The sequence below is a fragment of the Pseudomonas sp. 210_17 TE3656 genome, assembly GCF_054821965.1.
In genome coordinates, this window is record NZ_JBTRBC010000001.1 from 1,631,819 (window position 1) to 1,744,744 (window position 112,926).

Genomic DNA, 112,926 nt, shown 5'->3' on the forward strand with positions numbered 1-112,926 from the left:
GACATCGGCGTAGCTGACGCTGAACCGCCGTTCAGGCCCTTGCAGGGTCATGCCGAACTGGCTGTTGCGGGTTTCTTCGGCTGTCTTGCCGAAGGGTGCAGGCAGGTTGATGGCCAGACCTTTGAGACTGGAGTCGACCTTGAGCTGATTGTCTCGGCTACCCAGATTGAGCTGCAGCTGATACGGCAGCTCGCCGGATAACGGCAAGGCCTGCTTGACCTGCAACCATTGGGTCAGGGCACCGAGCGCCACCTGACCCTTGGCCTGGACCCGCGTTTGCAGCTCGCCGGGTTTGCCCTCGGCAAAGATCTGCGCGGTGATCGGCTTGTCGAATACCCGTGCGCTGATGTTCTGGCCGCTGAGGCCCTTGCCGTAGTCGAAGCGGAACGCGCCCTTGAGCTGGTTCAGCTCGATCACCGGGGCGGCAATTTTCAGACGCGCATCGCTGGTGTCGAAATCCACCACCACCTGCGGTTGCTGGCCCTTGGCCAAGGGGATATCCAGCTTGAGCTTGCCCTTGAGGCTACCCTCACCTTCCCAGCCCGCGAACATCGCCGCCGTACCAATCGGCGCTTCCTGGAGGATTTTCAGGCCATCGCCCAAGCCGCCATCGAATGCCCCATCCAGGTACATATGCGTGTGCTCACCACTGGCAACGTGGGGAATGTTGACCTGCACATCGCTGACCTTGGTATCGAGCAACTGTCCATGCCTGGCGTTGACGCGCACACCATCATCGTCGATGTACACATCACCATCGACCTGCTGCACCTGCGGCCAGCCAGGCTGGAAGTCCAGCGCGGCATCATGGACCTTGAAAAACAGGCTGATGCTGCGCGCCTGTTCGGATGCACCGTGATTGAGCGAGCCCTGGTACTGGAAATAGCCTTCGTCGACCGCGCCCTTGAGAATGGCGGTGCGCAGCCATTCGTCCAGCGCCGGGCTGAGGACTTCAGGCAGGTACTTGGCGGTGTAGCGGCCATCGCCATCGACCAGGCCGACACGCAAGTCCATGTAGTCTTCACGTGTTTCATCGAACAGCAGACGGATGAGGAAGTCACCGGCAATCTTGCCCTCTTCGCCCAACACCTTCAGGTACGGGGCGATGAGGGTGAAACCTTCCTGGTCGAGGCGCCAGGTCAGGCGCGCATTGGCCTTCTGGTAATTCCAGGGTTTGGCGAAGATCGGGTAGAGATGGAGCATGAAAGCGTCTGTGTCCAGGCGCAATTCGCCATGGCCGAGGTCACCGCTGATGCTACCGCTGACGTTCCCCGCCGCCGGAGCACCGTGATAGGCGCTGAAGCCCACCCGCTCCAGATTGGCAGCAAAGCTCAGACGCTGGTCTCCGGTTGCTTTCGGGCGGATATCCAACAGGACATTGCGCAGACTGCCCTTGACCTTCAGCCCCTCGACCACCGCCATGGCTTTGTCCGGCAACGGTGCCAGCGACTGGATCAGCGGCGTGAGCGGGGTCAGGTCGAGGCGATCGGCCTGGATTTTCCAGGTTTCTTCACCCTTCTCACTGGCAGCGTTCTGATTCAGTTGCAGGTGCGATTCCCAACGGGTCTTGCCCAGGCTCATGGCCAGCGAATCGAGTTGCACATCAAAACCTTGATCGCGGCGCTGGAACCAGCCATTAAGCGCGAGGTTTTCTACCTTGGCCTCTTCACGGCCGGCATAGGCGCCACGTAACTGCGGTGCATTCAGGCGAACCACGCTGCTCTGCAGCTGGCCCTTGCTCCAGTTCAGCCAGAACTCGCCCCCGGCTTTAAGCTCCTTGGCCTGCCATTGCCCCAGCAACCGCGGCGGCAACCAGCGCGCCCAGTCACTCTGAGGCAAGCTGAGGTAGGCATCGAGCTGGCCATCACGCCAGTGCGCCGGACGCACGCGGCTGCGCACGCTCATGGCCACGGGCTGACCGTCAGGCAAGGTCAGGCGTGCATCCAGACGCTGGCGAACGCTGCCGGTTTGCAAGCCAATGTTGACGTAAGTGAGGGTCATCGGATCGCGCTGGAACGGCTCGAGGGTGACCTGACTGTCGAGCACAGTGATCTTCGCCACCGCCTGCATTTGCTCCAGCAACTGCTGCGGATCCAGCGGCTTGTCGTCGGTTTTCGGCAGACCGTCGAGGGTCCAGGCGCCCTGTTCATCTTCATGCAGGCTCAGGTGCAGGCCACCCACTTCCAGGTTGGCCAGGCGCAACTGACGCTCGCTGAGGCTGGCCCACAGATCCGGCACCACCTTGACCCCGTCCAGGCGTAACGCGGTGACACCCTCGCCCACCTGGATATCGTTGACCACCAGCACCGGTGCCAGGCCGCTCCAGTGCCCTTGCAGGCTGCCGATGTGCACAGGCATGCCCAAAGCCTGCTCGGCTTTGTCTTCGACTTCGGCGCGGTATTCGGCCACCAGCGGCACCAGTTGCCGGCCCAGGCTGACATACAGCGCGACCAGCACAGCCAGCAAGGCACAGATTCCCAGGCCCCAGCGGGTCATCGCGCCCAGAACGCGGATCAGACGCTCCATGGCAATGGCCCTCCAACTCGAGCCTTAACTATGGCCGCAACCGGGCACTTTGCCAGCCCTTGCAGCAGCCCGGTGCGTTCAGACCTCAGAGCAACACCACATCGTACTGTTCCTGGGAGTACATGGACTCGACCTGAAAACGAATGGTTCGGCCGATGAACGTCTCAAGCTCGGCGACGTTGCCCGACTCTTCATCCAGCAGCCTGTCGACCACTTTTTGATTGGCCAGCACTCTATAGCCTTCGGCCTGGTAGGCACGGGCTTCGCGCAGAATTTCGCGGAAAATCTCGTAACAAACTGTCTCCGGGGTTTTCAGCTTACCGCGCCCCTGGCAGCACAGGCAGGGCTCGCACAGCACCTGCTCAAGGCTTTCGCGGGTACGCTTGCGCGTCATCTGCACCAGACCGAGCTCGGTAATACCAATGATGTTGGTTTTGGCGTGGTCGCGTTCGAGCTGCTTTTCCAGGGTGCGCAACACCTGACGCTGGTGCTCCTCGTCTTCCATATCGATGAAGTCGATGATGATGATGCCACCGATATTGCGCAGACGCAGTTGCCGGGCAATGGCGGTGGCCGCCTCCAGGTTGGTCTTGAAGATCGTCTCTTCCAGGTTGCGGTGACCAACGAATGCGCCGGTGTTGACGTCGATGGTCGTCATCGCTTCGGCCGGGTCGACCACCAGATAGCCGCCGGATTTGAGCGGTACCTTGCGGTCCAGCGCCCGCTGGATCTCGTCTTCGACGCCATACAGATCGAAGATCGGCCGTTCGCCCGGGTAGTGTTCGAGGCGGTCGGCAATTTCCGGCATCAGTTCGCCGACGAACTGCGTGGTTTTCTGGAAGGTTTCCCGCGAGTCGATGCGGATCTTCTCGATTTTCGGGTTGACCAGATCGCGCAGGGTACGCAAGGCCAGGCCCAGATCCTCATAGATTTCCGTCGGCGCGCCGACCGTCTTGATCTGCGCACCGATCTGATCCCAAAGCCTGCGCAGGTAGCGGATGTCCATGAGGATCTCATCGGCCCCGGCACCTTCGGCGGCGGTACGCAGGATGAAGCCGCCGGCATCCTGGATGTTTTCCTGGGCAACACAGTCGGTCACCACCTGTTTCAGGCGCTCTCGTTCGGCTTCGTCTTCGATCTTCAGGGAAATGCCGACATGACTGGTGCGCGGCATATACACCAGGTAACGCGAAGGAATCGACAGCTGGGTCGTCAGCCGCGCGCCTTTGGAACCGATCGGGTCTTTGGTGACCTGCACCACCAGACTCTGCCCCTCATGTACCAGGGCGCTGATGCTTTCCACCGACGAGCCTTCGCGCAGGGAGATTTCCGAGGCGTGGATAAAGGCGGCGCGATCCAGGCCGATGTCGACGAAGGCTGCCTGCATCCCCGGCAACACGCGAACCACTTTACCCTTGTAGATGTTGCCGACGATGCCGCGCCGCTGGGTGCGTTCAACATGCACTTCCTGAAGAACACCGTTCTCCACCACCGCCACGCGTGATTCCATCGGTGTGATATTGATCAGAATCTCTTCACTCATGGCAGGCTCTCGTCAAAGGACTTCAGTAATGATGGATCGCTCGTGGGCGACTGGCTAGCAGCAGTCTTGTCCTGTCCTCGCTCAACGGGCCGACAACGGTTGCCAACAGGGAATGGCGAATTGTCCGAGCAGCTCGGCGGTCTCGCTCAGCGGCAAGCCCACCACTGCCGAATAGCTGCCTTCGATGCGTTGCACGAACACCGCGCCCAGGCCCTGGATGGCATAGGCGCCGGCTTTGTCCAGCGGCTCGCCGCTGGCCCAGTAAGCTTGAGCTTCTTCGCTAGAAATCGGGCGAAAACGGACCTGACTGGCGACACAGACACTCAGGCAACGCTGCTGATCGGCGACCGCAACGGCCGTCAGCACCTGGTGCTCGCGGCCCGACAGCGCCGCAAGCATGGCCAGGGCATCTTCGCGATCGACCGGTTTGCCCAGAATCTGCCCATCGAGTACCACCGCGGTGTCGGCGCCAAGCACCGCCAGGGCCGCATTCGCCTCACGCGGCAGCAGCGCAGCCAGTCCGGCGCTGGCCTTGGCCCGCGCCAGGCGCTCGACGTAAGCTGGCGCGGCCTCGTTCGGCAGCGGGCTTTCGTCGACCGAAGCACTGAGCGTGGTGAAGGGAATGCCGATCTGGGTCAGCAATTCCCGGCGGCGGGGTGAACCAGAGGCCAGGTACAGCGGGGTCATCGTGACTTCTCCCTGTCAACGTCGGGAAGCGGGCTCAGTTGATGCTCAGACGCAAGCGCAGCCCACGCAGGGCGAAGCTGATCCACGGCCAGAGCAAGGCGCTGATGACCGCCGACCAGATCAGCGCCAGGGTCGGCAGGCGGTTGCCGGTCAGTGCACTCAGCCATAGCTGCACCAGTTGGGCCAGACCAAAGACCACTAGAATCACCAGGCTTTGCTGCCACATCGGGAACATCCGCAGGCGCTGTTGCAAGGTCAGCACCAGGAAGGTGATCAGGGTCAGCACCAGGGCGTTCTGCCCCAATAGCGTGCCGTATAACACGTCCTCGGCCAGGCCCAGGACAAACGCCGTGGTCATGCCGACCTTGTGCGGCAGGGCCAGGGTCCAGAAAGCCAGGAGCAAGGCCAGCCACATGGGCCGGAAGACTTCCATGAACTGCGGCAACGGTGAAACGCTGAGCAGTAGGCCAAGCGCGAACGTCAGCCAGACCACCCAGCCGTTTCGACTGCGAGTACTCACCATCAGTGTCTCTCCCGGGAAGGGGTCGTGGCAGCGCCGCTGGCAGCAGCCGGAGCTGGCGCCGGGGCTGCGGGTGCGGCCGCTGGCGACGCGACTGGAGCCGGGTTGGCAGGCGTCGCCGGAGCCGTTCCGGGCGCTGGAGCTGGCGTGACAGTCGTCGCGCCAGGCTGTGCGGCCTCAGCACTGCCAGGCAAGCCCTGACGATCAGCAGCCTCCTGGGCCATGGCGGCATCGGTGGCACGCTGTTCGGGGGTACGGCTGTCGGTAAACACCAGCAGCAGGTAGCGGCTGCGATTGAGGGCTGCAGTCGGAACCGCGCGAACAATGGCGAACGGCTGACCGGAGTCGTGAATCACTTCTTTTACCGTGGCCACCGGATAGCCGGCCGGGAAGCGCTGGCCCAGGCCCGAGCTGACCAACAGGTCGCCTTCCTTGATGTCCGCAGTATCGGCGACATGGCGCAGTTCCAGGCGCTCCGGGTTACCGGTACCACTGGCAATCGCCCGCAGGCCATTGCGGTTGACCTGTACCGGAATGCTGTGGGTAGTGTCGGTCAGCAACAGTACCCGCGCGGTATAAGGCATCAGCTCGACCACCTGGCCCATCAGGCCGCGGGCATCGAGCACCGGCTGGCCAAGCACCACGCCATCGCGCTCGCCCTTGTTGATCAGGATGCGGTGGGTGAACGGGTTGGGATCGACACCGATCAGCTCGGCGACCTCGACCTTCTCATTGACCAATGCCGACGAATTGAGCAACTCGCGCAGGCGCACGTTCTGCTCGGTCAGGGCCGCCAGTTTCTGTACGCGCCCCTGCATCAGCAAGGCTTCGGTCTTGAGTTTTTCGTTCTCGGCGATCAGTTCGGTACGACTGCCGAACTGGCTGGCGACACCCTGCCACAGGCTCTGCGGCAAGTCGGTGATGTGATAGGACTCCATCAGCACCAGCCCCATCTGGCTGCGTACCGGTTTGAGCAGGGTAAAGCGCGCATCGACCACCATCAGGGTGATCGACAGCACAACCAGCACGAGCAGGCGCACGCCCAACGAAGGGCCCTTGGCGAAAAGCGGTTTAATAAGCCGCTCCTCGTGGACGACGATTCAAGAGGTCATTCATACGGCAACGCACCGGCCTGCTTGTGGATTGACGGAAAATGACGCCCACACGGACGTCAGCCCAGCGCATACAGGTAGCACTGTGAGCACTACCTGTAAACCGGGCGGCATGTTTGCTGCAACCAGCTTACTCGCTGGAGAGCAGGTCCATGGTGTGTTTGTCCATCATTTCCAGGGCGCGGCCACCGCCACGGGCAACACAGGTCAGCGGGTCTTCGGCAACGATCACCGGCAGGCCGGTTTCCTGGGCCAGCAGCTTGTCGAGATCGCGCAGCAGGGCGCCACCACCGGTCAGCACCAGGCCACGCTCGGCGATGTCCGAAGCCAGCTCGGGAGGCGATTGCTCCAGGGCGCTCTTGACCGCCTGAACGATGGTCGCCAGGGATTCCTGCAGGGCTTCGAGCACTTCGTTGGAATTGAGGGTGAAGGCACGTGGAACGCCCTCGGCCAGGTTACGGCCGCGAACATCGACTTCACGCACTTCGCCACCTGGGTAGGCGGTACCGATTTCCTGCTTGATGCGCTCGGCGGTGGATTCGCCGATCAGGCTGCCGTAGTTGCGGCGCACGTAGGTCACGATCGCTTCGTCGAAGCGGTCACCACCGACACGCACGGATTCGGCATAGACCACACCATTGAGGGAGATCAGTGCAATTTCAGTGGTACCGCCGCCGATATCGACGACCATCGAACCACGGGCTTCCTCGACCGGCAGGCCGGCACCGATAGCGGCAGCCATTGGCTCTTCGATCAGGAACACTTCGCGGGCACCGGCGCCCAGCGCCGATTCACGGATGGCGCGACGCTCGACCTGGGTCGATTTGCACGGCACACAGATCAGCACGCGCGGGCTTGGCTGCAGGAAGCTGTTCTCGTGAACCTTGTTGATGAAGTACTGCAGCATTTTTTCGCAAACGCTGAAGTCGGCGATCACGCCGTCCTTCATCGGACGAATGGCAGCAATGTTGCCGGGCGTACGGCCCAGCATGCGCTTGGCTTCGGTACCTACCGCGACGACACTTTTCTGGTTGCCGTGAGTACGAATGGCCACAACAGAGGGCTCATTCAGGACGATACCGCGCTCACGCACGTAAATAAGGGTGTTGGCAGTGCCCAGGTCGATGGAAAGATCGCTGGAAAACATGCCACGCAGTTTCTTGAACATGGGAAAGTGACCCTAGGCAACGCGTGGGTAAAAAAGTGCGGCAAACTCTAACAACGGCGGGGATTTTGGGCAAGGCGCCAATATGTTAAATTGGCAGTTTTTCCGAGCAAGCCAGCACACAATCGCGGCCTTATGACCGTAAATCTGCCAGCATGTTCCTCATCGCGGACCAAATCCGTTTTTTGTTTCCCCAGGAGATCCCCATGGCGCTTGAACGCTGCGACGTGGAAAAGATCGCCCATCTGGCCCGACTGGGCCTGAATGAAGCCGATCTGCCACGCACTACCGATGCCCTGAACAGTATTCTGGGACTGGTCGACCAGATGCAAGCCGTCGACACCACTGGCATCGAGCCACTGGCGCACCCGCTGGAAGCCAATCAGCGCCTGCGCGCCGACGTGGTAACAGAAAGTAACCATCGAGACAGCTACCAGGCCATCGCCCCGGCGACGGAGAACGGCCTGTACCTGGTTCCGAAAGTCATCGAGTAAGGGAATAGAGCCTGCCATGCATCAACTGACCCTGGCCGAGATCGCCCGCGGACTCGCCGACAAAAAGTTTTCTTCCGAAGAGCTGACCCGCACCCTGCTGGCGCGGATCAACCAGCTCGACCCGCAACTCAACAGTTTCATCAGCGTCACCGAAGAGCTGGCCATCAGCCAGGCCCGCGCCGCCGACGCCCGTCGCGCCGCTGGTGAGAACGGTCCCCTGCTCGGTGCGCCAATCGCCCACAAGGACCTGTTCTGCACCCAGGGCATCCGCACCAGCTGCGGCTCGAAGATGCTCGACAACTTCAAGGCTCCTTACGATGCGACCGTGGTCAGCAAGCTGGCCGAAGCCGGCACGGTGACTCTGGGCAAGACCAACATGGACGAATTCGCCATGGGTTCGGCCAACGAATCCAGCCACTACGGCCCGGTGAAGAACCCGTGGAACCTTGAGCACGTACCGGGCGGTTCGTCCGGTGGTTCGGCGGCGGCCGTGGCGGCGCGCCTGCTGCCAGCGAGCACCGGTACCGACACCGGTGGCTCGATCCGACAGCCGGCTGCGCTGACCAACCTCACCGGCCTGAAACCGACGTACGGTCGGGTTTCGCGCTGGGGCATGATTGCCTACGCATCGAGTCTGGACCAGGGTGGCCCACTGGCACGTACCGCCGAAGACTGCGCGCTGCTGCTGCAAGGCATGGCCGGCTTCGACGCCAAGGACTCCACTTGCATCGATGAGCCCGTACCGGACTACAGCGCCGGCCTGAACGGCTCGCTCGAAGGCCTGCGCATCGGTCTGCCGAAGGAATACTTCGGCGCCGGTCTCGACCCGCGCATCGCCGACCTGATCCAGGCCAGCGTCAAGGAACTGGAAAAGCTCGGCGCTGTGGTCAAGGAAATCAGCCTGCCGAACATGCAGCACGGTATTCCGGCGTACTACGTGATCGCCCCGGCGGAAGCCTCGTCGAACCTGTCGCGTTTCGACGGTGTGCGTTTCGGCTACCGCTGCGAGAACCCGGTTGACCTCACCGACCTGTACAAGCGCTCCCGTGGCGAAGGTTTCGGTGCCGAAGTACAGCGCCGGATCATGGTCGGTGCCTACGCCCTCTCGGCAGGTTACTACGACGCCTACTACCTGCAGGCGCAGAAGATCCGCCGCCTGATCAAGAACGACTTCATGGCCGCCTTCAACGACGTCGACGTGATTCTCGGCCCGACCACGCCAAACCTGGCCTGGAAGATCGGCGCCAAGAACAACGACCCGGTCGCTGCGTACCTGGAAGACGTGTACACCATTACCGCCAACCTAGCGGGCCTGCCAGGCCTGTCGATGCCGGCCGGTTTTGTCGATGGTCTGCCGGTTGGCGTGCAATTGCTCGCCCCGTATTTCCAGGAAGGCCGCCTGCTCAACGTCGCGCATCGCTATCAGCAAGTGACTGATTGGCACACCCGCGCACCTACCGGCTTCTGAGGGATCACCACATGCAATGGGAAGTTGTCATCGGGCTGGAGATTCACACCCAGCTCGCCACCCAGTCGAAGATTTTCTCCGGCAGCGCCACCACGTTCGGTTCCGAGCCGAACACCCAGGCCAGCCTGATCGATCTGGGTATGCCCGGCGTGCTGCCGGTGCTCAACCAGGAAGCGGTACGCATGGCCTGCATGTTCGGTCTGGCGATTGACGCCGAGATCGGCCAGCACAACGTGTTCGCGCGCAAGAACTACTTCTACCCCGACCTGCCCAAGGGTTACCAGATCAGCCAGATGGAACTGCCGATCGTCGGCAAGGGCCACCTGGACATCGCCCTCGAGGACGGCACGGTCAAACGCGTCGGCATCACCCGTGCACACCTGGAAGAAGACGCCGGCAAGAGCCTGCACGAAGACTTCAGCGGCTCCACCGGTATCGACCTGAACCGTGCCGGCACGCCGCTGCTGGAAATCGTTTCCGAGCCGGACATGCGTAACGCCAAGGAAGCCGTGGCCTACGTCAAGGCGATCCACGCCCTGGTGCGCTACCTGGGCATCTGCGACGGCAACATGGCCGAAGGCTCGCTGCGTTGCGACTGCAACGTCTCGGTGCGGCCGAAAGGCCAGGTCGAGTTCGGTACCCGCTGCGAGATCAAGAACGTCAACTCGTTCCGCTTCATCGAGCGCGCGATCAACACTGAAATCCAGCGTCAGATCGAGCTGATCGAAGATGGCGGCAAGGTCGTCCAGGAAACCCGCCTGTACGACCCGAACAAGGACGAGACGCGCTCGATGCGCAGCAAAGAGGAAGCCAACGACTACCGTTACTTCCCCGATCCGGACCTGCTGCCAGTGGTGATCGAAGGCGCTTACCTCGACACCATCCGCACCACCCTGCCGGAGCTGCCACCGCAGAAGCGCGAGCGCTTCCAGAGCCAGTTCGGTCTGTCGGCCTATGACGCCAACGTGCTGGCTTCGAGCCGTGAACAAGCCGACTACTTCGAACAAGTGGTTGCGGTGTGTGGCGATGCCAAACTGGCCGCCAACTGGGTCATGGTCGAGCTGGGCAGCCTGCTCAACAAGCTGGGCCTGGAAATCGATCAGGCACCGGTGACCGCCGCACAACTGGGCGGCATGCTGCAGCGCATCCTCGACAACACCATCAGCGGCAAGATCGCCAAGGTGGTGTTCGAGAAGATGGCAGCCGGTGAAGGCGATGCCGACCAGATCATCGAGGCCGAAGGCCTGAAACAGGTGACTGACACCGGTGCGATCGAGAAGGTGCTGGATGAGATGCTCGCGGCCAACGCCGAGCAGGTCGAGCAGTACCGCGCCGCCGATGAAGCCAAGCGCGGCAAGATGTTCGGCTTCTTTGTCGGCCAGGCCATGAAAGCCTCCAAGGGCAAGGCCAACCCGCAGCAAGTGAACCAATTGCTCAAGAGCAAGCTCGAAGGGTAATTCGCGTCACCTGCTTATCGCGGGGCAAGTCCGCTCCCACAGTGATTGTCTGTGGGAGCGGGCTTGCCCCGCGATAGCCACCCCACGGAGCATCTACCCCCATGTGGCGTCCCCTCAGCGCACTCGCGCTCTTTACCCTGCTGGCCGGCTGCGCCAGTCACGATATCGATCCTCGCGGTTACGACAAATCCGGCACCGCCTCCTATTACGGCTCCCGTCACCACGGCAAACGCACCGCCAGTGGCGAGCCCTTCAATCAAAATGCCATGACCGCTGCCCACCGCAGCCTGCCCTTCGGCACCCGGGTCAAAGTCACCAACCTGAACAATGACCGTAGCGTGGTGGTGCGCATCATCGACCGTGGTCCGCACACCCGCGGCCGGTTGATTGACCTGTCCCGCGCCGCCGCAGAAAAACTCGGCATGATCCGTAGCGGAACGGCGCGCGTACGGGTACAAAGTCTCAGCGACTGACCCTGCAACGGAGCACGACCATTTTCGACCTGGCCGCCTTACCCACCTTCAGCCTGCTGCAACTGGCTTTTGGCTTGCTGCTGCTCGTCAGCGGCGCCGAGCTGTTGGTGCGCTCCGCCCTGCGCGTGGCGTCCAGCCTGCAGGTCCGTCCGCTGATCATCGGCTTGAGCCTGGTGGCCTTCGGCAGCAGTGCGCCGCAGCTGACCGTCAGCCTGCAAGCGGCCTACACCGGCGCCCCGGATGTGGCAGTCGGCAGCGTGATAGGCAGCAACATTTTCAACATCCTGGTCACTTTGGGCCTCGCTGCACTGATCATTCCTTTGCGCGTTTCACGCCAGCTGGTACGCCTGGACATCCCGGTAATGATCGGCGCCAGCCTGCTGGTCTACCTGCTGGCATTCAATGAGCTACTCGGGCGCCTTGAAGGCGCGCTGCTGATGCTTGGATTGCTCGCCTACCTGGCAATCCTCTGGCACCAGTCACGGCACTATGCCCGGACCTTCCCGGCCCCCGGCCCACGACCGCAACAAGGCAGCGGATTCTGGATCACCAGCCTGCTGCTGATGCTGTCCGGATTGGGCTTGTTGAGCCTGGCAGGACACCTGTTACTTGAGGCCGCAGTCGAGGTGGCGGTTGACCTGGGCCTGTCTGAACGGGTCATCGGCCTGACCGTGGTCGCGGTCTGTACCTCGCTGCCGGAACTGGCCACCTCGCTGATTGCCGCCCTGCGCGGCGAACGTGAGATCGCCGTGGGCAACGTCATCGGCAGCAATCTGTTCAACCTGCTGGCCGTGCTCGGCCTGACTGCGCTGGTGGCGCCAGAGCCGCTGTCGATCTCGCCCAACGCCCTGGATTTTGACCTGCCGGTAATGCTCGGTGTCGCCGCCTTGAGCCTGCCGGTGTTCTACTCCGGCTACCGGATAACCCGCGCCGAAGGTCTGGTGTTTCTTGGCTTGTACCTGGCTTATGGTCTGCATGTGGTGGCCTTCACCACCGGCATGCCGCTGGCCACCCGCCTGGAAAAACTGATGCTGTTCTATGCACTGCCAGTGCTCGGGGCGTTGCTGCTGTATACGACCCTGCGCGCCTGGCGCCGCCAACACTAAGGAAAACAATATGGGCGACACCACCAAAACCGGCGAACAGGTCCGCCGCCAGGTCATGGGCGATGCATTTGTCGATCGCGCACTGGGCAATGCCACCGAGTTCACTCAGCCACTGCAGGACTTCGTCAATGAACATGCCTGGGGCAGTGTCTGGAGCCGTGAAGGCTTGCCGCTGAAAACCCGCAGCCTGATCACCCTGGCCGCACTGACCGCGCTCAAGTGCCCACAGGAGCTCAAGGGCCACGTCCGTGGCGCCTTGAACAATGGCTGTACGGTTGAAGAGATTCGCGAAGCGCTATTGCATTGCGCGGTGTACGCCGGCGTCCCGGCGGCCATTGACGCGTTTCGCGCGGCCCAGGAAGTGATCGACAGCTACCAGCAGAGCTGATCGATCACTTGTGCACGGGCCGTCAGTCGGCAGCGACGGCGGCCTTGTGGCCCTTTTTCTTCAGCCAGTAGGCCACGCCCAGCACGGCCAGCCACACGGGAATCAACAGCACTGAAATGCGGATGCCCGGCGTCAGGTACATGATGACCAGAATCAGCGCGAGGAAGGCCAGGCAGACATAGTTGGTCAGCGGATAGCCCCAGCTTTTGTAGAACGTCGTCTCGCCAGCCGCTTGCTTGGCACGGCGGAACTTCAGGTGGGTAATGCTGATGATGCCCCAGTTGATCACCAGCGACGACACCACCAGCGCCATCAACAGGCCGAAAGCTTCGGCCGGCATCAGGTAGTTGATCAGCACGCACAATCCGGTCGCCAGCGCCGAGATTCCCAGAGCCGCCAGCGGTACACCGCGGTCGTTGACCTTGAGCAGACGCTTGGGCGCATCGCCCTGTACGGCCAGGCCGAAGAGCATGCGGCTGTTGCAGTACACGCAGCTGTTGTAAACCGACAATGCCGCCGTCAGCACCACCAGGTTGAGGATGGTGGCCACCAGGTTGCTGTCCAGGGCATGGAAGATCATCACGAACGGGCTACCGCCCTGCACCACTTTCTGCCACGGATACAGCGACAACAGCACTGCCAGGGCGCCGATGTAGAAAATCAGGATGCGGTAGATCACCTGATTGGTGGCGCGCGGAATGCTGTACTTGGGGTTGTCGGCTTCGGCGGCGGTGATCCCCACCAGTTCCAGGCCGCCAAAGGAAAACATGATCACCGCCAGCGCCATCATCAGGCCGCTGATGCCATTGGGAAAGAAGCCGCCGTATTGCCACAGGTTGGCGACGCTGGCATCCGGCCCACCGTTACCGCTGATCAGCAGGTAGCCACCAAAGGCGATCATGCTGACGATGGCCACCACCTTGATCAGGGCAAACCAGAACTCCATCTCGCCGTAGACTTTCACCTGACTGAGGTTGATCAGGTTGATCACCACGAAGAATATCGCCGCCGTCGCCCAGGTCGGGAAGTCTGGCCACCAATACTTGATGTAGATGCCCACCGCCGTCAGCTCAGCCATGCCGACCAGCACATAAAGCACCCAGTAGTTCCAGCCGGACATGAACCCGGCGAACTCGCTCCAATAGCTGTGGGCAAAGTGACTGAAGGTACCGGACACCGGCTCTTCAACCACCATTTCACCCAACTGGCGCATGATGAAAAAGGCAATCAGGCCGGCAATGGCGTAACCCAGCAGCACGGACGGGCCGGCCAGCTGGATGGTCTGGGCAATACCGAGGAACAGACCGGTGCCAATCGCGCCACCCAGCGCAATCAACTGGATATGGCGATTTTTCAGCCCGCGGTGTAACCGCTCTGGGGTGATCTCGTCTTGCATGAAGTGTCCTCGAAGGTAAGAGGCAGTGTTGGAATTATTTTCTTACAGAATCTAGATCCAGCCGCCCCACTGCAAGAAAAAGATGCCGATATTGGTGGTAATGGCGGCCATCAGGGTGGTTATGACGATGATTGCCGCCGCCAACTCGTGGTTGCCATTGCTGGACCTCGCCATGACATAGCTGGCCGCCGCCGTCGGGCTGCCGAAGTAAAGAAACAAGATACCCAGCTCGGCCCCCCGAAAACCACAGACAAAGGCGCCAAGGGTAGCGAACAACGGCAGCCAGACCATTTTCAGCAGGCTGACACTGACCGCCAGGCCGCCACTCTGGCGCAACGAGGCGAGCGACAGGGTGCCGCCAATACAGATCAGCGCCAGCGGCAGCGTCATCTGCGCCAGATAGTCGCCGGAAGTCAGCAGCCAGTTCGGCAAGGCCACCTGCCCATAGGCCAGCGCCGCCGCCAGCAGCACGCTGATGATCAGCGGGTTGCGCAGAATGCTCTTGCAGATACTCCAGGGGTCGGACTTGGCGCTGGGGCTGTACACCGCCAGCACCACAACCGACAGCGAGTTGTAGAGCAGGATCACCAGGCCGGCGAGGATCGCCCCCAGCGAAATGCCGTAGTCGCCATACATGCTGGCGGCCAGCGCCAGTCCAATCACCCCGTTGTTGCCACGAAACGCGCCCTGGGTATAGATCCCGCGGTCTTGCCGTGGACAGCGCCAGATCGCCAGGCCCCAGGCCAGGCCAAAGCCGATCAGGGTGGCAACGGCGAAGTAGAGCAACAGCCCCGGTTGCACGGCAGACGTCAGATCGGCGTGATAGATCCCCAGGAACAGCAACGCCGGCATGCAGACGTTGAACACCAGCGCCGAAGCGGTATGGATGAAGCCGTCGTTGATCGCGTTGATGCGTTTGAGCAGCACGCCCATGAACAACATGGCAAAGACCGGTGCCGTGATGTTCAGCGTCTGAAGAAAAAGGGCGAGCATGCAGGGCGGTCCCGTTGGCTGTCGTTAGGGGGCTAATGATACGCCGACAACGACAATCATGGGTCTATCCCGCTGCTTGTAATTGTCATCCCCGGTGGGAGCGGGCTTGCCCCGCGATGCGATGTGACTGAAAAACCGCAATCGCGGGTCAAGCCCGCTCCCACCGAGTCCCTCAGCGGCGAACCGGGCGCTTCTGCAATTTGCGCTGCAAAGTCCGCCGGTGCATGCCCAGCGCACGGGCTGTAGCGGAGATGTTGCCTTCGTGCTCGGTCAGCACCCGCTGGATGTGCTCCCACTGCAGGCGGTCGACCGACATCGGGTTTTCCGGTACCAGGCTGTCGAGGTCAGCATGTTCGGACAGCAACGCGGCCAGTACGTCATCGGCATCGGCCGGTTTGCACAGGTAGTTGCAGGCACCGCGCTTGATGGCTTCTACGGCGGTGGCGATGCTTGAGTAACCGGTGAGGATCACTACACGCATTTCCGGGTCGAGCTCGAGCAGCTTGGGCAACAACACCAGGCCCGAGTCACCATCCATCTTCAGGTCGAGGGTGGCGTAGTCCGGCACATCCTGCTGAGCCAGCAATAACCCCTCTTCAGCGGACCCCGCCGTGCTCACGCGAAAACCACGGCGGCTCATGGCCCGGGCCATGACGCGGGTAAAGGTGGCGTCATCATCTACCAGCAACAGGTGCGGGAGCTCTTCGCCTTCAACCTGGATTTCATCACTCATCACACATCTCCTCGCGCGTCACGCGGCAGGCGCAGCTCGGTGAGCGTACCGCCTTCCTCATGACTATAGAGTTTTACCGAGCCGCCAGCACGGGTCACGCTGGCCTTGCTCAAGAACAGGCCCAGGCCGAAGCCTTTGCCCTTGGTGGTAAAGAAGGGTTTGCCGATCGACTCGGCAATGGCCACCGGCACGCCCGGACCATGGTCACGGATGCTGATCACCATATCCTGCGCATCCCAGTCCAGACGTACTTCAAGCTCGTCCGGACAGGCATCGGCTGCATTGTTCAACAAGTTCAGTAAGGCCTGGGTCAGATCAGGCGGTGGAGCCAGACGCGGCACACTGCCCTGCCCCAGGCGCTGGAAACGGTAGCTGGCTTCAGGACGCATCAGGTGCCAGCGGTTCAGGGCTTCATCCAGCCAGGCCGTGACCTCCTGATCTTCCACTGCCATGCGCCGGTTGGCTTCGGCGGCACGCACCAGGTTCTGCAGGGTCTCTTTACACAATTTGACCTGATCCTGCAGCACTGCCAGGTCTTCCTGCAGCAGCGGATCGTGGTGGTCCTGGCGCATTTCCTTGATCAGCACGCTCATGGTCGCCAACGGCGTACCCAGTTCATGGGCAGCACCAGCGGCCTGGGTCGCGACCGCCAGTAACTGCTCATCGCGCAGCCCCTCTTCGCGCCGTTCGGCACGCAGCTGCTCCTGACGGCGCAGTTCTTCGGCCATTTTCGCTGCAAAGAAGGTGATCACCGCCGCTGCCAGGGCAATGCTCAACCACATGCCGTAGACCTGCATCTTCTCCCGCGCCATGGGGAAGGTCTCCAGCGGGTAGAACTGCACCAGCAGCAAACTGTAAGCCGCCAGGGCGATGCCCGAGAGGACCAGTGAATAGACCCAGGGCAAGGTCACCGCGGCAATCGCCAGCGGCACCAGGTAATAGGAAACGAAGGGGTTGGTCGAGCCCCCGGAGTAATACAGCAAGGCACTGTGGATCAGCAGGTCACAGGCCAGCTGGAACGCATACTCCAGCTCAGTGACCGGCAATGACAGGCGCAGGCGCAAGGCGGTGAACGCACACAGCAGGCTCGACAGCCCCAGGGTGATCACCAGTGACAGCCACGGCAGCGGCAGTAGCTCGGTCCAGTAGGCAACGCCCACCGAGCCGGCCTGGGCGGCCAATACCAGAATGCGGATGAAGGTCAGGCGCCAGAGGTTCTGACGGGTTGCGGACAGCAGTTGTACGGGGGCGAGCATGAGCTCTCCTGATGAGTGCTCCAGGGCGAATCGTGGCGAGTATACCGAAGCTGTGCTGTGCTCTGCAGGCATGCGGCAAAGCGCCACACTTTTTTACATAACAATGATGGCCTTTTTGAACCTCACTACACTCCAGCGAGTCTCATGGGCCTGCGTGGAATGGATTTCACAGCGTCCACGCCTCATTTTCAAGGAGTCATACATGCTTAACACCCGCCGCAGCGCCGCCCTCGTCATGGCCACCAGCCTGCTCGCCAGCCTGCCCGCGCTGGCAGAAGAACCACGCTACAACCAGATCTCGCTGCGTGCCGAAGTCAGCAAGGAAGTGGCCCGCGACCTGATGATCGTGACCCTCTACAGCGAAGCGCAGAACACCGATCCGGGCAAGCTGGCCAAAGAAATCACCGAGACCATGAACAAGGCGGTGCAACAGGCCCGCGAGGTCAAGGAAGTGAAAATCAGCCAGGGCAGCCGCAACAGCTACCCGATCTATGACAACAAGGGTCAGAAGATCACCGGGTGGCGCGAGCGCGCCGAACTGCGCCTGGAAAGTGCCGACTTCCCGGCCTTGTCGAAACTCACCGGGAGCTTGCTGCAGGACCTGAAAATGGGCGGCATGGACTTCTCCATTGCCCCGGCCACACGCAAAACCAGCGAGGACGAACTGCTCAAGGACGCCGTCAATGCCTTCAAGACCCGCGCCCAGCTGGCCACTGAAGCCCTGGGTGGCAAAAGCTACAAAGTGGTCAACCTCAATCTCAACAGCAGCGGCTACCCACACCCTTACGCGCGAAGCGCACCTATGATGATGAAAGCCGGCATGGCCGAAGACGCTGCCCCTGCGCCGGATATCGAAGCCGGCACCAGTCAGGTCAGCCTCAGCGCCGACGGTACCATCGAAGTACAGATGTAACGTTACTGTTGTGCAGATTCGTGGCAGCTGCGGCTGCCACGACGCCTGTTACGCGTAGCAACTCGCCGCACCATTTTGGTGCCAGGCGTGACCAGATTGAAGCGCAACGTCCCCGAAACATACTGAAATACCCCCTCGCAAACGATCAACTCCGTAAAAAATTATACGAATGCGACATTCCTGTACGTTCGTCCCACTGTTTGCCGCCACACATCCCTTTGAGTGTTGCATTGGGTATGGGCCCTGCATAAGTATCCGCAGGACGGCTCACAAGGCCCCCTCAAATCAAAAATGACAACAATGAGGCCACCATGCTCAAACACGCGGTCATTCCGTTTCTAGTCGGCGCAGGCTTGCTTGCCGGCGCACCTTCTGCCCTCGCGGCGACTAACCTGGTGTTCTGCTCCGAAGGCAGCCCCGCTGGCTTCGACCCGGGCCAGTACACCACCGGAACCGACTTCGATGCCTCAGCCGAGACTGTCTTCAACCGTCTGAGCCAGTTCGAGCGCGGCGGTACTGCTGTGATCCCGGGCCTGGCCACCAGCTGGGACATTTCCGATGACGGCCTGACCTACACCTTCCACCTGCGTGAAGGGGTCAAGTTCCACACCACCGACTTCTTCAAGCCGACCCGCGAATTCAACGCCGACGACGTCCTGTTCACCTTCAATCGCATGCTCGACAAGGACATGCCGTTCCGTAAGGCCTACCCGACCGAATTCCCGTACTTCACCGACATGGGCATGGACAAGAACATCGCCAAGGTGGAGAAGCTCGACGACCACACGGTCAAGTTCACCCTCAATGGCGTCGATGCCGCGTTCATCCAGAACCTGGCCATGAGCTTCGCCTCGATCCAGTCGGCCGAATACGCCGACCAGCTGCTCAAGCAAGGCAAGCCTGCCGACATCAACCAGAAGCCGATCGGCACCGGGCCGTTCGTGTTCAGCAAATACCAGAAAGACGCGCAGATCCGCTTCAAGGGCAACAAGGAATACTGGCAGCCCGATGATGTGAAGATCGACAACCTGATCTTCGCCATCACCACCGACGCCTCGGTGCGCATGCAGAAGCTGAAGAAAAACGAGTGCCAGGTCACTCTCTTCCCGCGTCCGGCCGACATCGAGCCGCTCAAGGCTGACCCGAACCTGAAGATGCCCGACCAGGCTGGCTTCAACCTCGGTTACATCGCCTACAACGTGATGGACAAGATCAAGGGCAGCAACGAAGCCAACCCGATGGCCCAGCTCAAGGTCCGCCAGGCCCTGGACATGGCGGTGAACAAGCCTGAAATCATCAAGTCGGTGTACCAGGGCGCGGGTCAGCTGGCGGTCAACGCCATGCCGCCGACCCAATGGTCCTACGACACCACTATCAAGGACGCACCGTTCGACCCGGAAAAGGCCAAGCAACTGCTCAAGGAAGCCGGGGTCAAGGAAGGTACCGAGATCACCCTGTGGGCCATGCCGGTGCAACGCCCGTATAACCCCAACGCCAAGCTGATGGCCGAGATGCTCCAGTCCGACTGGAAGAAGATCGGCATCAACGCCAAGATTGTCAGCTACGAGTGGGGTGAGTACATCAAGCGCTCCAAAGGTGGCGAGAACGGCGCCATGCTGATTGGCTGGAGCGGTGACAACGGTGACCCGGACAACTGGCTCGGCACCCTGTTCGGTTGCGACGCCGTCGCCGGCAACAACTTCTCCAAATGGTGCGACAAGCCCTACGACGACCTGATCAAGCAGGCCAAGGCCACCTCCGACCAGGCCAAGCGTACCGAGCTGTACAAGCAGGCCCAGCACCGCCTCAAAGAGCAGGTGCCGATGACACCGATTGCCCACTCGACGGTGTATCAACCCATGCGCAGCACCGTACAGGATTTCAAAATCAGTCCGTTCGGCTTGAACTCCTTCTATGGGGTAAGCGTGACCAAATAGCAGCCGCCAGCGCTGGTCCCGGACACCACATGGCGTCCGGGACCTTAACCTGATGGCCTGGCAGGTCAGCCGCTAGCGCATCGACATGGAAACGTCGCACGCCCTTTCGGACACCTCCTACACATCGTTGCGTAATCGCACCTATCGACAACGCCGTGACGGCTCTACCGTCAAGGCAGTGTCGTAGTCGGCGCGATGCGTACCGCTGTGCGCCATGGACCGCTCAAAACAACAAGAAATCAAGGATCGTCATGCGCCATACGCCAATTTTTGCAACATTGCTGGGCCTCGGCCTGCTCGCCCAGGCCCCCGTCAGCCTGGCCAAGAACCTGGTGTTCTGCTCCGAAGGCAGCCCCGGTGGTTTCGACACCGCCCAGTACACCAGCGCCACCGACAACGACGCCGCCGAGCCGATCTACAACCGTCTGGTCGAGTTCGAACGCGGAGCCACTGCGGTCAAACCGGCCCTGGCCAAAAGCTGGGAAGTGTCCACTGACGGCCTGACCTATACCTTCCATCTGCGTGAAGGGGTCAAGTTTCACAGCAACAAGGACTTTACCCCCAGCCGGGAGATGAACGCCGACGACGTACTGTTCACCTTCAATCGAATGCTCGACAGGGAGCACCCGTTTCGCAAGGCCTACCCCACTGAGTTCCCCTACTTCGTCGGCATGAGCCTGGACAAGAACATTGCCCGGGTCGAGAAGACCGCGCCGATGACCGTGGTGTTCACCCTCAACAGCGTTGACGCCGCATTCGTGCAGAACCTGGCGATGAGTTTCGCCGCCATCCTTTCAGCCGAATACGCCCACCAGTTGATGACCTCCGGACGCCCCAGCGACATCAACCAGAAACCGATCGGTACCGGCCCGTTCGTGTTCCAGCGTTACCAGAAGGACTCGCAGATCCGCTATCGCGGCAACAAGGACTACTGGGACCCGGCTCAGGTCAAGCTCGACCAGCTGATCTTTTCGATCAACATCGACCCTTCGGTGCGTATCCAGAAGCTGCGCAAGAACGAGTGCCAGATCACCCTGCATCCACGCCCGGCCGACCTCGATGCGCTGAAGAGCGACCCGCAGCTGCAGGTTATCGAAAAGCCCGGTTTCAACCTTGGCTACATCGCTTACAACGTCCGGCACAAACCCTTCGACCAGCTCGAAGTACGCCAGGCGATGGACATGGCGGTGAACAAACCGGCCATCGTCAAGGCGGTGTACCAACAGGCCGGACAACTGGCAGTGGGCAGTATGCCGCCGACCCAGTGGTCCTATGACGAAAGCATCAAGGACGCCGGCTACAACCCGGACAAGGCCCGCGAGTTGCTCAAGGCTGCCGGGGTCAAGGAAGGCACTGAAATCACCCTCTGGGCCATGCCCGTGCAACGCCCCTACAACCCCAACGCCAAGCTGATGGCCGAGATGCTTCAGGCCGACTGGGGCAAGGTCGGATTGAAGGTGAAGATCGTCAGCTACGAATGGGGCGAATACCTCAAGCGCACCAAGGATGGCGAACACGATATCTCGCTGATCGGCTGGACCGGCGACAACGGCGACCCGGACAACTGGCTGGGCACGCTGTACAGCTGCGACGCCATCGGCAGCAACAACTACTCCATGTGGTGCGACCCGCAATACGACGCGCTGGTCAAGAAAGCCAAGACCATCACCGACCGTGAGCAGCGCACCGTGCTTTATCAACAGGCCCAGCAGCGCCTCAAGCAGCAGGTGCCGATTACCCCGATCGCCCACTCGACGGTCAACCAGCCGCTCAGTGCCAAGGTCGAGGACTTCAAGGTAAGCCCCTTCGGGCGCAACGTCTTTTCTGGCGTAAGCCTCGATTAACCCCTGCAACGCCCAAGGGAGTGCAACCCACTCCCGCGGGCGCTTGCAGCCAGAATATGCCCGATTGTCGCCGTGCAAACGTTTGCAACCCTTGTTCCACCCAGAAAGACGCCCAGCTCACAAGGCCGGGCGGCAACTAAAAAAAGAAAAGAAAGGGAGCTTTACCTTGAGACCAACCAAAACCGCAGTACTGGCATTGTCCTTGAGTGGCCTGTCAGCCATGGCCCAGGCCGAACCCGTGAGCCAGGACTTTGTTCCGGTCAGCGTCAAATCCGCCAGTGCCCAGAGTGAAGCCAAAGGCTTTATCGAAGGCCAGAGCCTGTCCGGCTCGACCCGCAACTGGTATGCCCGCGAACGCGCCACCCGTGCACCGCTATGGAAGTACTACAAAAGCGACGGCACCCGCCACGACACGCACAGCCGTGACAACTGGGTGCAAGGCACCATCCTCAACTACAGCTCGGGCTTCACCGAGGGCGCCATCGGTTTCGCCACCGAAGTCGCCGCCTACAACGCCATCGCCCTCGAGCAGGGCCGCGCCGCGGTGGCCGGGCCGAACAACCGTACCCTGACCCACAGTGACGGTGACGTCATCGGCCAATGGAGCAAAATGGGCCTGGCCAACGTCAAGGCCCGCGTCTCCAACACCACCTTGACCGCCGGTCGCCAGTCCATCGACACCCCGGTCATCGCCTACATCGGCAACCGAGCCTTGCCGTCGAGCTTCGAGGGCGTGACCATCCGCAGCGAAGAATTCGACAACCTGGCCTTCGATATCGGCACCTTCGACCGGCTTTCACAGCGGACCGAACAAGGCACCAGCAAATTTGTCGCCGAGTACGGTGATCGCGCCTTTGAGGCCGATCACGTCAATATCGCCGGTGTGAACTACCAGCCCCTGAAGAGTCTGAATACCAGCTTCTACGTGTCCAACGTCGAAGACTTGTGGAACCAGTACTATTTCGGTGCCAACCACGTGTTGGGCGATAGTTCGGTATTGAGCCTGACCACCGGCTTGAACTACTACAAGACCAAAGATGAAGGCAAAAGCCAGCTCGGTGAGATCGACAACGACACCTACAGTCTGTCGTTCGGCCTGACGCACCAGGCGCACAACCTGAGCTTCTCCTACCAGCAGGTCAACGGTAACGAATACTTCGACTACCTGCACGACACCAACGCGATCTACCTGGCCAACTCCCTGCTTTCGGACTTCAACGGCCCGAACGAAAAATCGATGCAGATCGCCTATGTACTGAACATGGCCCAGTACGGCGTACCCGGCCTCAAATTCAACCTGTACAACGCCCGTGGCTGGGGTATCGACGGCACCCACTACACCGGCACCGGCTATGACGTGAAGAAGCTGGACGACGAGAACCACTATGAGTGGGGTATCGGTACCACTTACGCGGTACAAAGCGGCTCACTCAAGGACACCACCATCCGCGCCACCTACACCGCGCACCGCGCCAGCAAGAACCAGGGTGACGGCAGCCTGGACGAGCTGCGTATCGTGACCACCATTCCATTCAACATTCTCTAAGCGTCAGTTGTCGCGGCCGGTTCACCGAACCGGTCGTGGCGACTACGCTGGCTTAATTGATAGCAGGGAGGTTTCATGAAATTGCTACCGCTTCAGGCTGCCCTGGCAGCCATCCTGTTGAGCACCGCGGCGGGCCTAGCGGCCAAGCCGCTGGTAGTGTGTACCGAGGCCAGCCCGGAAGGCTTCGATATCGTCCAGTACACCACCGCGGTAACCGCCGACGCATCGGCCGAAACCGTGTTCAACCGCCTGGTCGACTTCAAGCCCGGCACCACTACCATCCAGCCGGCCCTGGCCGAACGCTGGGAGATCAGCGACGACGGCCTGACCTACACCTTCCATCTGCGCAAAGGGGTGAAGTTCCACAGCACCGACTACTTCACGCCGACCCGCGAGATGAACGCCGACGACGTGCTGTGGAGTTTCCGACGCCAGCTGGACCCGAACCACCCGTGGCACAACAAGACCAGCATCGGCTTCCCGTATTTCGAGAGCATGGGTTTCAAGGACCTGCTCAAGAGCGTCGAGAAAACCGACGATCACACCGTGGTCTTCACTCTCACCCGCCCGGAAGCACCGTTCCTGCCTGACCTGGCCATGGCCTTCACCTCGATCTATTCCGCCGAGTATGGCGACCAGTTGCTCAAGGCCAACAAGACCGCCGAGCTCAACAGCAAACCCATCGGCACCGGCCCATTCATCTTCCAGCGCTACGTCAAGGACGCCCAGGTCCGCTACAAGCCCAACCCCGACTACTTCCGTGGCAAGCCACCGGCCGATGCGCTGATCTTCGCCATCGCCAGCGACAACAATGTGCGCCTGCAAAAGCTCAAGGCCAACGAATGCCAGGTGGCGCTGTATCCCAAGCCCGACGACATTCCCAGCATCAAGAACGACCCCAAGCTGAAAGTCGCCGAGATGGAAGCCCTGACCACCGGTTACATCTCGCTCAACACCGAGCACAAATACCTGAGCGACGTGCGTGTGCGCAAAGCCATCAACATGGCCTTCGACCGCCAGACCCACGTCGACCAGCTGTTCGGCAAAGGCAATGCGCTGGTCGGCGTCAACCCATATCCGCCAACGCTGATGGGCTACAACACTGCCAACCAGAACCCGCCCCGCGACCTCGACAAAGCCCGAGCCCTGCTCAAGGAAGCCGGGGTACCGGAGGGTGCGGTGCTGACCCTGTTCACCCGCAACGGCGGCGGCCCGACCAACCCCAACCCGCAGTTGAGCGCCCAGATGCTCCAGGCCGACCTGGCCAAGATCGGCCTGAAAGTCGATATCCGGGTGATGGAATGGGCCGAAATGCTGCGCCGGGCCAAAAAAGGTGAACCCGACATGGTTTCGACCGGCTGGGCAGGCGACAACGGCGACCCGGACAACTTCCTCACCCCGCTGCTCAGCTGCGATGCGGTGAAAAGCGGCGAAAACTATGCTCGCTGGTGCAACCAGAAATTCCAGACGTTGATCGACGACGCCCGTAAAGTCACCGATACGAATGCGCGCGCAGCGCTCTATGTAAAGGCGCTGGCGGTGTACGATGAAGACCAACCGTGGATCAGCATGGCGCATCCGAAGATGTTCACCGCCATGCGCAACAACGTTGAGGGGTACCACATCAACCCCCTCACCAATAACAACTTCGCCACTACCCAGGTGAAGTAGAACAAGAACGGCCGCCGGCGCCCTACCCGGGTGCTGGCGGACATGCCTGACCGGCTGATGAGGTACACCAGAAGATGTTTAGTTTTATTGCCCGGCGCCTGGGATTACTGATCCCGACCTTTTTCGGCATCACCTTGCTGACGTTCGCACTCATACGGCTGATACCCGGTGACCCGGTGGAAGTCATGATGGGTGAACGCCGGGTGGATCCCGAGATGCACGCCCAGGCCATGGAGCGCCTCGGCTTGAACAAGCCGCTGCCAGCGCAATACCTGGACTATATCGGCAAGCTCGCCCAGGGTGACCTTGGCGAATCGCTGCGCACCCGCGAAAGCGTCTGGACCGAGTTCCTCGCGCTGTTCCCGGCGACCCTGGAACTGGCCATCGCGGCGTTGTTTTTCGCCGGGGTGATCGGCCTGCTGGCCGGGGTGATTGCCGCTCTCAAGCGAGGGTCATTGTTCGATCACGGGGTGATGGGCATTTCATTGGCAGGCTACTCGATGCCAATCTTCTGGTGGGGCCTGATCCTGATCATGTTCTTCTCCGTAAGCCTGGGCTGGACCCCGGTTTCCGGGCGCATCGACCTGCTGTACGACATCGAGCCGAAAACCGGCTTCATGCTCATCGACACCCTGCTCAGCGATGAAGAAGGCGCCTTCAAGGACGCCCTGATGCACCTGATTCTGCCGGCCATCGTCCTCGGTACCATTCCATTGGCGGTGATCGCCCGGATGACCCGCTCGTCAATGCTCGAAGTGCTGCGCGAAGACTATATCCGCACCGCCCGGGCCAAAGGCCTGTCGCCTGCGCGAGTGGTGTTCGTGCATGGCCTGCGCAATGCCCTGATTCCAGTCCTCACCGTATTCGGTCTGCAGGTCGGCACCTTGCTGGCCGGCGCGGTTCTGACCGAAACCATCTTTTCCTGGCCGGGCATCGGCAAATGGCTGATCGAAGCCATCGGCGCCCGTGACTACCCCGTGGTACAGAACGGCATCCTGTTGATTGCCTGCCTGGTGATTCTGGTCAACTTCGTCGTGGATATCCTCTACGGCCTGGCCAACCCACGCATCCGTCATCAGCGCTGAGGGCCAAGTCATGAATACCCCACTTGCAAAATCTGTCACCACCCCGGCCACCGCTGTCGACCAGAGCCTGCTCTACCCCTCGCCCTACAAGGAGTTCTGGCAGGCGTTTTCGCGCAACAAAGGCGCGGTCGCCGGGCTGATGTTCATGAGCCTGATCGTGTTCTGCGCGCTGTTCGCGCCCTGGGTGGCGCCACACAACCCCAGCGAGCAATACCGTGACTTCCTGCTCACCCCACCGGTGTGGCTCGAAGGCGGTAACTGGCAGTTCATTCTCGGCACCGACGAACTGGGCCGCGACCTGCTCTCGCGCCTGATCCAGGGCTCGCGCCTGTCGCTGCTGATCGGCCTGTCGTCGGTGGTGATCTCGCTGATTCCGGGGATCTTCCTCGGCCTGTTGGCCGGATTCTTCCCGCGTATCCTCGGCCCGTCGATCATGCGCCTGATGGACGTGATGCTGGCGCTGCCATCGCTGCTGCTGGCGGTAGCCATCGTCGCCATCCTCGGCCCAGGCCTGATCAACACGGTGATCGCCATTGCCATCGTGTCGCTGCCGTCCTATGTGCGTCTGACCCGCGCTGCGGTGATGGGTGAACTGAACCGTGACTACGTCACTGCCGCGCGCCTGGCCGGTGCCAGCCTGCCGCGCCTGATGTTCGTCACCGTGCTGCCCAACTGCATGGCGCCCCTGATCGTCCAGGCGACCTTGAGTTTCTCTTCGGCGATTCTCGATGCCGCGGCCCTGGGCTTCCTTGGCCTGGGTGTGCAGCCGCCGACCCCGGAGTGGGGCACCATGCTGGCCTCGGCCCGCGACTACATCGAACGCGCCTGGTGGGTAGTAAGCCTGCCGGGTCTGACCATTTTGCTCAGCGTGCTGGCAATCAACCTGATGGGTGACGGACTGCGCGATGCGCTGGACCCGAAACTCAAGAATGCCGCCTGAGGAGATCGCCATGTCACTTCTAGAAATCAAGAATCTGAATGTGCGCTTCGGCGATGCCAGCGCGGTACCGGTGGTCGACGGTCTCGACCTGACGGTGAACGAAGGTGAAGTCCTGGCCATTGTCGGCGAGTCCGGTTCAGGCAAGTCGGTGACCATGATGGCGCTGATGGGCCTGATCGACGCTCCCGGGCGGATCACTGCCGACGCCCTCACCTTCGACGGCACCAACATGCTCAAGCTCAGCGGCCGGCAACGGCGCAAGGTGGTCGGCAAGGATATGGCGATGGTCTTCCAGGACCCGATGACCGCCCTTAATCCGAGCTACACCGTGGGCTTCCAGATCGAGGAAGTCCTGCGCCAACACCTCGGCCTGCGTGGCAAGGCAGCCCGCCAACGTGCCCTGGAGTTGCTCAAGAAAGTCGAGATTCCAGCAGCCGAAAGCCGCCTGGACGCTTACCCGCATCAACTCTCGGGCGGCATGAGCCAGCGCGTGGCCATCGCCATGGCCATCGCCGGCGAACCCAAACTGCTGATCGCCGATGAACCGACCACCGCCCTGGACGTGACCATTCAGGCGCAGATCATGGAGCTGCTGCTCAATCTGCAGAAAGAGCAGAACATGGCGCTGATCCTGATTACCCACGACCTGGCCGTGGTCGCCGAGACCGCCAAGCGGGTCTGTGTGATGTATGCCGGGCAAGCCGTGGAAGTCGGTCAGGTGCCGGAGCTGTTCGATGTACCGGCGCACCCGTATAGCGAAGCACTGCTGGCGGCGATTCCCGAACACAGCGAAGGCGCCGAGCGCCTGGCGACCCTGCCCGGTATCGTTCCCGGCCGCTACGACCGTCCTGAAGGCTGCCTGCTGTCGCCGCGTTGCCCGTATGTTCAGGAAAACTGCCGCCGCCAGCGTCCAACCCTCGATCCCCAGGCCCACAGCCAGGTCCGTTGTTTCTATCCGTTGAACCAGGAGGTGGCGTAATGACCGTCGTCCTTACCGCCCGTGAACTGACCCGTCACTACGAAGTTTCCCGTGGCCTGTTCAAGGGCCATGCCCTGGTCCGTGCACTCAACGGCGTGTCCTTTGAACTTGAGGCAGGTAAAACCCTGGCCGTGGTCGGCGAATCGGGTTGTGGCAAATCGACCCTGGCGCGAGCCCTGACCCTGATCGAAGAGCCCTCTTCCGGCTCGCTGAAAATCGCCGGTCAGGAAGTCGCCGGGGCCAACAAAGCCGAGCGCAAGCAACTGCGCAAAGACGTGCAGATGGTGTTCCAGAGCCCCTACGCCTCGCTCAACCCACGGCAGAAGATCGGTGACCAGCTGGCCGAACCGCTGCTGATCAACACCAACCTGTCGAAGAGCGAACGGCGGGAAAAGGTTCAGGCCATGATGCAACAGGTCGGCCTGCGTCCGGAGCATTACCAGCGTTATCCACACATGTTTTCCGGTGGTCAGCGCCAGCGTATCGCCCTGGCCCGGGCGATGATGCTGCAACCGAAAGTGCTGGTAGCCGATGAACCGACCTCGGCCCTCGACGTGTCGATCCAGGCCCAGGTGCTGAACCTGTTCATGGACCTGCAAAAAGAGTTCAACACCGCCTACGTGTTCATCTCGCACAACCTGGCAGTGGTGCGTCATGTCGCCGATCAGGTGCTGGTGATGTACCTGGGTCGCCCGGCGGAAATGGGGCCCAAGGAAGACATCTACAACAAGCCGCTGCACCCCTATACCCAGGCGCTGCTGTCGGCCACCCCGACCATTCACCCGGACCCGCTCAAGCCGAAGATCAAGATCGCCGGTGAGCTGCCCAACCCGTTGAACCCTCCACCGGGCTGCGCGTTCCACAAGCGCTGCCCGTATGCCACCGAGCGCTGCGCTTCGGAGGAGCCGGCGTTCCGGCAGGTGGGGACGCGGCAGGTGGCGTGTCATTACGCGGAGCAGTTCCTCTAAGTCCATCGCGGGTCAAGCCCGCTCCCACAGTCCCCCTCTGTGGGAGCGGGCTTGACCCGCGATTAGCCCCTCCATCACTATCCTGCTATGACCTCAAACCCTATCCCCGACGGCCCGGAACAAACCCCGGAAACCGCCGCCACCGTCCTGCGCTACCACCTGTGCTGGAAGCATCGCGACCTGGACGGGGTGATGGCCTTGTACCATCCGGATATCCAATACAACGACTTTTTCCTGAACCGCGTGATGCACTTCGCCGAGCTGCGCGAATACGTGCGCGTGAGCATGCCTCGCGAGGCCGATGAAGACATCGTCCACAGCGACCGTATCCGCGTCGACGGCTGCACCGCCTTCATCCAGTACCAGGTCACCCTGCGCGGTGGCGAAGGGTTGGTGGCGTTCCAGTCCAGCGAAGCAATCACCGTGCGCGACGGGCTGATCTGGCGGGTCAATGAATATGCCTCGCTGGTTCGCGAAGCCAAGCCGCAATCCGGCCAGGGTGATGTGCGCCCGACCATGAGCCGCCTGGGCCTGTCACCGCGGCAGTTGAGCTCCATGGCTCAGGATCTGGAACAGTACTTCCAGCGCCAGCACCCCTACCTCGACCCGGAACTGGATCTGCAACGCGTGGCGCGCGAGAGCGGCTACAGCCGTAACCAGATCTCCTACCTGCTCAACCAGGTACTCGGCCAGAGCTTCTACCGCTACGTCAACCAGGCGCGTCTGCAGCACCTGCTCAATGGCCTGGAACACGCGCCGGGCAACGCCAAGATCGACGACCTGGCGTTCGCCGCCGGTTTCAATTCGCTGTCGGCTTTCTACAAGTGTTTCCGCCAGCACACCGGGCTCTCGCCCAAGGCCTGGGTCAAGCAGAATTCTCTGCGTGCACGCAGCTAAGACAACGCCCCCCGCCAGCTTCTAGGATCGCCCACAGACCGTAACGGATGTGGAGCCGAAGACAATGCAGGCATGGCGCAAGATCAGCCTTTGGATGGACCAGCTGGATGAGACGCTGAGCGCGCGTGCGGCCCTGCAGCAGGACCTGGACGTGGACGTCTGCATCATCGGCGCCGGTTATACCGGGCTGTGGACCGCCTACTACCTGAAACTACACGCCCCGCAGCTGAACATCGCCATCATTGAGGCCAATATCGCCGGCTTCGGCGCCTCCGGTCGCAACGGTGGCTGGCTGATGGGCAATATGCTGGGCGAGGATCGTCTGCTCGCGGCCAGCTCGCCAGAGCAACGCCGTGCCTCCTACGACCTGCTGCATGGCATTCCCGATGAAGTGCAGCGCGTACTCGAGCGCGAAGACATCGACTGCGACTATCGCAAAGGCGGCGTGCTGTATTGCGCGGCACGTTATCCAGAACAGAAAGCGACCCTTCGCGCCTACCTGGACAAGCTGTACAAGCAAGGCCTGAACGAAGACGACTACCGCTGGCTGAGCCCTGAACAACTGGCCAGCCAGCTGCGCATCAGCAAAGCCTATGGGGCGATCTTCAACCCCAATGTGGCAACCATTCAACCGGCCAAACTGGTGCGCAGCCTGGCCCGTACAGTGGAGCGCATGGGCGTGCGCCTGTACGAGAACAGCCCGGTGCTCGACTGGCGTGCAGGCGAAGTGCGCACCGCCCAGGCACGGATCAAGTGTCAGTGGCTGGTGCCGGCCGTTGAAGGCTACTCGGTCAGCCTGCCGCCGCTGGGCCATTACCAGATGCCGGTACAGAGCCTGATTGTGGCCACCGAACCGCTGCCGGAGCAGGTCTGGGAGAAGATTGGCCTGAACCGCGGCCAGGCTTTCAGCGAAAACAGCCGCCAGGTCACCTATGGCCAGCGCAGCGCCGATAATCGCCTGGTGTTCGGCGCCCGTGGCGGCTACCGCTTTGCCGGGCGCCTGCGGGAGAACTTCGACCTCACCAGCAGCGAGATCGAGCTGCGCCGCTACCTGTTCGGCGAGCTGTTCCCGCAGCTCAAGGACGTCGCCATCACCCACGCCTGGGGCGGCAACCTGGGTATGGCCCGGCGTTTTCAGCCGCACATGCTCTGCGACCAAAAGCAAGGCATCGCCCTGGCCGGTGGCTACGGTGGTGAAGGGGTCGGTGCCAGCAACCTGGGCGGACGTACCCTGGCCGACCTGATCCTTGAACGGCGCAGCGAGCTGACCGAGCAACCCTGGGTTCACCCCGGCAGTACGCTGTCCAGCCTCAAAGGCTGGGAACCGGAGCCGTGCCGCTGGCTGGGCTACAACGCCATCATCAAGAGTTTCGTCCATGAAGACCAGACCCTCGCCGACCCGTCCAGCGCCCCTTGGCGCCGACGCCTGGCCAGTGGCGTAGCGGACTTCATGGAAGGTTTCATGCACTGATTTTTCGTTCCCCCTGAACAGGATTCACCGGTATGAGCATTACCCAGTTCAAGAACACCGACACTGTCGCGTTGCAAGAATCCAATCCGGTCGCCGTGCCTCTGGGCGAGCCGGTGGCGATTGCCTCGGTGACCGCTGTCGAGCGCAGCGACGGCGTCGAAACCGGCATCTGGGAGTGCACCCCGGGGCGCTGGCGGCGGCAGATCGTGCAGCAGGAGTTCTGCCATTTCATCAAGGGCCGCTGCACCTTCACTCCCGACGGCGGCGAGCCGCTGACCATCGAAGCTGGCGACGCCATCATGCTGCCCGCCAACAGCACCGGTATCTGGGATATCCAGGAAACCGTGCGCAAAACCTATGTACTGATTTTCTGATCGTTTGATCGCCTGCCTCCTTCGATAAAAACAGACAAAGCAAGGAATCCAGACATGCGCGCATTGCTCATCGCCCCCCTGTTGCTGGCTACCGCGGTGGCCCAGGCCGACTCGGTGAAAATCTACAACTGGTCCAGCTACATCGCTCCCGATACGCTGAAGAACTTCCAGCAAGCCAGCGGTATCGTGCCGACCTACGACGTGTTCGACAGCAACGAAACCCTCGACGGCAAGCTGATGACCGGTAACTCCGGCTATGACGTGGTATTCCCGTCCAACCACTTCATGGCCCGGCAGATCCAGGGCAAGGCGCTGAAAAAGCTCGACAAGAGCCAGCTGCCGAACTGGCAGAACCTCAATCCGGTGCTGCTCAAGGCGCTGGAGGTCAACGACCCGGGCAACCAGTACGGCTTCCCGTATCTGTGGGGCAGCACCGGGATCGGCTACAACATCGACAAGGTCAAAGCGGTGCTGGGCGACGATGCCCCGGTGGATTCCTGGGACCTGATCTTCAAGCCCGAGTACATCAGCAAGCTCAAGAGCTGCGGCGTGGCAGTGCTGGACAACGGCCCGGAACTGCTGCCGATCGCCCTCAACTACCTGGGCCTGCCGCACCACAGCCAGGATCCAAAGGACTATGAAAAGGCCAAGGAACTGCTGATGAAGGTCCGTCCGTACATCAGCTACTTCCACTCGTCGAAATACACCGGTGACCTGGCCAACGGCGATGTCTGCGTAGTGGTGGGGTTCTCGGGCGACGTACTGCAGGCCAAGAACCGTGCAGAAGAAGCGAACAACAACGTGAAGGTTGGCTATTCGATTCCTAAAGAAGGCGCGCCGATGTGGTTCGACATGGTTGCCATGCCGGCTGATGCACCGGACGAGAAAGCCGGTTATGCCTACATGAACTACCTGCTGCAACCAGACGTGATGGCCAACATCAGCGACCATGTGCAGTACGCCAACGGCAACCTCAAGGCTGACACCCTGGTGGACCCGGCGCTGAAGGCCAACACCATGATCTACCCGAGCGACGAGATGCTCGGCAAGCTGTATGCACTGGAGGCGATGCCAGCCAAGATCGACCGCATTCGTACGCGGATCTGGACCGGAATCAAGGCGGGGAACTAAAACCAGGCTGCTTTGCAGCCATCGCCGGCAAGGCCGGCTCCCACAAGGTCAGGAGTGGGAGCCGGCCTTGCCGGCGATGTTTTTAGTGGTGCTCGCGCGTTGCGCGGAACTTCACATCCGGCCAGCGCTCTTCCATCAGCGCCAGGTTGACCCGGGTCGGGGCCAGGTAGGTCAGGTGACCACCGCCGTCGATAGCCAGGTTTTCCACGGCCTTGTTCTTGAATTCCTCAAGCTTCTTCTTGTCGTCACAGCTGATCCAGCGCGCGGACCAGACAGTGATCGGCTCGTAGGCGCATTCGACCTTGTATTCTTCCTTCAGGCGGCTGGCGACCACATCGAACTGCAGCACACCGACGGCGCCGAGGATGATGTCGTTGCTGCGCTCGGGGAAGAACACCTGGGTCGCGCCCTCTTCGGCCAGCTGCTGCAAGCCCTGGCGCAATTGCTTGGACTTGAGCGGGTCTTTCAGGCGTACGCGGCGGAACAGTTCCGGAGCGAAGTGCGGAATACCGGTGAAGCCCAGCGCCTCGCCTTCGGTGAAGGTATCACCGATCTGGATGGTGCCATGGTTGTGCAGACCGATGATGTCACCGGCCCAGGCCTCTTCCAGTTGCTCACGCTCGGAGGAGAAGAAGGTCAGCGCGTCGCCGATCCGCAAGTCCTTGCCGGTACGCACGTGACGCATTTTCATGCCCTTCTCGTACTTGCCCGAGCAGATGCGCATGAAGGCGATACGGTCGCGGTGCTTGGGGTCCATGTTCGCCTGGATCTTGAACACGAAACCGCTGAACTTCTCTTCCACCGGCTCGACGCTGCGCTCGTTGGCGACGCGCGGCAACGGACGTGGCGCCCAGTCGACGACGGCATCGAGCACATGGTCAACCCCGAAGTTGCCCAGTGCGGTACCGAAGAACACCGGGGTCAGCTCGCCGCGCATGAACTCGTCCTGGTCGAATTCGTGGCAGGCGCCCTGCACCAGTTCCAGCTGCTCGAGGAAGCGCTCGTACTCGTCACCCAGGTGTGACCGGGCTTCGTCGGAGTCGAGTTTCTCGATGATCTTCACCTCGGTACGCTCATGGCCGTGGCCCGGGGTGTAAACGATGATGTAGTCGCCAGCCAGGTGGTACACACCTTTGAAGTCACGGTAGCAACCAATCGGCCAGGTGATCGGCGCAGCCTTGATCTTCAGTACCGCCTCGATTTCGTCGAGCAGCTCGATCGGGTCGCGGATATCGCGGTCGAGTTTGTTGATGAAGCTGACGATCGGCGTATCACGCAGACGGCAGACGTCCATCAGGGCGATGGTCCGTGGCTCGACGCCTTTACCGCCGTCGAGCACCATCAGCGCCGAGTCGACTGCGGTCAGGGTGCGGTAGGTATCTTCGGAGAAGTCTTCGTGACCCGGGGTGTCGAGCAGGTTGATCATGTGCTCGCGATACGGGAACTGCATCACCGAGGTAGTGATGGAGATACCACGCTGCTTCTCCATTTCCATCCAGTCGGAGGTGGCATGGCGGTCGGATTTACGCGACTTCACCGTACCGGCAACGGCGATCGCCTTGCCCATCAGCAAAAGCTTCTCGGTGATGGTGGTCTTACCGGCGTCGGGGTGGGAAATAATGGCGAAAGTGCGGCGCTTCGCGACTTCGGCGGCCTGGTTGGTCATGGGAAATCGCCTGACTGGGGGATTGAAAAAGGGGCGATATCATACCTGAAGTCAGGCAGGGACCAAAATCTGATCCCCCGCCGGTCGCGCGCAATGTCGAGCACGCTATTTATGTCCTCCCGAGCCGTCAGCGAAACCTTCAAGGGTGATAGGCCCGCGACCCGGCATATGTGCAACCAGTTCAAGTGTTCCGCCCATTGCTTCCACGTAGGTGCGCAGGGTCGAAATCAGCATGTCGCTGCGCCTCTCGACCTTGGAAATATTCGCCTGACGGATGTCCAGACGCTCGGCCATGCCTTCCTGGGTAAGCTCCAGCTGTTTGCGCAATGCCTGCAAGGTCATTTCTTCGCGAATCAGCTCACGCCCGCGTTGCTCGATGCGTGCCCGGCGTTCGGGCGAAAGACTGTTGATGACTTCATCAAGTGTTTTGGACATGTTCCTCACCTCCTGACAAATACCTTTCAAAACGCTCATCGGCATGCCGGATCAGATTCCGGTAAAACCGTTGCTGGCTCACTCCAGCCTTGTCGCCTGCCACGAGAATAATGGCGCATCGCTTGGGATCAAATGCAAAAGCCACTCGCCAGACACCATTTTGAGCGTCAAACCGCAGTTCCTTCATGTTGTGATATCGAGATCCTTTCAACGTATCCACGCGCGGCCGCCCAAGTGCTGGTCCGCGGCTCTCCAGTACCCTCAGCTGGCTGAGTAACTCATCCTGGATCTGTTCAGTCAAATCCTCGAAATCCGAAACAAATTCAGTACAAAACCTGATTGACCATGGCAATAAAATACCCTTAGAGGAATATTCCCTCAAGCGACTATCATGAAATTTTCCTCTGCAATGTTGAGCTTCATGACGGATGGCCTGATAGCAGGTAATTCAATGACTCTGGGGAGGAAATGCCCGGTTTATTCGCACGAATCTTCATACACCACAGGGATTAACGCTGGCCAAATGCTGCTTCAGATGGGAACCTTTACGGCTGTGGAGGCGTCCACTCCCCTGATATGCAATCGGTAATGACCGTTCGTCAGGGTTGGTTTCACCGGCACCACGAGCCTGACGAGGCTTCGCTTATGGCGTGTTTCGCTCCGTTCCGGACAACGCGCTGCTTATCGCGATCACACTGCCTGCCACCTGGAATGGTGGCCGCCACGGGAGTGTGTTCGCCGACAACAAAAGGAGTCCGCCTGTGGCTATACGCTATGGCAAGGGGCTGATGGGATGTGCCTTCGCGCTCGTCATCCTGGCCCTGCTGATCCACTGGATCGGCATCGATACGATCGCGCACTACCGCGCCGATCTGTGGTTCTACCTGCAAGCGCACCTGATGCTGGTGCTGCTGTCGATGGTGGCGGCGTTAGCCGTGGGCATACCCGCTGGGATTGCCTTGAGTCGACCACACCGGGTCGACCGCGCCGAACGTTTCATGCAACTTTTCAATATTGGCAACACCATCCCCCCCTTGGCCGTTCTGGCCATTGCCCTGAGTTTCCTCGGCATTGGCGCCGGTCCCGCGATCTTCGCCCTGTTCCTCGCCTCCCTCCTGCCCATCGTGCGCAACACCTACGAGGGCCTGAAAAACGTTCCCGCCTCGCTCAAGGAAGCCGCCACCGGTATCGGCATGACAGCCCGTCAACAGCTGTGGCAGGTCGAGCTACCCAATGCGGTGCCGATCATCGTCGGCGGTGTACGGGTGGCCCTGGCGATCAACGTCGGCACCGCACCGCTGTCGTTCCTGATCGGCGCCAACAGCCTGGGCAGCCTGATTTTTCCCGGCATCGCCCTGAACAATCAGCCGCAACTGCTGCTCGGCGCTGCCTGCACCGCTTTGCTCGCCCTCTTGCTCGACGCCCTGGTGGCGCAAGGCAGCCGGCGCTGGCTTGAACGCGGCCTGGCCCACTAAGCGAAGGAACTCCAATGAAAAGAATCGCCTTGTTACTGGGCGCGGCCCTGCTGTTCTCGGGATTTGCCCAGGCCGCGACAAAACCTGTGATCCGTCTCGGCGCACGGGTCTTCACCGAACAGACCGTGCTGGCGGAAATCACCGCCCGCTACCTCAACCAGAACGGCTTCGATGTGCGCATCACCGGTGGGCTGGGCAGCAATCTGGCCCGCAGCGCCCATGAAACCGGCCAGCTGGACATGGTCTGGGAATACACCGGGGTGTCGCTGGTGTCGTATAACCACATCGACGAGCGCATGCCCAGCGCCGCGGCGACTTATGCCAAGGTCAAGGAACTGGATGCCAGGAAAGGCCTGATCTGGCTGGCGCCGTCGAAATTCAGCAACACCTACGCCCTGGCCCTGCCGCGCAAGATTGCCGAGCAGTATCCACAGGTGAACACCATCAGCCAGCTGAACCAGGTATTGCGTGAGGAGAAACAACGCACTCATGTGATCGCCCTGGACACCGAGTTCGCCAACCGCCCCGATGGCCTGGTCGGCCTCACCGAAACCTACGACCTGCAACTGACCCGCCGTAACATCCGTCAGATGGACGCAGGCCTGGTCTACACCGCGCTGCGCAATGGCCAGGTATTCAGTGGCCTGGTCTATACCACCGACGGGCGCCTGAGCGCCTTTGACCTGAAACTGCTCGAAGACGACAAGCACTACTTCCCCGACTACACCGCCGCCCCGGTGGTGCGTAAGGAAATCCTCGACGCCCACCCGCAACTGGCCACCCTGCTCAAGCCGCTGGCCGAGCAACTGGATGACCAGACCCTGCGCGAACTCAACGCCAAAGTCGACGTCGAGCACCAGAGTCCGGGCAAGGTCGCCGCCGAGTACCTGCGCCAGCATCCACCTGCACAGGAGCAGCCATGACCATGCTCGATACCTTCGCTCACCTGGACTGGGCCCAGGTCCTGCACCTGACCTGGCAGCACATCACCCTGGTCGGCATCGCCGTCAGCCTGGCGATTCTGTTCGGCGTACCGCTGGGCATCCTCATGACCCGCTTCCCTGCCCTCGCCGGCCCCTTGCAGGCGTGCGCCACGGTGCTGCTGACCATCCCTTCGATCGCCCTGTTCGGCCTGCTGTTGCCGTTCTACTCCAAGTTCGGTCAGGGCCTGGGGCCATTGCCGGCGATCACTGCGGTGTTTCTTTATTCATTGCTGCCGATCCTGCGCAACACCTACCTGGCACTGACCAACGTCGAGCCAGGAATTCGTGAAGCCGCACGCGGTATCGGCATGACCTTCGGCCAGCGCCTGCGCATGGTCGAACTGCCCATCGCCGTACCGGTGATTCTCGCCGGCGTACGTACTGCGGTGGTGATGAACATTGGCGTCATGACCATCGCCGCGACCATCGGCGCCGGTGGCCTGGGCGTACTGATCCTGACCTCCATCAGCCGTAGCGACATGTCGATGCTGCTGGTCGGTGCAATGCTGGTGAGCCTGCTGGCCATCTTCGCTGACCTGCTGCTGCAAACCCTGCAACGTGCCCTGACTCCAGAAGGACTGCGCAAATGATCGAACTCCAGAACCTGAGCAAGACCTTTCACGCCAACGGTAAAGACGTCAAAGCCGTCGATGCTGTCAGCCTGACCGTCAATGAAGGCGAGATCTGCGTGTTCCTCGGCCCGTCCGGTTGCGGCAAAAGCACCACGCTGAAAATGATCAACCGCCTGATCGCGCCAACCTCCGGCAAGGTGCTGATCAATGGCGAAGACACCACGGGTCTGGACGAAGTCACCCTGCGTCGGCGCATCGGCTATGTGATCCAGCAAATCGGTCTGTTTCCCAACATGACCATCGAGGAAAACATCACCGTGGTCCCGCGCCTGCTCGGCTGGGACAAGCAAAAGTGCCATGAGCGTGCCCGCGAACTGATGAGCATGATCAAGCTCGAACCCAAGCAGTACCTGCAGCGCTACCCGCGCGAGCTGTCCGGTGGTCAGCAACAGCGCATCGGGGTGATCCGCGCCCTGGCCGCCGAGGCACCGCTGCTGTTGATGGACGAGCCGTTCGGCGCGGTCGACCCGATCAACCGCGAGATGATCCAGAACGAGTTTTTCGAGATGCAGCGGGCGCTTAACAAGACCGTGATCATGGTCAGCCACGACATCGACGAGGCGATCAAACTGGGTGACAAGATCGCCATTTTCCGTGCCGGCAAACTGATCCAGATCGACCATCCGGATACGCTGCTGGCGCACCCGGCTGACGACTTCGTGAGCAACTTCGTCGGTCAGGACAGCACGCTAAAACGCCTGCTGCTGGTACGCGCCGAAGATGCCGCCGACAACGCACCGTCAGTCAGCCCGCAAACGCCGGTCAACGATGCGCTGGAACTGATGGACGAGCATGACCGGCGCTACGTGGTGGTCACCGATGCGCAGAACAAGGCCATGGGCTATGTGCGTCGGCGCGACCTGCATCGCCAGCACGGTAGCTGCGCCGACTTCCTGCGCACTTTCAATGCCACCGCATCCCATGACGAGCACCTGCGCATCCTGTTGTCGCGGATGTACGAGTTCAATCGTTCGTGGTTGCCGGTGCTGGATGCCGAGCAGGTGTTTCTGGGGGAAGTGACTCAGGAGTCGATTGCCGCTTACCTGAGCTCGGGGCGTTCGCGCGGGGGCAAGACCAGTATCGTGTCGCCGGCTGAAGCGCTGGCCTGACCCTGAAAATAATCGCCGGCAAGGCCGGCTCCCACAAAGGTCAACTTAATACCTGTGGGAGCCGGCCTTGCCGGCGATGGGCTGCAACAGCAACCCCAGCAATTCAAAACCCTACACTGGCCTGAACATAGAAGGTACGCGGCTCACCCAGGTAGATCCCCGAGTTGTTGTCGCTGGAACGGGTGTAGTACTGCTTGTCGAAGATGTTCTTAACCCCTGCCGCCAACTTCAGGTTCGACAGCTCCTGGCCGAAGTCGTAGCCACCGCGCGCCGCCCAGGTGACGTAGCCCGGAATGTCGCCAAACTGACCGTCGGCACTCGGCTCGGTGATGTAGTCACCGTTGAAACTGCCATCTTTATTCATACCAGTGCCCGGTGCGCGTTGCTTCGATTGGGCAAAGGCATCCAGGTTCCAGGTCCAGCGATTGATCTGGTAACGCAGCCCGGCGTTAACCACTTGCCGCGAGTAGAACGGCAGGTCGCGGCCTTTGAAACCGGGAATTTCCCCTTCATAGGTGGCGCGGGTGTAGGTGAATGCGGCATTGGCGCTCAAGCCCTGTAGACGTGGATCGAGACCCGACAGGTCATAGTGCATCGAGGCCTCGATACCCTGGTGCTTGGTCGCACCAAGATTGGTCCAGCCAATATCGTTGCTGATGTATTGCAGTTCGTCATCGAAGTCGATGTAGAACGCAGTCAGCTCGCCGCCCCAGGTACCATTGTTGTATCGGGTACCCACTTCATAGGTCTTGGCTTTTTCCGGTTCCAGGCCATTGGCGGTCTGGTCACCGATGCCACCCTGCCCCAGCTGGAAGTACTGCAGGCTGCCGAACGAGGTTTCGTAGTTGGCGAACAGTTTCCATTCATCGGACAGGTGATACATCACGCTCAGCGCTGGCAACGGCTCGTTGCTGGTCACGCTGCGGTTTTTCTCCTGCACCGGCTTGCCGTTGGCACCAATCACCGGGCGTTCATGCCAATCGGTGTTGATGTGTTCGAAGCGAACGCCCGGAGTGATGGTCCAATTGCCGACATCGATCTTGTCATCGATGTAATAGGCACTGGCTTCGGTACCACCGGTACGGTCCTGGAACACATGACCGTCTGAGCCAGGCGCCGGGGTCGGGACGTTGTCGACCAAGGCCAAGCGGGTCGATTGTTCATGCATCGCTTCCTTGAGGTAGCGATAACCGACGCTGACTTCCTGGGTGGTCGGACCGGCGAAGAAGATCCGCGACACACGCGGTTCGATCGCAAAGGTGTGGTAGCTGCGCGGGTACGAAGACAGGGTCTCCTGGTCGCGGGCGGCGATGCTGCTGCCACGGAAGCTGTCGGTGTAGTAGGTCTGCACTTCGAACTGGGTAAGGTCGTCGATCTGGCGCAGGTACTTGAGCGAGACGTCTTTACGGCGGCCGCTGAAGTTGTCGTGGTCACGATCGGACTGGTACGGATCGTCGTCGAACTGCGCCTGGGTCAGACCGCCGGGCATATCGGCCTTGGCATCGTAATAGTGAAAGTTCAGCCACAACTCGTCGCTGTCAGTCACCGCCCAGTTGGTCTTCAACAGCACATCGTCGATGTCGTTGCCGTTGTTGCTGCTGCGATAGCCATTGCCGTTGACCCCGGAATACAGCAGCGCCGCGCCCAGGCCATTGTCAGCGGTACCGCCGAGGAACGCCGACTCGATATGTTTCCAGCCGCCATGGCGGGAGGTTTCCATGGTGGTGGACAACTCGCCGGTGGCCTTTTCAGGAATTGCCCGGGTCACGAAGTTGATGACCCCACCGACGTTCTGCGGACCATAACGTACCGAGCCGGCACCACGGACCACATCGATGCTGTCGAGGTTGCCAGAGGAGATCGGTGCCATCGACAGCTGCGGCTGACCATACGGGGCGAAGGCCGCTGGAATGCCATCGATCAGCACGGTGGAGCGCGGCGACAAGCGCGAGGTCAGACCGCGCACGCCAACGTTGAGGGCGATATCGCTGCCGCCGGTACCGTTTGAATCCTGCACCTGCACACCCGGAATGCCACGCAGCACATCGCGCACGTTCATCGCGCCCTGCTCGACCATCGCCTCGCGGCGCACCACAGTCCGGGCGCCAGGATGGTTCTGGACCACGGTTTCTTCGGCGTTGCCGAGCCAGTCACCGACGACCTTGACGTCGGTCGGTGCCAGTTCGAGGCTACCGGTGGTCAGGGTACCTGCACTCTGCGCAGGCTTGAGCACCACAGTGCCCTGGGAAATCTCGTAAGTCAGCCCGCTGCCTTGCAGCAGTGTCTGTAGAGCCTGCTCCGGCGCCAAGGTGCCGGACACGGCCGGAGCTTGCTTGCCGGCCACCAGCTCGGGGCTGAAGAACAATTGCAGCGAAGTCTGCTGCCCCAGTTGGCTCAAGGCCGAAGCCAGCGACTGGGCCGGGATCTGGATGCTGGTCGCCACCTGGTCGGCATAGCTGCTGGCGATACCGCCACTGACTGCCAGGGCCAGCGCCAGTGGCAGCAAACGGGTGCGCAGGCGTGGGGCAGAACGCGGGGAAAACTTGTTGTTGTTCACGTCTTCGAGAAATCCTGAGGGGCCGGATAAAATGCCATCTGCATGCAAATGGAAATGCTTGGCAGTTGCAGTTGGCCAGGAAGACGAACAACTGAAAAAAAACCTGAATTTATTTTGAAATTATTTCGCTGGAGCCATCGACATGGGTCTTGATGGTCACCGGCAGGATGCTCGGCAGAGCCCGCAACAAGGCGTCGGTGTCGTCGCTGCTGAAGGTGCTGCTCAGGCGCAATGCCGCCACCTCGCCCGCGGCCACGCGCAAGGGTTGGGCACGGTAGCGCGAGACTTCCTCGACCACTTCGCTCAACGGCGCGTCATTGAACACCAGCTTGCCCTTGCGCCAGGCGGTCAGCGCCGCAGCGTCCACCGTATAAGGTGTGGCGACCTGACCCTGGGCATCGATCTGCGAACCAAGACCGGCAGTGAGTAACGCCTGGCTGGCGCCACTGCCCTGGACCCTCACCGAGCCTTGCTCTACGGCCACCCGGGTGCGGGCTGGATCCAGGCGCACGTCGAAACGAGTGCCAGTGACCGTGACCGTGCCATTGGCGGTGCTCACGACAAAAGGCCGTGTCGTGTCATGGGCGACACTGAACATGGCTTCCCCGGCGCTCAATTCGATTCGCCGTTGCCCGGCGCTGAAATCGACTTTCAGTTGCGTACGGCCATTGAGCTCCAGCTGTGAGCCGTCCGGCAGCTCGAGGTGGCGGCGTTCGCCAAGGGCCGTCTGCAACTGATCCTGATAGTTGAGCTGATGCTGTTGCCAGCCGAACCAGCCAAGCCCCACGGCCGCAACTGCGACACCCGCGGCCAGCGCCTGCTGAATGAAGCGCCGACGCGGCAACCGGCACACCGGATCGGCCTGGCACAACGCCTCGAGACGCGCACGCGGCAAAACATCCGCGGCGCCCCAGAGCTGGCCGAGCAGATCGTACTCATGTTGATGCTGCGGGTGCTGCGCCAGCCAGGTGTCGAATTGCGCCTGTTGGTCAGCGCCCAACGCCCCGTCACAGGTACGGGCAAACCACTGGGCTGCCTGCTCGCGTACGACTTCGGTGCCACACAGGCACGCGTCCTGATTCATGAAAACATTCGCCTGACTCATCTCGTCGACACATCCAGGTGCTCACGCAGATGCCGGAGCGTGCGGATCATATACTTTTCGACCATGTTCTTGGTCAAGCCCATGCGTTCGGCGATTTCCGCCTGGGTCAGTCCCTCGAGCTTCTGCCAGATGAATACCCGGCGACAATTGAGCGGCAATTGCGCCAGGGCGCGCTCGACGCTGTCAGCCAGCTCGACGGCATGCATGTAGGCCTCCGGGTCGCCACTGGCATCGCTGGCGGGATCGAATATGTCTTGCTCGACGGCCTGGCGGCGATCTTCGCGGCGGTAACCATCCACCGCAATATTGCGCGCGGTCTGGTGCAGATAAGCACGTGGCTGCTCGACGCCCTCCTGGTCATTTTCCAGCACCCGGACAAACGCATCATGTGCCAGATCCTCGGCCTGCTGGCGATTGCGCAATTTGCGCGTCCAGGTGCCGATCAGCTCTTGGTAGTGGTCGAGAAAGCCTTTGTGTCGCGACACGATGCGGGGGTCTTCGCCAGGCGATGAGGAATGACGCGAATAGTAATGTTTCTTATTAAGCGCAGCAATCGGAGATGATGGCAGGCGACGAAGCGTGATCGGAGTAAAAAAATGTCCTGGTGGCGGTGCGCATCCTGGCCGCCGGGCACGAAAAAAAAATTGAACGCCAGCGCTGGCGTCCTCTTAAATGCCAGCGTCTTTCATTGGCGGACAACCGGGGATTTTTGGCCACTTTCGTCGCTAAATTCGCCGATCACACAGTGTGAAAGCAAGCTAGCCGAATAGCGGAAAGATCTGCGGGCTTTTCGGTATTTTTAACGCTTTTGTCATCAAATTGAACATCTACTGTTTACCTGGGTCGGTTAAAAAGTGGCTGTGCGGGATGGGGCGACAGACGTGTGCAAAATCGCGACATTTTTTGTTGATCTTGAGTCCCTCAGGTCCTAAAGTTCGCGCCGAACGTCCATGCTGGAAACGATCCATCCGGCTCAAGTACTGACGACGAGACAGCAAGGTCACCCGTAGCTCGCTTCATCACGCACGGTGACCTTTTTGCTTTCGGCGACATGCCTTGGGAAGTAGGCGAACCAAAGTGGGGATACGGAGGGCGTTCAGTTGCAGCCACTTTTTTATTCAGTTTGCCCATGGAGTCCCTAAGCATGTCGATTCAGGTCGAAGACTACTTCGCGCGCGATACCTTTCAGAAAATGAAGGCGTTCGCCGACAAGCAAGAAACCCCGTTCGTGCTCATCGACACCCAGATGATCAGCCAGGCCTACGACGACCTGCGCGCCGGTTTCGAATTCGCCAAGGTTTACTACGCGGTCAAGGCCAACCCGGCCGTGGAAATCATCGACCTGCTCAAGGAAAAAGGCTCGAGCTTCGACATCGCCTCGATCTATGAGCTGGACAAAGTGATGGGCCGTGGCGTCAGCGCCGATCGCATCAGCTATGGCAACACCATCAAAAAATCCAAGGACATCCGCTACTTCTACGAGAAGGGCGTGCGTCTGTATGCCACCGACTCCGAAGCTGACCTGCGCAACATCGCCAAGGCCGCACCGGGCTCGAAGGTTTACGTGCGTATCCTCACCGAAGGCTCGACCACTGCCGACTGGCCGCTGTCGCGCAAGTTCGGCTGCCAGACCGACATGGCCATGGACCTGCTGATCCTCGCCCGCGACCTGGGCCTGGTGCCTTACGGTGTGTCTTTCCACGTAGGTTCCCAGCAGCGTGACATCAGCGTCTGGGACGCGGCGATCGCCAAGGTCAAAGTGATCTTCGAACGCCTGAAGGAAGAAGACGGCATCGAGCTCAAGCTGATCAACATGGGTGGCGGCTTCCCGGCCAACTACATCACCCGCACCAACAGCCTGGAAACCTACGCTGAAGAAATCATCCGTTTCCTCAAGGAAGACTTCGGTGACGACCTGCCGGAAATCATCCTCGAGCCAGGCCGTTCGCTGATCGCCAACGCCGGCATCCTGGTCAGTGAAGTGGTGCTGGTGGCGCGCAAGTCGCGCACCGCAGTCGAGCGCTGGGTCTACACCGACGTCGGCAAGTTCTCCGGCCTGATCGAAACCATGGACGAGTCGATCAAGTTCCCGATCTGGACCGAGAAGAAAGGCGAGATGGAAGAAGTCGTGATCGCCGGCCCGACCTGCGACAGCGCCGACATCATGTACGAGCACTACAAGTACGGCCTGCCGCTGAACCTGGCCATCGGTGACCGCCTGTACTGGCTGTCGACCGGCGCCTACACCACCAGCTACAGCGCGGTGGAATTCAATGGCTTCCCGCCGTTGAAAGCCTACTACCTGTAACGAAGAACGGGGCCGCAAGGCCCCGTTTCTTTTGTCGCATCAAACATCAGCGCCGATACTCAAATAGCTTGCCGAAAGCGTCGAACAGCGGAACGTTCACATGATCCACGCCCAGGCTCATGACCAACTTGTTCGGACCACCTGCTTGCACGTAACGGTCTTCCCACGACTTCCTGTTACGCACGCCAATCGGGACGCTACCCACCGCGGCAATCGTCACCCCCTCTTGCGAGCCACGCACCGGCACGCCAAACTTAGAGCCATTGGCCCAGATTCGCCATAGCACCGGATTTTTGGGTTTCACGTAATAACCTACCCTGCCGTCAGAGCCCAGTTCCCACACCTCGTAGTGCGCATCTTCATCCGCGAAGGCTACCGCACGCACGCGATAGCCGGGGTTCTCGCCATCAAAGTATCCGAACCAGAAGCGCTGCTGAGACTCGACAGAGCTGACCCCAGATACCGTCAAGTAATCATTCTTGCGTTGGCTGGGGGCCCCTCCCTCCACCGAGTCGAGAATACCCTCGTAGCCGGGCGTGGCGGAGGTCAAAGTTGCAATAAATGAACGCTCTTGAATGTACCGCATGGTTGCCGTCCTCGTTGGCATGAAAGAAGGCCTAGCATCCACGCCCCGCATTGTCCTGTTAAGGCAGTACGGCTTCCTCGGTCAAGCGGCCCCGCAATTGAATTTCGCTTGCGTATCCAGCCGCTTGATCGGCCAGCAGCGGGCCCGCCGCAAGCAGTGTTTTCAGGCTACTGCGCAAGAATCTCAGGTTGCCTTGCTGTCTGGCCCGTTCCAACCACGGACTGGCTTCAAGCAACTGCCCGCGCTCGGCCAGCACCATCGCCAGACTGAACATTCCGCGAAAATCACCCGCCTCGGCTGAGCGCCGATACCACTCGCAAGCTGCCTGCAGGTCCACCGCCAATCCACCCAGGCCTTCTTCAAGGTAACGCCCGTAAAGGTTCATCGACTTGGCGTGGCCCATCAGCGCAGCCTGCCGATAGCACCTCAACGCCTGAGTGTGGTCCTGGGCAAGGCCACGCCCGGTTGCCAGCAGATTGGCCAGGTTGTACAAGCCCCAGTCCAGCCCGGCCTGCGCGGCGAAACGGTAATGACGGGCAGCGCCGGGCAGGTCCACCTCACCGCCCCAGCCATGCTCCAGGCACCGTCCGAGCATGTTGTGGGCCATAGCGCTGTCAGCGTTGCAGGCGATTGCAAACCAGGTACGCGCCAACGCCGGGTCCTGCTCGATACCACGCCCATCCAGCAGAATCTGCCCGAGCAACAGCTGTGCTTCGACAATCCCCTGCCCCGCTGCGGCAAGAATACCCTGGGCTGCCTTGCCCGGACTTTCTTCGAGCATCACGCGCAATTGATCGGCATCCAGAATCTGTTCACGACGCAGATTGAAACTCACCGTCAGACCTCGACCCAGCGGCGCAGCAGGTTGTGATAGGTGCCGGTCAGCTGGATCAGTGCCGGGTGATCGGGCATGTCTGCTGTCAGCTGCTGGATGGCGTTATCCATCTCGAACAGCAAAGCGCGCTGACTGTCTTCGCGAACGAGGCTCTGGGTCCAGAAGAACGCGGCATAGCGTGCGCCACGCGTGACCGGGTTGACCTTGTGCAGGCTGGTACCCGGATAGAGCACCAGGTCCCCTGCCGCCAGCTTCACTTGCTGCACACCGTAGGTGTCCTGGATCACCAGCTCGCCACCGTCGTAGTCCTCGGGGTTGCTCAGGAACAGGGTCGAGGACAGGTCGGTACGCACCCGCTCGTGGCTGCCGCGGGGCTGGCGCAGGGCGTTATCAATGTGAAAACCGAAATTGCCACCTTCGCGATAGCAGTTGATCAAGGGCGGGAAGACCTTGTGCGGCAGCGCCGCCGACATGAACTGTGGGTGCTGCCACAAACGCTCGATCAGCGCCGTGCCGATTTCCTTGGCCAGTGGATGGCCTTCTGGAAGCTGCAGGTTGTGCTTGGCCTTGGCCGACTGATAACCCGCGGTGATCTTGCCGTCGGCCCACTCGGTCCGCTCCAGCGCCTCACGGATACGCGTGACTTCCTCGGTGGAGAACAGTCCGGAAATGTGTAGCAGCATGGCGCAGGCACCTGGAAGCATAAAAAGATGTCAATGGTATTGATTCCCATTGGCTTACCACAAGCCCTTTCTGAGGGGTGCGACGTTTCAGCAATGGAAACCCGCAGTTACAAATTGTAAAGATTGTAAATTCCCCACAAATAGCAACCTTTCTCAATTGTTACTCATATTTGTTTACATTATATTTCGCGGCCTTGAAAACCTGGGGAAGGGGACCACCATGCCGCGTCACTATGTGCCAACCGCTGTCAGTTCACCACGCTTGCTCGCCTCTGCCATTGGTGTAGCGCTTACTGCTACCTCTGCCGGACACCTGGCTTATGCCGCAGAAGCCGAGCCGGCCAAGAACGACGCGATTGCCCTGGACGCGACCAGCGTTACCGGCCAGGCCGACGCGGCAAGCACTGATTACAAGGTGGAGAGTGCTTCTTCGCCAAAGTACACCGCACCGCTGGTAGATATTCCACGCAGCGTGACCGTGATCCCTCAGCAGGTCATCAAGGACACCAACGCCCTTAACCTGCAGGACGCCCTGCGTACTGTGCCTGGCATCACCATGGGCGCCGGCGAAGGCGGCAACCCGTCAGGCGACCGCCCCTTCATTCGTGGCTTCGACTCGCAAAGCTCGATGTACCTGGACGGTGTACGTGACACTGGCTCACAAACCCGCGAAATCTTCGCGATTGAATCGGTCGAAGTCGCCAAGGGCCCGAACTCGACTATCGGCGGTCGTGGTGCGGCGGGCGGTACCATCAACCTGGTGAGCAAACGCGCCCACATGGGCAACTCCACCGACGCTGGCTTCACCTGGGGCTCGGACCAGACCCAACGCTACACCTTCGATGGCAACTATCAGTTCCTCGACACCGCCGCGTTCCGCCTGAACCTGATGAGTCACGAAAGCAACGTTGCCGGCCGCGATGAGGTCAACTATGACCGTTGGGGCGTAGCACCGTCGCTGGTCTTCGGCCTGGGTACCGAAACCCGCCTGAGCCTGGATTACTACCACATGGAAAGCGATGACCTGCCAGATTCAGGCATCCCTTACAGCCTTAAATCCGGCAGCTCTGCCAATCGTACGTCGGCAAATCCCGACAAGCCGACGGATGGCGGCGACAGTGACAACTTCTACGGTCTGGTTGGCCGCGACTTCTTCAAGAGCCGCGCAGATATCGCCACCATTGCTCTGGAACATGACCTGAGCGATGCACTGACCATCAGGAACACCCTGCGCCACGGCAACACCCTGCAGGATTACATCTACAGTCAGCCTGACGACAGCAAGGGCAACATCCTCAAGGGTGAAGTCTGGCGTCGCCCGAACAACCGTGTCGCCAATACCCGCACCACCACCAACCAGACCGACCTGTTCGGCGAGGTGTACATCGGCGGGTTCAAGAACACCTTCTCTACCGGTATCGAGTTGAGCCGCGAAGCCTCGACCAAGGAAGGCTACGACGTTACCGGCTTCAGGTCGGGTGACTGCTCCAAGGGCGAAGGCCTTGTTCCTGGCGTGTGCACCTCGTTCCCCAACCCCGACCCGAATGAGGCATGGGGTGGTAGCGTCAGCCGCACCAACGCGGGTGCCGACACCACCAGCAACACCCGCGCCATTTACCTGACCGACACCCTGGAGCTGGATCCTGCCTGGTTGCTGACCATGGGCTTGCGCTACGACCATTTCGACACCAAGGCCAAGACCAAAGTCGCCAGTGGCGCCACCAGCTTCAAGACCGAAGACACCAGCGAGTTCATCACTGGCCAACTGGGCCTGACGTGGAAACCGACCGACAACGGCAGCGTCTACGTTTCCTATGCAACGTCGGCAACGCCGGCCGGCGCATCGCTGGGTGAAGGCAGCGACGGCAACCCCTTGCTGACCGCCACCACTACCAGCGAGCTGAAGCCCGAAGAAACCACCAACTATGAAATCGGTACCAAGTGGGATCTGTTGGAACAGCGCCTCAGCCTGACCGCAGCGATCTTTCGCACCGAGAAGGAAAATGCCCGGGTTCTGGTCGACGCCAACACCTACCAGAACGCTGGCAAAAGCCGCGTTGACGGCCTGGAGCTGACCGCTACCGGCAAGCTGACCAATGACTGGCAAGTGTTTGCGGGCTACACCTACATGGACGCCAAGCTGATCGACGGCGGCGCTCAGACAGTGAACAAGGTACTGATCGACGGCTATAACGACGGCAATCAGATGCCTAATACGCCGAACAACAGCCTGACCTTGTGGACCACTTACAATGTCACACCGAAACTCACCGTCGGTGGCGGCGCGTTCTATGTCGACGACGTGTTCGGCAACGTCACCAACAGCGTGATGGTCGATTCGTACTGGCGCTACGACGCCATGGCCAGCTACAAGCTGACCAAGAACGTCGACCTGCAGCTGAACGTGCAAAACCTCACCAACGAGGTCTACTACGACAAAGCCTACGCGGCTCACTACGCCAACCAGGCAGCCGGACGCACCGCCCTGATGACCACCAGCTTCCACTTCTGAGTGTGCTGACTGGCAAGCCCCGTTCATTTCGGTGAACGGGGCTTTTGTGTATCAAGGCATAATGCGCGACGCATTCGTATTTGCGGCAAGACAAGGTGATCAATGTGGTGAAGAAATCGTTGTTTCAACTGCACTGGTTCTTCGGAATCACCGCCGGCCTGGTGCTGGCGTTGATGGGCATCACCGGGGCAATCTGGTCGTTCCAGGATGAGCTGCTGCAGCTGTTCAACCCCGACGTGCTCAAGGTCGAGGTGCGTCAGGAGGGTGCGTTGCCGATGCCCGAGCTGGTCAGAAGGATCGAGGCCGAACAGGGCGACAAGGTTGCCATGCTCTCGGTCCAGCCTCGTAGCGACAAGGCGGCACGCGTCTTCTTCACCCCGCCTCCAGGTGAACGCCGGGGCTTGATGCGCTATGCCGACCCTTATACCGGCAAGCTGCAGGGCGAGGTTGCCGGGCAAGGCTTCTTCGACCTGATGCTGCAGCTGCACCGTTTTCTGGCCATGGGTGACACCGGGCGGCAGATCACCGGCGCCTGCACGCTCATGCTGATTTTCTTCTGTCTCTCCGGCCTGTACTTGCGCTGGCCGCGCAAGGCGTTGAACTGGCGGGTCTGGCTGACCCTGGACTGGGCCAAGAAGGGCCGGGCCTTCAACTGGGACCTGCATGCGGTATTCGGCACCTGGTGCCTGCTGTTCTATCTGCTGTTCGCCCTCACCGGCCTGTTCTGGTCGTATGAGTGGTACCGCGAAGGCCTGAACAAGCTGCTGGCCGATGGCCCCGCTGCTGGCGAGCAGCACAAGCGTGGCGAAGGCCGCGGTCGTCCAGGTGGCGCTCCTGGCAAAGACGCCAAACCGCTGGTGGTCGACTACGACGCCATCTGGAGCAACCTGCAAGCCGCCGCCGGCCCGACCATGGTCAGCTACAACCTGCGACTGCCCCCGGCTGGCGGGCAACCGGCAACCCTCTTCTACCTGCTTGAAGGCGCCGAGCACGAACGTGCGCTCAACACCCTGACCATCGACCCGGCCAACGGCCAGGTGAAAAAACACGATCGCTACACCGACAAGTCGTTCAAGGCGCAACTGCTGGCCAGCGTTTATGCGCTGCACGTAGGCAGCTACTTTGGCCTGACCGGGCGCATTCTGGTGACCATCGCCAGCCTGACCATGCCATTGTTCTTTGTCACCGGCTGGCTGCTCTACCTTGATCGTCGACGCAAGAAGCGCCAGGTGCGGGCCGCACGCAGCACCTTGGCGCCATCGAACGCCCAGGGCCACGGCTGGCTCATTGGCTTTGCCAGCCAGAGCGGTTTCGCCGAACAGCTGGCCTGGCAGAGTGCCGGACAACTACAGGCTGCCGGTTTGCCCGTACAGGTGCGGCCACTGGCCGAACTGAGCGAAAGCGATCTCAGCCAGACTGAGCGTGCGCTGTTCGTGGTCAGTACCTTCGGTGATGGCGAGGCACCAGACAGTGCCCGCGGCTTCGAACGCAAAGTGCTCGGCCAGCCTTGGGCCCTGGGCAACCTGAACTACGCCCTGCTCGCTCTCGGTGACCGGCAATATCCACATTTCTGTGGCTTTGCCCGACGCCTGCAGGCCTGGCTTGGCGAGCGTGGCGCGACCAGCGCATTCGCCCCTGTGGAAGTCGACAGTGCAGACCCTGTCGCCCTGCAGCACTGGCAGCAGCAACTGGCACAGTTGACCGGCAGCAAGCCACTGGCCGCCTGGAAGGCGCCTGAGTTCAGCAACTGGACCCTGGTTGAGCGCACCTTGATGAACCCTGGCAGCCAGGGCTCAGCGGTCTATCTGCTTGGCCTCAAGCCACAGCAACCGGCGCAATGGCAAGCCGGAGACTTGGTGGAAGTTCTGCCGCGCAACAGTCCGCAAATCCTTGAACAGTTCCTGCGCGGGCTGGGGCTTGATGGCGAATCTGCCGTCCAGGTCGACGGTCTGCAAGAAAGCCTGCTCCAGGCCTTGGCCAGTCGTCAGTTGCCCAAGAGCCGCGAGCATCTGGTCGGTTTGCACGCCCAGGCCCTGGTCGATGCGCTGATTCCGCTGGCTACGCGCGAATATTCGATCGCCTCGATCGCCAGCGATGGCGTGCTGGAACTGATCGTCCGCCAGGAGCGACACCCCGACGGCAGCCTCGGGCTGGGCTCCGGTTGGTTGACTGAGTACCTCGCTGTGGATAACAGCGTCAGCTTGTACCTGCGCAGCAACAGCGGCTTCCATTTGCCAGCTCCGGCGACACCGATGATCCTGATCGGCAACGGTACCGGGCTTGCCGGGCTACGCAGTCTGCTCAAGGCCCGGGTCACTGCAGACGAACAGCGCAACTGGTTGCTGTTCGGCGAACGCAACCAGGCCCATGACTTCCTCTGTGCGCAGGAGCTGAAAGATTGGCTGCACAATGGCGACCTGGCGCGCCTGGACCTGGCGTTCTCACGCGATCAGGCACACAAGGTCTATGTGCAGGATCGCTTGCGCGAACAGGCGGATGAGCTGCGTCGTTGGCTGGATCAGGGCGCCTCGATCTACATCTGTGGCAGCCTGCAGGGCATGGCCAGTGGGGTGGATGAGGTCTTGAACGAAGTGCTCGGGGCTGCCGAAGTCGAGCGTTTGATTGAGCTTGGGCGCTATCGGCGGGATGTGTACTGATTATCGCGGGGCAAGCCCGCTCCCACAGGAATAACTCCCGGTGGGAGCGGGCTTGTCCCGCGATTGCGGTCAATGCAACTCGAACGTGTCCGCGTCCAGATTGGCCGGAAAACGCGTGCGGTAGGCTGCCAGGTCAGCCGCGTTGAGAATCACAGTAAAGACTCCATCCGCCTCCCCCGCGCTGAGCAGGCTCTCGCCCTGGAAATCCAGCACCTGGCTGTCGCCAGAATAGGCAAAGCCCTTGCCGTCAGTACCGACCCGGTTCACCGCCGCCACGTAACACAGGTTTTCAATGCCCCGTGCCGGCAACAGGCGGTTCCAGTGCTGACGCCGCGCCGCCGGCCAGTTGGCCGTGTACAGCAGCAGGTCGGTATCTTGCGCATCACGGCTCCACACCGGGAAGCGCAGGTCGTAGCAGATCAGCGTACGCACCCGCCAGCCCTTGACCTCGAACTGCACCTGGCGCTCGCCCGGGGTGTAGTGCTTGTGCTCGCCGGCCATGCGGAACAGATGGCGCTTGTCGTAGAACAGGATCTCGCCATCCGGGCGCGCCCAGAGCAGGCGGTTGCGGTGGCTGCCATCGGCGGCCTGGATGATCACACTGCCGGTAACCACCGCATCGAGCTTTTTCGCCTGGCTCTTGAGCCACTTGTAGGTCGGGCCGTTTTCCGGCTCGGCCAGGCTCTCGGAGTCCATGGAGAAACCGGTGGTGAACATTTCCGGGAGGATGATCAGATCGGCGCCACGGGCCTGCTCCAGCAAGCCCTCGAAATGTTCGTAGTTGGCCAGGCGGTCGTGCCAGGCCAGGGTTGTCTGCACCAGGGCGACTTTCAGGTTAGGCAGAGCACTCAGATCGCGCATAACTTCTCCGCTGCCTGACGCAGCGTCTCCTCGCGTTTGGCAAAACACAGGCGCACCAGGCGCTGCTCGGGAATGGCTTGCTGGTAGAACACCGACACCGGAATGGTTGCCACCCCGTGTTCACGGGTGAGCCACAGCGACATCTCGACGTCGTTCAGGTCCGGGCGGATGGCTGAGTAGTCGACCAGCTGGAAGTAAGTGCCAGCGGTGCGGGTGAACTGAAAGCGTGACGTGGCCAGCAGATCGCAGAACAGGTCGCGCTTGGCCTGGTAGAAGGCCGGGAGTTCTTCGACGTGCTCCGGATGCTCGGCCATGAAATCGGCCAGCGCCCATTGCAGCGGGGTCACACCACAGAAGTTGACGTACTGATGGACCTTGCGCAGTTCAGCGCTCAGTGCCGGCGGAGCGACGACATAGCCGGTCTTCCAGCCAGTAACGTGATAGGTCTTGCCGAACGAGCTGACGACAAAGGCACGCTGGTACAGCGCTTCAACGGCCAGCACACTGGCGTGCTGTACGCCGTCGAACACCAGGTGTTCATAGACCTCGTCGCTGATCAGGTAGATATCGCGGTCGGCGATCAACAGTGCCAGCTTGTCCAGGTCATCGCGACTGATCAGCGTGCCGCTGGGGTTATGCGGCGAGTTGAGGATGATCATTCGTGTACGTGGGCTCAGGGCATCAGTGAGCTTCTGCCAGTCGATGGCAAATTGACCATCGGTGAGCTGTACATGCACGCAACGCCCGCCGGCCAGTTCGACCGAAGGCTCGTAGCTGTCATAGCACGGGTCGAAGACAATCACTTCATCACCGGCACGAATGACTGCATGGATGGCACAAAAGATCGCTTCGGTGGCACCCGGGGTAATGGTGACCTCCGTCTCGGCATCGACACTGACGCCATAACTGCGGGCGATCTTGGTCGCGACCTGCTGGCGCAACGCAGGCAAACCGGTCATCGGGCAATACTGATTATGACCGGCAGCGATATGCCGGCCGGCTGCATCGAGCAGGGCCTGGGGACCATTGAAATCGGGAAAACCCTGGGACAGGTTCAAGGCGCCGGTTTGCACGGCGAGCTGGGACATGGTGGTAAAGATGGTCGTGCCGACGTTCGGCAACTTGCTACTGATCATGAAGCCCTCTTTCCTGCTGAACAATCCGGCGGTCAGAGACCGAGCATAGCGGATTGAGTGGTCAGGAAAAAGGTTGAAACAGTCGCAGGTAATCGCGGGGCAAGCCCGCTCCCACAGGTTTTAATCAACCGGTGGGAGCGGGCTTGCCCCGCGATGCATTCAGCGTTTGTCTTTACGCTTCTTCTCGGCTTTCTTGTGGTGCGACATCAAGCGGCGCTTCTTGTTGACCTGGCGGTCGGTCAAGGCGTTCTTGTTGCCTTCGTACGGGTTCTCACCACCCTTGTACTCGATGCGGATCGGCGTACCGACCAGCTTGAGCACGCGGCGATAGGTGTTTTCCAGGTAGCGCGAGTAGGATTTGGGTACTTTCTCGACCTGGTTACCGTGGATCACGATGATCGGCGGGTTGGCGCCCCCCAGGTGGGCATAGCGCAGCTTGATCCGGCGACCGTTGACCATCGGCGGCTGGTGATCGCTGATCGCGTCTTCGAGGATCTGGGTCAGGCGGCTGGTCGGCCAGCGGGTGACCGCCGACTTGAAGGAGTTCTGCACCGACTGGTACAGGTTGCCCACACCAGTGCCGTGCAGCGCCGAAATGAAGTGGATGTCGGCGAAGTCGACGAAGAACAGCCGGCGTTCCAGCTCGGTCTTCACGTAGTCGCGTTCACCTGGCTGCATGCCATCCCACTTGTTCAGGGCGATAACGATGGCGCGGCCGGCTTCCAGGGCAAAGCCCAGCAGGTTCAGGTCATGGTCAACCACGCCTTCGCGGGCATCCATGACGAAGATGACCACGTTGGCATCCTTGATCGCCTGCAGGGTTTTGACCACGGAGAACTTTTCGACTTCTTCGTGGATCTTGCCGCGCTTGCGCACCCCGGCGGTGTCGATCAGGGTGTACTTCTCTTCATTACGCTCGAAGGGAATGTAGATACTGTCGCGGGTGGTGCCCGGCTGATCGTAAACGATTACCCGGTCTTCACCGAGCATGCGGTTGACCAGGGTCGATTTGCCGACGTTCGGACGACCGATGATGGCGATCTTGATGCCATCTTTCTCGCTCGGGCCAGGGATGCGTACCGCTTCTTCGCCTTCGGCGACGTCGGTATCGATCTCTTCTACATTGTCGCGCGGGAAGTCGCTGAGCACGGCTTCAAGCAGGTTGTTGACGCCACGGCCCTGAGCTCCGGCGACGCCGATGGCGTTGCCCATGCCCAACGGCGAGAACTCGGCGATGGCAATCTGCGGATCGATGTTGTCGATCTTGTTGGCGACCAGGAACGAGCGCTTGTTGCGCTTGCGCAGGTGCTCGGAAATCATCTGGTCGGCGGCGGTCAGACCGGCGCGGGCGTCAACCAGGAACAGCACCACATCGGCTTCTTCGATGGCCAGCAGCGACTGCTCGGCCATTTTCTCGTCCATGCCATGCTCGTCACCGGAAATACCACCGGTGTCGACCAGGATGTACGAGCGGCCTTGCCAGCTTGCTTCACCGTATTGGCGGTCACGGGTCAGCCCGGACAGGTCGCCGACGATAGCGTCACGGGTCCTGGTCAGGCGGTTGAACATGGTGGATTTACCGACGTTCGGTCGGCCCACCAGGGCGATTACGGGAACCATGCGGCTCTCCACTTCATAAATTCAGAAAATACAAAGGCCGCTGCACTGCAGCGGCCGGAGTTCGGGCGGCACCCGAAGTGCCGCAGCCCGAGGCCTGCACGGCCTCAAGCATAGCCTCAGCGGATGGTCAGCGCCTCGAGCTTGCCGCTGTTGCCGTACACATAGATGGTGTCACCCACCACCAGCGGACGGGCGCGCAGGCCATCGCTGTCGATACGCTCACGACCGACGAAGCGACCGTCGACCTGGCTGAGCAGGTGCAGGTAGCCTTCCAGGTCACCTACTGCTACATAGCTGGAGAACACTTCCGGCGCCGACAATTGACGACGTGCCAGCGAATCGTTGCTCCACAGGGCGCTCGAAGAACGCTCGTCGATGCCTTCCACGGTACCCGAAGCCAGGCTCACGTAGACGTTACCGAAGCCCTGGGCCACACCGGTGTAGCTGGAAGCATCACGCTGCCACAACACCCGGCCGCTTTCCAGATCCAGGCCGGCAACCCGCCCCTGGTAGCTGGTCACGTACAGGGTACCGCCAGACAGCAGCAGGCCGCCGTCGATATCGACAACCCGGTCAAGCTCCGAGCGACCCTGCGGGATGGCCACACGTTGCTCCCAGACCGGTACACCGTTACGGGTATCGAGGGCGACGACCTTACCGGTCGACAGACCAGCAACTGCCAGGTGGTTGGTCACGATCGGCGCACCGGTACCACGCAGTGTCAGTACCGCTGGAGTGCTTTCGTAGATCCAGCGGCGATCACCGGTGCTGGCATCCAGGCCGATCACACGGTCGTCCTGGGTTTGCACCACCACCACGTCACCGTTGGTGGCAGGCGGCGCCAGCACTTCACTGGTAACACGCGAACGCCAGCGTTGCTCACCGGTACTGGCATCCAGAGCGATCACTTCACCGCGCAGGGTACCGAGCATGACCATGCCGTAACCGACGCCAACGGCACCGGAGACAGGCAGTTCAAGATCCTTTTTCCAGGCCACGTCGCCGGTATTGCGATCCATGGCCATCACCACGCCGGTCACATCGGCGGCGTAGATACGATCGTTCTCGATCGCCGGGACCAGCATGTTGAAGGACTCGCCCTGACCGTCACCGATCGAACGACTCCATTGCTTCTTCAGGACCACCTCTTCGGTGAACTTGGTCAGCTCGGCCGGCGGCAATTCCTTTTTGCTGTTGCTGCTGCAACCCGCGGCCAGAATGGCCAGGGTCAGCACTGCTGCATGTTTCCAACCGATCACGTCACGCATCCCCTTTGGCCAGGTCGTCGAGCTTGAGTTGCAAACCACCGATCGCGGCGTCGTCAGACAGCGCGGCCTTGGCCTTTTCGTAAGCGGCATGGGCATCAGCAGCACGACCCAGCTGTACCAGCAGGTCGCCCTTGAGCTCTTCACGGCTGGCCAGGAACGCTTTGTCGGCGTCGCCGTCCAGCAGTTTCAGCGCTTCTTCAACCTTGTTCTGGGCAGCCAGGACGCGGGCCAGACGCTGACGGGCGATTTCGCCCAAGGTGTCATCAGCCGGCTTGTCGGCGATCGACTTGAGCTCGGCAGCAGCGTCATCGAGCTTGCCGGCCTCGACCGCGACCTTGGCCACGAACAGGCTGCCGTACTGGGCATAGGCGCTACCGCCAAACTCGTTCTTGAGCTTGCCGGAAAGTTCCGCGACCTTGGCCGCATCCGGCTCGCCGCTTGGCGTCAGGGTGGTTTCCAGCAGGGCCTGATAAAGGTTCGAGGCGCCTTGCGACTGGTTGCCCTGGTATTTCTGGAAGGCTTGCCAGCCGAACACTATTACCAGTGCCAGCAGGCCGCCGGTTACCAGTGGCTTGCCATTACGCTGCCACCAGTCCTTGAAGGCCGCCAGCTGTTCATCATCGGTACTCGACACCCCAATACTCCTTTTCACCAAATCGGCTGTTGACCCGCTTCACGCCTGCGCGAGGGAAGCTTCCAGGTGCTCTGCCAGAGCATCCCAGGCAATGTTTTGTTGTTCGCCCTGGCCACGCAGGGGTTTGAAACCTACCACTTGTTGCGCCAGTTCGTCGTCCCCCAGGATCAAGGCGAACAGCGCGTTGCTCTTGTCGGCCTTCTTGAACTGACTCTTGAAGCTGCCAGCACCGGCATTGACCTGCAGGCGCAGGTTCGGCAGGCGATCGCGCAGACGCTCGCTCAGGGCCAGGCCCGCCAGTTCTGCCTGCTCACCGAAGGCGCACAGGTAGACATCGACCTGACGGTTGATCGACTCGGGTACCTGCTCCAGGGTTTCCAGCAGCAGGATCAGGCGCTCGATACCCATGGCGAAACCAACGCCCGGGGTCGGCTTGCCGCCCATCTGCTCGACCAGGCCATCGTAGCGGCCACCGGCGCAGACAGTGCCCTGGGAGCCGAGCTTGTCGGTGACCCACTCGAACACGGTCTTGCTGTAGTAGTCCAGGCCGCGCACCAGCTTGGTGTTGATCACGAACGGGATACCGGCGGCGTCCAGACGTGCCTTGAGGCCATCGAAATGTACCCGCGACTCTTCGTCCAGGTAGTCTTCGAGCTTCGGCGCGCCAACCAGCACCGCCTGGGTGTTGGCGTCCTTGCTGTCGAGGATGCGCAGCGGGTTGGTCTTCAGGCGACGCTGACTGTCTTCGTCCAGCTGCTCCAGACGCGCCGAGAGGAACTCGACCAGCGCATCACGGTAGCGTGCACGGGCTTCGCTGGTGCCCAGGCTGTTGAGTTCGAGCTTGACCGCGTCACGGATCCCCAACAGGCCCCACAGGCGCCAGGTGAGGACGATCAACTCGGCGTCGATGTCCGGACCGTCGAGGTTGAAGACTTCGACGCCGATCTGGTTGAACTGGCGATAGCGACCCTTCTGTGGGCGCTCGTGGCGGAACATCTGGCCGATGTACCAGAGTTTCTGCACCTGGCCACCGCCGCTGATGCCGTGCTCGAGTACTGCACGCACGCAGGCCGCAGTGCCTTCCGGACGCAAGGTCAGGGAGTCACCGTTGCGGTCGGCGAAGGTGTACATCTCTTTTTCGACGATGTCGGTCACTTCACCGATCGAGCGCTTGAACAGCTCGGTGAACTCAACGATCGGCGTACGGATCTGACGATAGCCGTAGGTGTCCAGCAGGCCGGCGACGGTGCTCTCGAAATAGCGCCACAGCGGGGTCTGCTCGGGCAGGATGTCGTTCATGCCACGGATGGCTTGCAGCGATTTGCTCACGGAAAATCCTTACGAATCTGGGTATCAGCCACGGGCGATCAACGCCGCGTCGGCCTCGGCCTTTTCGGCCGCTTTCTGGCGGATGAGCCGTTCCAGCTCATCGACCAGGTTGTCATTGGTCAGCTTCTGCGCAGGTTTGCCATCGATGTAGATCAGGTTCGGCGTACCGCCGGTCAGCCCCACATGGGCTTCCTTGGCTTCGCCTGGACCATTGACCACACAGCCGATCACGGCCACGTCCATCGGTACCAGCAGGTCTTCCAGGCGCCCTTCCAGCTCGTTCATGGTCTTGACCACATCGAAATTCTGCCGCGAGCAGCTCGGGCAGGCGATGAAGTTGATACCACGCGAACGCAGGTGCAGGGACTTGAGGATGTCGTAACCGACTTTTACTTCCTCAACCGGGTCTGCCGCCAGGGAGATGCGAATAGTATCGCCAATCCCTTCGGCAAGCAGCATACCGAGGCCGACTGCGGATTTCACCGTGCCCGAACGCAGGCCACCGGCTTCAGTGATGCCCAGGTGCAGGGGCTGGATGATCTGCTTGGCCAACAGCCGATAGGCTTCGACCGCCATGAACACGTCGGAGGCCTTGACGCTGACCTTGAAGTCCTGGAAATCCAGGCGATCAAGGTGTTCGACGTGACGCATGGCCGACTCGACCAGCGCCGCCGGGGTTGGCTCGCCGTACTTTTTCTGCAGGTCCTTTTCCAGGGAACCGGCGTTGACGCCGATGCGGATCGGGATGCCGCGGTCACGGGCAGCGTCGACGACAGCACGCACGCGGTCTTCACGACCGATGTTGCCCGGGTTGATCCGCAGGCAGTCGACGCCCAGTTCGGCAACGCGCAAGGCAATACGGTAGTCGAAGTGGATATCGGCGACCAGCGGTACGCTGACCTGCTGTTTGATCCGGCCAAAAGCTTCGGCCGCGTCCATGTCCGGTACCGAGACACGAACGATGTCGACACCGGCATCAACCAGGCGGTTGATCTGTGCCACGGTGGCCGCGACATCGTTGGTGTCGGTGTTGGTCATGCTCTGCACGGCGATGGGGGCATCGCCGCCGACAGGAACATTACCTACCCAGATTTTTCGCGATTCGCGACGTTTGATCGGTGATTCGCCGTGCATGACTTATTGTCCCAACTTCAGGCGAGCAGTCTCGCCACTGGTGAACGGCGCAACGTCAACAGGCTGGCCGTTGTAGCTGACCTGCACGCCCCGGGCAAAGCCCAGGCGTACCGCAAACGGCGGCTTGCCGGTCAGGTCCAGGCTGTCGCCCTTGCGCTTGATGGCGCTGAACAGCACCTTGCCGTTGCCGTCAGTGACCGAAGTCCAGCAATCGGCGGTGAATTGCAGGTGCAGCTTGCCGCTGCCGGCAGGCGCCGGGGTCGGGGCCGCTGGTGCTGGCGTAGCGACCGGTGCGCTCGCCACCACCACAGGGGCGACGGGGGCGACCGGAGCAGGTGCCGGCGCTGCAGCTACCGGAGCGGCTGGTGCAGCAACGGGTGCAACAGGGGTAGTGACGGCCGGAGCTACCGGCACGAGCGGAGTGCTGCTTGGCGTTTGTGGCGCGGGCGCGGTTTCGGTCTGCTCAGTGGCCGCCGGGGCCTGCTCCAGGCTCAGCGGGGTGCTTTGCGGTTGCTGCGCGGCGCTGACAGCCTGGTCTTCAGGTTCGTCCAGCGGATGGATCTGGGTGGTGCCGTCGGCGCTTTCGACCTCGACATGTTCCAGGGCCATGTTGACCAGGTCTTTGCTGCTCTGGCTGCCCTGCTCCTGCCACCAGAAGAAGCCGCCACCAATCACCACAACCAACAGCAACAGGCTGACGACGCGCAGAATGTTGTGCGAGAGCCGCACCGGCTCTTCAATGCGACCCAACGCGTGCACGTCGCTGCCCTGGGCATCGGTACCGGTGCATTGGTCAAAAGCTTGCACCAGCGCCGCCTGATCCATGTCCAGCAACTTGGCATAGGCACGGATGTAGCCACGGGCAAAGGTGTGACCAGGCAGCTTGTCGAAGGCGCCGGCTTCAAGGTTGTTCAATGAGCTCACGGTCAGGTTCAGCTTGTGAGCCACTTCGGCTTGCGACCAGCCCCTGTTCTCACGGGCCTGACGCAGAGTCTCACCTGGATTCTCGCGAGTCGCTGCTGCTACTTCGGGATGCGCCGCTTTCATCATTGCTCCGACAGGTATTGCTGATATTCCGGCGTACCGGGATAAAGTCGTTGTAATTGCAGGCCCAGATCGGTGGCCTTGTTCCGTTCTTCGAAGACGCTGGCCAGGCGACTGCCCAGCAGCAAGCTGCGGGCACTGTGGTCGCTCAGCTGGCTGAAACGATCGTAGTAGTCACGGGCCGGCACATAATGCCTGTCTTCGTAAGACAACTCAGCCATTTCCAGCAACGCGCGTGGTTGCTGCTGGTTGAGCCGTAAAGCTTTTACCAGGTATTCCTGCGCCTGGTCGCGCTGGCCCAGCCGCAACGCGGTCAGGCCGAGACTCTCGAATACTCGTGAACGCTCAGGATACAGGGTATCGGCCGCAGCTTGGGCAAACATCTGCTGCGCCTGGACGTATTGCCCCTGAGCATAAAGGAAACTGCCGTAATTGTTACGGGTCCGCGTGTCGTCCGGGCGACTGGCCAGGGCCTTGCGGTAGTGCTTCTGCGCCAGTTCCGATTCGTCTTCGGCCTGATACACCAAAGCCAGGGCACCGTTTGCAGCGGCGTCCTGGCTATCGAGATCAAGCGCTTTTTTCAGCGGCCCTTTGGCCTGCTCGGTCAAACCTTGTTGCAAATAACCCAACCCCAACTGCACGTAGGCCTGCCCGGCCTGCGCGCGCCCTTCGCGCGTCGCCAGCGTGTCCGAACTCCCGCCGGACACGCAGCCTGCAAGCAGGGCGAGCGACAGAATCGACAGCGCGACGCGCAAGGTCATGGAGTTCCTCTCTTCAGTTGCGCACGGCGCTGTCTTGCATTTCGCCTTCAGCGTTCAACTGACGCACGGCGATATAGCGCTCGCTGCGGCGGGTCCGGTCCATCACCTGCCCTACCAGCTGACCACAGGCGGCGTCGATGTCTTCACCACGGGTGGTGCGCACCGTCACGTTGTAGCCGGCGTGGTGCAGGTGGTCCTGGAAACGGCGGATAGCGTTGTTGCTCGGCCGCTCGTAACCGGAATGCGGGAACGGATTGAACGGGATCAAGTTGATCTTGCACGGCACGTTCTTGAGCAGCTCGGCCATTTCCACGGCGTGTTCGAGCTTGTCGTTGACGTCCTTGAGCAGGGTGTACTCAATGGTCAACACACGCTTTTCACCGAGTTGTGACATGTAGTTCATGCACGACTCGAGCAGGACCTTGAGCGGGTATTTCTTGTTGATCGGCACCAGTTCGTTGCGCAGCGCATCGTTCGGCGCGTGCAGCGACAGGGCCAGGGAGACGTCGATGTGCTTGGCCAGCTCATCGATCATCGGTACCACGCCGGAGGTGGACAGGGTCACCCGGCGCTTGGAAATGCCGTAGCCGAGGTCGTCCATCATCAAATGCATGGCGGCGACCACGTTATCGAAGTTCAGCAGCGGCTCACCCATGCCCATCATCACCACGTTGGTGATGGCGCGGTCGATGGTGGCGGGAATGCTGCCGAACGATTTGTTGGCAATCCACACCTGGCCGATGACTTCGGCGGCGGTGAGGTTGCTGTTGAATCCTTGCTTGCCGGTGGAGCAGAAACTGCAGTCCAGGGCGCACCCGGCCTGAGACGAGACACACAAGGTGCCACGCTTGCCCTGGGGGATGTACACGGTCTCGACGCAGCTGCCGGACGCCACGCGCACCACCCATTTACGGGTGCCGTCGCTGGAGATGTCCTCGCTGACCACTTCCGGACCGCGAATCTCGGCAACAGCCTTGAGCTTTTCGCGCAAGGCCTTGCCGACATTCGTCATGGCGTCGAAATCATCGACGCCAAAGTGGTGAATCCATTTCATTACCTGACCGGCACGGAAACGCTTCTCCCCGATAGAGTCGAAGAATTTTTCCATTTCCGGCTGGGTCAGCCCCAACAGGTTAGTTTTGCCAGTCGATGTCGTCATGGATTCACCCTCACCCGTAAGCTTTCGCTTAGCGAGTGGTTACCTCGGTAGCTGCGAAGAAGTAAGCGATTTCGCGAGCAGCAGCGGCTTCGGAGTCCGAACCGTGAACGGCGTTGGCGTCGATGGATTCAGCGAAGTCGGCGCGGATGGTGCCTGGAGCAGCTTCTTTAGGGTTGGTAGCGCCCATCAGCTCACGGTTCAGAGCGATGGCGTTTTCGCCTTCCAGAACCTGAACAACAACTGGACCGGAGATCATGAAAGCAACCAGGTCACCGAAGAAACCGCGCTCTTTGTGCTCAGCGTAGAAGCCTTCGGCTTCGGCTTTGGACAGTTGCTTCAGTTTCGAAGCAACGATTTTCAGGCCAGCTTCTTCGAAGCGGGAAGTGATCTTGCCGATCACGTTCTTGGCAACGGCGTCAGGCTTGATGATCGAGAAAGTACGTTGAACAGCCATGGTGTAACTCCAGAAACGTTGAGTGAAGCGAAAAATTAAACCCGCGAATTATACGCGGGTTCCAGGGGATTGCCTAACCTGCCGAGCGCGCTCAGTCGGCTTCTTCGATCCAGGCCGCCTGGATGGCTTCGAGAACCTTCTCGCCGCCACGCTGCGGATCGTCACTGAACTCCGGCAAAGCCAGCACCCACTGGTGCAGATCGACGAAGTTCACATAACGAGGATCGACTTCCGGCTTGCTTTCGGCAAGCTGGATTGCAATTTCAAGTACATCAACCCATTTCAGGCTCATGTCAGCTCCAGATCAATGCGGCGCTTCGGCGGCGTGGTTGAGGGAGTACTTGGGAATCTCGACCGTCAGATCTTCGGTGCCGACCTTGGCCTGACAGGTCAGGCGCGACGTCGGTTCCAGGCCCCAGGCACGGTCAAGATAGTCCTCTTCCAGCTCATCAGCTTCATTGAGCGAGTTGAAGCCTTCGCGAATCACGCAGTGGCACGTGGTGCAAGCGCAGACGCCGCCGCAGGCGCTTTCGATTTCGATGTGGTTGTCATGCGCCACTTCGAGGATCGACTTACCTGTCTCGGCTTCTACAACCATGCCATCCGGGCAGAACTTCTCGTGGGGCAGAAAAATCACCTGCGGCATCTGTTACTCCTCGATCTCATTCAGGTTGCGCCCGGCCAACGCGGCTTTTACCGTCGAATCAAGGCGACGGGCGGCAAAGGCATCGGTCACCTGCGACAGACGTTTGGTCTGTTGCTCGATGGCAGCGCCATCGGTGCCGTTGATCAAATCACGCAAGTCTTGCATTTGTTGCTCGATAGCCAGGCGCTCTTCGGCGTCCAGCAGGCGTTCGCCATCGGCGTCCAGGGCACCCTGCACCGCCTCAAGCAGACGCTCGGCGTCAACCTGGTGCTCACGCAACTGGCGAGCGACCTTGTCAAAACCGGCATGTTCGAAGGAATCCTTGAGCATGCGAGCGATTTCGCCGTCGGTCAGACCGTAGGACGGCTTGACCTGGATGCTTGATTCGACGCCCGACCCCAGCTCGCGCGCCGAAACGCTGAGCAGGCCGTCGGCATCGACCTGGAAGGTCACGCGAATCTTCGCCGCACCGGCAACCATCGCCGGAATACCCCGCAGCTCGAAGCGCGCCAGCGAGCGGCAGTCGCTGATCAATTCACGTTCGCCTTGCAGCACGTGGATCATCATCGCCGATTGGCCATCTTTATAGGTGGTGAACTCCTGGGCACGGGCGACCGGGATGGTGGTGTTGCGCGGAATCACCTTCTCCATCAGCCCGCCCATGGTTTCAAGCCCCAGGGACAGCGGGATCACATCAAGCAGCAGCAGTTCGCCACCATCGCGGCGGTTGCCGGCCAGGGTATCGGCCTGGATCGCGGCACCGATGGCGACCACCTGATCCGGATCGATTTCGGTCAACGGGGTGCGGCCAAACAGGGCACCGACCGCCTCACGCACACGCGGAACGCGGGTCGAACCACCGACCATGACCACCGCGCCGACCTCTTCAAGCTCGACACCACTGTCACGCACGGCGCGACGGCAAGCCTTGAGGCTACGGGCGATCATCGGCTCGATCAACGCGTCGAAGGCGCTGCGGGTCAGCTCCGCCTGCCAGTTGCCATAGGCAACACTGACCGAGTCAGCATCGGTCAGGGCTTCCTTGGCCGCGCAAGCGGTTTGCAGCAGCTGGCGCTGGGCACCCGGATCAAGGTCCGAGGACAGGCCGGCCTGCTCGACGATCCAGCTGGCGACTGCGTGATCGAAGTCGTCGCCGCCCAGGGCGCTGTCGCCACCGGTGGCCAACACTTCAAAGACGCCGCCGGTCAGGCGCAGGATCGAGATATCGAAAGTCCCGCCACCCAGGTCATAGATAGCCACCAGGCCTTCGGCGTTCTGGTCCAGACCATAGGCCACGGCCGCTGCAGTCGGCTCATTGAGCAGACGCAAGACGTTCAGACCGGCCAGGCGCGCAGCGTCCTTGGTGGCTTGGCGCTGAGCATCGTCGAAATAGGCTGGAACAGTAATGACCGCACCGACCAACTCGCCACCCAAGGTCTCTTCAGCGCGCTGACGCAGAACCTTGAGGATATCGGCCGAGACTTCCACCGGGCTTTTCGGGCCCTGAATGGTGTCGATGAACGGCATGTGCGATTCACCGCCGACAAAGCGGTATGGCAGTTGCTCGCCCAGCTGCTTGACGTCCGCCAGGCCACGGCCCATCAGGCGCTTGACCGACAGCACGGTATTGAGCGGATCGCTGGAGGCGGCATCGCGCGCGACCTGACCGACATCGATGTGATCAGCGTGATAACGCACCGCCGAAGGCAGGATGACCCGGCCTTGAGCGTCAGGCAGGGGCTCGCTACGGCCGCTGCGCAGGGCGGCAACCAGGGAGTTGGTGGTACCAAGGTCAATACCCACCGCCAGGCGGCGCTGGTGCGGCTGAGGACTCTGACCGGGTTCGGCAATCTGCAGTAGGGCCATGCTTATCTGAATACCAGGGGCGCCGCCAGAGGCAGCGCCGGGTTAATCGTCGAGGCGCTCTTCCAGCTGGCGCACTTCATAGGCGAGCTTGTCGAGAAACTGCATGCGGCGCATCAGGCGCTCGGCCTGTTCGCGCTGCGCAGCATCATCCCAGCAGGCGGCGAAGTCCTCGTTGAGTGCTTCCTGGGCGGTTTTCAGGCGACGCTTGAAAACCGCCACGCCATCGAGGTCGGCACTGTCCTGCAGGTCTTCGAGTTCTTCGCGCAATTGCATCTGCTGCAGCAGGAACTCGGGATCATGGACGGTGACTTCCTGCGGCACTTCATGGCCGCCGATCGCCAACAGGTAGCGGGCACGCCGGGGCGCGCTCTTGAGAGTCTGGTAGGCCTCGTTCAGCGCAGCCGAACGCTCCAGCGCAATGCGCTGTTTACGTTCGGAGGCATCGGCGAAGCGATCCGGATGGACCTCGCGGGCCAGCTCGCGATAGCGAACGGCCAACTTGTCGAGATCCAGGCGGAAGCCAGGTTGCAGGTCAAACAGGGCGAAATGACAAGGAGTACCCACGCGCAGCCTCAGACGTTGAAGCTTTCGCCGCAGCCACACTCACCGCGTACGTTGGGGTTGTTGAACTTGAAGCCTTCGTTCAACCCTTCCTTGACGAAATCCAGCTCGGTGCCGTCGAGGTACGTCAGGCTTTTCGGATCGATGATCACTTTCTGGCCATGGCTTTCGAAGACCTGGTCTTCGTCGGCCAGCTCATCGACGAACTCCAGCACATAGGCCAGGCCCGAGCAGCCGGTGGTGCGCACGCCGAGGCGAATTCCAACGCCTTTGCCGCGCCCATCAATGGAGCGCCGCACATGGTTGGCGGCGGCTTCTGTCATGCTGATAGCCATCGAGACTCCTTACCTGCAACAGGCGAACTTAGAGCAAACCTTTCTTCTGCTTGTAATCGCGAACGGCCGCCTTGATGGCGTCCTCTGCGAGTACCGAGCAGTGGATTTTCACTGGCGGCAGCGCCAGTTCTTCGGCCAGCTGGGTGTTCTTGATGGTTTCGGCTTCGTCCAGCGTCTTGCCCTTCATCCACTCGGTGGCCAGGGAGCTGGAGGCGATGGCCGAACCACAGCCGTAGGTCTTGAACTTGGCATCTTCGATGACGCCCTGCTCGTTGACCTTGATCTGCAGACGCATTACGTCGCCGCACGCTGGAGCACCGACCATGCCGGTGCCGACATCCGGGTCTTCGGCATTCATCTTGCCGACGTTACGCGGGTTTTCGTAGTGGTCGATGACCTTTTCACTGTATGCCATGGTGCAATTCCTTCCTCATCAGAGAGCCGCTCTTGCCGGCGACTACTTAGTGCGCAGCCCACTCAATCTTGGAGATGTCGACGCCGTCTTTGTACATATCCCACAGCGGCGACAGTTCGCGCAGCTTGGTCACGGCCTCGCAAACCTTCTGCGCGGCGTAGTCGATTTCTTCTTCGGTGGTGAAACGACCGAAGGTGAAGCGGATCGAGCTGTGTGCCAGTTCGTCGTTGCGGCCCAGGGCGCGCAACACGTAGGACGGCTCAAGCGAAGCCGAAGTACAGGCCGAGCCGGACGAAACGGCCAGGTCCTTGAGCGCCATGATCAGCGACTCGCCTTCGACATAGTTGAAGCTCAGGTTCAGGTTGTGCGGGATGCGCGCGGTCATGCAGCCGTTGATGTACAGCTCTTCCAGACCTTCAACCTGCTTGTAGAAGCGGTCGCTCAGGGCCTTGATGCGCACGTTCTCGCTGGCCATCAGCTCCTTGGCGATGGCGAAGGCTTCACCCATGCCGACGATCTGGTGGGTCGCCAGGGTGCCCGAACGCATGCCGCGCTCGTGACCGCCACCGTGCATGGTGGCTTCCAGGCGCACACGAGGCTTGCGGCTGACGTACAGCGCGCCGATACCTTTAGGGCCGTAGGTTTTGTGAGCAGAGAACGACATCAGGTCGACTTTCAGCTTCTGCAGGTCGATTTCGACCTTGCCGGTCGACTGGGCCGCATCAACGTGGAACATGACGCCGCGAGCGCGGGTCAGTTCGCCGATGGCAGCGATATCGTTGATGGTGCCGATTTCGTTGTTCACATGCATGATCGACACCAGGATGGTGTCATCACGCAGGGCAGCTTCAACCATGGCCGGAGTGATCAGGCCATCGGCGCCTGGCTCGATGTAGGTGACTTCGAAGCCTTCGCGCTCCAGCTGACGAGTGCTGTCCAGAACAGCCTTGTGCTCGATCTTGGAGGTGATCAGGTGCTTGCCCTTGGTGCCGTAGAAGTGCGCGACGCCCTTGATTGCCAGGTTGTCGGACTCGGTGGCACCGCTGGTCCAGACAATTTCCCGCGGGTCGGCATTGACCAGGTCAGCGACCTGGCGGCGGGCGTTCTCGACCGCTTCTTCGGCTTTCCAGCCAAAGACGTGGGAGCGCGACGCCGGGTTACCGAAGTTTCCGTCGACCAGCAGGCAGTCGCTCATCTTCTGGGCAACGCGTGGGTCGACCGGTGTGGTCGCGGAGTAATCGAGGTAGATCGGCAACTTCATTGAATATCTCCTATCAGGCGGTCGCGCCGCGCGTCGAAACGGTCATTCGACGGCGGACGTCTCAATCTTGTCCAGCTGCGGTGCCCGGCCTGCAATACGACGCAGGTCCTGGCGCTGGGCGACTTCTTGTACCTCACGGCGAGTAACAAGGTCAGCCAGGCTGATGCCGCTGAGAAACTCGTGAATCTGCTGGCTCAGGTCACACCACAAGTGGTGAGTCAGGCAGGTGTCGCCGGCGTGGCAATCACCCAGGCCCTGGCAGCGTGTGGCGTCGACCGATTCATTGACCGCGTCGATAACCTGGGCGACCTGAATGCTCTCCATGCTTCGCGACAGCTGATAGCCGCCGCCAGGTCCGCGCACACTGGAAACCAGGCTGCTGCGGCGCAGCTTTGCAAACAGCTGCTCCAGATAAGAGAGGGAGATGCCTTGGCGTTCGGAAATGTCGGCCAGAGACACCGGCCCATGCTGCGCGTGCAACGCCAGGTCGAGCATGGCGGTCACGGCGTATCGGCCTTTTGTAGTCAGTCGCATGGCTAGTAGGTACCACGGGGTTACGGGATGGGAGCGAGTATGCTATTCCCGAGCATTTAAGTCAACTATAAGACCTAGTGCTTTAGTCGGGTTTACCGCAAGACGGCGGCCGAATAATAGCAAACTAAGGGGCGTCTGCGCACGCCCCTTCTGTCAATGCGTCGACGCGTCGCTACGCGCTTCGTCCTTGATCTCGGCGAAGTCTTCTTCGCGCAGCGCTGGCAATTCCTTGGCGCAGTAGTCACTGCCCAGGCTCTTCAGCGCACCGCACATATCCTCCAGGCGCCCATCGACTGCCTGCAGGTGATCGAGCAACTGACCAATGGCACGGGCCACCGGGTCCGGCATATCTTCACTGACGCCGTAGGCATCGAAGCCGATCTTCTCGGCCATGGCTTTGCGCTTGGCTTCAACTTCGGCGTCGGTCTTGACGATGATGCGCCCGGGGATACCTACGGCAGTAGCGCCCGCCGGCACTGCCTTGGTTACCACGGCATTAGAGCCGATCTTGGCCCCGGCACCGACGGTAAAAGGCCCCAGCACCTTGGCTCCGGCACCCACCACCACGCCATCTTCCAGGGTCGGATGGCGCTTGCCCTTGTTCCAGCTGGTGCCGCCCAGGGTTACCCCCTGGTACAGGGTGACATCGTCGCCGATCTCGGCCGTTTCACCGATCACGATACCCATGCCATGGTCGATGAAAAAGCGCCGACCGACCTTGGCCCCCGGATGAATCTCGATGCCAGTCATCCAGCGCCCGAAGTTCGATACCAGCCGGGCCAGCCATTTCAGTTCCCGCTTCCACAAGGCATGCGCCGCGCGATGCAGCCAGATTGCGTGCATGCCCGGATAGCAGGTCAGCACATCAAAGGCATTGCGCGCCGCCGGGTCACGATGGAAAACGCTCTGGATATCTTCACGCAGACGCTCGAACATCTATTGATCCTTCAATTTGTGCGGCTCGCCGCGAACCGCTTTCTGGGTTTCCGTGAGTATGCCGCGCAAAATACTCATCTCCGATCGATTGACCGAACTGCGCCCGTACAAGCGGCGCAAACGCGGCATCAGGTGCTTGGGCTTCTGCGGGTCGAGAAATCCGATCTCGACCAACGTCTTTTCCAGGTGTTCATAGAACAATTCCATTTCATCCATGGTCGCCAGCTCGCTACTGCGAACCGACGTCACCTCGAATTTTTCCACCTTCGACGGCTGGCCTTCGGCAGCCAGCCAGGCCATGCGCACTTCATAGGCCAATACCTGCACTGCCGCCGCCAGATTCAGGGAGCTGAAATCGGGATTGGAGGGGATATGCACATGAAAATGGCATCGCTGCAACTCTTCGTTGGTCAGTCCGGCGTATTCACGGCCAAACACCAGGGCAATCTCTTCGCCCTGAACGGCATGCTCAACAACCTTGCTGCCGCATTCGCGCGGATCGACCAGCGGCCAGGGAATACGACGCTCACGGGCACTGGTACCAAACACCAGATTGCAGCCGACCAGCGCCTCTTCGAGGGTGGCAACCACCTGGGCGCCGCCCAGTACATCATCGGCACCCGACGCACGGGCATCGGCCTCATGCGACGGAAAATCCTGCGGATCGACCAGCACCAGGCGCGACAAGCCCATGTTTTTCATGGCACGCGCAGCGCCGCCGATATTGCCGGGGTGGCTGGTATTGACCAGAACAACACGAATATTTTGCAGCAAGGCGAGCGCTCACAGACACGGGAAAGAGACAGCAAATCTTACAGAACACACCGACTTTACGCTACGAAAGCAAATGTCACCCTTCTTCGCGCAAAGTTTTCTGCTAGAATGTTCGGCTTTCTTTAACGACCCAGGTGAAACGTCCATGCAGCCCATGCTGAATATCGCGCTGCGCGCCGCCCGCAGCGCCAGTGAATTGATTTTCCGCTCCATCGAGCGCCTGGATACCATCAAGGTTGATGAAAAAGACGCCAAGGATTACGTCTCGGAAGTCGATCGCGCCGCAGAGCAGAAAATCATTGATGCCCTGCGCAAGGCCTACCCGAATCACTCCATCTACGGCGAAGAAACCGGCCTGCACGCCGGCACCGGCGAAGAAGGCAAGGACTACCTGTGGATCATCGACCCACTGGACGGCACCACCAACTTCCTGCGTGGCATTCCGCACTTTGCTGTCAGCATTGCCTGCAAATACCGTGGCCGCCTTGAGCACGCCGTGGTTCTGGACCCTGTCCGCCAGGAAGAATTCACCGCCAGCCGTGGCCGTGGCGCCCAACTGAACGGTCGTCGCCTGCGCGTCAGCGCCCGCACCAGCCTGGAAGGCGCTCTGCTGGGTACCGGCTTCCCGTTCCGCGATAACCAGATGGCTGACCTGGACAACTACCTGGGCATGTTCCGCGCCCTGGTTGGCCAGACTGCCGGCATCCGCCGCGCTGGCGCTGCCAGCCTGGACCTGGCCTACGTCGCCGCCGGCCGCTTCGATGCCTTCTGGGAATCGGGCCTGTCGGAATACGACATGGCTGCAGGCGCCCTGCTGATCCAGGAAGCTGGCGGCCTGGTGAGCGACTTCACCGGCGGCCACGACTTCCTTGAAAAGGGTCACATCGTCGCTGGCAACATCAAGTGCTTCAAGGCCGTGCTGACCGCTATCCAGCCGCACCTGCCAGCTTCGATCAAACGCTAAGCGTCGATCGAACATAAAAAAAGCACCCTTCGGGGTGCTTTTTTTATGGCTGCGGGAGCTTACTGGCCTGGCTGGGCCTCACTCAGGATCAGCTTGCCCTCTTTATCCAGCGGAATCTGCGCACCCGGATCACGATCCATACGCACCTGACCGACCTTTTCGCCAATCGAATACTTCACGTCATAGCCAACCACTTTCTCGCTCAGGTCATTGACCGTGTTGCAGCGAGTTTGCGTGGTCGTGTAGGTATCGCGCTCCTGCATACCTTCCTGCACTTTGTTACCGGCATAGCCGCCACCGACCGCACCGGCCACCGTGGCAATCTTTTTGCCGGTACCACCACCAATCTGGTTACCCAGCAGGCCACCCGCCAAAGCACCGACCACGGTACCGGCAATCTGGTGCTGGTCCTTGACTGGCGCCTGACGCGTAACAGTCACGTCCTTGCATACTTCTCGTGGCGTTTTCACGGTCTGTTTGACCGGCTGCACCGCCAGCACCTCAGCGTATTCCGGCCCACTCTTGACCAGGTTGTAGGTGGCTACAGCACCTCCGGCAGTCACACCGACCGCACCCAGAACCGCACCCACCAGCATTGACTTGTTCACGTGAACCTCCTGATCGTACCTGCGGGAACTTTGCCCGCCTTCTCCCTGCCTTGGAGCATAAAAAAAGGCGCGAGTTCAATACTCGCGCCTTCTTCTACGACGAACAGCGTGGGAAAAACCCTTATGGACGGTCGTCCACGCCTTCGGCCTTGGCCGGAGGAATCAGGTCTTCGCTGCTCAGGTTCAGCCAGATCAGTACCACGTTGGCGATGTAGATCGACGAGTAGGTACCGGCCATGACACCGATGAACAAGGCCAGCGAGAAGCCCCACAGGTTGTCACCGCCGAAGAACAGCAGTGCGGCGATGGCCAACAGGGTCGACACCGAGGTGGCCACGGTACGCAGCAGGGTCTGGGTGGTCGAGATGTTGATGTTCTCGATCAGCGAAGCCTTGCGCAGTACCCGGAAGTTCTCACGCACCCGGTCGAACACCACGATGGTGTCGTTGAGCGAGTAACCGATGATCGCCAGTACTGCCGCCAGCACCGTCAGGTCGAAGGTGATCTGGAAGAACGACAGGATACCCATGGTCACGACCACGTCATGCACCAGCGAAAGGATCGCACCCAGGGCGAACTTCCACTGAAAGCGGAACGCCAGGTAGATCATGATGCCGCCCAGAGCCAGCAACATGCCCAGACCACCCTGGTCGCGCAGTTCTTCACCGACCTGCGGGCCGACGAACTCGACGCGCTTGACCACAGCCGGGTTGTCGCTGCTGACTTTCTGCAGCGCCTCGGAAACGCGGTTACCCAGCATCGGGTCATCGCCCGGCATACGCACCAGCAAATCGGTGGTAGCGCCGAAGCTCTGTACAACTGCATCTTCGAAGCCGGCCTTGACCAGCTCCTCACGCACCTGGCCGAGGTTGGCCGGACGCTCGTAGGTCAGCTCGATGAGCGTACCGCCGGTGAAGTCCAGGCCGAAGTTGAGCCCTTTGTAGAACCAGCTGAACAGCGCCAGTACGGTAAGAAGCAGGGTGACGCCGAACGCAACGTTGCGCACACCCATGAAGTTAATGGTACGTAACATGGCAGCCCCTTAAACCCACAGCTTCTTGAGATCACGCCCACCGCAGGTCAGGTTGACCATTGCGCGGGTAACCATGACGGCCGTGAACATCGAGGTGAAAATCCCGAGGGACATGGTAACCGCGAAGCCCTTGACCGGGCCGGTACCCATGGCGAAGAGGATGCCGCCGACCAGCAAGGTGGTCAGGTTGGCGTCGACAATCGCGGTATAGGCACGGTTGAAGCCTTCGTGGATAGCACGCTGGATCGACATGCCATTGGCCAGCTCTTCGCGAATCCGCGAGAAGATCAGCACGTTGGCGTCAACCGCCATACCCATGGTCAGGACGATACCGGCAATACCCGGCAGGGTCAGGGTTGCCCCCAGCAGCGACATCAGCGCCAGCAGCATGACCATGTTACCGGCCAGGGCGATGGTAGCGATCAGGCCAAAGGCACGGTAGATAGCCATGATGAACAGCGAGACGAACAGCATGCCCCACAGCGACGCATCGATACCCTTGGTGATGTTGTCGGCACCCAGGCTCGGGCCGATGGTGCGCTCTTCAGCGAAGTACATCGGTGCGGCCAGGCCACCAGCACGCAGCAGCAGGGCCAGCTCGGACGACTCACCCTGACCGTTGAGGCCGGTGATGCGGAACTGACTACCCAGCGGCGACTGGATGGTCGCCAGGCTGATGATCTTCTTCTCTTCGGTGAAGGTCTGGACGGCGACGTCTTTTTCCACGCCATCAACCATCTGCTTCACGTAGCGCGTGGTTGGACGCTGCTCGATGAAGATCACCGCCATGCTGCGACCGACGTTGCTGCGGGTAGCGCGACTCATCAGCTCGCCACCGTGACCATCCAGACGGATGTTCACTTGCGGACGGCCTTGCTCGTCGAAGCTGGCCTGTGCGTCGGTTACCTGGTCACCGGTGATGATCAGGCCACGCTCGACCGCTGCCGAACGACCGCCTTCACGGAACTCGAAGGTTTCGGTGGTAGCTTTCGAAGCACCCGGCTCGGCACCCAGACGGAACTCCAGGTTGGCGGTCTTGCCAAGGATACGCTTGGCTTCGGCTGTGTCCTGCACACCCGGCAGCTCGACCACGATGCGGTTGGCGCCCTGGCGCTGTACCAGTGGCTCGGCCACGCCCAGCTCGTTGACCCGGTTACGCACCGTGGTCAGGTTCTGCTTGATCGAGTATTCACGGATTTCCGCGACCTTGGCCGGGGTAATCGCCAGACGCAGCACCGACAAGCCGTTACGCTCGGTGGTGGTCAACTCGAAATCATTGAAATTCTTGCGGATCAGGCTGCGTGCCTGTTCGCGGGATTCATCATCGGAGAAGCCCAGCTGAATGCCGCCATCTTGTTGCGGCAGGCTGCGATAGCGCACACGCTCTTTGCGCAGCAGGCTTTTGACTTCGCCTTCATAGACTTTCAGACGGGCCGCCATGGCCTTGTCCATGTCCACTTCAAGCAGGAAGTGCACACCACCGGAGAGGTCCAGACCCAGCTTCATCGGGCTTGCACCCAGATTGCGCAGCCATTGTGGAGTGGTCGGGGCCAGGTTCAGTGCGACCACGTAGTCATCGCCCAGTGCCTTGCGCACTACATCCTTGGCTGGAAGTTGATCTTCCTGCTTGGTCAGGCGCAGCAGTGCACCTTTGCCCTTATCGCCCAGGCTCGCGGCCTTGACCTGGATACCGGCGTCGACGAGTGCTTTGCTCGCGCGATCCAGATCCGCCTGAGTGACCTGCAGCGCCGTACTGGCACCACTGACCTGGACGGCCGGATCATCAGGGTAGAGGTTGGGAGCGGAATAAATAAAACCGATCGCCAGTACCACCAGGATCAGTGCGTATTTCCACAGAGGGTATTTGTTCAGCATCACGCCGCCCGTTCAAGACGCGGGGCGCCTTGCGCGCCCCGTCGATTGGTAAAAAACTGAAACTTAGATCGCTTTGAGCGTACCTTTTGGCAGGGTCGCGGCAACGGCGCCCTTCTGGAACTTCAGCTCAACGTTGTCGGACACTTCCAGTACTACGAAGTCGTCGGCAACTTTGACGATCTTGCCAGCGATACCGCCGTTGGTGACAACTTCATCACCTTTTTGCAGGTTGCTCAGCAGGTTCTTCTGCTCTTTGGCACGTTTGGCCTGTGGACGCCAGATCATCAGGTAGAAGATGACCAGGAAGCCGACCAGGAAAATCCACTCAAAACCGGTTCCGGCTGGGCCGGCGGCAGGGGCTGCGGCGTCCGCGTAAGCGGCGGGAATCAGAAAGCTCATTTAGCACTCCAGTTGCAATCAGTACTTGTTAGGGATCGACAGAACATCAGTCCAAGGGCGGCACAGGCAGCCCGCGCTTGGCGTAAAAGGCATCGACAAAGGCGGCCAATGTACCTTGTTGAATAGCCTCGCGTAAACCAGCCATCAAACGCTGGTAATGGCGCAAGTTATGGATCGTATTCAACATACTGCCCAACATTTCGCCGCACTTATCCAGGTGGTGCAGATAAGCACGGGAGAAGTTCTGGCAGGTGTAGCAGTCACAGGTCGGATCCAGAGGCGAATCATCATGGCGATGGAACGCGTTACGGATTTTCAGCACGCCGGTATCGATAAACAGGTGGCCGTTGCGCGCGTTGCGCGTGGGCATCACGCAATCGAACATGTCGACGCCGCGGCGCACACCCTCAACGAGATCCTCCGGCTTGCCTACCCCCATAAGGTAACGAGGTTTGTCAGCCGGCATCTGGCCTGGCAGGTAATCCAGCACCTTGATCATTTCGTGCTTGGGCTCGCCCACCGACAGGCCGCCAATGGCCAGGCCGTCGAAGCCGATCTTGTCCAGGCCTTCGAGCGAACGCATGCGCAGGTCTTGGTGCATACCACCCTGGACGATACCGAACAGTGCCGCGGTGTTGTCACCGTGGGCGTTCTTCGAACGCTGGGCCCAGCGCAGCGACAGCTCCATGGAGATACGCGCGACGTCTTCGTCGGCCGGGTACGGGGTGCATTCGTCGAAGATCATCACCACGTCGGAGCCCAGGTCACGCTGGACCTGCATCGACTCTTCCGGGCCCATGAACACCTTGGAGCCATCGACTGGCGAGGCGAAGGTCACGCCTTCTTCCTTGATCTTGCGCATGGCACCCAGGCTGAACACCTGGAAGCCGCCGGAGTCGGTGAGGATCGGGCCCTGCCACTTCATGAAGTCGTGCAGGTCGCCGTGGGCCTTGATCACCTCGGTACCCGGGCGCAGCCACAGGTGGAAGGTGTTACCGAGGATCATCTGCGCGCCGATGGCCTCGATGTCGCGCGGCAACATGCCCTTGACCGTGCCATAGGTACCCACCGGCATGAACGCCGGGGTTTCCACCACACCACGGGGGAACGTCAGGCGGCCGCGACGGGCTTTGCCGTCGGTGGCCAGCAGTTCGAAGGACATACGACAGGTGCGACTCATGCTTGATCCTCGGGGCCGCGCGGCGCCGGATTGCGGGTGATGAACATGGCATCACCGTAACTGAAGAAGCGGTACCCGTTTTCGACCGCCGCCGCATAGGCAGCCATGGTCTCGGGGTAACCGGCGAAGGCCGAAACCAGCATCAACAGCGTGGATTCAGGCAAATGGAAGTTGGTGACCAGGGCATCGACCACATGGAATGGCCGGCCCGGGTAGATAAAGATGTCGGTGTCGCCACTGAACGCCTTGAGCACGCCATCGCGGGCAGCGCTTTCCAGCGAACGCACGCTGGTGGTACCCACGGCAATCACCCGCCCGCCACGCGCACGGCAGGCAGCCACGGCGTCGACCACGTCCTGGCCGACCTCCAGCCACTCTTTATGCATGTGGTGGTCTTCGATGCGCTCGACCCGCACCGGCTGAAAGGTGCCAGCGCCGACGTGCAGGGTGACAAAGGCGGTTTCCACACCTTTGGCGGCGATCTTGGCCATCAACTCTTCATCGAAATGCAGCCCGGCTGTCGGTGCGGCTACAGCCCCGGCGCGCTCGGCATACACCGTCTGGTAGCGCTCGCGGTCGGCGCCTTCGTCCGGACGGTCAATATAAGGAGGCAACGGCATGTGCCCGACGCGGTCGAGCAGCGGCAGTACTTCTTCGGCAAAGCGCAGCTCGAACAGTGTGTCGTGACGGGCAACCATCTCGGCCTCGCCACCACCGTCGATGAGAATCTGCGTGCCCGGCTTGGGCGACTTGCTCGAACGCACATGCGCCAGTACCCGATGGCTGTCGAGCACGCGCTCAACGAGGATTTCCAGCTTGCCGCCGCTGGCTTTCTGGCCAAACAGACGCGCCGGAATCACCCGGGTATTGTTGAACACCATCAGATCGCCCGGACGCAGATGCTCGAGCAGATCGGTGAACTGGCGATGAGCCAGTGCCCCGCTCGGCCCGTCCAGGGTCAATAGCCGGCTGCTGTGGCGCTGCGCCAGCGGATGGCGAGCGATCAGGGAATCAGGGAGCTCAAAGGAAAAATCAGCGACGCGCATGATGGTGTTCGGTTTGACAGGGCCGCAAAGTTTAGCCGAAAAGACGAAAATTGACCATGAAACCTGATTGACCAACGGTAGGCACCTCTCTATACTTCGCCGCCACAAGCCCTGATGGCGGAATTGGTAGACGCGGCGGATTCAAAATCCGTTTTCGAAAGGAGTGGGAGTTCGAGTCTCCCTCGGGGCACCAAACGCATGAAAAAGCCGACTGAAAAGTCGGCTTTTTTGTGGGCGCTATTCCGGTGGGAGCGGGCTTGCCCCGCGATTGCTGTATGCCTGTCACATCGCATCGCGGGGCAAGCCCGTTCCCACCTGGAAAACAGAAAACAAAAACCCCCTGCTACATCCGTAACAGGGGGCTTTGGATTAAACCTTGAATGGATTAATCAGTGCAGCGCTAAAATTACTGCTGTTGTGGCAGCTTGTCGATTGGACCGCAACCGCCAATAATTTTAGAAACGGAAACCGAAGGGTGGAACAGGTAGTCGTACGAGCAGTTCTTTGGCTGGTTGTAGACTTGACCAGTGCAACCCGAGAGCAGTGCTACGCCCGAAACTACAGCTACAGCTACCGATGCTTTCAACAGCTTTTTCATACAAAGTCCTTTAAATTATGAAGCACCGCCTTAATGGCGGAAGCGCGATTATACGGAAAACAGGTAGAACTCTCCAGTCGGCTGCAGCGCTCGCTTGCAGGCCATCTTGAACGATAAAAAGTCTTCGCCCCGATGGCGCAATCGGACTCAATCACGGCGCAATCGACAAACACGCCGATCAATACTCCTGGGTAATGTGGCCTGGCCTTTTTTAGCCGTGCGTTCGTCGTGATGACTGATCGACTAGAACAACTTGTGCGTTTCAGCTATGCAACTTCAAAGGTGTTCGAAGGGGAAGGAGTGATGTTCACCTAACGGTCAGTCAGTACATCCCAAGATCAAACACAAAGAGAATAAGCATAATGATCAGCTTGGGCTCCGAAGATTCGAAAGGTCAGTTGGCGCAGGGGTTCAAGCCGCGCCATGTCACCATGCTTTCCATTGCCGGCATTATCGGTGCCGGGCTGTTCGTCGGCTCCGGGCACGCCATTGCCGCCGCCGGGCCCGCAGCGATACTGGCCTATTTCCTGTCCGGCATCCTGGTCATTCTGGTGATGCGTATGCTCGGCGAGATGGCCGTCGCCAACCCCGATACCGGCTCGTTCTCCACCTATGCCGACCAGGCCATCGGGCCTTGGGCGGGCTTTACCATCGGCTGGATGTACTGGTGGTTCTGGGTGCTGGTCATTCCCATCGAAGCACTGGCCGCCGGGCATGTATTGAACACCTGGTTCCCCCAGGTCGAATCCTGGCTGTTTGCCCTGCTGTCGATCATCGCCCTGGCGGCAACCAACCTGTTCAGCGTGGCCAAGTACGGCGAGTTCGAATTCTGGTTCGCGATGTTCAAAGTGCTGGCGATCATCGCCTTCATCAGCCTCGGCGCCGCGGTGCTGATGGGCTGGGTGCCGGATCGGGAAGTCAGCGGCTTTAGCCGTCTGCTGGATGAGCATGGCGGCTTCGCCCCCAATGGCATGTCTGCAGTGGTCGGCGCCTTCATCACCGTCATGTTCAGTTTTATCGGCATTGAAGCGGTGACCATTGCCGCCGCCGAATCGCAAAGCCCGGCGAAGAACATCGCCAAGGCGACCCGCTCGGTGATCTGGCGGATCGGCGTGTTCTACCTGCTGTCGATTTCGGTGATCATTTCCATCGTGCCCTGGAACGACCCGCAGCTGGCATCGGTAGGCTCCTACCAGCGCGCGCTGGAGCTGATGAACATTCCCCACGCCAAATTCATGATGGATGTGGTGGTGCTGGTGGCTGTGGCCAGTTGCATGAATTCATCAATCTACATTGCTTCGCGCATGCTCTATTCGCTGGGCAAGCGCGGCGAGGCGCCACGGCAGGTGAAGGTCACCTCGAAGGTCGGCGTACCGAGGACGGCGGTTATCGCCAGCACCGTACTGGGAGCGATCATCACCGTGGTCAGCTACTTCGCTCCGGCCGGGCTGTTCCAGTTCCTGCTGGCCAGTTCCGGCGCCATCGCCTTGCTGGTGTACCTGGTGATCGCCATCTCGCAGTTGCGCATGCGCCGGAGGCTGCAACAGCAAAAGACCCAGCTCAACTTCCATATGTGGCTGTTCCCGTGGCTGACCTACGCCGTCATCGCTTTTATCGTCGCAGCGCTCGGGGTCATGCTGATAACGCCGGAGCACCGCTCCGAGGTGACCTCGACCATCGGCCTGGCGCTGGTCATTTCCTTGCTTGGCATCGTGCTGACGCGCCAGCACGGGCAACCGGCGCGGTCAGCTCAACAGCTGGGTAAAACCTGAGTTCAGACCAGCGGCAGCTGGTGGGTCACGCAGTGGATACCACCCCCACCCGCAGCAATGGCATCGATATTGAGCTGTACCACCTCACGGTCCGGGTACAGCTCCGTCAGCAGGTCGAAGGCTTTGGTATCAGCGGCTTTGTCGCCAAACTGCGGAGCAATCACCGCGCCGTTGATGACGAAGTAGTTGATGTAGCCCGCGGCAAAGTCCGGGTTGTTCTTGCTGAACTTGCTGTTGCGCGGCTTCAGCGGTGGCGACACGATATGCACCTTGAGCTTACGGCCATCGGCGTCTGTCGCATTGCTGAGTATTTTCAGATGCGCCTTGGTGACCTCGTGATCGTAGGAATCGGGATCGGTATCGAGGTTGGCGATGATCACCCCAGGTTCAACAAAGCGCGCATAGAAATCGACATGCGCATCGGTGATGTCCTTGCCCTTGATACCCGGCAGCCAGATGATCTTGCGCAGTCCCAGGCGCGCCTTCAGCTCTTCTTCAACTTCAGCCTTGCTCCAGTCGGGATTGCGGTTGGCATTGATCCAGCAACTTTCGGTCATGATCGCGGTGCCGTGACCATCCACTTCAATGCCGCCGCCCTCGCCTACCAGTTCGCTGCGCAGGTAAGTCGCTTCAGCATCGTCAGCCAACAATCGCGCGACACGGGCATCATATTTATGCTGCTGCTTGTTGCCCCAGCCATTGAAGTTGAAATCGACCGCGCCCAAGTCGCCCTGCTCGGTAATCACGAAGTTGGCACCGATGTCGCGCATCCAGATGTCATCCAGTTCGGTGGTGACAAAAGTGGTGTTCTTGCTGCCGCACAGTTCTTCCGCCAGATCGCGCTCGCTGGCACGGCACAGCACAGTGACCGGCTGGTAGCGGGCGATGGTGCTGGCGATCAGGCCGATGGTTTCCTGCACGTCGGCGGTGAAGTCTTCCCAGATGGCCTCCTGCGCGCCAAAAGAGACGAAGGCGCACTGCTGCTTGTCGCCCTCGTCAGGCATGAACCATTGTTTGCCGCCGGCCGCCAGCGACCGCGGGACACTCAGACCAAAACCCATGGAGGCGACCAGCCCCAAGCCTGCGGTCGCTGAAACCTGTTTAATGAACTCACGACGCGTTGGCATCTGTTTGACTCTCTTTCAATTCGTTTACGTGCGCCGTGCAATCAACTGCCCGGGGCGGTCTTGAACTTGGTCCACACGCGCATCCGCGCACGCATGTCGGACTGCGGAATATCCTTGCCGGTAACCAGGCGCTCGAAGGTGGCTTCTGGCGGGTAGATATCCGGGTTGTTGCGCATCTGTGGATCGACATCCGGACGCGCCTTGGCATTCGAGGTCGGGTATCCGGTGAAATTGCTGATGGCCGCCATGTTCTCCGGGCGCATGACGAAGTTGATGAAGGTATAGGCGTACTCCGGGTGTTTGGCATCCACCGGAATGGCCATGTTGTCCATCCACACCGTGGTGCCCTCCTTGGGGATACGGTACTGGAAGCTGACTTTCTTGCTGGCTGAGTCCGCCGTGCGCTGGGCCTGGGTCATGTCGCCGCTGTAACCGAGCGACAGGCACAGGTTGCCGTTGACCAGATCAGTCACCGGTTGCGACTGGAACTTGCGGATGTACGGCCGAATCTTCAGCAACAGTTCGCTGGCGGCAGCCAGGTCTTCGCGCTTGGCGCTGCGCGGGTCGCGGCCCAGGTAGTTGAGGACCACGGCCAGCACTTCGTCCGGTGAATCGATCATCGAGATCCCGCAGTCGGCGAACCTGGCGGCGAGCTCTGGTTTGAACAGCAGGTCCAGGCTCTCCACCGGCGCATCCGCCATACGCTGGCGGATCTGTTCGTCGTTGTAGGTCAGGCCGATGGTGCCCCAGGTGTAGGGCACCGTGGCTTTGCTGGCGTGCGGGTAATGAGTGCGCAGCTTCTGCAAACCCGGCTCGACATCGGCCAGCGCCTCAAGCTTCGCAGGGTCCAGCGCCTGCAGACTGCCGGCACGTATCAGGCGTTCGGCTACCGTGTCGCCGGGGAAGATCAGGTCGTAGCCACTGCCGCCGGTCATCAGCTTGGCTTCCAGCACTTCACTGCCATCCATGACGTCGTAGATCACCTTGATCCCGGTTTCGGCAGTGAACCTCGACAGCGTGTCCTCGGCAAAGTAATCCGCCCAGTTGTACAGACGCAGGGTCTTGTCCTCGGCCTGCGCCGTGTTCAGGGTGGTCCCCAGCACCAGGCCGAGGGTGAGCAGCAAATGCTTGTGGCTGATGTTCATGTCACACCCCTTGAGTCTTCCAGCATGCATTGACTTGACGGCCATCGAGCCCGAGCAGCGCGGCGTACATTTCCGGACGACGGTCGCGGTAGATGCCCCAGGTCAGGCGCTCCTCGCGCATCGCAGCCAGGTCCAGCTGCTGGACCAGAACGCCAGGCGTGCTGCGGTCGGCCTCGACCAGCATTTTGCCTTTGTGGTTGCTGATGAAGGACGAGCCGTAGAAGGTCATCTGCAATTCGGGATCGGTAGTTGCTGCCTCAAGCCCCACGCGGTTGGCGGCCACGACGGGCAGGATGTTTGCCGCCGCGTGACCGCGCATCGCCATCTGCCAGTGGTCACGTGAATCCAGCTCGGCCGCACCCGGCTCGGAGCCGATAGCGGTCGGGAACAGCAGCACCTCGGCGCCCATCAGCGCCAGGCAGCGTGCGGTCTCGGGGAACCACTGGTCCCAGCAGATACCCACACCCAGGCGCCCGAAGGCCGTATCCCAAACGCGGAAGCCGGTATCGCCAGGGCTGAAGTACTCCTTCTCCTGATAGCCGATGGCGTTGGGGATGTGAGTCTTGCGATACACCCCCAACAGTCGGCCATCGGCATCGGCCACACTCAGCGAGTTGAAGTAGGCGTTGCCGGCCTTCTCGAACCAGCTCAACGGCAATACCACACCCAACTCCCGCGCCAGCGCGGCGAAGCGTTTGAGTACCTGGCTGTGTTGGTACTCCTCGGCCAGTGCCAAATGTTTGTGATGCTGCTCGATGCAAAAGTACGGTGTGGCAAACAGCTCCTGCAGCAGGATCACCTGGGCCCCTTGAGCGGCCGCTTCGCGTACCAGCTGCTCGGCCCGATCAAGGTTGTGCTGCAGGTTCCAGGTGCACGGCATCTGCGTGCTGGCGACGGTCAGTAGCGTCATGGCATCACCCCTTCACTGGCCAGGCGGGCTGCTGTTGGGTGATGCAATGCACACCGCCGCCGCCGTGGGCCAGGTTGTTGATCTGCACCGGCACCACTTCGCGGCCCGGGAACGCCTTGGCCAATACGTCTGCAGCTACCTGGTCGGCCTCAATGCCATAGGCCGGCATGATGATCGCGCCATTGGCGATGTAGAAGTTGGTGTAGGAGGCGCAGAACACCTCGGCATCGACATCCACCGCCTCGCTGGCTTCATACAGTTCAAGCATTTCGAAGCGTCGGCCTTGAGCATCGGTGGCCAGCTCCAGCGCCCGACGGTTCTCTCGCGCAACCTTGGCATACACCGAGTTCTGGTCATGGGTCGCATCGACCAGCAAGACGCCGGGGCGGGCAAAGGCGCAGACGCCATCGACGTGGCCATCGGTCATATCGCCGGTGACATAATCCGGATCACCTGGCAGCCAGATGGTTTTCTTCACGCCGAGAAAACGGGTGAAAATTTCCTCGATCTCGGCCTTGGTCATTCCCGGATTACGGTTGGGATTGAGCAACACCGACTCGGTGGTGATCAGGGTGCCCTCGCCGTCAACATGAATAGCCCCACCTTCGTTGCTCAAGGCAGTACCAAAGCAGTCCAGACCGAGCTGGTTGAGCACGCGCCGCGCCAGGCTTTCGTCCAGATCATGCGCCGACTTGCCGCCCCAGGCATTGAAGCGCCAGCTGACCCCGGCCAGCCCTTGTTGCGGGTGGCAGATAAAGCTCGGGCCGGAGTCGCGGCACCAGCTGTCGTTGACCGCCAGTTCGATCAGCTCGATGTTCGCTCCGCACAGATCGCTGGCACTGGCTCGGGCTGAAGGATCCACCACCATCTTGACCGGTTCGAAGCGGGCAATGGCATTGGCAACACGGGCAAAATCCACCTGAACCTGCTCCAGAGTCACGCCCCAGCCAGACTCCCACAACGCCTGGTTGTGCGGCCAGACCATCCAGGTCGCTGCATGGTTTACCCACTCTGCGGGCATGAACCAACCACTGCTCAGATCGCCATTGCGCTGCATGCTTCTCACCTTTCAGTTAAGGGATATTTATTACTGAAAACCGCTGCTGCGGTGATGAACACAATGCTATGGCTTCATAATTGCGCGAACAAACGATAGATTTAGCCGACAACTGATTAGTAGAGCTTATCAATGCTAAAGCACTGGCCTCCCTTGAATGCCCTGCGCGGCTTTGAAGCCGCCGCACGCCTGGGCAGCTTTCACAAAGCCGCCGAAGAGCTGCACCTGACCCAGTCTGCGATCAGCCAGCAGATCCGCAGCCTGGAGACTTTCCTCGAGCAGCCGCTGTTCTTTCGCAACGGCCGCAGCGTCAGCCTGACCGATGCCGGTTACGACCTGCAAAGCACCACCCAGGCGATGCTGCAGCAGTTGTCGGTTGGCATCCGGCGCCTGGAGCAGTACCGCAAACCCAATCAGCTGGTGGTCAACACCACCCCGGCGTTCGCCCGGCACTGGTTGTTGCCGCGCCTTGGGGATTTTCATCGTCAGCATCCGGAAGTGGATCTGTGGTTGTTCACCAGCTTCGATCCGCCGGACATGGCCACGCAAACAATCGACCTGAGCCTGCGCGACGACCTCAGCGCCCAGGCCGAGTGCAGTCACCAGACCCTGTTTCGCGACCGTCTGTATCCGGCCTGCCATCCTGATTTGCTCAAGTTGCCCGCAGCACAGCGCACCACCTTGCATGGCGAACGGGAAATGGACTGGAGTCATTGGGTGGTTGAGGGCGGTGAGGATGTAGGCCAGCGCAGCAACGGCTTGAACTTCTCCGACCCTGGGTTGCTGCTCGATGCGGCGTGTGCTGGTCATGGCATTGCACTGGTCAGTCAGTTGCTTGCCACGCAGGCGTGTACGCAGGGGCTGTTACAGCCGTTGTGTGCGCAAACGGTACGTGGGCCTGATTGGAGTTGCCTGATACATCGGGACAGTGAGAAGAGCCCGTTGACGCGGAGTTTCAGTACTTGGTTGCAGGCAAGTCTGGCGGTTGACTGACTTCGGGTGACAAAGACTTTTCTTACAATGTCACAGCAGAAAACATTGCTGGGCGCAGCCATTTCGCCATTTCGTGTAGTCCATTTCCCAAGCATAATCCCCGGGCACTTCAGCTGTTGCGCCTGCCTCGGTAGCTGCCTAGTCTTGGCCGGTCGTTGCTAATTCAACGACCGGTTTTGACAGACCGTCCTTACTTAGGCGCGACAACTGCCGTTATGGCAGCTGTACGTGGGGCACACTCGTGTGCGCCGGGTTCCTAAGTCCCTGGTCTGTCAACCCGCGTACAGCTGCCACCCATTCGTTTGACAGCGGTAGGTGGTAGCTCCATAGAGACTTAGGAGTTGACCATGCTGAAAATCGTCCCCGATCCCCCGCTTCTTCCCACCGAATCCCCTTATTGCCTTGAAGACGCCCTGGTCTATGCCTCCGAGCATCTGACCTGTGCCCTGGCGGTGAGCCAACAAGCAGTATTGCTGCACCCTGATCCGCACGGGCAAGCGCTGATGCGCGCTGCGGTGCACGAGATGGAGACGGCACGCAGCCGTGTTGAGCAGGCGCTGGCCTGCGTTCAGATGCATAACTGATTGCGAGCGCTTCGCGCTCGATCGCAGGCTTCGCCAGCTCCCACAGGGTCCGAGTGCACCCTGAACACTGTGGGAGCTGGCGAAGCCGGCGATGGGCGCGACCCTCAGTTCGAGGTTCACTCATGAACAATGCAACTACCGGCGCGGTAACCTTCGCCAATTACCAGCTGTTTCGCGTCAACCCGGGAATTTCCTCCGAGCACGCACTTAACCAGGCTTCCATGCTCATGGCCTGCGTAAACAAGTTGACCTTACTGGGGGAAACAGAGGAAGACGCGACCCTGGTGTGGGCCGCGCATTTTCTAGGCGAGATGGCCAAGGCGATTATCGATGATGTGAACCTGTAGCCATTATCAGCAACCACTCAAGGTAGCCGGGCGACGCTCACCCTCAAAGAAGAACGGACGAATGCGCACACCAATCACGTTGCCGGCATACGCCGCGATCAGCCAAAGCCAGCCATGCACACTGCCTGAGGCGATGCCGCTGAAGTACGCGCCAATATTGCAGCCATAAGCCAGGCGCGAACCGTAGCCCAGCAGCAGGCCGCCAATCACCGCCGCTACCAGCGAGCGCGTGGGGATGTTCAGGTTCGGTGCAAAACGACCAGCCAGACCGGCAGCCAGGAGCGCACCGAGAACGATGCCGATATCCATCACCGTGGTCACATCCTCCCACAGCGGCGAAGCCAGTGCCTTGGCATTGGCCGGCACCTGCCAGAACGCCCAGCTGCCGACATCCACTCCCAGGCCGCCAAGGGTTTTCGCGCCCCACAAGGCGAACGCCGAAGTAATCCCCCACGGACGCCCGGCCAGCGCCAGGGTCAGGTAGTTGAGCAGCGCCAAGGCCACCGCGCCCCACAGCAGCGGCCACGGCCCCCGCAGAAAACGGCGCAGCCCTTGGTGCTCACTGTGTGGCGCAGCTTCGAGCAGACCATGGCGGCGTCTTTCCAGCACTACCGTTACCCAGGCAATCAAGGCAAACACCACCAGGCTCACGAGCAAAGCGGGCATCAGTCCAAACGTCTGAACAATCGAAGTCGCCGGGAACGAAGGCAGCGAGAACCACCAATCAACGTGATGGGTGGCGGTTACCGAACCGATGATGAAAAACAGCAGGGTTACCAGCATCCGCGCATTGCCGCCGCCAACCGTGAACAACGTGCCGGAAGCGCAGCCACCGCCCATCTGCATGCCGATGCCGAAAATGAACGCACCGAACACCACCGAAACCCCGGCTGGCGCCACCAGCCCTTTGACCGGCTGGCCGAACAAGGTCCCGGCATCCAGCGCCGGGAAGAACAGCAGCACGGCGAGGGTCAGCATCACCATCTGCGCCCGTAGCCCCGCGCCGCGGCGTTCGTTGATGAACACGCGCCAGGCTGAAGTGAAACCAAAAGCGGCGTGGTACAGGGTCAGACCCAGGGCAGCACCGACGACCAACAGCAGCATTTGATTGCTGCCGACATTGGCATTGAGGAACACCGCGCCAATCAACAGCAGTGCCAGGGCGAACAACGGCGCACCGAGGCGGCGTTCAGGCACGGTGGGAACAGAAAGACTCATGACAGTATCCGCGTGGCGATTTTACAGGCTGCGATTGTACCTGCGCAGGCCGCCAGGCAGTGTAGGATTCCGTCACCCTCCTCCTTGAGCGAGCCACTTTTATGCAGCTGACCCATCGCCCCGTCCAGGCCACGGACATCGCCACTATCTGCTGTTTCCCCCAAGGCCCGGACGAGCTGTTCTACATGTTCCCCAAAGCCCAGTACCCGCTGACGCCAGCACAACTGAGCGATGCCATCGCGCAACGCGAGGGCTCGACGGTGGTCGAGGGCGACGGCACGCTGCTGGCCTTTGCCAACTTCTACAAGGCCGAGCACAGCGGTGTCTGCGCCCTCGGCAATGTGGTGGTAGCCCCGGCTGCACGCGGCCATGGTGTGGCGCGGTATCTGGTGCAGAGCATGATCGAGCTGGCCCGTCAGCAGTTCGATGCCCGTGAAGTCTGGGTGTCCTGCTTCAACAGCAATACCGCCGGGTTGTTGCTTTATCCACAGCTGGGTTTCGCCCCCTTCGCCATCGAGGAGCGCCAGGGGCCGGGCAATACGCGGGTAGCCTTGGTGCAGATGAAGCAAGTGCTGTAGCGGATCGATGACGCCCTCTGCATTCAACGATTGCATCCGCCCTCCAGCCTCCAGTAGCATTGAGAACAATTATCAATAACATACTGGCGCTTGCACGTTCATGGATACGCCCAAGTCTTTGCAACGGGATGTCGAACACCTCTATCTCGAATACAACGGCTGGTTGCGCAACTGGTTGCGCAAGCGTTTGAGCGAAAGCGCCGATGCCGACGACCTGGCCCAGGACACCTTTGTGCGGGTGATGCGCTCGCGCCAGCCACTCAACGAATTGCGTCAGCCCCTGGCGTATCTGGCGACCATTGCCAATGGCCTGCTGGTCAATCGCTGGCGGCGCCAGGCGGTGGAACGGGCGTATACCGAAGCATTGGCGGCGCAACCGGAAGCGGTGGCGCTGTCGGCCGAAGATCATTACCTGTTGATCGAAACCCTGGTGGAGATCGATGCCCTGCTGCATGGCCTGGCGCCCAGGGCGCGAGAGATTTTCCTGCTCTCGCAGCTCGATGGCCTGACCTACAAGCAGATCGCCGCGCACATGGGGCTGAGCATCGATCAGGTGCAAAAGTCCATGAGCAAGGCCTTCGCCTTGTGTTACGCCAGCCAGTACGAGTGAGCGCCATGTCCGCCCAGGCACCTCACGACCGCCCCATTGCCCCTGGCATCCGCGACCAGGCTATTGCCTGGTTCACCCTGGCGCAATCCGGCGACATCAGCCCTCAGGAGCATCAGCAACTGCAACAGTGGCGCCAGGCAGATCCGGAGCACGAGCGGGCCTGGCAGCGGCTGGCAGGCATTCCCCGGCAGTTGCAGCAACGCGCCGCGCAACTGAACAATCCGGTAGCCCGCAATGCCTTGCAGCACACCCGGACCCTCGATGCCAACCGCCGCCAGCTGCTCAAGGCCTTTGTCGGCATCGGTCTGTTCGGCGCCAGCGCCTGGCAGGCCCGCGACAGCCTGTGGCTGCAAGGGGCGTTGGCGGACTATCACACGGGGACCGGCGAGCGCCGTCACCACACCCTGGGCGATGGCACTCAGGTCTGGCTCAACACTCGCACCGCGCTGGATGTGCGCTACAGCGCCGGCGAACGCCTGCTGGTTCTGCATCAAGGCGAAATCGACATCCTCAGCGGCCAGGATGCCGCCGGCAGGCCGTTGTTGGTACACACCGCCGAGGCACTTCTACGTCCGCTGGGCACCCGCTTCAACGTGCGCAGCGAACCCAACGGCCACGGTACCCTGCTGTCGGTGAGCAGCGGTCAGGTAGCAGCCAAGCCGTTTACCGGGGGGATCGAGCAGGTTATCCCCAGCGGCCAGCAGACCCGTATCGATCAATACGGCATAGCGGCGCCGCAACCCATGGAGCAGAGCACTACCGCCTGGATCGACGGCTTCATCGTTGCCCAGCGCATGCGCCTGGGCAGCTTCATCGCCGAGCTGTCGCGCTATCACGTCGGGGTCTTGCGCTGCGACCCGGCCGTTGCCGATCTGTACCTGACCGGGTCCTTCCCGCTGAACAACATTGAACAAATCTTCGCGCTACTGGAAAAGAGTCTGCCGGTGCGTCTGCAACGGCGCACACAGTACTGGATCACGGTGATCGCTCGGGTGTGAAAAAGCCTGTGGAAAAAAAGTTCGCGTAAAGCGGCAGGTTTCTCATTCTCGTTTGGCTTTAGAGGAAATCCCGCCAATTGCCTGCGGGCCCACTCCTCCGATCACGGATATCCGTCATGCTTTTGCGTCCTCACCCGCTGGCCCGTGCCATCGCCACCACCCGTGCCTCCCGGCTTAGTCTGGCCCTGATCGGCGGGCTCAGCCTGAGTCATCTGCTCGTTCCCAGTGCCCAGGCCAGCGAGGTGCAACAGCGCACCACAGTAAACTTCAACATTGCCCCTGGCCCCCTTGACCAGGTGCTTGGCCAGTTCGGGCGCCAGGCCGGCATCGCCCTGTCCACCGATGCCCGGCTGACTGCCGGTAAATCCAGTGCCGGACTCAGCGGCCAGTACGAGGTGGCCGCTGGCCTGGCACACATCCTCGCCAACAGCGGCTACCGCGCCGAACAACAAGCTGACGGCAGCTACCTGCTGGTACCACACGCCAGCGCCAGTACTGGCACAGCACTGGAACTGAGTGCGACCACCATCCAAGGCCAGGGCATGGGTGAGGCCACCGAGAACTCCGGGTCGTACACCACCGGCTTGACCAGTGTCGGCTCCAAGACCCCGACCAGTATCAAAGACACTCCGCAATCGGTGTCGGTGATCAGCCAGCAGGCTATCGAAGACCTGCGCATGACCAACCTGTCCGACGCCATGAAGCGCACCCCCGGCATCACCGTAAAAAACGGTAACTTCCGCCTGCCCAAGTTCGCCTCTCGCGGGTTCGGTATCGACAACATCCAGATCGACGGCGCCGCGCCCATGGACATCGGCTCCGGTATCGGCACCTTCTATGGCGACAAGATCTACGACCTGGCCGAGTTCGACCACGTCGAAGTGCTGCGCGGCTCGTCCGGCCTGCTTGGCGGCACGGGTGATCCGGGAGGCATCATCAACCTGGTGCGCAAGCGCCCACTGGATCAATACCAGCTCAAGCTCAACACCTCCGCCGGCTCGTGGGATAACTACCGCAGCGAAGTGGATGTCACCGGCCCGCTCGCATTCGACGGTAAGTTACGTGGACGGATGGTCGCCGCCTACAGCGACCGTCAGTACTTCATGGATAACCGCAGCACCGAGAAGCCCCTGATCTACGGAATACTCGAAGCGGACCTGACCGAGGCCACCATGATCACTCTGGGTGGTAGTTACGAGAAAACCCACGAGAACGGTACTGGCGATGGTTTGCCGCGCTACAGCAGTGGTGGCGACGTCAAGCTACCGCGTCACAGCTGGTATACCACCAACCAGTCCTACATGGACGGCTACGCCAAAGAACTGTTCGCCAAGATCGATCACCGCTTCAACGACGACTGGAAACTCAACACTTCCTACACCTACTCCTACGACACCTCGGACACCGAAGGCATCATCCCTTATGGTTCGGTTGATGAAACCACCAACACCGGTCCCTACTGGTGGGGTAGCTATGTGTCGTCGTGGAGCAAGCAGTCGGTGTTCGACGTCAACCTCTCGGGCACCTTCGAAGCCATGGGGCGTCAGCATGAACTGCTGGTCGGCGCCGACTACCAGAAGGTCACCAGCCGCTGGCGCGCCGCCAGAGGCATGGTCGGTAAAGGCGGCCTGATCGATCTGTGGGACCCGCAATCGACGCCACTGAGCTCGAACGAGTCCGACCATGATTACTGGCGCGACTACAGCCCCAACACTCGCGAGCAATATGGCCTGTACTCGACGTTGCGCCTGCAGATCAGCGACCCGCTGAAACTGATCATCGGTGCCCGCGCCCAGCGCTACAAATACGAGCAGGCCTACCAGACCAAGACGGATGATGTGTGGAAATATGAATCGGAAATCAGCCATCGCGAACCGACCAAACTGGTGCCTTACGGTGGCCTGATCTACGCCTTGAATGATCAATGGTCGGCCTACGCCAGCTACGCCGAAGTGTTCAAACCCCAGGCGCAAAAACTCAAGGGCCCTGAGGGCAACAGCTCGGCGGTCGAAGCCATGACCGGCAAAACCTACGAAACCGGCCTCAAAGGCGAATTGTTCGGCGGCGCGCTGAACCTGACCACTGCGGTGTTCTACACCGAGCGCGAGAACGAAGCGGTCACCGATCCGTCTTACCCACAGGCACCTTTCAGCTACAGCGGCTCATGCTGCTTTATCGGCCAGGGCAAGGTCATCAGCAAAGGTATCGATATCGAAGCCACCGGCGAAGTGTTGCCGGGCCTTGAAGTGATCGCCGGCTACACCCTCAACCTGATGGACAATCAAAGCGAACAGAGCGACTACACCAGCATCACCCCCAAGCACCTGTTCAAGCTCTGGTCGGTGTACACCCTGCCCAACGACTGGTCGGCCTGGCGGGTCGGTGGCGGGGTGAACATCCAGAGCAGCAATTTCGTCAAAGGCACCGCCTACGATTTCGATAGCGGTGGCAACGTGACCAACGAGAAGCCCTTTGACTTCACCCAGGGTGGTTATGCCGTTTACGACGCCATGCTCGAGTACAAGGTCGACGAGCACTGGAGCCTCGCCCTCAATGGCAACAACCTGTTCGACCGCCGCTACTACGCCACAGTCGGCACCTCGGAGTACGGCAACTACTACGGTGAACCACGCAACTACATGCTGACCTTGCGCGGCGCGTTCTGATCAGGCTCTGACAAAGCGTTGCCTGAGCAGGTCGCTCAAGGCATCCACCAGCAGCACCAGCACCAGCATGGCGATAATCACCGTGCTGGCCTGGGCTTCCTGAAACAGGCTCAAGGTGGTGTAGAGCATCTGCCCCAGACCACCGGCGCCGACAAAGCCGAGTACGCTGGCCATGCGGATGTTGTTTTCCCAGCGGTACAGGCTGTAAGCCAGTAACTGCGGCCAGAGGTTGGGCAAGGTACCGAAACAGAACGCCGCCACCTGGCTGCCGCCCTGCAGGCGGATGGCCGCAGCCGGCTCTGGCGGGGTATTTTCCAGTGCTTCGGCAAACAGCCGGCCAAGCACGCCAGTTGTATGCAGCGCCAACGCCAGGGTGCCGGCATTCGGCCCCAGGCCCGCCGCCAGCACAGTCAGCGCCGCCCATACCAATTCCGGTATTGCCCGCAGGGCATTGAGCAACAAACGCGCAGCACCTTGCAGCGGCCAACCGAAACGCCCAGCCGCCGGCAAGGCAATCAACAGCCCGAGCATCACCGCGAGCAGCGTGCCCAGGCCAGACATGGCCAGGGTCTCCAGGGCGCCCTTGCCCACCGCACGCAAATGTTCAGGGCTCAGGTCAGGGCTGAGAAAACGCGCTGCATAGGCGCCCATCTGCCCTAGCCCACCGTTACCGAACAGCGCCTGCAAGTCGAGGCTCAGGTAGGCAAACGACCCTGCCACCGCCGCCAGCAAGGCGAGGATCAGCGCGGCATTGATCAGCCGTCTCATGCCAGCCTCCCGCGCAACAGCCGGCTCAGTTGATCGGCCAGCCACACCAGCAGCAGGAAGGCCAGCAACATGCTCGCCACCTCGGCACCGGCGAACATGCGCAGCGACAAATCGATCTGCTGCCCCAGCCCGCCGGCACCGACAAAACCCATCACCACCGATGCGCGGATCGCACATTCCCAGCGATAGACCGTATAGGACACCAGCTCCGCCGCCGCATCCGGCAGGATGCCGTAGAAGAAGGCGCTCAGACGACTGCTGCCGGCCTGCAACAGCGCGTGCGCGGGACGCTGGTTGATTGATTCGAAGATCTCGGCGTACACCTTGCCGAGCATGCCGCTGTAGGTGATGGCGATGGCCAGCACCCCGGCAGTCGGGCCCAGACCTACGGCACGAACGAACAGCAGCGCCCAGACGATTTCCGGCACGCTGCGCAAGAAGATCAGCAGCCCACGTACCGGCAGACGCAAGGTACGCGACCAGAACCCTAGGCGCCCCGCACGCGAGGCGGCGCCCAGCGACAGCGCCCGGCTGGCGAGCAGGCTGGCCGGTATCGCCAGCAACAGGGCCAGGGTCATGCCTGCGGTGGCCATCGCCAGGGTTTGTAAAATCGCTTCCCATAACAGGGCGAGAAACTCGGGATCATGCGCAGGCGGCCAGAAGCCGCTGACGAAATTGCCCATCTGGCGACGGTTTTCAGCCTCCAGCAGCACACCGGGATTGAGCTCGCTCACGTGGATGCCGGGCCACAGCAAGGCAATCGCCAGCAGGGTCAGCAGCAGCCTCGGCAGGGCTGCCGGGTCGCGTTTGTCAGCCGTCAGCATCGTGGAATCTGCAGGTTCAGCGTCGGCAGCGGCACCTGTGGCGAGCCCAGGTGCTCGTTGGCATACAGCGCATCGAGCATGTCGGCGGAAACCTCAGAGGCCGGACGATCGAATGCCACCTGCCCTTCGCGGATACCGATCACCCGCGGAAAATGCGCCAGCGCCAGGTCCACTGCATGCAGGCTGGCGACCAGGGTAATACCGCGTTCGCTGGCATGCTGGTTGAGGGTTTTCAGGCTGTGCTCGGCCAGCACCGGGTCCATGGCCGAGACCGGCTCGTCGGCGAGCAGGATTTCCGGCTGCTGGTACAAGGCCCGGGCGATGCCGACCCGCTGCAATTGCCCGCCAGACAGCTGCCCGCACTGGGCGAAGAGCTTGTCGGCCATGCCCAGCCTGGACAACACGGCGCGCACGCCGGGTACATCGGAGGGATGCAACAGATTGAGCAGACCGCGCAAGGTGCTCCACTGTCCCAGGCGCCCGGCCAGCACCGCAGTCACCACCCGCTGCCGGGGTGGCAGCGGCGGTGCCTGGTGGATCAGCCCGATTCGCGCGCGCAGACGCTGGCGCGCTCGCGCCGACAACCGCCACGGCGCCTCACCGAGCAGCTCGACGCTGCCGCTGGTAGGTGCCAGGGCGCTGGCGATCAGCTGCAGCAAGCTGGACTTGCCGGCGCCCGAAGGGCCGATGATCGCCACCCGTTCGCCAACCTCTACGCGCAGATCGATCGCCTGCAATGCCTGAACCTGACCATGACGCAGACTCGTAGCGTTAAGCTGGATCGTCACTTGAGCAACTCAGCAGCCCGGGCGGCCTCCTCGATGCCCTTGTAGTTGTCCGGGCTGGTTTCGATGAAGCGGCTGGCGGCTTGCAGATCAAGAATTGCTTTATCGGCCGGGTTGGCTGGATCAAGGCTCAGGAAAGCCTGCTTGATCTTCTCTTTCAGCGCAGGATCGAGGCTGCCACGCACGGTCCAGTTGTAGTCGTAGTAGCTCGGGGTGGTGGCGAACACCTTGACCTTGCTGGTGTCGACCTTGCCCGAAGCCACCAGTTTGTCCCAGACACTGGCGTTGAGCACACCGGCATCGACCTTGCCGGCCTGGACCCAGGCGGCGGTGGCGTCGTGGGCACCGGAATAGGCAACCCGGCTGAAGTAGCTCTCCGGCTTGATGTTGTCATCCTTGAGCATGAAGTAGCGCGGCATCAGGCTGCCGGAGGTGGAGGAAATCGAACCGAAGGCAAAGGTCTTGCCCTTGAGGTCAGCCAGGCTCTTGATCTCGGGGTTGGCGGTGATGAATTTGCTGGTGAATTTGGCATCCTGCTCACGCTGCACCAGTGGCGTTGCGGTCGGGCTCTTCAGGTGCACTTGAACAAAGGTGAAACCGCCCAGCCAGGCCATGTCCAGACGATCAGTGGCCAGCGCCTCGACCACTGCCGGGTAGTCGGCGACCGGCACGAACTCGACCTTCATGCCCAGCTTCTGCTCCAGGTATTCGCCCAGTGGCTTGAACTTGCGCAGCAGCTCGGTTGGCGCCTCGTCAGGGATGGCGCTGACCTTCAGGGTATCGGCCGCCTGGGCCAGGAGGGATGAGCAAGACAGCACGAGGCCGGCGAACAGCGCCAGGGGACGTTTGAGCATGAGGGATTCTCCGGTTCAATAGCGGGGAAAGAGCCAACATCAGGCTGGCTCCAGAATTATAAGAGGCATCGGCGCAAAGACCAGCTTTGCTACAATCGGGCCTCACGATTTTTCGAGGTGCGTATGAGCGAGCCGATTCGTCTGACCCAGTACAGCCACGGCGCCGGTTGTGGCTGCAAGATCTCTCCGAAGATGCTCGAGGTGATTCTCGCCGAGAGCGGCACCCAGGCCCTGGACCCGAAGCTCTGGGTCGGCAATGCCTCGCGCGATGACGCGGCAGTCTACGCCCTCGATGACGAGCGCGGTGTGGTCTCGACTACCGACTTCTTCATGCCGATTGTCGATGACCCGTACGACTTCGGCCGCATCGCCGCCACCAACGCCATCAGCGACATCTACGCCATGGGCGGTGACCCGCTGATGGCCATCGCCATTCTCGGCTGGCCGATCAACGTACTGGCTCCGGAAGTGGCCCGCGAAGTGATCCGCGGCGGTCGCGCGGTGTGCGCCGAGGCCGGTATTCCGCTGGCCGGTGGTCACTCCATCGATGCCCCCGAGCCGATCTTCGGCCTGGCGGTGACCGGCGTGGTGCAAAAGCGCCACATGAAGCGCAACGATACCGCTACCCAAGGCTGCCGCCTGTACCTGACCAAACCCCTGGGCATCGGCATCCTCACCACCGCCGAGAAAAAAGCCAAACTGCGCGACCAGGACAAGGGCCTGGCCCGCGACTGGATGTGCACCCTCAACACTCCCGGCAGCCGCTTCGGCAAGCTGGCGGGCGTCAAGGCGATGACCGACGTTACCGGTTTCGGCCTGCTCGGCCACTTGGTGGAGCTGGCTGACGGCAGCGGCTTGAGTGCGCGCCTGAACTACAGCGCGGTACCGCGCCTGCCAAGCGTCGAGCACTATCTGGCCGAAGGCTGTGTGCCGGGCGGCACCCTGCGCAACTTCGACAGCTACGGCGAGAAAATCGCCCCGCTGAGCGATGAACAGAAGCACCTGCTGTGCGACCCGCAAACCAGTGGTGGCCTGCTGGTCGCAGTGGCACCCGAAGGTGAAGCGGAGTTTCTCGCTGTCGCCGCCGAGCTGGGCCTGAGCCTGGCGCCGATCGGCGAGCTGGTTGAGCGACAGAGCCATGCGGTTGAGGTGCTGTAATGCGTGACAACAGCACCGACTACCGCCAGCTGTTCTTGAACGATGTACCGATGATGGACATGCGCGCCCCGATCGAGTTTGCCAAGGGCGCCTTTCCCAACGCGATCAACCTGCCCCTGATGAACGACCTCGAGCGGCAGAAGGTTGGCACCTGCTACAAGCAGCAGGGCCAGCAGGCCGCCATCGCCCTCGGCCATCAGTTGGTCAGCGGCCAGAGCAAGGATCAGCGTATTGCCGCCTGGGCCGCCTTCGCCCGGGCCAACCCAGAGGGTTATCTCTACTGCTTTCGCGGCGGCCTGCGCTCGCAGATCGTCCAGCAGTGGCTCAAGGATGAAGCCGGTATTCACTACCCCAAGGTAATCGGTGGCTACAAAGCCATGCGTAATTTCCTGCTTGAAACCACCCAGCAGGCGGTTGCCGAATGCGACTTCGTACTGATCGGCGGGCTTACCGGCACCGGTAAAACCGAAGTGCTGCAGGTGCTGGAAAACGCGGTCGATCTGGAAGGCCACGCCAACCATCGTGGCTCCAGTTTCGGCAAACGTGCCACCGGCCAGCCTGTGCAGATCGACTTCGAAAACCGCCTGGCCATCGACGTGCTGAAAAAGCGCGCTCGCGGTATCGAGCAGTTCGTTCTGGAAGACGAAGGCCGAATCGTCGGCAGTTGCTCACTGCCGCTGGAGCTGTACCAGGGCATGCAGCATTACCCGCTGGTGTGGCTGGAAGACAGTTTCGACAACCGTGTCGAACGCATCCTGGGCGACTACGTGACCAACCTGTGCGCCGAGTTCGTTGCCCTGCACGGTAGCGAACAAGGCTTCAAGCTGTTCGCAGAGCGCCTGCAGCAGAGCATGGGCAACATCCTCAAGCGCCTGGGCGGTGAGCGTTACCAGCGTCTTTCAGCGCTGCTGCAACAAGCCCTGGAAGAGCAGCAACGCGGTGGCGCAGTCGACCTGCACCGCGCCTGGATCAGTGGCCTGCTCAGCGAATACTACGACCCGATGTATGCCTTCCATCGTGACAGCAAGGCTGAGCGCATCGAGTTCTCCGGCAATCAGGTCGAAGTGCGTGAATACCTGCGGGCCCGCGCTGCCCGGCATCGATAACCCGGTTTATGCAGGCTCGATCAGTTTGAGCAATTCATCTGCACGAGCCTTGGTCATGTCCAGCACACAGCCCGCGCCATTGAGCTGATCGATGGTGCCGCCGGTGAGGCTGAAATACAGCTTGCAGTTGGCGTCGCGGTATTTGATCCATAGCCGCTGGGCGTCGCGCAACTGAGTTTGCTGAGCCGGTTCAAGGGCCGCCAGGGCCTTCTTGTACGCACTGTTCAGGCGGGCGTCCTGACGTTCGATCTCGGCGCCGTTGCAGTTGTTCATGTCCAGGGTGGTCTGGGCGGTTTGCATGCATTGGCTGTAGGCGGACGAATCGCTCTGGGCGACGGCGAAGGGGGCAATGGCGGTCATCAGAGCGATGGATAGCAGAGGATGCTTCATTCGGCGAACTCCTTGTAAGGGCCGCTCAGGATGCAGGGCACAGGCGCCTTCCACAATAGGACGCCATAGGCAGAACCTGTAGGAGCGGGCCTTGTCCCGCGATCTGCCGCAAAGCGGCAGCAAACCCTGCCGACGCGGTGTGACAGATAGACCGCAAGTACAGGTTTTACGGCTGCTTCGCACCCGATCGCGGGACAAGGCCCGCTCCTACAGTCTCGCTACACACCTGCGCAATACGCTCGCGCAACCAGCGATGGCCTGCTTCACCTTCCCGGCGCTGATGCCATGCCTGCTGAAAGCCGAATGCCTTGATCGCCAGCGGTGGCTCAAAACGACGCAAACGCGGATCCAGCTTGCCGTTGTCGAGGCTGCGCCGGGCAACGGTGAGGATCAGGTCGGTACCGGCAATCACCTCCTGTGCCGCGGCCCAGTGTGGCAATGCCAGGGCGACGCGGCGACGGGCGCCGATGGCGCTGAGGGCCAGGTCGATTTCGTTGTCGATGCCTGCTCGCACCGCCACCAGTACATGCGGGCGCACCAGCCAATCAGCCAGATCGAGCCCACCACGAGGCGGCAAGCCGCTGCGATCGGCAATACAGGTAAAACGCTCTTCAAACAGCGTTTCAACCCGCAATTCGGCGGCCAGCTCCGGAAACACCCCAAGCGCCAGATCGGCCTCGCCATCGAACAAATGACCCAGCATCGCCTCCCGGCTGCCCTGGATGACAACCAGGTCAATCTCCGGTGCTTCGTCACGCAGCACCCGCATCAGCCCCGGCAATACCACCCGCGCACCGTAATCCGACATGGCCAGGCGAAAACTGCGGCGCGCCTTGCGCGGATCGAAGCCGGGATGGGCAAGCAAGCCGTCGAGCTGCTCCAGGGCCTGCTGCAGCGGCTCGATCAGGGCTTGAGCGCGGGCCGTGGCCTGCAAGCGCCCACCCCGGCGTACCAGCAGCGGATCGGCAAACAGTTCACGCAGCTGCGCCAGGGCATGACTGACCGCCGGCTGGCTGCGGTGCAGGCGCATGGCGGCGCGTGATACATGCTGCTCGACCAGCAAGGCATGCAGGGTCAGCAACAGGTTCAGATCAATACGGCGCAGATCATCCATCAGGCGAATAACTCCTGTGCAGCATTCGAATTTCCATTAACACAATGCATAGCCAAGACTTTACCAAGCCATTTTCAAGGAGTCTTGCCATGAGTCTGTCTTTCGCCCCCGCCGCCCTGCTGCCGCTGATCATCGCCTTGCTGGCGGGTGCGGCGGTGCCGTTTCAGGCCGGCAGCAATGCCGCTTTGGGACGCTTGCTTGGCCATCCGTTGTGGGCAACGCTGGTGTCCCTGGGGGTGAGCGTACTGATGGTGATTCCGGCCCTGCTGGTGTTGCGCGCGCCGCTGCCGCAGCTCGGCGCCCTGGCCCAGGCGCCCTGGTGGGCCTGGCTCGGCGGCGTGGCCGGCGTCGCCTACATCACCGCGGCGCTGATGCTCACCCCGCGCCTGGGCGCCGCCGGCTTCATCGTCTGCGTGATCGCCGGTCAGGTGCTGTCATCCTTGCTGATTGATCAGTGGGGGCTGATGGGGCTGGCGCAGCGGCCGGTGAACGGGCTACGCCTGGCCGGGGTTGGCCTGATTGTGCTCGGCATGTTTGTGGTGCAATGGGGTACTTCGACGACGCGCTAGATGGTGTCCGGATCAATCGGCTGGATACTCGGCTGCGGCTCCAGGGCGCGATTCATTTCAAACCTGAGGCTGGGCGCTTCAAGGGCAAAATGGATCACCAAGCCCAGCACTACAATCAGTGCGCCGTCCAACCAGTGCCAGCCGGGTATCGGCACGCCCTGACGAGCCTGACGACACCACCAGGCTTGCCCCAGGCAAAAGCCGAAGATCGCCAGCAACCAGAGGTAAAACCCTGGCGCAAAGTGGGTAAGGTTGACGAAGTTGTAGCTGCGATTGTCGGGCATCCGGTCGATCCCGAAACTGCTCAATGCCAGACCCAGGGCGGCCAATCCCAGCACCAGCGATACCCAGCGCCAACGACGGTGCAACAGCATCGCCAATCCCAGCAAGGGATTGGCGAACCAGCCATACATACCGAACACCAGGCCCCAAGGGCCATACAACAACGCTTGCAGCGCGTGCAAGCGCCCGTCCCCGGTCATGTACATGGCGTTGAAACACAGGCTCGCCAGAAACAGCAGCAGGGTCAGCGAAACATAACGGTTGAGCATGATCACGCAGCACGCTCGAACAGCAGACCGTAGAGCCCCGAATCAGACAGTTCCCCGGCCACACACCAGCGCTCGCGCAGCACCCCTTCAAGGACAAACCCCAACCGCTCAAGGGTCCGTGCCGAAGCGCTGTTACGGGGATCGATCTCTGCCTCAAGGCGGCGCATGTTCAGGTCCCGGGACAGATACTTGACGAAGTGCTCCAGCGCCTCGCCCATGAATCCCTGCCCCTGGGCAGCCGTGGCCAGGCAGTAGCCGATTTCGCCCCGGCGCGAGTCGCTGTCGAAGTTGGAACACTGGCACATGCCGATCAGCTCACCGCTGTCGCGGCGATAGATGCCGAGCTTGAGCAACTGCCCCCGCGCGTAGGCCTGGCGATCAGCCGCAAGCGCTGCCTGCGCCTGGTCAATATCACTCCAGGGCGCGTGATTCCAGAAACGCATGACCTGTGGGTCGGCCATGATCGCCAGCCATGCAGCGGCATCCTCGGCGCTCATGGGCCGCAAATGCAAACGCGGGCTTTGCAGGCAAAGGTCTTGGGGGAATGTGTAGGGGTGCGGCACGGTAGAACTCCTGTCCTGTCCGAAGAGCCGCACAGTCTACCTCAAGGTTGCCAGGCGCTGGTCGTGGGTACAGGCGCCTGGCGTCACCGTCATCAGGCGACTGCAGCCCCCTCGTCGTCTGGCCAGATCGGCTCGTTGGCTTCCAGCGGTGGCAAGCCATAGGCCGCGCGGGCGGCATCGCAACTCGGGTTGGGCTGACCATCGACCCAGGCTGCTTCGAATTCGCGGCAAGGGGTGGAGCGCTGCTCATAAATGCCGCAGCTGACACCTTTGCCGATCTCACCCTCAAGGCTGATGCAACGGCAGGGTTTGCTGTCGGTGCCGATCATCGCCACCCGGGTGGGGTTGATCTGTACCACCAGGTCGTCGGGCACCAAGCCTCCCGCCGATGTGCACTCACCCCAGAAAAAAGACACACGGAAATACCCGCAGCAGGCGCCGCAGTTCAAACAAGGATTATGTTCGGACATGATGAGGAAACGGGGGGGCAAGTTTATCGTTATTGGGAGAAAACCCGTCGCCATTCTATGCTTCGCCAAGGCTTTGGGAAGGGGGGAGATGTAGAAATATATTGCGCCTGACGGGCGGTTGGATGCGCCCTGGTGGAAATGATCACGGGGCAAGCCTGCTCCCACAGAAATGGCACTGTGGGAGCGGGCTTGCCCCGCGATGGACTTGCTTACTTCTGAGCCTTGCCCACCCCATCAGCCCGGAACATCTGACGAATGCCCCGCACGGCCTGGCGAATCCGGTCCTGGTTCTCGATCAGGGCAAAGCGCACATGATCATCGCCATAGTCACCAAAGCCGATGCCCGGCGACACGCACACCTTGGCCTCGGCCAGCAGCTTCTTGGAGAACTCCAGCGACCCCAGGTGCGCATACTCCTCAGGGATCTTCGCCCAGACGTACATCGACGCCTTGGGGTTCTCGACCATCCAGCCCAGTTCGTGCAGGCCTTTGACCAGCACGTTGCGGCGCTGGCGATACTGCTCGGCAATGTCGCGTACACACTGCTGGTCACCTTCCAGGGCAGCAATCGCCGCCACCTGCAGCGGTGTGAAGGTACCGTAGTCGTGATAGCTCTTGATCCGCGCGAGGGCACTGACCAGCTCCGGGTTACCGACCATGAAGCCGATACGCCAGCCGGCCATGTTGTAGCTCTTGGACAGGGTGAAGAACTCCACCGCGATGTCCTTGGCACCTGGCACCTGCATGATCGACGGCGCCTTCCAGCCGTCATAGACGATGTCGGCGTAGGCCAGGTCGTGGATTACCAGCACATCATATTGCTTGGCCAGCGCCACCACCCGTTCAAAGAAGTCCAGCTCGACGCACTGCGCGGTCGGGTTGGAAGGAAAGCCGAGAATCATCATCTTCGGCTTGGGGATCGACTCGCGGATGGCCCGTTCCAGCTCGTTGAAGAAGTCCACCCCCGGCACCAACGGTACCGAACGCACCTGGGCACCGGCAATCACTGCGCCGTAGATATGGATCGGATAGCTGGGATTGGGCACCAGCACCGTGTCGCCATGATCCAGGGTGGCCAGCATCAGGTGGGCCAGGCCCTCCTTGGAGCCGATGGTGACGATGGCTTCGCTTTCCGGGTCGATTTCGACCTCGTAGCGATCCTTGTACCAGCGCGAGATGGCCCGGCGCAGGCGTGGAATGCCGCGGGACGTCGAGTAGCCATGGGTGTCATCGCGCTGGGCGACCTGCACCAGTTTCTCAACGATGTGCGGCGGCGTGGCCCCGTCGGGGTTGCCCATGCTCAGGTCGATGATGTCCTCGCCACGACGGCGTGCGGCCATCTTGAGTTCGGCGGTGATGTTGAAGACGTAAGGGGGGAGACGATCAATGCGCGCAAAGCGGCGCGGCGAACCTTGGTCAGCCATGGCTTCCTCGAAGACGTAAGCGCCCGGAACCGTCCGAGCGACGTTGGCCACTGCGGTGGCCGAGGCGGCAAGATAGAACGTCGCAAGGGTGGCTGTAAAGGGCTTTTGCTCGTGGCCGGGCACCCGCTCCAGGCCACGATACACTAGCTCGTCAGCGGATCGGCTCGAACTCCAGCGCGCGCCAGGTGGCTATATCCAGCCCTGTTGACGGCAACAGATCGCTACCGCGCACATAGCTGAACGGTTTGGTGAGTTCCCCCTGATGAACGCGACGATCGTCACCTTCGGACTCGCTTATCAGCGTGTAGGAATGCTCGCGCATGGCCTTGTATCGCGCATCGTCGCGATCCAGCGCATCCAGGCAATCGGCAACCTGCTTGTCGCTCAGCACCAGCCGCTTTTGCAGGGTCACCTGCCAGCGTGTCAGGCAGGTTTCGGCAAAGTGACGCACGAGCAAGCCTGGCTCGGGCAGGTGTTTGCCATCGCCGGCACCATCCCTGGAGGCGTTGCCCACCAGCGAGGCATGCCGCCCTGGCAGCGGGTAGATGTGTGTACGGGTGTCAGGATGGGTTGCCGGTATCACGCAGGCAAAGCCCTTTGAGCGTTCGTCACGCGAGTAGAAGCCCACATACTCCCTGACGTTGGCGCGCAGGTGCAACCGGTGCGGTTGCAGGTTGTTGATTCCCGGAACGGGGTCGATAGCGAAGATATTCACCGGCACCTGGCTGAGCTCGGGATCATCGGCCATGGCGTTGGCCAGCATATGGCAGCTGATGCCGCCGCGGCTCCAGCCAACGATGTTGACCTGGCTGGGGATCAGCCCACCCTTGCGGTGCAACTTGATGATGCCTTCCTGCAACTCCTGCTGCGTAACGCCACGATCGCCGTAGTCATAGTGACGCCAGAACCAGGAGCCCTCCTTCTTCACATCCTCGATTGGCGCGCCCGCCGACTTGAGGCGATTGTATTGCTCCTCGGTCAGCTTTTCCCGTTGCCAGTTGCAGCGTCCCTTGATCACCTGCAGGGCATGGGCAACGTTCTGCTCCCAGCCTGCGCCAAACAGGGTCCCGCTCAGACCGTACGCCTTGTTCTCGATGAACAGATCGTCGCTTTGCATGTTGCCGCTGCCGGGGCCATCGATGGCGATCCATTGGGCGAACTCGCGGCCCTGGTCGTTGGCGGCCAGGGTCGCGACCAGTTCGCCATTCCAGAAATTGGGGTTGCGGTCGTCGAAACGATGCGAACCGGTGCCGCAGAAGTACACAGTCAAAACGCTCATGATGGGGCTCTCCCTCGGGTTGAAGTGGCCGCACACTAACAACAGCGACGCGCGTCAATCAGTCGGCAATCCTGCCTTTTGGAGAGCGGTTTTCCAGGCAAAAAAAAGCCCCGGACGTTTGCGCCCGGGGCTTTTTTCAGAACATCGGTATCAATGTGCGTAGGTCAGCAGCAGCTCGGTCGGCACCTTGGTGTCGAGCGACATCATCACGCTCAGGGCAGTGATGGTGAAGATCGAGAACACGAACAGCTTGCGGGCCCACAGGCGATCATCGACTGCCTTGTAGCCGGTCCAGGCCATGTACAGCCAGTACATGCCCATGGCGGCGGCAACCGCCATGTAGCTCATACCGGCGTAGCCGCCCAGGGTCAGCATCAAGGTCGCGACCAGGAACGCCACGATGTACCAGAGGATGTGCTTCTTGGCCACCAGGATGCCACGCTTGACCGGCAGGACCGGAATCGAAGCAGCCAGGTAGTCGTTGAAGCGGAAGATCGCGATGGCATAGGAATGCGGCATCTGCCAGAGGCTGAACATCACCAACAGGGTCAATGCAGCCAGGTCGAAGCTGTTGCTCACGGCGCAGTAGCCGATCACCGGAGGCATGGCACCGGACAGGCTGCCAACCAGGGTGCCGTGCACCGATTTGCGCTTCAGGTACAGGCTGTAGAAACCCACGTAGATGATGAAGCCGATCAGGCCGAACAACGCTGCCAGGGCATTGGCCTGCACATACAGCAGGCCAAGACCGGCCACCCCGAGCAGGGTGGCGTAGGCCAGCGCGACTTTCAGCGAGATCTGGCCCTGAACCATTGCACGGTTCTTGGTGCGCTCCATCTTGATGTCGATGTCACGGTCGATGCAGTTGTTGAACACGCAACCGGACGCCACCACCAGCGAAGTGCCAATCACCGTGGCCAGGAACAGCATGAAGTCGACATGCCCTTGCGCGGCAAGGAAAAAACCGCCTGCCACAGAAAGCACGTTACCGAAAATGATCCCCGGTTTGGTGATTTGGATAAAGTGCTTAACGGACATGTCGTCTTACCTCACTTCGCCATCATGCTGGTGTGGATGCTGAACATGATCCACAGCGACAGACCGACCAACAGTGCAATGACCATCACGGTGAACAGGAAGGTCGACACGTTGGAGCTCTGTTCTTTGGAGCTGTCCATGTGCAGGAAGTACACCAGGTGTACCACTACCTGAATGACCGCCAGGGCCACCACCACCATGATGGTGATGTCCTTCGGCATGCTCGGGAACATCACCAGGCCGAACGGAATTGCAGTCAGGATCACCGACAGGATGAAGCCGATTGCATAGGACTTGACGCTACCGTGGTTGCCCTCGGCGTGGCTGTTATGTGCATTAGCCATTTACAGAACCCCCAGCAGATACACGACGGTGAACACACAGATCCAGACCACGTCCAGGAAGTGCCAGAACAGGCTCAGGCAGCTCATGCGGGTCTTGGCGGTACCAGTGATACCGTGCTTGTTGATCTGGTACATCATGACCGCCATCCAGATCAGACCTGCAGTCACGTGCAGACCGTGGGTACCGACCAGCGCGAAGAACGCCGACAGGAAGCCACTGCGCTGCGGGCCGAAGCCCTCGGCGATCAGGTGATGGAACTCATAGACTTCCATCGCGATGAAGCCGGCACCGAACAGGAAGGTGACAGCCAGCCAGCCCAGCACGCCGCCCTTGTTGCCTTTGAACATCTGCAACATGGCGAAGCCGAAGGTGATACTCGAGAACAGCAGCAGTGCGGTTTCGACCGCGACAAAGTCCAGCTGGAAAATGTCGTGACCCGACGGGCCGCCGGCAAAACTGCCGGACAGCACCGCGTAGGTGGCGAAGAGCGACGCAAACAGGATGCAGTCGGTCATCAGGTACAGCCAGAAACCGAAGACGGTCATCTGGCCCGAGTCGTGGTGGTGATCGTCATGCCCATGGTCGTGACCATGAGCATGCGTGTCTGCATTGATTACATGACTGGACATTGATTAAACCTGCTCAAACGATTTGACACGCGCGCCAGCCGGCGAACCGGTAGCCAGGCCCAGGGCCTTCATGCGCTCACCTTCGATACGCGCCACTTCTTCGGCAGGAACCATGTAGCCCTGGTCGTCACGCGCAGCGTGAGCAACGAAGACAGCGATGGTGCCGACCAGGCTGGCAGCAACCAGCCACCAGATGTGCCAGATGAAGGCGAAACCGAATACGGTGAGCAACGCACCCATGAACACACCGGTCGAGGTGTTGTTCGGCATGTGGATCGCTTCGTACTTGGCCGGAACCTTGTAAGCCTTACCGGCTTGCTTGGTTTCGTGCCAGGCGTCCAGATCGACGTTCTCAGGCATGGTGGCGAAGTTGTAGAACGGCGGTGGCGACGAAGTCGACCATTCCAGAGTACGGCCGCCCCATGGGTCGCCGGTCACGTCCATGTTGTCCTTGCGATCGCGAATCGACACGTACAGCTGGATCAGCTGGCAAGCGATACCGAACAGGATCAGCACGGCGCCGAACACGGCTACGTACAGGTAGGGTTCCCACAGTGGGTTGTCGGAGTGGTTCAGACGACGGGTCATACCCATGAAGCCCAGTGCGTACAGTGGCATGAAGGCCACGTAGAAACCGGAGATCCAGAACCAGAAGGCAGCTTTGCCCCACTTCTCGTTCAGGGTGAAACCGAAGGCTTTCGGGAACCAGAAGGCGAAACCGGCAATGTAGCCGAATACCGCACCACCGATGATCACGTTGTGGAAGTGAGCGATTACGAACAGGCTGTTGTGCAGAACGAAGTCAGCACCTGGAACAGCCAGCAGTACGCCGGTCATACCACCGATCGAGAAGGTAACCATGAAGCCCAGGGTCCACATTACCGGCGCGGTGAAGCGCAGACGGCCCTGGTAGATCGTGAACAGCCAGTTGAACAGCTTAACCCCGGTCGGAATCGAGATCAGCATGGTCGCCAGACCGAAGAAGGTGTTGACGCTGGCGCCAGAACCCATGGTGAAGAAGTGGTGCAGCCATACCGCAAAGCCCAGTACCGCGATCGCGCCCGAAGCGTAGATCATCGACTTGTGGCCGAACAGGCGTTTGCCGGCGAAGGTCGAGGTAACTTCCGAGAACACACCGAAGGCCGGCAGGATCAGGATGTAAACCTCAGGGTGACCCCAGGCCCAGAACAGGTTGACGTACATCATCGGGTTCCCACCAAGCTCGTTGGTGAAAATGTGGAAGTCCAGATAACGGTCAACAGTCAGCAGTGCCAGAGCGGCGGTCAGGATCGGGAACGAAGCAACGATCAGGACGTTGGCCCAGGTGCAGGTCCAGGTGAAGATCGGCATGTCCATCAGCTTCATGCCAGGCGCGCGCATTTTCAGCACGGTGGCGAGGAAGTTGACACCCGTTAGCGTCGTACCTAGACCCGATAGCTGTAGCGCCCAGATGTAGTAGTCGACACCCACGCCAGGACTGTACTGGATACCCGCCAGCGGTGGATAAGCTACCCAACCGGTCTTGGCGAACTCACCGACACCCAGGGACACGTTGACCAGCACGACGCCGGACACCAGCAGCCAGAAGCTCAGGGAGTTGAGGAACGGGAAGGCAACGTCACGCGCACCGATCTGCAGAGGCAGGGCCAGGTTCATCAGGCCGGTGAAGAATGGCATTGCCATGAAGATGATCATGATCACACCGTGAGCGGTGAAGATCTGGTCATAGTGTTCGGGAGGCAGGTAGCCCTCGGAGCCGCCGGTGGCCATGGCCAGCTGCGTGCGCATCATGATGGCGTCGGCAAAACCGCGCAGCAGCATGATCATCGCGACGATGATGTACATCACCCCGATTTTCTTGTGGTCGACCGAAGTCAGCCACTCGGACCACAGGTAGGTCCACTTTTTGAAATAGGTGATTGCACCCACCAACGCGAGACCGCCGAGCGCGATCATGGCAAGTGTCACCATGACTATCGGCTCGTGATACGGAATCGCATCCAGACTTAGTTTACCGAACATCTCTTACTCCTCTGCCCCAGCAGCTGAATGCATACTCACGTCCATCCCTTCGGTACCGGCCGCTTCTTTGCTCTGCTCTTTTTCGTGGACCGGCCGACCGCGGTTCATGCCTTCGTACTTGTCGACGATGGACTGGAACTGCTCAGGCGAGGCCACGCTGTACAGCGCGACTGGATTGTTTTCGCTAGTTTTGGCCAATGCCGCATATTCAGCCGCATCCAGCTGTTTAGGCGATTGCTTGACTTCGTTCACCCATGCCTCGAAATCGGCCTGGGAGGTGGCAGTTGCCTTGAACTTCATACCGGTGAAGCCAGCACCGCTGTAGTTCGCCGAGATACCGTCGAACTCGCCGTTCTCGTTGGCGATCAGGTGCAGCTTGGTGGTCATGCCAGCCATTGCGTAGATCTGGCCGCCCAGGCCCGGAATGAAGAACGAGTTCATTACCGAGTCGGAGGTCACGCGGAAGTTGACCGGGGTGTTGGCCGGGAAGACGATCTTGTTGACCGTGGCAATGCCTTGTTCCGGGTAGATGAACAGCCATTTCCAGTCCAGGGCGACCACGTCGATCTGCACCGGCTTCACATCGGAAACCAGCGGACGATACGGGTCCAGCTCGTGGGTGGTCTTGTAGGTCACATAGCCCAGGGCGATGATGATCAGAACCGGGATGGTCCAGACCGCCACTTCGATCTTGGTCGAGTGCGACCAGTCAGGAGTGTAAGTGGCTGCCTTGTTGGAAGCGCGATACTTCCAGGCGAACGCGATGGTCATGAAAATGACAGGAATCACCACCAGCAACATCAAGCCGGTAGCGATGAGGATAAGGTTCTTTTGCTCAATGCCGACCTGGCCCTTCGGGTCGAGCAGGGTCCAGTTGCACCCACTGAGTAAAAGCATGCCTAAAAAGGGCAGAATGCCAAACAGTCTGGGGTAACGCTTTTTACTCATCTCACGACCTCTAGAGCAGCTTGCTTCAATGCAATTTGTGTTTTGGTCGCCAACACTTCGTCCTGCCAAGTGTCAGCATTTATGGGATCGAATACGGTCATGCCTTGAGGCCAGCTGCGGCGGCTCGGCATAAACCGGGTATTACGGTGCTTATTGTTTTGACTTCGTAGGCAACAGGCCTGTTTTCAGACCAATTCCATTTGGTGCGGGAAATCACGGAGGGGGGTCAGCCCGGCATCGCCGCAGGCGATGCTCGTCAGAGTCAGCAAAAAGAGCCCTGAAGCTCCTTTAATCCTGCGACTCGCAAGCGGTGCCGAACGGAAATTGGGGGCGATTGTAGATAGGTCGTCATTCAATGACTATGACTAATTGAGCAACAGTCTTTTACAGAATTGACAACAATCAAGCCTGAAAAATCAGTTTCGCGACAGTTTGTCGCACCCCGTTCAATACCCCTGAAGCCCTTGTATTACAAGGCCTCAGACTTGATCTAGATCAAGGCGGGTGCGACACCGAATGAAAGTTCCATTGCACATCAGACTTGCATCAACACGTGACTTTTGTCTAAGGCTTGCGACGGTTGCGGTAGATGCCCAGGGGCACCAGAACAGCCGTGAGGGTGAAGGCCAGCAGCGCCCATTGCGCCAGGGAAAGCCCCAATACTGGCGGATAGGGCGTGGAACAGAATCCATCGACCTGGAACACCAGCGGCAACACCGACGCCAGCGGCAAACCATCGACGATCGGCTGCAGGGTATCGATGCCACAGCTGACCGCAGGGTTGGCCAGAATATATACATGGTTGCTGGCGGCAGCGATGCCACCGATGGCACTGAGCACCACCAGGCCTTCGAGGACAGTCAGGCTGCGCACCCCGGGCATGGCAGCGCCAATAAAGGCAAACACGGCAATCAGCAACAGCGCATAGCGTTGCAGGATACACAGCGGGCAAGGCGCTTCGCCGAGCACCACCTGCATATACAAGGCACCGCCGATCAGGGCCAGGCAGATCACCCCCAGCAGTACCAGAAAGCGCCGTTCCCGGTTCAGGCGCGATGTTTGCTCGTTCATTGCATATCCTTGGTTGACTGAATGGCTCGACTGCCTGCCCGCAATTCTACACGCTCAACCAGACCTTTAAGAACGGTAAAAGTGCCGCGCCAGACTCGCTCAGGCTGGCATGGCCAGCGGCGCAAAGCAGAATGCTGAATTGCCACTATCTTAGTCCTGTGGATTACCCTATCATTAACACTGTACAAATAAACAGTGTCGAACACATCGATATTCAAAAGGCATGTGAGGTGATGAATGGCCGTCGAAGTGGTATACCGCAGCAGCCGCGATCTGGAGCGCTTGTTCATGGATAAAGCCGAAGCTGACCGTCACGACAAGATGCTCGAACTGGCCGAGCTGCTCGCCGAGGTCCTGAAAAAAGCCGTACCGTCGCTCAGCGAACAGCAGGTCGAGGACGCCGGCATCTATATGGCCAAGAACCGCGACGTCTTTGCCAAGGCCTTCAAGAGTCAGCCAGACGCACTGTCCGAGCTGCTCGCCGACACTGCCGCCGAGTAACTCCGCTCAGCCATAGATCAAGCGTTCGGCAAGCATCTGCGCTACCCGCGCCGGTGAGCGCTTTTCTGCCTGGGCGTGGGCAAACACTTCGGTCAGGCGCGAGGGAATGCGCGCCAGGTGCGCGGTGATGGTGTTCAGGTCCTCACCACTGTGCTTGAGCGCCACGTAGATCAGGCCACCGGCATTGATGACGTAGTCAGGCGCATAGAGGATCCCGCGGTTTTCCAGTTGATCGGCCACCTGCAGGGTGGTCAGCTGGTTGTTGGCCGCCCCCGCCACTGCCGCGCAGCGCAGCTGCATCACACTCTGACCATTGAGCACCGGCCCGACACCGCACGGTGCGAAGATGTCGCAGGGTGTACTGATCAGGATCTCGTTGGCCACCGGGCGCGCATTGAACTGCTCGATGGCCAGTTGCACCCTCCCCGGGTCATGGTCACTGACCAGCAATTCGGCGCCTGCCGCGTGTAACTGCTCGGCCAGTGCGTAACCGACATTACCCAGTCCTTGAACCGCCACGCGCAAGCCTTCCAGGTTGTCGCTGCCCAGGCGTGCCATGGAGGTGGCGCGAATGCCGGCGAACACGCCCATGGCGGCATGCGGCGAGGGATCGCCAGCTGCCGTGGTGCTGGTGACATGCTGAGTAGTCTGGGCAATGCAATCCATGTCCAGCGTCGAGGTGCCGCTGTCTACCGCAGTGATGAAGCGTCCCTGCAAGGTCTCGACAAAGCGACCAAAGGCTTCAAACAGGGCCGCACGGTTTTCCACGTGCGGGTTGCGAATGATCACCGCCTTGCCGCCACCCAGTGGCAGGCCAGCCAGCGCGGCTTTGTAGCTCATGCCCTGGGCCAGGCGTATGGCATCGATCATGGCGCTGTCATCGTCTGGGTAGGCCAGGTAACGACAGCCGCCCATGGCCGGTCCCAGGTGCTCGCTGTGAATGGCGACCACCGCTTTCAGACCAGTTGGCGGGTCGATGCACAGGTGCAGCGATTGCGTGCGAGTGCTTTGCATCAGCGCGAACATCAGCGGGCTCCTCAGTGAGGTGCTGATCCCAGTATAGGCCGCGCATTGCCGATTGATGACATCACCCGGACCACTGGACGAAAGGCTTGGCCAGCGCTACAAAATAAGCTTGAGCGGAGATTCCCATGAGCCCACGCCAAGCTTGTCTCGCCTGCCTGGAACGTGACCCGGCTGCCTTGCTGGAGGCCGCGCTATGGGTCGCCGCCGAACACGACAGCAGCGTTCAACCTCCACTCATCATGCTTCAGGTGAAAACGCTGCAGCAGGAAGTCAGCGCCGGTCTGCCGATGCTACCGCTGAGCGAACTGGCGCAGCCGTTATTGCGCCGCCTCAATGCGCTGGGGTTCCAGCAGGATGAATATCACCCGATACGCCCACAAGCAGCCCTGCTCGACAAGGTGCTGGAGCGGCGCCGCGGCCAGCCACTGGCCCTGGCTTT

General features: G+C 60.9%; 110 protein-coding genes and 1 tRNA gene (2 of these 111 only partly in view). 41 read left to right on the forward strand and 70 right to left on the reverse strand.

The window, feature by feature from the left end; translation table 11 throughout:
• From ACVI9W_RS07725 to mreB, 6 genes are all read right to left on the reverse strand, one after another.
• Positions 1–2,526: the 5' portion of a YhdP family protein gene (locus ACVI9W_RS07725; RefSeq protein WP_461529666.1), read on the reverse strand. Its footprint begins 1,284 nt before the window's first position; the window shows 2,526 of its 3,810 coding nt (coding positions 1–2,526); its start codon is at positions 2,524–2,526; its stop codon lies off the left edge, out of view.
• An 85-nt stretch (positions 2,527–2,611) separates the two neighbouring features.
• Positions 2,612–4,069, reverse strand: coding sequence for a ribonuclease G (rng, locus tag ACVI9W_RS07730; RefSeq protein WP_157193996.1), 1,458 nt, complete (start codon positions 4,067–4,069; stop codon positions 2,612–2,614).
• Between the two features lie 81 nt (positions 4,070–4,150).
• Complete coding sequence (locus ACVI9W_RS07735) at positions 4,151–4,756, reverse strand: Maf family protein (RefSeq protein WP_461529667.1); 606 nt, start codon at positions 4,754–4,756, stop codon at positions 4,151–4,153.
• A 34-nt stretch (positions 4,757–4,790) separates the two neighbouring features.
• On the reverse strand, positions 4,791–5,279 hold the full coding sequence (gene mreD / locus ACVI9W_RS07740) for a rod shape-determining protein MreD (protein ID WP_038614423.1): 489 nt from the start codon (positions 5,277–5,279) through the stop codon (positions 4,791–4,793).
• Complete coding sequence (mreC, locus tag ACVI9W_RS07745) at positions 5,279–6,304, reverse strand: rod shape-determining protein MreC (RefSeq protein ID WP_371262008.1); 1,026 nt, start codon at positions 6,302–6,304, stop codon at positions 5,279–5,281. The genes mreD and mreC overlap by 1 nt, the downstream gene beginning before the upstream one ends.
• Positions 6,305–6,518: 214 nt before the next feature.
• Positions 6,519–7,556, reverse strand: coding sequence for a rod shape-determining protein MreB (gene mreB, locus ACVI9W_RS07750; protein WP_008371426.1), 1,038 nt, complete (start codon positions 7,554–7,556; stop codon positions 6,519–6,521).
• Between the two features lie 203 nt (positions 7,557–7,759).
• On the opposite strand from mreB, the gene gatC reads away from it, so the two are divergent.
• The 6 genes from gatC (at position 7,760) to ACVI9W_RS07780 (ending at position 12,939) form a co-directional block, all read left to right on the forward strand.
• Positions 7,760–8,047 carry an Asp-tRNA(Asn)/Glu-tRNA(Gln) amidotransferase subunit GatC gene (gene gatC / locus ACVI9W_RS07755; protein ID WP_038614429.1) on the forward strand — a complete coding sequence of 96 codons (288 nt, stop codon included), beginning with the start codon at positions 7,760–7,762 and terminating at the stop codon, positions 8,045–8,047.
• A gap of 16 nt (positions 8,048–8,063) precedes the next feature.
• Complete coding sequence (gene gatA / locus ACVI9W_RS07760) at positions 8,064–9,515, forward strand: Asp-tRNA(Asn)/Glu-tRNA(Gln) amidotransferase subunit GatA (protein WP_157194000.1); 1,452 nt, start codon at positions 8,064–8,066, stop codon at positions 9,513–9,515.
• A gap of 11 nt (positions 9,516–9,526) precedes the next feature.
• Positions 9,527–10,972, forward strand: a complete 1,446-nt coding sequence (gene gatB / locus ACVI9W_RS07765; RefSeq protein WP_038614433.1) for an Asp-tRNA(Asn)/Glu-tRNA(Gln) amidotransferase subunit GatB — start codon at positions 9,527–9,529, stop codon at positions 10,970–10,972.
• Between the two features lie 101 nt (positions 10,973–11,073).
• A complete protein-coding gene (locus ACVI9W_RS07770; RefSeq protein ID WP_461529668.1) occupies positions 11,074–11,445 on the forward strand; it encodes a septal ring lytic transglycosylase RlpA family protein in 372 nt (123 codons plus the stop codon).
• A gap of 62 nt (positions 11,446–11,507) precedes the next feature.
• Entirely contained in the window at positions 11,508–12,551 is a 1,044-nt protein-coding gene (locus ACVI9W_RS07775) for a calcium/sodium antiporter (RefSeq protein ID WP_461531801.1), read from the forward strand.
• 10 nt (positions 12,552–12,561) lie between these two features.
• Entirely contained in the window at positions 12,562–12,939 is a 378-nt protein-coding gene (locus ACVI9W_RS07780; protein WP_422419612.1) for a carboxymuconolactone decarboxylase family protein, read from the forward strand.
• A 22-nt stretch (positions 12,940–12,961) separates the two neighbouring features.
• Here the strand turns inward: ACVI9W_RS07780 and ACVI9W_RS07785 are convergent, their stop codons facing one another.
• The 4 genes from ACVI9W_RS07785 to ACVI9W_RS07800 all read right to left on the reverse strand — a co-directional run bounded on the left by ACVI9W_RS07785 (position 12,962) and on the right by ACVI9W_RS07800 (position 17,317).
• Entirely contained in the window at positions 12,962–14,335 is a 1,374-nt protein-coding gene (locus tag ACVI9W_RS07785; protein ID WP_038614439.1) for an amino acid permease, read from the reverse strand.
• 51 nt (positions 14,336–14,386) lie between these two features.
• On the reverse strand, positions 14,387–15,328 hold the full coding sequence (locus ACVI9W_RS07790) for an AEC family transporter (RefSeq protein WP_461529669.1): 942 nt from the start codon (positions 15,326–15,328) through the stop codon (positions 14,387–14,389).
• A 172-nt stretch (positions 15,329–15,500) separates the two neighbouring features.
• A complete protein-coding gene (locus ACVI9W_RS07795) occupies positions 15,501–16,061 on the reverse strand; it encodes a response regulator transcription factor (protein WP_038614443.1) in 561 nt (186 codons plus the stop codon).
• Positions 16,061–17,317 (reverse strand): ATP-binding protein, encoded by a 1,257-nt coding sequence (locus ACVI9W_RS07800; protein WP_461529670.1) that lies wholly within the window; start codon positions 17,315–17,317, stop codon positions 16,061–16,063. Before ACVI9W_RS07800 ends, ACVI9W_RS07795 begins: the two co-directional genes overlap by 1 nt.
• A gap of 202 nt (positions 17,318–17,519) precedes the next feature.
• Here ACVI9W_RS07800 and ACVI9W_RS07805 point away from each other — a divergent pair, with 202 nt between their 5' ends.
• The 13 genes from ACVI9W_RS07805 (at position 17,520) to ACVI9W_RS07865 (ending at position 33,073) form a co-directional block, all read left to right on the forward strand.
• A complete protein-coding gene (locus ACVI9W_RS07805) occupies positions 17,520–18,230 on the forward strand; it encodes an SIMPL domain-containing protein (protein WP_461529671.1) in 711 nt (236 codons plus the stop codon).
• Positions 18,231–18,541: 311 nt separating this feature from the next.
• Positions 18,542–20,167, forward strand: coding sequence for an ABC transporter substrate-binding protein (locus tag ACVI9W_RS07810; RefSeq protein WP_461529672.1), 1,626 nt, complete (start codon positions 18,542–18,544; stop codon positions 20,165–20,167).
• A gap of 251 nt (positions 20,168–20,418) precedes the next feature.
• The gene (locus ACVI9W_RS07815) at positions 20,419–22,011 is read left to right on the forward strand and encodes an ABC transporter substrate-binding protein (RefSeq protein ID WP_461529673.1); all 1,593 of its coding nucleotides are present in this window, start codon (positions 20,419–20,421) and stop codon (positions 22,009–22,011) included.
• 220 nt (positions 22,012–22,231) lie between these two features.
• A complete protein-coding gene (locus tag ACVI9W_RS07820) occupies positions 22,232–23,557 on the forward strand; it encodes an OprD family porin (RefSeq protein WP_461531802.1) in 1,326 nt (441 codons plus the stop codon).
• Positions 23,558–23,632: 75 nt separating this feature from the next.
• On the forward strand, positions 23,633–25,228 hold the full coding sequence (locus tag ACVI9W_RS07825) for an ABC transporter substrate-binding protein (RefSeq protein WP_461529674.1): 1,596 nt from the start codon (positions 23,633–23,635) through the stop codon (positions 25,226–25,228).
• A 74-nt stretch (positions 25,229–25,302) separates the two neighbouring features.
• Positions 25,303–26,313 carry an ABC transporter permease subunit gene (locus ACVI9W_RS07830; RefSeq protein ID WP_038614460.1) on the forward strand — a complete coding sequence of 337 codons (1,011 nt, stop codon included), beginning with the start codon at positions 25,303–25,305 and terminating at the stop codon, positions 26,311–26,313.
• A gap of 10 nt (positions 26,314–26,323) precedes the next feature.
• The gene (locus tag ACVI9W_RS07835) at positions 26,324–27,253 is read left to right on the forward strand and encodes an ABC transporter permease subunit (protein ID WP_038614462.1); all 930 of its coding nucleotides are present in this window, start codon (positions 26,324–26,326) and stop codon (positions 27,251–27,253) included.
• Positions 27,254–27,263: 10 nt separating this feature from the next.
• On the forward strand, positions 27,264–28,232 hold the full coding sequence (locus ACVI9W_RS07840; RefSeq protein ID WP_038614465.1) for an ABC transporter ATP-binding protein: 969 nt from the start codon (positions 27,264–27,266) through the stop codon (positions 28,230–28,232).
• Positions 28,232–29,200 carry a peptide ABC transporter ATP-binding protein gene (locus tag ACVI9W_RS07845; protein WP_038614467.1) on the forward strand — a complete coding sequence of 323 codons (969 nt, stop codon included), beginning with the start codon at positions 28,232–28,234 and terminating at the stop codon, positions 29,198–29,200. Before ACVI9W_RS07840 ends, ACVI9W_RS07845 begins: the two co-directional genes overlap by 1 nt.
• 87 nt (positions 29,201–29,287) lie before the next feature.
• The gene (locus ACVI9W_RS07850) at positions 29,288–30,097 is read left to right on the forward strand and encodes an AraC family transcriptional regulator (protein ID WP_461529675.1); all 810 of its coding nucleotides are present in this window, start codon (positions 29,288–29,290) and stop codon (positions 30,095–30,097) included.
• A gap of 64 nt (positions 30,098–30,161) precedes the next feature.
• Positions 30,162–31,568, forward strand: coding sequence for an NAD(P)/FAD-dependent oxidoreductase (locus ACVI9W_RS07855; RefSeq protein WP_461529676.1), 1,407 nt, complete (start codon positions 30,162–30,164; stop codon positions 31,566–31,568).
• Positions 31,569–31,600: 32 nt separating this feature from the next.
• Entirely contained in the window at positions 31,601–31,942 is a 342-nt protein-coding gene (locus ACVI9W_RS07860) for a cupin domain-containing protein (protein ID WP_038614473.1), read from the forward strand.
• Positions 31,943–31,996: 54 nt separating this feature from the next.
• Positions 31,997–33,073, forward strand: coding sequence for a polyamine ABC transporter substrate-binding protein (locus tag ACVI9W_RS07865; RefSeq protein WP_461529677.1), 1,077 nt, complete (start codon positions 31,997–31,999; stop codon positions 33,071–33,073).
• Between the two features lie 82 nt (positions 33,074–33,155).
• Here the strand turns inward: ACVI9W_RS07865 and ACVI9W_RS07870 are convergent, their stop codons facing one another.
• The 3 genes from ACVI9W_RS07870 to ACVI9W_RS07880 all read right to left on the reverse strand — a co-directional run bounded on the left by ACVI9W_RS07870 (position 33,156) and on the right by ACVI9W_RS07880 (position 35,475).
• Complete coding sequence (locus ACVI9W_RS07870; RefSeq protein ID WP_461529678.1) at positions 33,156–34,739, reverse strand: peptide chain release factor 3; 1,584 nt, start codon at positions 34,737–34,739, stop codon at positions 33,156–33,158.
• A gap of 105 nt (positions 34,740–34,844) precedes the next feature.
• Entirely contained in the window at positions 34,845–35,174 is a 330-nt protein-coding gene (locus tag ACVI9W_RS07875) for an XRE family transcriptional regulator (protein ID WP_461529679.1), read from the reverse strand.
• On the reverse strand, positions 35,158–35,475 hold the full coding sequence (locus tag ACVI9W_RS07880; RefSeq protein WP_257011825.1) for a type II toxin-antitoxin system RelE/ParE family toxin: 318 nt from the start codon (positions 35,473–35,475) through the stop codon (positions 35,158–35,160). The genes ACVI9W_RS07875 and ACVI9W_RS07880 overlap by 17 nt, the downstream gene beginning before the upstream one ends.
• Positions 35,476–35,962: 487 nt before the next feature.
• Here ACVI9W_RS07880 and ACVI9W_RS07885 point away from each other — a divergent pair, with 487 nt between their 5' ends.
• Genes ACVI9W_RS07885 through ACVI9W_RS07900 form a run of 4 tightly spaced genes read left to right on the forward strand, consistent with a single transcriptional unit; the run spans position 35,963 to position 39,373 of the window.
• The gene (locus ACVI9W_RS07885; protein WP_461531803.1) at positions 35,963–36,649 is read left to right on the forward strand and encodes an ABC transporter permease; all 687 of its coding nucleotides are present in this window, start codon (positions 35,963–35,965) and stop codon (positions 36,647–36,649) included.
• 14 nt (positions 36,650–36,663) lie between these two features.
• A complete protein-coding gene (locus ACVI9W_RS07890; protein WP_461529680.1) occupies positions 36,664–37,572 on the forward strand; it encodes a glycine betaine ABC transporter substrate-binding protein in 909 nt (302 codons plus the stop codon).
• Positions 37,569–38,222: an ABC transporter permease gene (locus ACVI9W_RS07895; protein WP_342623200.1), complete on the forward strand. Its 654-nt coding sequence runs from the start codon at positions 37,569–37,571 to the stop codon at positions 38,220–38,222. Before ACVI9W_RS07890 ends, ACVI9W_RS07895 begins: the two co-directional genes overlap by 4 nt.
• Positions 38,219–39,373, forward strand: coding sequence for an osmoprotectant ABC transporter ATP-binding protein OsmV (locus ACVI9W_RS07900; protein WP_461529681.1), 1,155 nt, complete (start codon positions 38,219–38,221; stop codon positions 39,371–39,373). Before ACVI9W_RS07895 ends, ACVI9W_RS07900 begins: the two co-directional genes overlap by 4 nt.
• A 103-nt stretch (positions 39,374–39,476) precedes the next feature.
• Here ACVI9W_RS07900 and ACVI9W_RS07905 read toward each other — a convergent pair whose 3' ends face one another.
• The 3 genes from ACVI9W_RS07905 to ACVI9W_RS07915 all read right to left on the reverse strand — a co-directional run bounded on the left by ACVI9W_RS07905 (position 39,477) and on the right by ACVI9W_RS07915 (position 43,520).
• Positions 39,477–41,930 carry a TonB-dependent siderophore receptor gene (locus ACVI9W_RS07905; protein ID WP_461529682.1) on the reverse strand — a complete coding sequence of 818 codons (2,454 nt, stop codon included), beginning with the start codon at positions 41,928–41,930 and terminating at the stop codon, positions 39,477–39,479.
• 109 nt (positions 41,931–42,039) lie between these two features.
• The gene (locus ACVI9W_RS07910) at positions 42,040–43,014 is read right to left on the reverse strand and encodes a FecR family protein (RefSeq protein ID WP_461529683.1); all 975 of its coding nucleotides are present in this window, start codon (positions 43,012–43,014) and stop codon (positions 42,040–42,042) included.
• A gap of 17 nt (positions 43,015–43,031) precedes the next feature.
• Positions 43,032–43,520, reverse strand: a complete 489-nt coding sequence (locus ACVI9W_RS07915) for an RNA polymerase sigma factor (protein ID WP_461529684.1) — start codon at positions 43,518–43,520, stop codon at positions 43,032–43,034.
• Between the two features lie 659 nt (positions 43,521–44,179).
• On the opposite strand from ACVI9W_RS07915, the gene ACVI9W_RS07920 reads away from it, so the two are divergent.
• Complete coding sequence (locus ACVI9W_RS07920) at positions 44,180–45,343, forward strand: type III PLP-dependent enzyme (RefSeq protein ID WP_036993923.1); 1,164 nt, start codon at positions 44,180–44,182, stop codon at positions 45,341–45,343.
• A 46-nt stretch (positions 45,344–45,389) separates the two neighbouring features.
• On the opposite strand, the gene ACVI9W_RS07925 is transcribed toward ACVI9W_RS07920, so the two are convergent.
• Genes ACVI9W_RS07925 through ACVI9W_RS07935 form a run of 3 tightly spaced genes read right to left on the reverse strand, consistent with a single transcriptional unit; the run spans position 45,390 to position 47,447 of the window.
• Positions 45,390–45,929 (reverse strand): hypothetical protein, encoded by a 540-nt coding sequence (locus tag ACVI9W_RS07925; protein WP_461529685.1) that lies wholly within the window; start codon positions 45,927–45,929, stop codon positions 45,390–45,392.
• A gap of 58 nt (positions 45,930–45,987) precedes the next feature.
• Positions 45,988–46,764, reverse strand: a complete 777-nt coding sequence (locus tag ACVI9W_RS07930; protein WP_461529686.1) for a tetratricopeptide repeat protein — start codon at positions 46,762–46,764, stop codon at positions 45,988–45,990.
• 2 nt (positions 46,765–46,766) lie between these two features.
• Complete coding sequence (locus ACVI9W_RS07935; protein WP_038614493.1) at positions 46,767–47,447, reverse strand: Fe2+-dependent dioxygenase; 681 nt, start codon at positions 47,445–47,447, stop codon at positions 46,767–46,769.
• Between the two features lie 220 nt (positions 47,448–47,667).
• Between ACVI9W_RS07935 and ACVI9W_RS07940 the strand changes: the two genes are divergently transcribed.
• Both ACVI9W_RS07940 and ACVI9W_RS07945 read left to right on the forward strand, forming a co-directional pair.
• Positions 47,668–49,959, forward strand: a complete 2,292-nt coding sequence (locus tag ACVI9W_RS07940; RefSeq protein ID WP_461529687.1) for a TonB-dependent receptor — start codon at positions 47,668–47,670, stop codon at positions 49,957–49,959.
• 104 nt (positions 49,960–50,063) lie between these two features.
• Complete coding sequence (locus tag ACVI9W_RS07945) at positions 50,064–52,616, forward strand: PepSY domain-containing protein (protein ID WP_461529688.1); 2,553 nt, start codon at positions 50,064–50,066, stop codon at positions 52,614–52,616.
• A 69-nt stretch (positions 52,617–52,685) separates the two neighbouring features.
• Here the strand turns inward: ACVI9W_RS07945 and ACVI9W_RS07950 are convergent, their stop codons facing one another.
• The 21 genes from ACVI9W_RS07950 to trmJ form a co-directional block, all read right to left on the reverse strand.
• On the reverse strand, positions 52,686–53,477 hold the full coding sequence (locus ACVI9W_RS07950) for an amidohydrolase (RefSeq protein WP_342623207.1): 792 nt from the start codon (positions 53,475–53,477) through the stop codon (positions 52,686–52,688).
• Entirely contained in the window at positions 53,465–54,613 is a 1,149-nt protein-coding gene (locus tag ACVI9W_RS07955) for a pyridoxal phosphate-dependent aminotransferase (RefSeq protein WP_461529689.1), read from the reverse strand. The genes ACVI9W_RS07950 and ACVI9W_RS07955 overlap by 13 nt, the downstream gene beginning before the upstream one ends.
• A 159-nt stretch (positions 54,614–54,772) precedes the next feature.
• Positions 54,773–56,233: a ribosome biogenesis GTPase Der gene (der, locus tag ACVI9W_RS07960; protein ID WP_038614501.1), complete on the reverse strand. Its 1,461-nt coding sequence runs from the start codon at positions 56,231–56,233 to the stop codon at positions 54,773–54,775.
• Between the two features lie 116 nt (positions 56,234–56,349).
• Positions 56,350–57,501, reverse strand: a complete 1,152-nt coding sequence (gene bamB / locus ACVI9W_RS07965) for an outer membrane protein assembly factor BamB (RefSeq protein WP_422419971.1) — start codon at positions 57,499–57,501, stop codon at positions 56,350–56,352.
• On the reverse strand, positions 57,494–58,135 hold the full coding sequence (locus ACVI9W_RS07970; protein WP_461529690.1) for a YfgM family protein: 642 nt from the start codon (positions 58,133–58,135) through the stop codon (positions 57,494–57,496). Before ACVI9W_RS07970 ends, bamB begins: the two co-directional genes overlap by 8 nt.
• 39 nt (positions 58,136–58,174) lie before the next feature.
• Positions 58,175–59,464, reverse strand: coding sequence for a histidine--tRNA ligase (hisS, locus tag ACVI9W_RS07975; RefSeq protein ID WP_157194055.1), 1,290 nt, complete (start codon positions 59,462–59,464; stop codon positions 58,175–58,177).
• Positions 59,465–59,488: 24 nt separating this feature from the next.
• Entirely contained in the window at positions 59,489–60,598 is a 1,110-nt protein-coding gene (gene ispG, locus ACVI9W_RS07980; protein ID WP_038614506.1) for a flavodoxin-dependent (E)-4-hydroxy-3-methylbut-2-enyl-diphosphate synthase, read from the reverse strand.
• Positions 60,599–60,601: 3 nt separating this feature from the next.
• Complete coding sequence (locus tag ACVI9W_RS07985; RefSeq protein ID WP_461529691.1) at positions 60,602–61,645, reverse strand: RodZ domain-containing protein; 1,044 nt, start codon at positions 61,643–61,645, stop codon at positions 60,602–60,604.
• Positions 61,645–62,403, reverse strand: a complete 759-nt coding sequence (gene pilW, locus ACVI9W_RS07990; protein ID WP_461529692.1) for a type IV pilus biogenesis/stability protein PilW — start codon at positions 62,401–62,403, stop codon at positions 61,645–61,647. The genes ACVI9W_RS07985 and pilW overlap by 1 nt, the downstream gene beginning before the upstream one ends.
• A 13-nt stretch (positions 62,404–62,416) precedes the next feature.
• The gene (gene rlmN / locus ACVI9W_RS07995; RefSeq protein WP_157194061.1) at positions 62,417–63,562 is read right to left on the reverse strand and encodes a dual-specificity RNA methyltransferase RlmN; all 1,146 of its coding nucleotides are present in this window, start codon (positions 63,560–63,562) and stop codon (positions 62,417–62,419) included.
• 28 nt (positions 63,563–63,590) lie between these two features.
• A complete protein-coding gene (gene ndk, locus ACVI9W_RS08000; protein ID WP_422419977.1) occupies positions 63,591–64,016 on the reverse strand; it encodes a nucleoside-diphosphate kinase in 426 nt (141 codons plus the stop codon).
• 91 nt (positions 64,017–64,107) lie between these two features.
• Positions 64,108–64,308, reverse strand: a complete 201-nt coding sequence (gene iscX, locus ACVI9W_RS08005) for a Fe-S cluster assembly protein IscX (RefSeq protein WP_028942766.1) — start codon at positions 64,306–64,308, stop codon at positions 64,108–64,110.
• Between the two features lie 12 nt (positions 64,309–64,320).
• Entirely contained in the window at positions 64,321–64,662 is a 342-nt protein-coding gene (fdx, locus tag ACVI9W_RS08010) for an ISC system 2Fe-2S type ferredoxin (protein ID WP_274295744.1), read from the reverse strand.
• A 3-nt stretch (positions 64,663–64,665) separates the two neighbouring features.
• Positions 64,666–66,528 carry a Fe-S protein assembly chaperone HscA gene (hscA, locus tag ACVI9W_RS08015; RefSeq protein ID WP_461529693.1) on the reverse strand — a complete coding sequence of 621 codons (1,863 nt, stop codon included), beginning with the start codon at positions 66,526–66,528 and terminating at the stop codon, positions 64,666–64,668.
• A 42-nt stretch (positions 66,529–66,570) separates the two neighbouring features.
• The gene (gene hscB, locus ACVI9W_RS08020; RefSeq protein ID WP_461529694.1) at positions 66,571–67,092 is read right to left on the reverse strand and encodes a co-chaperone HscB; all 522 of its coding nucleotides are present in this window, start codon (positions 67,090–67,092) and stop codon (positions 66,571–66,573) included.
• An 8-nt stretch (positions 67,093–67,100) separates the two neighbouring features.
• A complete protein-coding gene (iscA, locus tag ACVI9W_RS08025; RefSeq protein WP_038614517.1) occupies positions 67,101–67,424 on the reverse strand; it encodes an iron-sulfur cluster assembly protein IscA in 324 nt (107 codons plus the stop codon).
• 28 nt (positions 67,425–67,452) lie between these two features.
• Positions 67,453–67,839: a Fe-S cluster assembly scaffold IscU gene (iscU, locus tag ACVI9W_RS08030; protein ID WP_002552476.1), complete on the reverse strand. Its 387-nt coding sequence runs from the start codon at positions 67,837–67,839 to the stop codon at positions 67,453–67,455.
• 46 nt (positions 67,840–67,885) lie between these two features.
• Positions 67,886–69,100 (reverse strand): IscS subfamily cysteine desulfurase, encoded by a 1,215-nt coding sequence (locus ACVI9W_RS08035; RefSeq protein ID WP_461529695.1) that lies wholly within the window; start codon positions 69,098–69,100, stop codon positions 67,886–67,888.
• 42 nt (positions 69,101–69,142) lie between these two features.
• On the reverse strand, positions 69,143–69,634 hold the full coding sequence (gene iscR, locus ACVI9W_RS08040) for a Fe-S cluster assembly transcriptional regulator IscR (protein WP_038614519.1): 492 nt from the start codon (positions 69,632–69,634) through the stop codon (positions 69,143–69,145).
• A 153-nt stretch (positions 69,635–69,787) separates the two neighbouring features.
• Entirely contained in the window at positions 69,788–70,570 is a 783-nt protein-coding gene (gene cysE / locus ACVI9W_RS08045; protein WP_461529696.1) for a serine O-acetyltransferase, read from the reverse strand.
• Complete coding sequence (gene trmJ / locus ACVI9W_RS08050) at positions 70,571–71,344, reverse strand: tRNA (cytosine(32)/uridine(32)-2'-O)-methyltransferase TrmJ (RefSeq protein ID WP_461529697.1); 774 nt, start codon at positions 71,342–71,344, stop codon at positions 70,571–70,573.
• Positions 71,345–71,489: 145 nt separating this feature from the next.
• On the opposite strand from trmJ, the gene suhB reads away from it, so the two are divergent.
• The gene (gene suhB / locus ACVI9W_RS08055; RefSeq protein WP_038614523.1) at positions 71,490–72,308 is read left to right on the forward strand and encodes a type III secretion system regulator SuhB; all 819 of its coding nucleotides are present in this window, start codon (positions 71,490–71,492) and stop codon (positions 72,306–72,308) included.
• Between the two features lie 59 nt (positions 72,309–72,367).
• Here suhB and ACVI9W_RS08060 read toward each other — a convergent pair whose 3' ends face one another.
• From ACVI9W_RS08060 to queA, 6 genes are all read right to left on the reverse strand, one after another.
• Complete coding sequence (locus tag ACVI9W_RS08060; RefSeq protein ID WP_157194071.1) at positions 72,368–72,916, reverse strand: glycine zipper 2TM domain-containing protein; 549 nt, start codon at positions 72,914–72,916, stop codon at positions 72,368–72,370.
• Between the two features lie 121 nt (positions 72,917–73,037).
• Positions 73,038–73,949, reverse strand: coding sequence for a protein translocase subunit SecF (secF, locus tag ACVI9W_RS08065; protein ID WP_038614525.1), 912 nt, complete (start codon positions 73,947–73,949; stop codon positions 73,038–73,040).
• 9 nt (positions 73,950–73,958) lie between these two features.
• A complete protein-coding gene (gene secD / locus ACVI9W_RS08070) occupies positions 73,959–75,824 on the reverse strand; it encodes a protein translocase subunit SecD (RefSeq protein WP_461529698.1) in 1,866 nt (621 codons plus the stop codon).
• 63 nt (positions 75,825–75,887) lie between these two features.
• Positions 75,888–76,223: a preprotein translocase subunit YajC gene (yajC, locus tag ACVI9W_RS08075; protein ID WP_010223473.1), complete on the reverse strand. Its 336-nt coding sequence runs from the start codon at positions 76,221–76,223 to the stop codon at positions 75,888–75,890.
• A 46-nt stretch (positions 76,224–76,269) separates the two neighbouring features.
• Entirely contained in the window at positions 76,270–77,385 is a 1,116-nt protein-coding gene (tgt, locus tag ACVI9W_RS08080) for a tRNA guanosine(34) transglycosylase Tgt (RefSeq protein ID WP_167335154.1), read from the reverse strand.
• A 14-nt stretch (positions 77,386–77,399) separates the two neighbouring features.
• Positions 77,400–78,449, reverse strand: a complete 1,050-nt coding sequence (gene queA / locus ACVI9W_RS08085; protein WP_461529699.1) for a tRNA preQ1(34) S-adenosylmethionine ribosyltransferase-isomerase QueA — start codon at positions 78,447–78,449, stop codon at positions 77,400–77,402.
• Between the two features lie 108 nt (positions 78,450–78,557).
• Between queA and ACVI9W_RS08090 the strand changes: the two genes are divergently transcribed.
• Positions 78,558–78,642 (forward strand) — tRNA-Leu (locus tag ACVI9W_RS08090).
• A 213-nt stretch (positions 78,643–78,855) separates the two neighbouring features.
• Here ACVI9W_RS08090 and ACVI9W_RS08095 read toward each other — a convergent pair.
• On the reverse strand, positions 78,856–79,047 hold the full coding sequence (locus ACVI9W_RS08095) for a DUF4223 family protein (RefSeq protein ID WP_075226586.1): 192 nt from the start codon (positions 79,045–79,047) through the stop codon (positions 78,856–78,858).
• A 362-nt stretch (positions 79,048–79,409) separates the two neighbouring features.
• Between ACVI9W_RS08095 and gabP the strand changes: the two genes are divergently transcribed.
• Entirely contained in the window at positions 79,410–80,819 is a 1,410-nt protein-coding gene (gabP, locus tag ACVI9W_RS08100; protein ID WP_461529700.1) for a GABA permease, read from the forward strand.
• 2 nt (positions 80,820–80,821) lie between these two features.
• On the opposite strand, the gene ACVI9W_RS08105 is transcribed toward gabP, so the two are convergent.
• From ACVI9W_RS08105 to ACVI9W_RS08120, 4 genes are read right to left on the reverse strand one after another with little or no spacing between them, the layout of a single operon-like run.
• A complete protein-coding gene (locus ACVI9W_RS08105) occupies positions 80,822–81,946 on the reverse strand; it encodes an agmatine deiminase family protein (protein WP_461529701.1) in 1,125 nt (374 codons plus the stop codon).
• Positions 81,947–81,987: 41 nt separating this feature from the next.
• Entirely contained in the window at positions 81,988–83,091 is a 1,104-nt protein-coding gene (locus ACVI9W_RS08110) for an extracellular solute-binding protein (protein ID WP_461529702.1), read from the reverse strand.
• 1 nt (position 83,092) lies between these two features.
• Positions 83,093–84,001, reverse strand: coding sequence for an N-carbamoylputrescine amidase (gene aguB, locus ACVI9W_RS08115; protein ID WP_461529703.1), 909 nt, complete (start codon positions 83,999–84,001; stop codon positions 83,093–83,095).
• 4 nt (positions 84,002–84,005) lie between these two features.
• Positions 84,006–85,058 (reverse strand): agmatine deiminase family protein, encoded by a 1,053-nt coding sequence (locus tag ACVI9W_RS08120; protein WP_461529704.1) that lies wholly within the window; start codon positions 85,056–85,058, stop codon positions 84,006–84,008.
• Between the two features lie 132 nt (positions 85,059–85,190).
• Between ACVI9W_RS08120 and ACVI9W_RS08125 the strand changes: the two genes are divergently transcribed.
• From ACVI9W_RS08125 to ACVI9W_RS08135, 3 genes are all read left to right on the forward strand, one after another.
• Positions 85,191–86,051, forward strand: coding sequence for a LysR substrate-binding domain-containing protein (locus tag ACVI9W_RS08125; RefSeq protein WP_461529705.1), 861 nt, complete (start codon positions 85,191–85,193; stop codon positions 86,049–86,051).
• Between the two features lie 347 nt (positions 86,052–86,398).
• Positions 86,399–86,635, forward strand: coding sequence for a hypothetical protein (locus ACVI9W_RS08130; protein ID WP_461529706.1), 237 nt, complete (start codon positions 86,399–86,401; stop codon positions 86,633–86,635).
• Between the two features lie 122 nt (positions 86,636–86,757).
• A complete protein-coding gene (locus ACVI9W_RS08135; RefSeq protein ID WP_157194095.1) occupies positions 86,758–86,982 on the forward strand; it encodes a DUF3077 domain-containing protein in 225 nt (74 codons plus the stop codon).
• Positions 86,983–86,988: 6 nt separating this feature from the next.
• Here the strand turns inward: ACVI9W_RS08135 and ACVI9W_RS08140 are convergent, their stop codons facing one another.
• Positions 86,989–88,200: a YeeE/YedE family protein gene (locus ACVI9W_RS08140; protein ID WP_461529707.1), complete on the reverse strand. Its 1,212-nt coding sequence runs from the start codon at positions 88,198–88,200 to the stop codon at positions 86,989–86,991.
• A 101-nt stretch (positions 88,201–88,301) separates the two neighbouring features.
• Between ACVI9W_RS08140 and ACVI9W_RS08145 the strand changes: the two genes are divergently transcribed.
• The 4 genes from ACVI9W_RS08145 (at position 88,302) to ACVI9W_RS08160 (ending at position 93,052) form a co-directional block, all read left to right on the forward strand.
• Positions 88,302–88,778, forward strand: coding sequence for a GNAT family N-acetyltransferase (locus ACVI9W_RS08145; RefSeq protein ID WP_461529708.1), 477 nt, complete (start codon positions 88,302–88,304; stop codon positions 88,776–88,778).
• A gap of 100 nt (positions 88,779–88,878) precedes the next feature.
• Positions 88,879–89,388, forward strand: coding sequence for a sigma-70 family RNA polymerase sigma factor (locus ACVI9W_RS08150; RefSeq protein ID WP_157194101.1), 510 nt, complete (start codon positions 88,879–88,881; stop codon positions 89,386–89,388).
• Between the two features lie 5 nt (positions 89,389–89,393).
• A complete protein-coding gene (locus ACVI9W_RS08155) occupies positions 89,394–90,386 on the forward strand; it encodes a FecR domain-containing protein (protein ID WP_461529709.1) in 993 nt (330 codons plus the stop codon).
• A gap of 116 nt (positions 90,387–90,502) precedes the next feature.
• Entirely contained in the window at positions 90,503–93,052 is a 2,550-nt protein-coding gene (locus ACVI9W_RS08160) for a TonB-dependent siderophore receptor (protein WP_461529710.1), read from the forward strand.
• On the opposite strand, the gene phnE is transcribed toward ACVI9W_RS08160, so the two are convergent.
• Genes phnE through ACVI9W_RS08180 form a run of 4 tightly spaced genes read right to left on the reverse strand, consistent with a single transcriptional unit; the run spans position 93,053 to position 96,283 of the window.
• A complete protein-coding gene (gene phnE, locus ACVI9W_RS08165) occupies positions 93,053–93,820 on the reverse strand; it encodes a phosphonate ABC transporter, permease protein PhnE (RefSeq protein WP_461529711.1) in 768 nt (255 codons plus the stop codon).
• Positions 93,817–94,644: a PhnE/PtxC family ABC transporter permease gene (locus ACVI9W_RS08170; protein ID WP_461529712.1), complete on the reverse strand. Its 828-nt coding sequence runs from the start codon at positions 94,642–94,644 to the stop codon at positions 93,817–93,819. The genes phnE and ACVI9W_RS08170 overlap by 4 nt, the downstream gene beginning before the upstream one ends.
• On the reverse strand, positions 94,638–95,432 hold the full coding sequence (locus tag ACVI9W_RS08175; RefSeq protein ID WP_157194109.1) for a phosphonate ABC transporter ATP-binding protein: 795 nt from the start codon (positions 95,430–95,432) through the stop codon (positions 94,638–94,640). Before ACVI9W_RS08175 ends, ACVI9W_RS08170 begins: the two co-directional genes overlap by 7 nt.
• Positions 95,429–96,283 carry a putative selenate ABC transporter substrate-binding protein gene (locus ACVI9W_RS08180; RefSeq protein WP_038614546.1) on the reverse strand — a complete coding sequence of 285 codons (855 nt, stop codon included), beginning with the start codon at positions 96,281–96,283 and terminating at the stop codon, positions 95,429–95,431. Before ACVI9W_RS08180 ends, ACVI9W_RS08175 begins: the two co-directional genes overlap by 4 nt.
• 123 nt (positions 96,284–96,406) lie before the next feature.
• Between ACVI9W_RS08180 and selD the strand changes: the two genes are divergently transcribed.
• Together selD and mnmH are read left to right on the forward strand one after the other, a co-directional pair.
• Positions 96,407–97,441: a selenide, water dikinase SelD gene (gene selD / locus ACVI9W_RS08185; protein WP_038614547.1), complete on the forward strand. Its 1,035-nt coding sequence runs from the start codon at positions 96,407–96,409 to the stop codon at positions 97,439–97,441.
• Positions 97,441–98,547 (forward strand): tRNA 2-selenouridine(34) synthase MnmH, encoded by a 1,107-nt coding sequence (gene mnmH / locus ACVI9W_RS08190; RefSeq protein ID WP_461529713.1) that lies wholly within the window; start codon positions 97,441–97,443, stop codon positions 98,545–98,547. The genes selD and mnmH overlap by 1 nt, the downstream gene beginning before the upstream one ends.
• Before the next feature lie 6 nt (positions 98,548–98,553).
• On the opposite strand, the gene ACVI9W_RS08195 is transcribed toward mnmH, so the two are convergent.
• Both ACVI9W_RS08195 and ACVI9W_RS08200 read right to left on the reverse strand, forming a co-directional pair.
• Entirely contained in the window at positions 98,554–98,937 is a 384-nt protein-coding gene (locus ACVI9W_RS08195) for a lysozyme inhibitor LprI family protein (protein WP_461529714.1), read from the reverse strand.
• A gap of 166 nt (positions 98,938–99,103) precedes the next feature.
• Positions 99,104–100,051 carry a LysR family transcriptional regulator gene (locus ACVI9W_RS08200; RefSeq protein WP_461529715.1) on the reverse strand — a complete coding sequence of 316 codons (948 nt, stop codon included), beginning with the start codon at positions 100,049–100,051 and terminating at the stop codon, positions 99,104–99,106.
• A gap of 89 nt (positions 100,052–100,140) precedes the next feature.
• On the opposite strand from ACVI9W_RS08200, the gene ACVI9W_RS08205 reads away from it, so the two are divergent.
• On the forward strand, positions 100,141–100,620 hold the full coding sequence (locus ACVI9W_RS08205) for a DMT family transporter (protein ID WP_157194116.1): 480 nt from the start codon (positions 100,141–100,143) through the stop codon (positions 100,618–100,620).
• Here ACVI9W_RS08205 and ACVI9W_RS08210 read toward each other — a convergent pair.
• The 11 genes from ACVI9W_RS08210 to ACVI9W_RS08260 all read right to left on the reverse strand — a co-directional run bounded on the left by ACVI9W_RS08210 (position 100,617) and on the right by ACVI9W_RS08260 (position 110,960).
• Complete coding sequence (locus tag ACVI9W_RS08210) at positions 100,617–101,171, reverse strand: hypothetical protein (RefSeq protein WP_461531804.1); 555 nt, start codon at positions 101,169–101,171, stop codon at positions 100,617–100,619. The two genes, ACVI9W_RS08205 and ACVI9W_RS08210, sit on opposite strands and share 4 nt — an antisense overlap.
• A gap of 2 nt (positions 101,172–101,173) precedes the next feature.
• Positions 101,174–101,734, reverse strand: coding sequence for a GNAT family N-acetyltransferase (locus tag ACVI9W_RS08215; RefSeq protein WP_461529716.1), 561 nt, complete (start codon positions 101,732–101,734; stop codon positions 101,174–101,176).
• A gap of 92 nt (positions 101,735–101,826) precedes the next feature.
• Positions 101,827–102,204 (reverse strand): YkgJ family cysteine cluster protein, encoded by a 378-nt coding sequence (locus ACVI9W_RS08220; RefSeq protein WP_342623231.1) that lies wholly within the window; start codon positions 102,202–102,204, stop codon positions 101,827–101,829.
• A 209-nt stretch (positions 102,205–102,413) separates the two neighbouring features.
• Positions 102,414–103,628 (reverse strand): alanine transaminase, encoded by a 1,215-nt coding sequence (gene alaC, locus ACVI9W_RS08225; protein WP_157194806.1) that lies wholly within the window; start codon positions 103,626–103,628, stop codon positions 102,414–102,416.
• Between the two features lie 151 nt (positions 103,629–103,779).
• Positions 103,780–104,907, reverse strand: coding sequence for a hypothetical protein (locus ACVI9W_RS08230; protein ID WP_461529717.1), 1,128 nt, complete (start codon positions 104,905–104,907; stop codon positions 103,780–103,782).
• Between the two features lie 150 nt (positions 104,908–105,057).
• Positions 105,058–105,945 (reverse strand): heme o synthase, encoded by an 888-nt coding sequence (gene cyoE / locus ACVI9W_RS08235; protein ID WP_107023660.1) that lies wholly within the window; start codon positions 105,943–105,945, stop codon positions 105,058–105,060.
• Positions 105,946–105,956: 11 nt separating this feature from the next.
• Positions 105,957–106,289, reverse strand: coding sequence for a cytochrome o ubiquinol oxidase subunit IV (cyoD, locus tag ACVI9W_RS08240; RefSeq protein WP_038614561.1), 333 nt, complete (start codon positions 106,287–106,289; stop codon positions 105,957–105,959).
• Complete coding sequence (locus ACVI9W_RS08245) at positions 106,290–106,919, reverse strand: cytochrome o ubiquinol oxidase subunit III (RefSeq protein ID WP_026001353.1); 630 nt, start codon at positions 106,917–106,919, stop codon at positions 106,290–106,292.
• A 3-nt stretch (positions 106,920–106,922) separates the two neighbouring features.
• Entirely contained in the window at positions 106,923–108,941 is a 2,019-nt protein-coding gene (gene cyoB / locus ACVI9W_RS08250) for a cytochrome o ubiquinol oxidase subunit I (RefSeq protein WP_461529718.1), read from the reverse strand.
• Between the two features lie 3 nt (positions 108,942–108,944).
• A complete protein-coding gene (gene cyoA, locus ACVI9W_RS08255) occupies positions 108,945–109,889 on the reverse strand; it encodes a ubiquinol oxidase subunit II (protein WP_038614564.1) in 945 nt (314 codons plus the stop codon).
• 564 nt (positions 109,890–110,453) lie between these two features.
• Complete coding sequence (locus ACVI9W_RS08260) at positions 110,454–110,960, reverse strand: disulfide bond formation protein B (RefSeq protein ID WP_038614565.1); 507 nt, start codon at positions 110,958–110,960, stop codon at positions 110,454–110,456.
• 237 nt (positions 110,961–111,197) lie between these two features.
• On the opposite strand from ACVI9W_RS08260, the gene ACVI9W_RS08265 reads away from it, so the two are divergent.
• Complete coding sequence (locus ACVI9W_RS08265; RefSeq protein WP_157194130.1) at positions 111,198–111,461, forward strand: YebG family protein; 264 nt, start codon at positions 111,198–111,200, stop codon at positions 111,459–111,461.
• Between the two features lie 6 nt (positions 111,462–111,467).
• On the opposite strand, the gene ACVI9W_RS08270 is transcribed toward ACVI9W_RS08265, so the two are convergent.
• On the reverse strand, positions 111,468–112,487 hold the full coding sequence (locus ACVI9W_RS08270; RefSeq protein ID WP_461529719.1) for a Leu/Phe/Val dehydrogenase: 1,020 nt from the start codon (positions 112,485–112,487) through the stop codon (positions 111,468–111,470).
• A 125-nt stretch (positions 112,488–112,612) separates the two neighbouring features.
• On the opposite strand from ACVI9W_RS08270, the gene ACVI9W_RS08275 reads away from it, so the two are divergent.
• A protein-coding gene (locus ACVI9W_RS08275) for a SirB1 family protein (RefSeq protein ID WP_038614625.1) crosses the window boundary here: on the forward strand, positions 112,613–112,926 show its 5' end (the start). The gene runs 493 nt beyond the window's last position; the window shows 314 of its 807 coding nt (coding positions 1–314); it begins with the start codon at positions 112,613–112,615; its stop codon lies beyond the right edge, outside the window.

Excerpts from the sequence above, each read along its gene's own strand:
- iscR (WP_038614519.1), bottom strand. The coding sequence starts at position 69,634 with ATGCGACTGACTACAAAAGGCCGATACGCCGTGACCGCCATGCTCGAC.
- phnE (WP_461529711.1), bottom strand. The coding sequence starts at position 93,820 with ATGAGACGGCTGATCAATGCCGCGCTGATCCTCGCCTTGCTGGCGGCG.
- ACVI9W_RS08095 (WP_075226586.1), bottom strand. The coding sequence starts at position 79,047 with ATGAAAAAGCTGTTGAAAGCATCGGTAGCTGTAGCTGTAGTTTCGGGC.
- ACVI9W_RS08195 (WP_461529714.1), bottom strand. The coding sequence starts at position 98,937 with ATGAAGCATCCTCTGCTATCCATCGCTCTGATGACCGCCATTGCCCCC.
- fdx (WP_274295744.1), bottom strand. The coding sequence starts at position 64,662 with ATGCCGCAGGTGATTTTTCTGCCCCACGAGAAGTTCTGCCCGGATGGC.
- ACVI9W_RS07780 (WP_422419612.1), top strand. The coding sequence starts at position 12,562 with ATGGGCGACACCACCAAAACCGGCGAACAGGTCCGCCGCCAGGTCATG.
- ACVI9W_RS07830 (WP_038614460.1), top strand. The coding sequence starts at position 25,303 with ATGTTTAGTTTTATTGCCCGGCGCCTGGGATTACTGATCCCGACCTTT.
- ACVI9W_RS07985 (WP_461529691.1), bottom strand. The coding sequence starts at position 61,645 with ATGAAAGCGGCGCATCCCGAAGTAGCAGCAGCGACTCGCGAGAATCCA.
- ACVI9W_RS08150 (WP_157194101.1), top strand. The coding sequence starts at position 88,879 with ATGGATACGCCCAAGTCTTTGCAACGGGATGTCGAACACCTCTATCTC.
- ACVI9W_RS07790 (WP_461529669.1), bottom strand. The coding sequence starts at position 15,328 with ATGCTCGCCCTTTTTCTTCAGACGCTGAACATCACGGCACCGGTCTTT.
- bamB (WP_422419971.1), bottom strand. The coding sequence starts at position 57,501 with ATGCGTGACGTGATCGGTTGGAAACATGCAGCAGTGCTGACCCTGGCC.
- ACVI9W_RS08160 (WP_461529710.1), top strand. The coding sequence starts at position 90,503 with ATGCTTTTGCGTCCTCACCCGCTGGCCCGTGCCATCGCCACCACCCGT.
- ACVI9W_RS07875 (WP_461529679.1), bottom strand. The coding sequence starts at position 35,174 with ATGTCCAAAACACTTGATGAAGTCATCAACAGTCTTTCGCCCGAACGC.
- iscX (WP_028942766.1), bottom strand. The coding sequence starts at position 64,308 with ATGAGCCTGAAATGGGTTGATGTACTTGAAATTGCAATCCAGCTTGCC.
- ACVI9W_RS07835 (WP_038614462.1), top strand. The coding sequence starts at position 26,324 with ATGAATACCCCACTTGCAAAATCTGTCACCACCCCGGCCACCGCTGTC.
- ACVI9W_RS07890 (WP_461529680.1), top strand. The coding sequence starts at position 36,664 with ATGAAAAGAATCGCCTTGTTACTGGGCGCGGCCCTGCTGTTCTCGGGA.
- ACVI9W_RS07770 (WP_461529668.1), top strand. The coding sequence starts at position 11,074 with ATGTGGCGTCCCCTCAGCGCACTCGCGCTCTTTACCCTGCTGGCCGGC.
- ACVI9W_RS07920 (WP_036993923.1), top strand. The coding sequence starts at position 44,180 with ATGTCGATTCAGGTCGAAGACTACTTCGCGCGCGATACCTTTCAGAAA.
- ACVI9W_RS08155 (WP_461529709.1), top strand. The coding sequence starts at position 89,394 with ATGTCCGCCCAGGCACCTCACGACCGCCCCATTGCCCCTGGCATCCGC.
- tgt (WP_167335154.1), bottom strand. The coding sequence starts at position 77,385 with ATGTCCTTCGAACTGCTGGCCACCGACGGCAAAGCCCGTCGCGGCCGC.
- ACVI9W_RS08110 (WP_461529702.1), bottom strand. The coding sequence starts at position 83,091 with ATGAACATCAGCCACAAGCATTTGCTGCTCACCCTCGGCCTGGTGCTG.
- ACVI9W_RS07935 (WP_038614493.1), bottom strand. The coding sequence starts at position 47,447 with ATGCTGCTACACATTTCCGGACTGTTCTCCACCGAGGAAGTCACGCGT.
- ACVI9W_RS07925 (WP_461529685.1), bottom strand. The coding sequence starts at position 45,929 with ATGCGGTACATTCAAGAGCGTTCATTTATTGCAACTTTGACCTCCGCC.
- iscA (WP_038614517.1), bottom strand. The coding sequence starts at position 67,424 with ATGGCTATCAGCATGACAGAAGCCGCCGCCAACCATGTGCGGCGCTCC.
- cyoA (WP_038614564.1), bottom strand. The coding sequence starts at position 109,889 with ATGAGTAAAAAGCGTTACCCCAGACTGTTTGGCATTCTGCCCTTTTTA.
- rng (WP_157193996.1), bottom strand. The coding sequence starts at position 4,069 with ATGAGTGAAGAGATTCTGATCAATATCACACCGATGGAATCACGCGTG.
- ACVI9W_RS07795 (WP_038614443.1), bottom strand. The coding sequence starts at position 16,061 with ATGAGTGATGAAATCCAGGTTGAAGGCGAAGAGCTCCCGCACCTGTTG.
- ACVI9W_RS07885 (WP_461531803.1), top strand. The coding sequence starts at position 35,963 with ATGGGATGTGCCTTCGCGCTCGTCATCCTGGCCCTGCTGATCCACTGG.
- der (WP_038614501.1), bottom strand. The coding sequence starts at position 56,233 with ATGGTTCCCGTAATCGCCCTGGTGGGCCGACCGAACGTCGGTAAATCC.
- cyoB (WP_461529718.1), bottom strand. The coding sequence starts at position 108,941 with ATGTTCGGTAAACTAAGTCTGGATGCGATTCCGTATCACGAGCCGATA.
- ACVI9W_RS07860 (WP_038614473.1), top strand. The coding sequence starts at position 31,601 with ATGAGCATTACCCAGTTCAAGAACACCGACACTGTCGCGTTGCAAGAA.
- yajC (WP_010223473.1), bottom strand. The coding sequence starts at position 76,223 with ATGAGCTTTCTGATTCCCGCCGCTTACGCGGACGCCGCAGCCCCTGCC.
- suhB (WP_038614523.1), top strand. The coding sequence starts at position 71,490 with ATGCAGCCCATGCTGAATATCGCGCTGCGCGCCGCCCGCAGCGCCAGT.
- ACVI9W_RS08145 (WP_461529708.1), top strand. The coding sequence starts at position 88,302 with ATGCAGCTGACCCATCGCCCCGTCCAGGCCACGGACATCGCCACTATC.
- rlmN (WP_157194061.1), bottom strand. The coding sequence starts at position 63,562 with ATGACGACATCGACTGGCAAAACTAACCTGTTGGGGCTGACCCAGCCG.
- ACVI9W_RS07820 (WP_461531802.1), top strand. The coding sequence starts at position 22,232 with ATGGCCCAGGCCGAACCCGTGAGCCAGGACTTTGTTCCGGTCAGCGTC.
- ACVI9W_RS08245 (WP_026001353.1), bottom strand. The coding sequence starts at position 106,919 with ATGTCCAGTCATGTAATCAATGCAGACACGCATGCTCATGGTCACGAC.
- ACVI9W_RS07895 (WP_342623200.1), top strand. The coding sequence starts at position 37,569 with ATGACCATGCTCGATACCTTCGCTCACCTGGACTGGGCCCAGGTCCTG.
- ACVI9W_RS07950 (WP_342623207.1), bottom strand. The coding sequence starts at position 53,477 with ATGCGCGATCTGAGTGCTCTGCCTAACCTGAAAGTCGCCCTGGTGCAG.
- ACVI9W_RS07855 (WP_461529676.1), top strand. The coding sequence starts at position 30,162 with ATGCAGGCATGGCGCAAGATCAGCCTTTGGATGGACCAGCTGGATGAG.
- gatB (WP_038614433.1), top strand. The coding sequence starts at position 9,527 with ATGCAATGGGAAGTTGTCATCGGGCTGGAGATTCACACCCAGCTCGCC.
- ACVI9W_RS08170 (WP_461529712.1), bottom strand. The coding sequence starts at position 94,644 with ATGCTGACGGCTGACAAACGCGACCCGGCAGCCCTGCCGAGGCTGCTG.
- ACVI9W_RS08220 (WP_342623231.1), bottom strand. The coding sequence starts at position 102,204 with ATGTCCGAACATAATCCTTGTTTGAACTGCGGCGCCTGCTGCGGGTAT.
- ndk (WP_422419977.1), bottom strand. The coding sequence starts at position 64,016 with ATGGCTGTTCAACGTACTTTCTCGATCATCAAGCCTGACGCCGTTGCC.
- ACVI9W_RS07785 (WP_038614439.1), bottom strand. The coding sequence starts at position 14,335 with ATGCAAGACGAGATCACCCCAGAGCGGTTACACCGCGGGCTGAAAAAT.
- ACVI9W_RS08180 (WP_038614546.1), bottom strand. The coding sequence starts at position 96,283 with ATGCTCAAACGTCCCCTGGCGCTGTTCGCCGGCCTCGTGCTGTCTTGC.
- hscA (WP_461529693.1), bottom strand. The coding sequence starts at position 66,528 with ATGGCCCTACTGCAGATTGCCGAACCCGGTCAGAGTCCTCAGCCGCAC.
- ACVI9W_RS08130 (WP_461529706.1), top strand. The coding sequence starts at position 86,399 with ATGCTGAAAATCGTCCCCGATCCCCCGCTTCTTCCCACCGAATCCCCT.
- secD (WP_461529698.1), bottom strand. The coding sequence starts at position 75,824 with ATGCTGAACAAATACCCTCTGTGGAAATACGCACTGATCCTGGTGGTA.
- ACVI9W_RS08265 (WP_157194130.1), top strand. The coding sequence starts at position 111,198 with ATGGCCGTCGAAGTGGTATACCGCAGCAGCCGCGATCTGGAGCGCTTG.
- ACVI9W_RS07955 (WP_461529689.1), bottom strand. The coding sequence starts at position 54,613 with ATGATCAGTAGCAAGTTGCCGAACGTCGGCACGACCATCTTTACCACC.
- ACVI9W_RS08270 (WP_461529719.1), bottom strand. The coding sequence starts at position 112,487 with ATGTTCGCGCTGATGCAAAGCACTCGCACGCAATCGCTGCACCTGTGC.
- ACVI9W_RS08230 (WP_461529717.1), bottom strand. The coding sequence starts at position 104,907 with ATGAGCGTTTTGACTGTGTACTTCTGCGGCACCGGTTCGCATCGTTTC.
- ACVI9W_RS08125 (WP_461529705.1), top strand. The coding sequence starts at position 85,191 with ATGCTAAAGCACTGGCCTCCCTTGAATGCCCTGCGCGGCTTTGAAGCC.
- gatC (WP_038614429.1), top strand. The coding sequence starts at position 7,760 with ATGGCGCTTGAACGCTGCGACGTGGAAAAGATCGCCCATCTGGCCCGA.
- ACVI9W_RS07805 (WP_461529671.1), top strand. The coding sequence starts at position 17,520 with ATGCTTAACACCCGCCGCAGCGCCGCCCTCGTCATGGCCACCAGCCTG.
- queA (WP_461529699.1), bottom strand. The coding sequence starts at position 78,449 with ATGCGCGTCGCTGATTTTTCCTTTGAGCTCCCTGATTCCCTGATCGCT.
- pilW (WP_461529692.1), bottom strand. The coding sequence starts at position 62,403 with ATGACCTTGCGCGTCGCGCTGTCGATTCTGTCGCTCGCCCTGCTTGCA.
- ACVI9W_RS07810 (WP_461529672.1), top strand. The coding sequence starts at position 18,542 with ATGCTCAAACACGCGGTCATTCCGTTTCTAGTCGGCGCAGGCTTGCTT.
- iscU (WP_002552476.1), bottom strand. The coding sequence starts at position 67,839 with ATGGCATACAGTGAAAAGGTCATCGACCACTACGAAAACCCGCGTAAC.
- ACVI9W_RS07940 (WP_461529687.1), top strand. The coding sequence starts at position 47,668 with ATGCCGCGTCACTATGTGCCAACCGCTGTCAGTTCACCACGCTTGCTC.
- mreD (WP_038614423.1), bottom strand. The coding sequence starts at position 5,279 with ATGGTGAGTACTCGCAGTCGAAACGGCTGGGTGGTCTGGCTGACGTTC.
- ACVI9W_RS08140 (WP_461529707.1), bottom strand. The coding sequence starts at position 88,200 with ATGAGTCTTTCTGTTCCCACCGTGCCTGAACGCCGCCTCGGTGCGCCG.
- ACVI9W_RS07815 (WP_461529673.1), top strand. The coding sequence starts at position 20,419 with ATGCGCCATACGCCAATTTTTGCAACATTGCTGGGCCTCGGCCTGCTC.
- ACVI9W_RS08035 (WP_461529695.1), bottom strand. The coding sequence starts at position 69,100 with ATGAAGTTGCCGATCTACCTCGATTACTCCGCGACCACACCGGTCGAC.
- gatA (WP_157194000.1), top strand. The coding sequence starts at position 8,064 with ATGCATCAACTGACCCTGGCCGAGATCGCCCGCGGACTCGCCGACAAA.
- ACVI9W_RS07865 (WP_461529677.1), top strand. The coding sequence starts at position 31,997 with ATGCGCGCATTGCTCATCGCCCCCCTGTTGCTGGCTACCGCGGTGGCC.
- ACVI9W_RS07825 (WP_461529674.1), top strand. The coding sequence starts at position 23,633 with ATGAAATTGCTACCGCTTCAGGCTGCCCTGGCAGCCATCCTGTTGAGC.
- cyoD (WP_038614561.1), bottom strand. The coding sequence starts at position 106,289 with ATGGCTAATGCACATAACAGCCACGCCGAGGGCAACCACGGTAGCGTC.
- ACVI9W_RS07845 (WP_038614467.1), top strand. The coding sequence starts at position 28,232 with ATGACCGTCGTCCTTACCGCCCGTGAACTGACCCGTCACTACGAAGTT.
- mnmH (WP_461529713.1), top strand. The coding sequence starts at position 97,441 with ATGCGTGACAACAGCACCGACTACCGCCAGCTGTTCTTGAACGATGTA.
- ACVI9W_RS07850 (WP_461529675.1), top strand. The coding sequence starts at position 29,288 with ATGACCTCAAACCCTATCCCCGACGGCCCGGAACAAACCCCGGAAACC.
- aguB (WP_461529703.1), bottom strand. The coding sequence starts at position 84,001 with ATGACGCTACTGACCGTCGCCAGCACGCAGATGCCGTGCACCTGGAAC.
- selD (WP_038614547.1), top strand. The coding sequence starts at position 96,407 with ATGAGCGAGCCGATTCGTCTGACCCAGTACAGCCACGGCGCCGGTTGT.
- mreB (WP_008371426.1), bottom strand. The coding sequence starts at position 7,556 with ATGTTCAAGAAACTGCGTGGCATGTTTTCCAGCGATCTTTCCATCGAC.
- ACVI9W_RS08200 (WP_461529715.1), bottom strand. The coding sequence starts at position 100,051 with ATGGATGATCTGCGCCGTATTGATCTGAACCTGTTGCTGACCCTGCAT.
- cyoE (WP_107023660.1), bottom strand. The coding sequence starts at position 105,945 with ATGTCCGTTAAGCACTTTATCCAAATCACCAAACCGGGGATCATTTTC.
- ACVI9W_RS08210 (WP_461531804.1), bottom strand. The coding sequence starts at position 101,171 with ATGCTCAACCGTTATGTTTCGCTGACCCTGCTGCTGTTTCTGGCGAGC.
- ispG (WP_038614506.1), bottom strand. The coding sequence starts at position 60,598 with ATGCACGGCGAATCACCGATCAAACGTCGCGAATCGCGAAAAATCTGG.
- ACVI9W_RS07735 (WP_461529667.1), bottom strand. The coding sequence starts at position 4,756 with ATGACCCCGCTGTACCTGGCCTCTGGTTCACCCCGCCGCCGGGAATTG.
- ACVI9W_RS07900 (WP_461529681.1), top strand. The coding sequence starts at position 38,219 with ATGATCGAACTCCAGAACCTGAGCAAGACCTTTCACGCCAACGGTAAA.
- ACVI9W_RS07870 (WP_461529678.1), bottom strand. The coding sequence starts at position 34,739 with ATGACCAACCAGGCCGCCGAAGTCGCGAAGCGCCGCACTTTCGCCATT.
- ACVI9W_RS08205 (WP_157194116.1), top strand. The coding sequence starts at position 100,141 with ATGAGTCTGTCTTTCGCCCCCGCCGCCCTGCTGCCGCTGATCATCGCC.
- alaC (WP_157194806.1), bottom strand. The coding sequence starts at position 103,628 with ATGGCTGACCAAGGTTCGCCGCGCCGCTTTGCGCGCATTGATCGTCTC.
- gabP (WP_461529700.1), top strand. The coding sequence starts at position 79,410 with ATGATCAGCTTGGGCTCCGAAGATTCGAAAGGTCAGTTGGCGCAGGGG.
- ACVI9W_RS07840 (WP_038614465.1), top strand. The coding sequence starts at position 27,264 with ATGTCACTTCTAGAAATCAAGAATCTGAATGTGCGCTTCGGCGATGCC.
- ACVI9W_RS08120 (WP_461529704.1), bottom strand. The coding sequence starts at position 85,058 with ATGCAGCGCAATGGCGATCTGAGCAGTGGTTGGTTCATGCCCGCAGAG.
- ACVI9W_RS08135 (WP_157194095.1), top strand. The coding sequence starts at position 86,758 with ATGAACAATGCAACTACCGGCGCGGTAACCTTCGCCAATTACCAGCTG.
- ACVI9W_RS08260 (WP_038614565.1), bottom strand. The coding sequence starts at position 110,960 with ATGAACGAGCAAACATCGCGCCTGAACCGGGAACGGCGCTTTCTGGTA.
- ACVI9W_RS07910 (WP_461529683.1), bottom strand. The coding sequence starts at position 43,014 with ATGAATCAGGACGCGTGCCTGTGTGGCACCGAAGTCGTACGCGAGCAG.
- ACVI9W_RS08105 (WP_461529701.1), bottom strand. The coding sequence starts at position 81,946 with ATGCCAACGCGTCGTGAGTTCATTAAACAGGTTTCAGCGACCGCAGGC.
- cysE (WP_461529696.1), bottom strand. The coding sequence starts at position 70,570 with ATGTTCGAGCGTCTGCGTGAAGATATCCAGAGCGTTTTCCATCGTGAC.
- secF (WP_038614525.1), bottom strand. The coding sequence starts at position 73,949 with ATGTTACGTACCATTAACTTCATGGGTGTGCGCAACGTTGCGTTCGGC.
- ACVI9W_RS07800 (WP_461529670.1), bottom strand. The coding sequence starts at position 17,317 with ATGCTCGCCCCCGTACAACTGCTGTCCGCAACCCGTCAGAACCTCTGG.